This window comes from Chromobacterium haemolyticum DSM 19808 (genome assembly GCF_000711885.1).
GTDB lineage: Bacteria > Pseudomonadota > Gammaproteobacteria > Burkholderiales > Chromobacteriaceae > Chromobacterium > Chromobacterium haemolyticum.
Genome location: NZ_JONK01000001.1, coordinates 285,503 through 399,710, shown reverse-complemented (window position 1 = coordinate 399,710; position 114,208 = coordinate 285,503). Strand labels below are relative to the sequence as shown.

102 protein-coding genes (2 of these 102 cut by a window edge) are annotated in these 114,208 nt (G+C 63.1%); 48 read left to right on the top strand and 54 right to left on the bottom strand.

All coding sequences use genetic code 11. From position 1 onward, the window contains the following. Together BR71_RS01790 and BR71_RS01785 are read right to left on the bottom strand one after the other, a co-directional pair. Positions 1-771, bottom strand: partial view of a glycine betaine ABC transporter substrate-binding protein gene (locus BR71_RS01790; RefSeq protein WP_052051979.1) — the 5' portion only. 150 nt of this gene lie to the left of the window's left edge; 771 of the gene's 921 nt are visible here — the first part of the coding sequence; it begins with the start codon at positions 769-771; the stop codon falls past the left edge of the window. Between the two features lie 53 nt (positions 772-824). Then, positions 825-1,541 carry an ABC transporter permease gene (locus BR71_RS01785; protein ID WP_019101917.1) on the bottom strand — a complete coding sequence of 239 codons (717 nt, stop codon included), beginning with the start codon at positions 1,539-1,541 and terminating at the stop codon, positions 825-827. A gap of 458 nt (positions 1,542-1,999) precedes the next feature. Here BR71_RS01785 and BR71_RS01780 point away from each other — a divergent pair, with 458 nt between their 5' ends. Continuing rightward, positions 2,000-2,899, top strand: coding sequence for a LysR family transcriptional regulator (locus tag BR71_RS01780; protein ID WP_043590651.1), 900 nt, complete (start codon positions 2,000-2,002; stop codon positions 2,897-2,899). A gap of 188 nt (positions 2,900-3,087) precedes the next feature. After that, on the top strand, positions 3,088-3,861 hold the full coding sequence (fabG, locus tag BR71_RS01775) for a 3-oxoacyl-ACP reductase FabG (RefSeq protein WP_043631705.1): 774 nt from the start codon (positions 3,088-3,090) through the stop codon (positions 3,859-3,861). Here the strand turns inward: fabG and BR71_RS01770 are convergent. Genes BR71_RS01770 through BR71_RS01745 form a run of 6 tightly spaced genes read right to left on the bottom strand, consistent with a single transcriptional unit; the run spans position 3,858 to position 9,997 of the window. Next, positions 3,858-4,289, bottom strand: a complete 432-nt coding sequence (locus BR71_RS01770; protein ID WP_043590648.1) for a GNAT family N-acetyltransferase — start codon at positions 4,287-4,289, stop codon at positions 3,858-3,860. The genes fabG and BR71_RS01770 overlap by 4 nt on opposite strands. Continuing rightward, positions 4,286-5,206, bottom strand: coding sequence for an EamA family transporter (locus BR71_RS01765; protein ID WP_043631702.1), 921 nt, complete (start codon positions 5,204-5,206; stop codon positions 4,286-4,288). Before BR71_RS01765 ends, BR71_RS01770 begins: the two co-directional genes overlap by 4 nt. Then, positions 5,203-6,480: an aspartate aminotransferase family protein gene (locus tag BR71_RS01760; RefSeq protein WP_052370253.1), complete on the bottom strand. Its 1,278-nt coding sequence runs from the start codon at positions 6,478-6,480 to the stop codon at positions 5,203-5,205. The genes BR71_RS01765 and BR71_RS01760 overlap by 4 nt, the downstream gene beginning before the upstream one ends. Beyond that, a complete protein-coding gene (locus tag BR71_RS01755; RefSeq protein ID WP_043631701.1) occupies positions 6,464-7,954 on the bottom strand; it encodes a hypothetical protein in 1,491 nt (496 codons plus the stop codon). Before BR71_RS01755 ends, BR71_RS01760 begins: the two co-directional genes overlap by 17 nt. Positions 7,955-7,996: 42 nt before the next feature. Continuing rightward, entirely contained in the window at positions 7,997-8,998 is a 1,002-nt protein-coding gene (locus tag BR71_RS01750) for a TenA family protein (RefSeq protein WP_043631698.1), read from the bottom strand. Between the two features lie 9 nt (positions 8,999-9,007). Next, positions 9,008-9,997, bottom strand: a complete 990-nt coding sequence (locus BR71_RS01745; protein WP_043631696.1) for an iron-containing redox enzyme family protein — start codon at positions 9,995-9,997, stop codon at positions 9,008-9,010. 591 nt (positions 9,998-10,588) lie between these two features. Between BR71_RS01745 and BR71_RS01740 the strand changes: the two genes are divergently transcribed. Then, positions 10,589-12,184 (top strand): ABC transporter substrate-binding protein, encoded by a 1,596-nt coding sequence (locus BR71_RS01740; protein WP_043631694.1) that lies wholly within the window; start codon positions 10,589-10,591, stop codon positions 12,182-12,184. Between the two features lie 52 nt (positions 12,185-12,236). Here the strand turns inward: BR71_RS01740 and BR71_RS01735 are convergent, their stop codons facing one another. The 3 genes from BR71_RS01735 to BR71_RS01725 form a co-directional block, all read right to left on the bottom strand. Further along, complete coding sequence (locus BR71_RS01735) at positions 12,237-12,710, bottom strand: hypothetical protein (RefSeq protein WP_052370252.1); 474 nt, start codon at positions 12,708-12,710, stop codon at positions 12,237-12,239. A gap of 465 nt (positions 12,711-13,175) precedes the next feature. Continuing rightward, the gene (locus tag BR71_RS01730) at positions 13,176-14,186 is read right to left on the bottom strand and encodes an arginine deiminase-related protein (protein WP_081862505.1); all 1,011 of its coding nucleotides are present in this window, start codon (positions 14,184-14,186) and stop codon (positions 13,176-13,178) included. A 103-nt stretch (positions 14,187-14,289) separates the two neighbouring features. Next, a complete protein-coding gene (locus BR71_RS01725; RefSeq protein WP_043631691.1) occupies positions 14,290-15,405 on the bottom strand; it encodes a succinylglutamate desuccinylase/aspartoacylase family protein in 1,116 nt (371 codons plus the stop codon). 119 nt (positions 15,406-15,524) lie between these two features. Here BR71_RS01725 and BR71_RS01720 point away from each other — a divergent pair, with 119 nt between their 5' ends. Further along, positions 15,525-15,998, top strand: coding sequence for an Lrp/AsnC family transcriptional regulator (locus tag BR71_RS01720; protein ID WP_019101901.1), 474 nt, complete (start codon positions 15,525-15,527; stop codon positions 15,996-15,998). Here the strand turns inward: BR71_RS01720 and BR71_RS01715 are convergent. From BR71_RS01715 to BR71_RS01700, 4 genes are all read right to left on the bottom strand, one after another. Next, positions 15,990-16,718 carry an ABC transporter permease gene (locus tag BR71_RS01715; RefSeq protein ID WP_019101900.1) on the bottom strand — a complete coding sequence of 243 codons (729 nt, stop codon included), beginning with the start codon at positions 16,716-16,718 and terminating at the stop codon, positions 15,990-15,992. The genes BR71_RS01720 and BR71_RS01715 overlap by 9 nt on opposite strands. A 10-nt stretch (positions 16,719-16,728) precedes the next feature. Further along, positions 16,729-17,403 carry an ABC transporter permease gene (locus tag BR71_RS01710; protein ID WP_043631690.1) on the bottom strand — a complete coding sequence of 225 codons (675 nt, stop codon included), beginning with the start codon at positions 17,401-17,403 and terminating at the stop codon, positions 16,729-16,731. A 198-nt stretch (positions 17,404-17,601) separates the two neighbouring features. Next, positions 17,602-18,360 carry a transporter substrate-binding domain-containing protein gene (locus tag BR71_RS01705; RefSeq protein ID WP_043631688.1) on the bottom strand — a complete coding sequence of 253 codons (759 nt, stop codon included), beginning with the start codon at positions 18,358-18,360 and terminating at the stop codon, positions 17,602-17,604. 244 nt (positions 18,361-18,604) lie between these two features. Continuing rightward, positions 18,605-19,366 carry a dimethylarginine dimethylaminohydrolase family protein gene (locus tag BR71_RS01700; protein WP_043631687.1) on the bottom strand — a complete coding sequence of 254 codons (762 nt, stop codon included), beginning with the start codon at positions 19,364-19,366 and terminating at the stop codon, positions 18,605-18,607. Positions 19,367-19,644: 278 nt separating this feature from the next. Here BR71_RS01700 and BR71_RS01695 point away from each other — a divergent pair, with 278 nt between their 5' ends. Next, positions 19,645-20,553, top strand: a complete 909-nt coding sequence (locus BR71_RS01695; RefSeq protein ID WP_203389873.1) for an aspartyl/asparaginyl beta-hydroxylase domain-containing protein — start codon at positions 19,645-19,647, stop codon at positions 20,551-20,553. A gap of 6 nt (positions 20,554-20,559) precedes the next feature. Here the strand turns inward: BR71_RS01695 and BR71_RS24925 are convergent, their stop codons facing one another. Next, positions 20,560-20,694, bottom strand: coding sequence for a hypothetical protein (locus BR71_RS24925; protein WP_279625722.1), 135 nt, complete (start codon positions 20,692-20,694; stop codon positions 20,560-20,562). A gap of 244 nt (positions 20,695-20,938) precedes the next feature. Then, a complete protein-coding gene (locus BR71_RS01690) occupies positions 20,939-21,517 on the bottom strand; it encodes a hypothetical protein (protein ID WP_043631681.1) in 579 nt (192 codons plus the stop codon). 495 nt (positions 21,518-22,012) lie between these two features. Between BR71_RS01690 and wecB the strand changes: the two genes are divergently transcribed. The 13 genes from wecB (at position 22,013) to prmB (ending at position 35,455) form a co-directional block, all read left to right on the top strand. After that, on the top strand, positions 22,013-23,203 hold the full coding sequence (gene wecB, locus BR71_RS01685) for a non-hydrolyzing UDP-N-acetylglucosamine 2-epimerase (RefSeq protein ID WP_081862504.1): 1,191 nt from the start codon (positions 22,013-22,015) through the stop codon (positions 23,201-23,203). A gap of 2 nt (positions 23,204-23,205) precedes the next feature. Beyond that, a complete protein-coding gene (locus tag BR71_RS01680; RefSeq protein ID WP_208854825.1) occupies positions 23,206-24,807 on the top strand; it encodes a glycosyltransferase family 2 protein in 1,602 nt (533 codons plus the stop codon). Continuing rightward, positions 24,804-25,817 (top strand): hypothetical protein, encoded by a 1,014-nt coding sequence (locus BR71_RS01675; protein WP_043631677.1) that lies wholly within the window; start codon positions 24,804-24,806, stop codon positions 25,815-25,817. The genes BR71_RS01680 and BR71_RS01675 overlap by 4 nt, the downstream gene beginning before the upstream one ends. Next, positions 25,814-26,779, top strand: coding sequence for a hypothetical protein (locus BR71_RS24440; RefSeq protein WP_043631670.1), 966 nt, complete (start codon positions 25,814-25,816; stop codon positions 26,777-26,779). The genes BR71_RS01675 and BR71_RS24440 overlap by 4 nt, the downstream gene beginning before the upstream one ends. After that, positions 26,776-28,653: a polysaccharide deacetylase family protein gene (locus BR71_RS01665; protein ID WP_162179182.1), complete on the top strand. Its 1,878-nt coding sequence runs from the start codon at positions 26,776-26,778 to the stop codon at positions 28,651-28,653. Before BR71_RS24440 ends, BR71_RS01665 begins: the two co-directional genes overlap by 4 nt. Further along, positions 28,643-29,512 (top strand): YaiO family outer membrane beta-barrel protein, encoded by an 870-nt coding sequence (locus tag BR71_RS22660; RefSeq protein ID WP_052370251.1) that lies wholly within the window; start codon positions 28,643-28,645, stop codon positions 29,510-29,512. The genes BR71_RS01665 and BR71_RS22660 overlap by 11 nt, the downstream gene beginning before the upstream one ends. Further along, on the top strand, positions 29,509-30,294 hold the full coding sequence (locus BR71_RS01655; protein ID WP_043631663.1) for a hypothetical protein: 786 nt from the start codon (positions 29,509-29,511) through the stop codon (positions 30,292-30,294). Before BR71_RS22660 ends, BR71_RS01655 begins: the two co-directional genes overlap by 4 nt. Before the next feature lie 103 nt (positions 30,295-30,397). After that, complete coding sequence (locus BR71_RS01650) at positions 30,398-30,670, top strand: hypothetical protein (RefSeq protein ID WP_052370250.1); 273 nt, start codon at positions 30,398-30,400, stop codon at positions 30,668-30,670. A 271-nt stretch (positions 30,671-30,941) separates the two neighbouring features. Next, positions 30,942-31,511 (top strand): aminodeoxychorismate/anthranilate synthase component II, encoded by a 570-nt coding sequence (locus tag BR71_RS01645; RefSeq protein ID WP_043631660.1) that lies wholly within the window; start codon positions 30,942-30,944, stop codon positions 31,509-31,511. Then, positions 31,511-31,906, top strand: coding sequence for a lysozyme inhibitor LprI family protein (locus BR71_RS22655; protein ID WP_081862503.1), 396 nt, complete (start codon positions 31,511-31,513; stop codon positions 31,904-31,906). The genes BR71_RS01645 and BR71_RS22655 overlap by 1 nt, the downstream gene beginning before the upstream one ends. A gap of 57 nt (positions 31,907-31,963) precedes the next feature. Then, complete coding sequence (gene trpD, locus BR71_RS01635; RefSeq protein WP_043631657.1) at positions 31,964-32,992, top strand: anthranilate phosphoribosyltransferase; 1,029 nt, start codon at positions 31,964-31,966, stop codon at positions 32,990-32,992. Positions 32,993-33,061: 69 nt separating this feature from the next. Then, positions 33,062-34,438, top strand: coding sequence for a phosphomannomutase/phosphoglucomutase (locus BR71_RS01630; protein WP_043631654.1), 1,377 nt, complete (start codon positions 33,062-33,064; stop codon positions 34,436-34,438). Between the two features lie 102 nt (positions 34,439-34,540). Beyond that, positions 34,541-35,455 (top strand): 50S ribosomal protein L3 N(5)-glutamine methyltransferase, encoded by a 915-nt coding sequence (gene prmB / locus BR71_RS01625; RefSeq protein ID WP_043631651.1) that lies wholly within the window; start codon positions 34,541-34,543, stop codon positions 35,453-35,455. A 118-nt stretch (positions 35,456-35,573) separates the two neighbouring features. Here prmB and BR71_RS01620 read toward each other — a convergent pair whose 3' ends face one another. The 4 genes from BR71_RS01620 to BR71_RS01605 all read right to left on the bottom strand — a co-directional run bounded on the left by BR71_RS01620 (position 35,574) and on the right by BR71_RS01605 (position 40,142). After that, a complete protein-coding gene (locus BR71_RS01620) occupies positions 35,574-36,308 on the bottom strand; it encodes a hypothetical protein (RefSeq protein WP_043631648.1) in 735 nt (244 codons plus the stop codon). 6 nt (positions 36,309-36,314) lie between these two features. Next, complete coding sequence (locus tag BR71_RS01615; protein ID WP_043631645.1) at positions 36,315-36,866, bottom strand: neutral zinc metallopeptidase; 552 nt, start codon at positions 36,864-36,866, stop codon at positions 36,315-36,317. Positions 36,867-37,070: 204 nt separating this feature from the next. Further along, positions 37,071-37,700, bottom strand: coding sequence for a LysE/ArgO family amino acid transporter (locus BR71_RS01610; protein ID WP_019100668.1), 630 nt, complete (start codon positions 37,698-37,700; stop codon positions 37,071-37,073). 69 nt (positions 37,701-37,769) lie between these two features. Continuing rightward, positions 37,770-40,142, bottom strand: coding sequence for an EAL domain-containing protein (locus BR71_RS01605; RefSeq protein WP_043631986.1), 2,373 nt, complete (start codon positions 40,140-40,142; stop codon positions 37,770-37,772). Positions 40,143-40,349: 207 nt separating this feature from the next. Between BR71_RS01605 and BR71_RS01600 the strand changes: the two genes are divergently transcribed. Further along, positions 40,350-41,240 (top strand): LysR family transcriptional regulator ArgP, encoded by an 891-nt coding sequence (locus BR71_RS01600; protein WP_043631641.1) that lies wholly within the window; start codon positions 40,350-40,352, stop codon positions 41,238-41,240. Positions 41,241-41,327: 87 nt separating this feature from the next. Next, a complete protein-coding gene (locus BR71_RS01595) occupies positions 41,328-41,756 on the top strand; it encodes a cytidine deaminase (protein ID WP_019100671.1) in 429 nt (142 codons plus the stop codon). A gap of 7 nt (positions 41,757-41,763) precedes the next feature. Here BR71_RS01595 and BR71_RS01590 read toward each other — a convergent pair whose 3' ends face one another. Further along, complete coding sequence (locus BR71_RS01590) at positions 41,764-42,657, bottom strand: TraB/GumN family protein (protein ID WP_162179181.1); 894 nt, start codon at positions 42,655-42,657, stop codon at positions 41,764-41,766. A 258-nt stretch (positions 42,658-42,915) separates the two neighbouring features. Between BR71_RS01590 and BR71_RS01585 the strand changes: the two genes are divergently transcribed. Further along, positions 42,916-44,460 carry a tyrosinase family protein gene (locus BR71_RS01585; RefSeq protein WP_043631635.1) on the top strand — a complete coding sequence of 515 codons (1,545 nt, stop codon included), beginning with the start codon at positions 42,916-42,918 and terminating at the stop codon, positions 44,458-44,460. A 58-nt stretch (positions 44,461-44,518) separates the two neighbouring features. Then, positions 44,519-45,274: a copper chaperone gene (locus tag BR71_RS01580; RefSeq protein WP_052370248.1), complete on the top strand. Its 756-nt coding sequence runs from the start codon at positions 44,519-44,521 to the stop codon at positions 45,272-45,274. Between the two features lie 99 nt (positions 45,275-45,373). On the opposite strand, the gene BR71_RS01575 is transcribed toward BR71_RS01580, so the two are convergent. Together BR71_RS01575 and BR71_RS01570 are read right to left on the bottom strand one after the other, a co-directional pair. Continuing rightward, complete coding sequence (locus BR71_RS01575) at positions 45,374-46,993, bottom strand: NAD(P)/FAD-dependent oxidoreductase (RefSeq protein WP_043631631.1); 1,620 nt, start codon at positions 46,991-46,993, stop codon at positions 45,374-45,376. A 264-nt stretch (positions 46,994-47,257) separates the two neighbouring features. Then, positions 47,258-48,892, bottom strand: a complete 1,635-nt coding sequence (locus BR71_RS01570; RefSeq protein ID WP_019100677.1) for a methyl-accepting chemotaxis protein — start codon at positions 48,890-48,892, stop codon at positions 47,258-47,260. 272 nt (positions 48,893-49,164) lie between these two features. On the opposite strand from BR71_RS01570, the gene BR71_RS01565 reads away from it, so the two are divergent. The 5 genes from BR71_RS01565 (at position 49,165) to BR71_RS01545 (ending at position 54,360) form a co-directional block, all read left to right on the top strand. Then, a complete protein-coding gene (locus tag BR71_RS01565) occupies positions 49,165-50,586 on the top strand; it encodes an efflux transporter outer membrane subunit (protein ID WP_043631980.1) in 1,422 nt (473 codons plus the stop codon). Continuing rightward, complete coding sequence (locus tag BR71_RS01560) at positions 50,583-51,098, top strand: MarR family winged helix-turn-helix transcriptional regulator (protein ID WP_019100679.1); 516 nt, start codon at positions 50,583-50,585, stop codon at positions 51,096-51,098. Before BR71_RS01565 ends, BR71_RS01560 begins: the two co-directional genes overlap by 4 nt. After that, entirely contained in the window at positions 51,082-53,244 is a 2,163-nt protein-coding gene (locus BR71_RS01555) for an FUSC family protein (RefSeq protein WP_208854824.1), read from the top strand. The genes BR71_RS01560 and BR71_RS01555 overlap by 17 nt, the downstream gene beginning before the upstream one ends. Next, on the top strand, positions 53,234-53,431 hold the full coding sequence (locus tag BR71_RS01550) for a DUF1656 domain-containing protein (protein ID WP_043631628.1): 198 nt from the start codon (positions 53,234-53,236) through the stop codon (positions 53,429-53,431). The genes BR71_RS01555 and BR71_RS01550 overlap by 11 nt, the downstream gene beginning before the upstream one ends. A 71-nt stretch (positions 53,432-53,502) precedes the next feature. Continuing rightward, the gene (locus tag BR71_RS01545) at positions 53,503-54,360 is read left to right on the top strand and encodes an efflux RND transporter periplasmic adaptor subunit (RefSeq protein WP_043631625.1); all 858 of its coding nucleotides are present in this window, start codon (positions 53,503-53,505) and stop codon (positions 54,358-54,360) included. A gap of 207 nt (positions 54,361-54,567) precedes the next feature. Here the strand turns inward: BR71_RS01545 and ypfJ are convergent, their stop codons facing one another. The 9 genes from ypfJ to BR71_RS01500 form a co-directional block, all read right to left on the bottom strand. Further along, positions 54,568-55,422 (bottom strand): KPN_02809 family neutral zinc metallopeptidase, encoded by an 855-nt coding sequence (gene ypfJ / locus BR71_RS01540; RefSeq protein ID WP_043631622.1) that lies wholly within the window; start codon positions 55,420-55,422, stop codon positions 54,568-54,570. Between the two features lie 313 nt (positions 55,423-55,735). After that, positions 55,736-56,248, bottom strand: a complete 513-nt coding sequence (locus BR71_RS01535) for a phosphatidylglycerophosphatase A family protein (protein WP_019102384.1) — start codon at positions 56,246-56,248, stop codon at positions 55,736-55,738. Then, positions 56,232-57,182 carry a thiamine-phosphate kinase gene (gene thiL / locus BR71_RS01530; RefSeq protein WP_043631619.1) on the bottom strand — a complete coding sequence of 317 codons (951 nt, stop codon included), beginning with the start codon at positions 57,180-57,182 and terminating at the stop codon, positions 56,232-56,234. Before thiL ends, BR71_RS01535 begins: the two co-directional genes overlap by 17 nt. Positions 57,183-57,262: 80 nt before the next feature. Continuing rightward, the gene (nusB, locus tag BR71_RS01525) at positions 57,263-57,709 is read right to left on the bottom strand and encodes a transcription antitermination factor NusB (protein WP_019102386.1); all 447 of its coding nucleotides are present in this window, start codon (positions 57,707-57,709) and stop codon (positions 57,263-57,265) included. Between the two features lie 66 nt (positions 57,710-57,775). Continuing rightward, the gene (gene ribH / locus BR71_RS01520; RefSeq protein WP_043590598.1) at positions 57,776-58,246 is read right to left on the bottom strand and encodes a 6,7-dimethyl-8-ribityllumazine synthase; all 471 of its coding nucleotides are present in this window, start codon (positions 58,244-58,246) and stop codon (positions 57,776-57,778) included. A gap of 79 nt (positions 58,247-58,325) precedes the next feature. Next, complete coding sequence (gene ribBA, locus BR71_RS01515; protein ID WP_043631616.1) at positions 58,326-59,432, bottom strand: bifunctional 3,4-dihydroxy-2-butanone-4-phosphate synthase/GTP cyclohydrolase II; 1,107 nt, start codon at positions 59,430-59,432, stop codon at positions 58,326-58,328. A 111-nt stretch (positions 59,433-59,543) separates the two neighbouring features. After that, positions 59,544-60,200 (bottom strand): Dph6-related ATP pyrophosphatase, encoded by a 657-nt coding sequence (locus BR71_RS01510; RefSeq protein WP_043631614.1) that lies wholly within the window; start codon positions 60,198-60,200, stop codon positions 59,544-59,546. Between the two features lie 2 nt (positions 60,201-60,202). After that, positions 60,203-60,820, bottom strand: coding sequence for a riboflavin synthase (locus tag BR71_RS01505; protein ID WP_043631612.1), 618 nt, complete (start codon positions 60,818-60,820; stop codon positions 60,203-60,205). Positions 60,821-60,917: 97 nt separating this feature from the next. Further along, entirely contained in the window at positions 60,918-63,161 is a 2,244-nt protein-coding gene (locus tag BR71_RS01500) for a TonB-dependent receptor domain-containing protein (RefSeq protein ID WP_052370246.1), read from the bottom strand. A gap of 112 nt (positions 63,162-63,273) precedes the next feature. Here BR71_RS01500 and BR71_RS01495 point away from each other — a divergent pair, with 112 nt between their 5' ends. The 3 genes from BR71_RS01495 (at position 63,274) to BR71_RS01485 (ending at position 66,512) form a co-directional block, all read left to right on the top strand. Continuing rightward, entirely contained in the window at positions 63,274-64,884 is a 1,611-nt protein-coding gene (locus BR71_RS01495; RefSeq protein WP_043631609.1) for a peptide chain release factor 3, read from the top strand. 19 nt (positions 64,885-64,903) lie between these two features. Further along, the gene (locus BR71_RS01490) at positions 64,904-65,770 is read left to right on the top strand and encodes a mechanosensitive ion channel domain-containing protein (RefSeq protein WP_052370245.1); all 867 of its coding nucleotides are present in this window, start codon (positions 64,904-64,906) and stop codon (positions 65,768-65,770) included. A gap of 97 nt (positions 65,771-65,867) precedes the next feature. After that, positions 65,868-66,512: a TetR/AcrR family transcriptional regulator gene (locus BR71_RS01485; protein WP_019102235.1), complete on the top strand. Its 645-nt coding sequence runs from the start codon at positions 65,868-65,870 to the stop codon at positions 66,510-66,512. 69 nt (positions 66,513-66,581) lie between these two features. On the opposite strand, the gene aroF is transcribed toward BR71_RS01485, so the two are convergent. The 6 genes from aroF to BR71_RS01455 form a co-directional block, all read right to left on the bottom strand. Then, a complete protein-coding gene (gene aroF / locus BR71_RS01480; RefSeq protein ID WP_043631606.1) occupies positions 66,582-67,598 on the bottom strand; it encodes a 3-deoxy-7-phosphoheptulonate synthase in 1,017 nt (338 codons plus the stop codon). 22 nt (positions 67,599-67,620) lie between these two features. Next, on the bottom strand, positions 67,621-68,190 hold the full coding sequence (locus BR71_RS01475; RefSeq protein WP_052370244.1) for a hypothetical protein: 570 nt from the start codon (positions 68,188-68,190) through the stop codon (positions 67,621-67,623). Between the two features lie 18 nt (positions 68,191-68,208). After that, positions 68,209-68,790, bottom strand: coding sequence for an LOG family protein (locus BR71_RS01470; RefSeq protein ID WP_043590588.1), 582 nt, complete (start codon positions 68,788-68,790; stop codon positions 68,209-68,211). 81 nt (positions 68,791-68,871) lie between these two features. Then, positions 68,872-69,945: a prephenate dehydratase gene (pheA, locus tag BR71_RS01465; RefSeq protein WP_043590587.1), complete on the bottom strand. Its 1,074-nt coding sequence runs from the start codon at positions 69,943-69,945 to the stop codon at positions 68,872-68,874. A gap of 417 nt (positions 69,946-70,362) precedes the next feature. Further along, positions 70,363-71,571, bottom strand: a complete 1,209-nt coding sequence (locus tag BR71_RS01460; protein ID WP_043631603.1) for an MFS transporter — start codon at positions 71,569-71,571, stop codon at positions 70,363-70,365. A 127-nt stretch (positions 71,572-71,698) separates the two neighbouring features. Then, positions 71,699-73,153: an aminoacyl-histidine dipeptidase gene (locus tag BR71_RS01455; protein WP_043631594.1), complete on the bottom strand. Its 1,455-nt coding sequence runs from the start codon at positions 73,151-73,153 to the stop codon at positions 71,699-71,701. A 538-nt stretch (positions 73,154-73,691) separates the two neighbouring features. Here BR71_RS01455 and bluB point away from each other — a divergent pair. The 3 genes from bluB to trpC all read left to right on the top strand — a co-directional run bounded on the left by bluB (position 73,692) and on the right by trpC (position 75,788). Next, positions 73,692-74,330, top strand: coding sequence for a 5,6-dimethylbenzimidazole synthase (gene bluB / locus BR71_RS01450; RefSeq protein ID WP_043631591.1), 639 nt, complete (start codon positions 73,692-73,694; stop codon positions 74,328-74,330). A 59-nt stretch (positions 74,331-74,389) separates the two neighbouring features. Continuing rightward, a complete protein-coding gene (locus BR71_RS01445; protein ID WP_043631589.1) occupies positions 74,390-74,902 on the top strand; it encodes a prolyl-tRNA synthetase associated domain-containing protein in 513 nt (170 codons plus the stop codon). Between the two features lie 79 nt (positions 74,903-74,981). Further along, positions 74,982-75,788, top strand: a complete 807-nt coding sequence (trpC, locus tag BR71_RS01440; protein WP_043631586.1) for an indole-3-glycerol phosphate synthase TrpC — start codon at positions 74,982-74,984, stop codon at positions 75,786-75,788. Between the two features lie 8 nt (positions 75,789-75,796). On the opposite strand, the gene BR71_RS01435 is transcribed toward trpC, so the two are convergent. From BR71_RS01435 to BR71_RS01425, 3 genes are all read right to left on the bottom strand, one after another. Continuing rightward, positions 75,797-76,711, bottom strand: a complete 915-nt coding sequence (locus tag BR71_RS01435) for a lipase secretion chaperone (RefSeq protein WP_052370243.1) — start codon at positions 76,709-76,711, stop codon at positions 75,797-75,799. Then, positions 76,708-77,637, bottom strand: a complete 930-nt coding sequence (locus BR71_RS01430) for an esterase/lipase family protein (RefSeq protein ID WP_043631583.1) — start codon at positions 77,635-77,637, stop codon at positions 76,708-76,710. Before BR71_RS01430 ends, BR71_RS01435 begins: the two co-directional genes overlap by 4 nt. Positions 77,638-77,916: 279 nt before the next feature. Next, a complete protein-coding gene (locus BR71_RS01425; RefSeq protein WP_043631580.1) occupies positions 77,917-80,178 on the bottom strand; it encodes a patatin-like phospholipase family protein in 2,262 nt (753 codons plus the stop codon). Positions 80,179-80,363: 185 nt separating this feature from the next. Here BR71_RS01425 and BR71_RS01420 point away from each other — a divergent pair, with 185 nt between their 5' ends. After that, positions 80,364-81,797 carry a PilZ domain-containing protein gene (locus tag BR71_RS01420; RefSeq protein WP_231138183.1) on the top strand — a complete coding sequence of 478 codons (1,434 nt, stop codon included), beginning with the start codon at positions 80,364-80,366 and terminating at the stop codon, positions 81,795-81,797. Positions 81,798-81,879: 82 nt separating this feature from the next. Here BR71_RS01420 and BR71_RS01415 read toward each other — a convergent pair whose 3' ends face one another. From BR71_RS01415 to BR71_RS01375, 9 genes are all read right to left on the bottom strand, one after another. Then, positions 81,880-83,082, bottom strand: a complete 1,203-nt coding sequence (locus BR71_RS01415; protein ID WP_019102934.1) for an acetyl-CoA C-acyltransferase — start codon at positions 83,080-83,082, stop codon at positions 81,880-81,882. 194 nt (positions 83,083-83,276) lie between these two features. Further along, positions 83,277-85,652, bottom strand: coding sequence for a 3-hydroxyacyl-CoA dehydrogenase/enoyl-CoA hydratase family protein (locus tag BR71_RS01410; protein WP_043631574.1), 2,376 nt, complete (start codon positions 85,650-85,652; stop codon positions 83,277-83,279). A gap of 475 nt (positions 85,653-86,127) precedes the next feature. Then, positions 86,128-87,630, bottom strand: a complete 1,503-nt coding sequence (locus tag BR71_RS01405; protein ID WP_043631571.1) for an OmpP1/FadL family transporter — start codon at positions 87,628-87,630, stop codon at positions 86,128-86,130. A 185-nt stretch (positions 87,631-87,815) separates the two neighbouring features. Beyond that, the gene (locus BR71_RS01400) at positions 87,816-88,193 is read right to left on the bottom strand and encodes an acyl-CoA thioesterase (RefSeq protein WP_043631568.1); all 378 of its coding nucleotides are present in this window, start codon (positions 88,191-88,193) and stop codon (positions 87,816-87,818) included. Positions 88,194-88,319: 126 nt separating this feature from the next. Beyond that, entirely contained in the window at positions 88,320-90,773 is a 2,454-nt protein-coding gene (locus tag BR71_RS01395; RefSeq protein ID WP_043631565.1) for an acyl-CoA dehydrogenase, read from the bottom strand. 90 nt (positions 90,774-90,863) lie between these two features. Next, on the bottom strand, positions 90,864-91,511 hold the full coding sequence (locus BR71_RS01390; RefSeq protein ID WP_043631562.1) for a TetR/AcrR family transcriptional regulator: 648 nt from the start codon (positions 91,509-91,511) through the stop codon (positions 90,864-90,866). Between the two features lie 203 nt (positions 91,512-91,714). Beyond that, entirely contained in the window at positions 91,715-92,902 is a 1,188-nt protein-coding gene (locus BR71_RS01385) for an O-succinylhomoserine sulfhydrylase (RefSeq protein ID WP_043631554.1), read from the bottom strand. Positions 92,903-93,033: 131 nt separating this feature from the next. Further along, positions 93,034-93,645, bottom strand: a complete 612-nt coding sequence (locus tag BR71_RS01380; protein WP_043631552.1) for a M15 family metallopeptidase — start codon at positions 93,643-93,645, stop codon at positions 93,034-93,036. A gap of 21 nt (positions 93,646-93,666) precedes the next feature. Continuing rightward, on the bottom strand, positions 93,667-94,890 hold the full coding sequence (locus tag BR71_RS01375; RefSeq protein WP_043631549.1) for a D-amino acid dehydrogenase: 1,224 nt from the start codon (positions 94,888-94,890) through the stop codon (positions 93,667-93,669). Between the two features lie 133 nt (positions 94,891-95,023). Here BR71_RS01375 and BR71_RS01370 point away from each other — a divergent pair, with 133 nt between their 5' ends. From BR71_RS01370 to BR71_RS01325, 10 genes are all read left to right on the top strand, one after another. After that, positions 95,024-96,604 carry an ABC transporter substrate-binding protein gene (locus tag BR71_RS01370; protein ID WP_043631546.1) on the top strand — a complete coding sequence of 527 codons (1,581 nt, stop codon included), beginning with the start codon at positions 95,024-95,026 and terminating at the stop codon, positions 96,602-96,604. Then, positions 96,592-97,542, top strand: coding sequence for a succinylglutamate desuccinylase/aspartoacylase family protein (locus BR71_RS01365; protein ID WP_052370242.1), 951 nt, complete (start codon positions 96,592-96,594; stop codon positions 97,540-97,542). Before BR71_RS01370 ends, BR71_RS01365 begins: the two co-directional genes overlap by 13 nt. A 361-nt stretch (positions 97,543-97,903) precedes the next feature. Beyond that, positions 97,904-98,092: a DUF1843 domain-containing protein gene (locus tag BR71_RS01360; protein ID WP_043631543.1), complete on the top strand. Its 189-nt coding sequence runs from the start codon at positions 97,904-97,906 to the stop codon at positions 98,090-98,092. A 72-nt stretch (positions 98,093-98,164) separates the two neighbouring features. Beyond that, the gene (locus BR71_RS01355) at positions 98,165-98,785 is read left to right on the top strand and encodes a DUF1842 domain-containing protein (RefSeq protein WP_043631538.1); all 621 of its coding nucleotides are present in this window, start codon (positions 98,165-98,167) and stop codon (positions 98,783-98,785) included. A gap of 39 nt (positions 98,786-98,824) precedes the next feature. Continuing rightward, a complete protein-coding gene (locus tag BR71_RS01350; protein ID WP_043631534.1) occupies positions 98,825-99,427 on the top strand; it encodes a DUF1842 domain-containing protein in 603 nt (200 codons plus the stop codon). A gap of 223 nt (positions 99,428-99,650) precedes the next feature. Continuing rightward, the gene (locus tag BR71_RS01345) at positions 99,651-101,117 is read left to right on the top strand and encodes a GDL motif peptide-associated radical SAM/SPASM maturase (protein WP_043631531.1); all 1,467 of its coding nucleotides are present in this window, start codon (positions 99,651-99,653) and stop codon (positions 101,115-101,117) included. A gap of 219 nt (positions 101,118-101,336) precedes the next feature. Further along, positions 101,337-102,338 (top strand): substrate-binding domain-containing protein, encoded by a 1,002-nt coding sequence (locus BR71_RS01340; protein WP_043631528.1) that lies wholly within the window; start codon positions 101,337-101,339, stop codon positions 102,336-102,338. A 205-nt stretch (positions 102,339-102,543) separates the two neighbouring features. After that, on the top strand, positions 102,544-103,071 hold the full coding sequence (gntK, locus tag BR71_RS01335) for a gluconokinase (RefSeq protein WP_043631525.1): 528 nt from the start codon (positions 102,544-102,546) through the stop codon (positions 103,069-103,071). A 1-nt stretch (position 103,072) separates the two neighbouring features. After that, positions 103,073-104,410, top strand: a complete 1,338-nt coding sequence (gene gntU / locus BR71_RS01330; RefSeq protein WP_043631522.1) for a gluconate transporter — start codon at positions 103,073-103,075, stop codon at positions 104,408-104,410. Between the two features lie 75 nt (positions 104,411-104,485). Beyond that, entirely contained in the window at positions 104,486-105,391 is a 906-nt protein-coding gene (locus BR71_RS01325) for a GGDEF domain-containing protein (RefSeq protein WP_043631518.1), read from the top strand. A gap of 52 nt (positions 105,392-105,443) precedes the next feature. On the opposite strand, the gene BR71_RS01320 is transcribed toward BR71_RS01325, so the two are convergent. Further along, entirely contained in the window at positions 105,444-106,295 is an 852-nt protein-coding gene (locus BR71_RS01320; RefSeq protein ID WP_143330212.1) for a DAHP synthetase I family protein, read from the bottom strand. Between the two features lie 381 nt (positions 106,296-106,676). Between BR71_RS01320 and dhbC the strand changes: the two genes are divergently transcribed. Genes dhbC through BR71_RS01300 form a run of 4 tightly spaced genes read left to right on the top strand, consistent with a single transcriptional unit; the run spans position 106,677 to position 111,173 of the window. Further along, positions 106,677-107,861, top strand: coding sequence for an isochorismate synthase DhbC (gene dhbC / locus BR71_RS01315; RefSeq protein WP_052370241.1), 1,185 nt, complete (start codon positions 106,677-106,679; stop codon positions 107,859-107,861). Further along, the gene (locus tag BR71_RS01310; RefSeq protein WP_043631506.1) at positions 107,858-109,504 is read left to right on the top strand and encodes a (2,3-dihydroxybenzoyl)adenylate synthase; all 1,647 of its coding nucleotides are present in this window, start codon (positions 107,858-107,860) and stop codon (positions 109,502-109,504) included. The genes dhbC and BR71_RS01310 overlap by 4 nt, the downstream gene beginning before the upstream one ends. Next, positions 109,501-110,382: an isochorismatase family protein gene (locus BR71_RS01305; RefSeq protein ID WP_043631503.1), complete on the top strand. Its 882-nt coding sequence runs from the start codon at positions 109,501-109,503 to the stop codon at positions 110,380-110,382. The genes BR71_RS01310 and BR71_RS01305 overlap by 4 nt, the downstream gene beginning before the upstream one ends. Next, positions 110,379-111,173: a 2,3-dihydro-2,3-dihydroxybenzoate dehydrogenase gene (locus BR71_RS01300; RefSeq protein WP_043631501.1), complete on the top strand. Its 795-nt coding sequence runs from the start codon at positions 110,379-110,381 to the stop codon at positions 111,171-111,173. Before BR71_RS01305 ends, BR71_RS01300 begins: the two co-directional genes overlap by 4 nt. A 438-nt stretch (positions 111,174-111,611) precedes the next feature. Here the strand turns inward: BR71_RS01300 and BR71_RS01295 are convergent, their stop codons facing one another. Together BR71_RS01295 and cysN are read right to left on the bottom strand one after the other, a co-directional pair. Continuing rightward, complete coding sequence (locus BR71_RS01295) at positions 111,612-112,616, bottom strand: BMP family lipoprotein (RefSeq protein WP_043631498.1); 1,005 nt, start codon at positions 112,614-112,616, stop codon at positions 111,612-111,614. A gap of 449 nt (positions 112,617-113,065) precedes the next feature. Next, a protein-coding gene (gene cysN / locus BR71_RS01290; RefSeq protein WP_043631495.1) for a sulfate adenylyltransferase subunit CysN crosses the window boundary here: on the bottom strand, positions 113,066-114,208 show its 3' portion. The gene runs 294 nt beyond the window's last position; only the last 1,143 of its 1,437 coding nucleotides appear in the window; its start codon lies off the right edge, out of view — the gene reads right to left on this strand; its stop codon occupies positions 113,066-113,068.

Below are 114,208 nucleotides of genomic sequence, written 5' to 3'. Positions count from 1 at the left end.
CTCCAGCGTGTCGCGGCGCACCACCGGCGTGGCGGCGTAGGCCGGGAAATAACCCATGTCGTCCTGCAGCACCACCAGATCAAAGCCCTTTACGCGGCCGTCGGTGGTGTAGACCAGGCCGGCGTCGACGAAGCCGTCGCGGATGGCGTTGTACACCAGGCCCGGATCCATCTGGCGGATTTGCGGACGGCTCAACTCCATGCCGTAGAGCTGCTGCATCGGCTTGAGGCCGTCAGGACGTCCGGCGAACTCCATGTCGAAACCCAACTGCCAGCGCTTGGAGCCGCCGTTGTTTTCATTGACCCGCCGTGCCAGATCGGACAGCGTGCGCACGCCCTCGGCCTCGGCGCGCTCGCGTTTCATCGCCAGCGCGTAAGTGTTGTTGAGCGGAGCCGGGTTCAGCCAGATCAACCCCAGGGGCTCGTCCAGCTTCTTGACCGTGGCGTAAGCCTCCTCGTTGCTCATTTTCTTCTGGATGCCGTGATGAATGATCAGGCCGGTGCCGGTGTAGTCCCACACCAGATCCAGTTGGCGGTTCTCCAGCGCGTTGCGCAGGATCACCGTCGCCAGGTCCGCCTTTTGCGTGACCTGGTAACCCTTGCTGCCCAGATACTGCGTGGTGATATCGGACAGCAGGTGCTGTTCGGTGAAGTTCTTGCTGCCCAACACTAGGCCGGCGGCAAAGGCCGGCGCGGCGCTCAGCAAGGCCGCCAGCGTCAGCGCGCGGCGCGCCAGCTTGCGCCAGGGCGAGAAGAAAAGTGCTTGTGTCATAGATGTCCTCCGTGCGAGCGCCCGCCGGAACGGGCGACAGGGGGGTATTCGAATCAGGCCAGGCCGCGGGCGGCGGCCAGACGGCCCAGACCGGCCAGCGTCATGTCCAGCGTCAGCGCGATCAGCGCGGTGCCGCCGGCGCCCAGCAGCAGCGCGGTATGGTTGTTCAGATAGATGCCGGGGAAGATCAGCTCGCCGTAGCTGCTGGCGCCAATCAGGAAGGCCAGCGGCGCGGTGCCGACGTTCAAGGCCAGCGCCACCCGCACGCCGGTCAGTATCACCGGCAAGGCGTTGGGCAGTTCCACCCGCCACAACCGTTGACGCGGGGTCATGCCCAGCGCGTCGGCGGCTTCCAGCAGCGCCGGCTGCAGGCCGGCCAGGCCGGCGTAGGTGTTGCGCACAATGGGCAGCAACGACGCCAGGAACAGCGCCACGATGGCCGGCGCGTCGCCGATGCCGATTAGGGCCATCGCCAGCGCCAACACCGCCATGGGCGGCAACGTGTTGCCGATATTGAAAATCTGCATCCAGTGCTCGGCGCTGCCCCGCAGCCGCTGGCGGCTGAGCAACACGCCGCTGGGCAAGCCCACGGCCAGGGCCAGCGCCATGGAGACGCCCACCAGATAAAGATGTTGCCGGCCCAGGTAGATCAGATCTTCCCGGTACTCGGTCCATACGGCTGGGCTTACACCGTAAATCAATCCCGCCGCCGCTACGGCGACCAGGATCAGCCCGATCATGCTGCGCTTGCTAAACGCTCTTTTGTGCATCTGCGTCCTCCTTGGCGAAAGCAATGGCCGGCAAGGCCACGGCGATCCGCTGTAATGATCGCGACAACTAGAGAGCTGCCAGTAAATAGACATCCGGCGCGGGCCGGACATGAGGTGCGTTTAAACGCGAGGCTCGACGGCGCGAAACCGTCGATTTTGAGTGGCGCGGTGTGCGCCTGATGAAAAACCTAATAAGTTATAACACTGTTTGCATCGAACATGCAAATTTTCTAATGTTCACGACAATACTTAAAGAGCAAGGGCAAAGCATTGAAAAAGCAATCTTTCTTTTTGTTCACATCAAACAAAATAGATAATTCGGCCGCTCTCCTTCGCCCAGCCCTATAAGGTACGCGCGCGTTGGGGCCGCCCGCGCCGTCCCAACGGCCACTTGCCGCCGCCCGGCCCCGAAGCCAGAATGCGCTGTTTCGTCCGTTGCAACAATCACGGCAAAAAATATGGATCGATTGCATTTGATGACTGTATTCATCGCGGTGGCGGAAGCGGAAAGCTTCGCCGGCGCGGCGCGTAAACTGGGCATGTCGCCGCCGGCGGCTACGCGCGCGGTGGCGGCGTTGGAGGCGCGGCTGCAAGCCCGCCTGCTCAACCGCAGCACGCGGCATGTGCGCGTTACCGAGGCCGGCCAGCGCTATCTGGAAGACGCTCGCCGTGTGATCGCCGCGGCGGACGAGGCCGACGAAGCGGCCTCCGGCGGCAACGCGCCGCCGCGCGGCTTGCTGACCATCACCGCGCCGGCGCTGTTCGGCCTGCGCTACGTGATGCCTGGGATCAATGACTACCTGCTGCGCCATCCCGAGGTGACGGTGGACGCCTTGCTGCTGGACCGCGTAGTCAACCTTCTGGAAGAAGGCGTGGACGTGGCCGTCCGCATCGGCGATTTGCCGGACTCCAACCTGAACGCTCTGCGCGTAGGCCAAGTGCGGCGGGTGGTCTGCGCGGCGCCGGCCTATCTCGCTGAACGCGGCGCGCCGCGCTCGCCGGCGGACTTGCAGCGGCACTCGCTGATCGCCTCTCGCGGCGTGGGCTCCAGCCACGAATGGCGTTTCAGCGACGGCGGCAAACCTCTGAGCGTGCGTCTCAAGCCCAGGCTCACCGTCAGCAACAACGAGGCGGCCATCGCCGCCGCGGTGGCGGGCCTGGGCCTTACCCGCCTGCTGTCTTACCAAGTGGCGCCGCTATTGGCCGCCGGCCAATTGCAACAGGTGCTGGCCGAGTACGACGACGCCAGCCAGCCCATCCACATCCTGCATCAAGAAGGCAGACTGGCCTCGGCCAAAACCCGGACCTTCATCGACTTGATGGCGGAGCGGCTGCGCGGCCACCCCGAACTGCGCTAAGAGCCTGTTCAAAGCCTCGCGAGCAAGGGCGAGACAAGGCGAAAACGGCTGAGAAAGTGGAATGTACAAGTGGTACATCCGCATTTCGAAGCGGGTTTCAACACCGTATCGCCGACGCGCAGCAGATTGAAAACAGGTTCTAACAAACGCCATCGCCTCTCTTCTCACTCGTTCAAGGAGACCTACCCTTGTTGACCCCGCTTAAGGATAAAAGCGTACTCATCACCGGCGGCACCGCCGGCATCGGCCTGGGCCTGGCCTGGGCTTTCGCCCGCGCCGGCGCGCGCGTGGCTATCAGCGGCCGCAGCCGGGACAAGCTGGACGCCGCGCTGGCCCTCCTGCGCGCCGAAGGCCTGAACGCGTCCGGCCATATCGCCGACGTGGGCCGCCCCGAGGATGCCGCCCGCCTGATGGCGGACACCGCGACGCAAAACGGCTTGGACGTGCTGTGCTGCAATGCGGGCGTATTCCCCTCCGCGCCGCTGGAGAGCATGAGCGCGCAGGAGTGGGACCAGGTGCAACACACCAATGTGCGCGGCAACTTCCTCTGCGTGCAGGCGGCGCTGCCCTATCTGCGTCAAGCTGAATACGGCCGCGTCATCCTGACCTCCTCCATCACCGGCCCGGTCACCGGCTACGCCGGCTGGAGCCATTACGGCGCCAGCAAGGCGGCGCAACTGGGCTTCATGCGCAGCGCGGCGCTGGAGCTGGCGCGTGACGACATCACCATCAACGCGGTGCTGCCGGGCAATGTGCTGACCGAAGGTTTGCGCGAGCTGGGCGAGGACTACCTGGACAAAATGGCCGCGGCGGTGCCGCTGCGGCGGCTGGGCAGCGTCGACGACATCGCCAACGCCGCGCTGTTCTTCGCCAGCAAGGAGGCGGGATTCATCACCGGCCAGACCCTGATCGTTGACGGAGGCCAGGTCTTGCCGGAGTCGCTGGACGCGCTGGCCGGCTAGCCCTGATAGACATCCGGCCGGTGCAGCTCCATATAGCGTTCCGGATGCTCCAGCGCGGCGAAGCCGAACGGCCGGTACACCGGATGCGCGTTGGAAGTCACCAATACGATGCGCCGCAGCCTGGCCAAGGCCGGCTCGGCGGCGACGCATTGCATCAACTGGCGCGCATAACCCCGCCCGCGGCATTCCGGCACCACGAACACATCGCATAGATAACCGAAGGTGGCCAGATCGGTCACCACGCGGGCAAAGCCCACCTGCCGTCCGTCCAGATACGCGCCGAAGCACAACGAGCCTGCGATCGCCTGCTCCACGGTGGCGCGAGGAATGCCCTTCGCCCAGGGGGCGTGATCATGGAGAAAAGCGTGGATCAGCGCCACGTCCAGCCTGTGCTTGTCGGTGGAGATGTCCAGTTCCGGCTTTCTCATCGCGGCGCGGCTCCCTTGCTCAGGTGGACCCGCGCCAGCCAAGCGCGCAAGACGCCCAGTTTGCCCGCGTAGGTGTTCAGCGCCAGCGCCGCCACGATCAAGGCCGACGCGACAATGCTGAGCGCGTCGTAGCGCTCGTTCAGGATCAGATAGCCGCCCAGCAGGCCGAACACCGGGCTGAGCAGCGAAAACGGCGCCACCAGCGTGGCCGGATACAGGCTGAGCAGTTTGCCCCAACTGCCCAGCGCGAACAGCGTGCCGATCAAGGCCAGGAACAACAGCGCCAGCGTGGCGGTCCAGCCGAAGCCGGCCAACGCGGCCCAAGCCGCCGCCGGGCCGCCCTCCAGCGCGAAGGACAGCAGCAGCAGAGGCAGCGGCGGCACCAGGCTCATCCATACGGTGAAGGCGAACATGTCCACTTTGCCGGCCCGCTTGAGCTCCACATTGCCCCAGGCGAAGCCGGCCGAGCCGATCAAGGCCAGCACCAGCGGCAGCAAGGGCAAGGCGTCATGATAACGAGCGTAGCCCAATAGCAGCACGCCCAGCAGCGCCAGCGCCATCACCGCCTTTTGCAACCGGGATCGCGTCTCGCCCAATAACAGGCTGGCCAGCAGCAAAGTGATGAACACCTGCAACTGGGCCAGCACCGACACGATGCCGGCCGGCATGCCCAGCTTGATGGCGGAGAACAGACAGGCGAACTGGATCACGCCCAGGCACAGCCCGGCGCGCAAATACCAGCGCCAAGGCAAGGACGGCCGCGAAAACCACCAGGCCCCGGCGGCGAACACCACCACGAAGCGTAAGGCCGCCAGCAAAAGCGGCGGGCACTCGGTCAAGCCTATCTTCACCACGATGAAGCTGAGGCCCCAGATGGCCGCCACCAGCACCGCCAGCAATACGTGTCCTATCTTCATGATGTCGTCGCCTCTTGCTCCAGCGCGGCGATCGCGCGCCGGCAAGCTTTCAGGAAAAAATCCAACTCCGTCTCCGCCACGTTCAGCGGCGGCAGCAAGCGCAACGCGGCGGCGTCGTGGGCCGCCGGCGCCGTCAGCGCGCCTTCTTGCAGCAATTGCAGCCACAGCAGGCCGGCCGCGCCCTCGCCCAGCCGCTCTTGCGCCGCCGGGCCGGCGCGCAGCGCCAGCATCAATCCCACGCCCTCCAGCTCAAAACCCTCCAGCCCGGCTCCGCGCCAGCGTCGCCGCAAAGCTTCGCCGCGCTCCCGCGCCCGCGCCGGCGCGTCCAATTGGCGCAGCAGGCTCAGCATGCGCAGTCCGCAGCACAACGCCAGCCGGTTGCCCCCAAAGGTGGAACCGTGGATCTTGGCGCAGCCGGGCCGGGCGAACACCGCCTGGTAAATATCTTCGCGAAACAACAGCGCCGACACCGGCAGCACGCCGCCGCTCAGGCCCTTGGCCGCAATCAGCATATCCGGCGCCGGCGCGCCCAGCGCCTGGTAAGCAAACCAGGCGCCGCAGCGGCCCAGGCCGGACAAGGCCTCGTCGTAAATCAGCCGCGCGCCGTGGCGGCGGCACAGTTCAGCCAGCTCCGACAAGGCCTCGCCGCGCCAAGCGCGCGCCCCGGCGCTGCCCTGCACCGGCTCCAACAGCACCGCGGCCACGTCGCCGCGCGCCAGTTCGGCCGCAGTCGCGGCCAGATCGCCCCAGGGCAGCACCGCGCAGTCCTCGCTCCTCGGCAGCCCCTGCCGCCAGAAATCGCTGCCCGCCAGGCTGGTGGCCTCCAGCGTAAGACCATGGAAGCCGCCGTCGAAACTCAGCGCGCGCCGGCGGCCGCTGGCCATGCTCGCCAGCTTCAGCGCGCCCTCAACCGCTTCGGCGCCGGTGCTGGCGAACAAGGCCTTGCCGTCGGCGAAGCCTGCCAGCGCCAGCAGTTCCGCAGCCAGATCGCCGGCCAAGGCGGAAAACCCCAGCGGATGGAGATTGGGCGCGGGATCGAACAGGTCTTCGGCCAAGCCGGCCAGCAAGGCTTGCGGCCGATGGCCCAATACCGCCGCGCCGTAGCCGGCGACGAAGTCCAGCCAACGCCGGCCGTCCTCCAGCCGCAGCCAGCAGCCCTCTGCCTCCAGCGGCCGGGCGTCCAGCCCGCATTGCCGCAACACGTCCAGCCAAGCCGGGTTGACGCTGGCCGCGTAGGCCGTTTGCGCTGCCTCGCGCTCAGCCGGCGACGGCATAGCCGTCCAGCGAGCAGACGGCCAGTTGCGACTGCGGGCCGTAAAAATCCGCCACCTGGTCCATCGCCCGCAGATTGAGCTCCAGCAGATACGCCAGATTGGCTAGCGCGCGCTGCTGCGTCAGCGGCGACAAGGCGCTGATTTCGCGGAAAAACAGCCGCGACAACGCCGCGTGATTAAGCTCGACGTTGAGATCGTCGTGGCGCTTGGCCACGCGCTGGTAATCGGAGCGAAACTCCACCAGCGATTCCAGCCGCTCGTGCACCGGGTTGTCCACGCCCAGCATGCCCTCGGTCACCATGATGGAGCTCAGATAGCCGATGGGATCGTAGCGACCCAACACGGTGAAGGCGTCGACATAGGCCTGAAACAGCGGCAACGGCAACGCCTGATCCAGCCAGGCCGGCGGCACCCCCAACGCTTCGCAGGTGGCGCGCTCGTAGACCTCGTGGCCCAGCTCTTCCTGGAAGTAACGGTAAACGCGTTGCTTCAGCGGGCTGCGCAGCCGCTTGGTCATCAACGGCGCGATGATTTCGACGAAGCGCTGAGTGACATGGTATTGCTCGATGAACAAGCCTTGCACCAAGGGACCGAAGCCGGCGTCCTCGGCGTTCACTCGGCTTACATAGCGCGACTCGCCCAGCTGGGCCAGGCCGTCCAGCGCAAACTGCTCGGCGCGGCGCATGAAGTTGACGCCGCTGTCCACCGTGGACGCCGGCTCCCGGCTGAGCAGCCTACGCCGCGCCTGAGGCTTGGGCGCCAGCAGCAGCAAGTCCGCCAGGCACAGCAAATAGGCTTCCAGATGCGCCGGGCAGTAGAAGCCGTCGCTGGCGGGGTCTTCCTCCGCGCGAGCCTCCCGGCGGCTGAGCCCGACAAAGCCGGCGCCGTCGGCAAAGCCGTTGAGCACCCGCCGCCACAGCGTCAGCGCCTGCGGCAGGTTGTCGGCCAGATACAGCTTTTGCAGGTAGAAGGTTTGCAGCGCGAAATTGTCACGCCACTCCGGCGCGCCCACATCGTCAATGCAAAAAGCGTCGGCCCGCGGCGCCGGCTCATCCAGCAAGCGCAGCATGCTCAGCACCACCGGCGCGTAAGCGCCGCGCGCGTCCGCGGCGGTGGCCGCCAACAACTTGTCTACGCAGCGCCGGATCAACTCGCTCCACTGCCTGCGCTGCCTCTCCAGCGCCGCCGGGTCCGCCGGCGCGTCCCGGATCAGCGACAAGGCGTCCAGTTGCTCCGCCAGCGACAGCTGCCAGGACGGCGCCGAACCGGCGTGGATGTCAAACCAAATCTCCGCGTCCGGATTGGCCATGGCCAGCACGCTGTCCAGCACCCGGCCGCCTTCCACGCCGGAAAACTGGATTTCGTACTCCTTGGCGTCCGCCGCCAGCACCACGGTCTGGCCGTCGTCGGCCAGGTGAGCGCTGAACGGCACCAGATGCGGCGCGCGATAATGGGTGACTTGCCAGGCTTCCATCGCTCTCTCCTTGACTGCCGTCTCGGGGGCTACTGCGGGGGCTTACAAATACAGCCGCGGCATCAAGGCGTCCGGCCGGCTGTAGTAATCAACGATTTCCTCATCCTGCAACGCCATGGTTTCTATGGTCAGCACCAGGTTTTTCTCCACTACCAGCTGCTCCTCGCGGCTGATGGCGCTGATGTCCTGCAACAACTCTGCGGTGATGTCGTCGTGCCCCAGCGTGTCGTTTAGGTAGGCGTGGCGCAGCAGCGGCTCCCAAAAGCCCTTGTCCAGCCCGGCGCGCTCGCAGCAACGCACCAGCGCGCGGTTGAACTCGTCGCCGGGCATTTCGAACAGAAACAACACACTCTTGAACGACAACAAATGCTGACGCGCGAACACGCCCAGCGCCGCGCACAAGGCGAAGGTGGACGGCAGCGGCTGCAGGTGGTCCAGCCCTTCCACCTCCATATCCACGCTCGCCAGGCTTTCCGCCAGCATCTGGTCGTGATCCAGTTCCGACACCAGGAAGCGCTGGATGCTGCGCTGATTCTGCCGGCTGTCCGCGTGCGACAGCGCCGAAGCGATCAGGCCCGGCGCCGCGCGCACCAGATAGTAATACTCCAGCGCGTAGCCGATCAGCACATTGCGCGGCGCGCTGCCGTCGGACAACATGCCGTAAAGCCGGGAATGGCCGCGCTTGCGCATCGCCCGCTGCGCCAAGTTGCGCAGCCGGGTGTTGAATTCGCAGCCGGACAGCGCGTCGTCCGGCAATTCAAAGCTCGCCTCGGTCACCAGGCCCAGGCGGTCCAGCTCTTCCAGCAGACCGGGGATCGTCCCCGCCAGTTCGGGATGCGCGGCGCGCAACGCGGCCATGCTGGCCGGCGCGCGCTGCAGGTCGTCTAGCAAGGCCAGCAATTGCAGACGGCCTTCATCGGCCACTTGCAAATCGCAGGACTGCTCGCGGTACAGCAAGGCCACGCCGCCGTCCTGCTGCTGGATTTCCACCCCAGGCCGCAGCGCCGGAAAGCGGAACAGGTCATGGGTGCCGGGTCCGTGCATATTGCCTCCTCAGTAGTGCTCGATGCGGCGCAGCAAGGTGTCGGCGTGCAGATAGTGCCGCCAGACCGCGCTGTAGAAAGCGTCGTAAAGCTCGACGAATAAATGGGTTTGCGCCAACAAGCGCCGTGCCGTTTCCTGATCCACCACCGGAATCTGCGCGAATATCTTGCGGGTCAGGCTGCCGTGCTCGCCCTTCAGATTGATGTCCGAGTGCGCCTTCACCGGGCGCAGAAAATCCGCGTCCACGCCCAAACGGTAGGCGGCGTCCAGGAAGGAGTCCTGACGAATGTCCTTGCCTTCCAGAATGCCCAGCGTGGTGAAGAAGAACAGCGGATCGTTGTGCGACCAATACGCCAGCGCGTTGCACAGCGCCATGGTCTGCGGCAGGGGCACGGTGTGCGCCAGATCCTCGCGGCTGACGCCGATGCGGTTCAAGGCCTGCAACAGCAGCTCGTCGTGGCCGTATTCCTCGGCGAAGAAAGCGTTCATCGCCAGCCGCACCTGAGTATTGGGCACATAGGACAGCACCGGCGCGTCGAAATAGCTTTCGCGGAACAAAAAGTGATAGTTTTCAATCACCATGCCATGGAACACCCGCTCCGGGATGTCCCCCGGCTGGCTGGCGTTCTGGCAGTGGGTCCAGAATGGATTGCGGTACAGCGTTTGGTACAACAGGCGGTTGGACAGATCCTCCACCTCCAGAAGCACCTCCAGCCCAGTCTTGCCGCGGGCCGGCGCCAGCGGGCGGATGACACCGTAGTTTTCCAGGCTGACCAGCAGACGCCGCACTTCGTCGGCGGATTGACGCGGCAGAAGACGCTCCGCGTCCAACTGGCTGCAGCCCCCGGCCAGCCTAGCCATCAGCGCGCTGACCTCCTCCGCGTTGGCTAGGCCCGCGGAAATTTCCAACTCCTCGTCGCCGGCGGTCTTGACCACCAGCGGCGCCTGCGAAATCACCTCGCCGTTCAGACAAAAACGGAGATCGGACGGATGGGACACGAGGACGTCTCCTCTGAAAGATAAGCGCGGCCGCCGGCAAGCCGGCGGCGCGGAATCCGGGTCGGTCAGGGCTTTACGCCTGAAACGGCAGCCCCGCGATACCCGATTACAAGTGAACCGGTACCAGGACCGGACGCGGATTGCGGGGTTTGACCACGACCACCGCTTCTTGCGTGCTGGCTTGCATTTGGCTCTCCTTGGCTTAAGAGAAAACAAAAACGCCCTTTTGCAGGCTCTCCTATCTTATGCCTGTCGCCGCACCGCAGAAACGGCAAAAAACTGACACAAATAACTGTTTTTAAATGAGGTTTTTAAAATAAAGCGACGCCATCGAAACGGCGCATTGCGAATGCGGACGCGCCCGCGCCGCAGCGCACGATTGACGCCGGGCGAACAATCTATATGCTGGCAAAGTCTTCCGCTCCCTCCTCGGCCGCCGTTCCCTGCGTTGAACTCCACCCAAACGCACGTCGGTTCGCCAAACGGCGGGAATTGGACAGATAAACAAATAGAAAGCCCTAAAGGGCCTGCCAAGCACTCTCGAAGAAGGCGCTCGCCGCCCTTCATCGCTCTGCAAATAGGGAAATAGAAATGAAAATGACCCAACCGAAACTGTTGGCCGCGGCCTGCTGCGCCGCTTTCGCCGTATCCGTTCAGGCCGCCGGCACCCTGGTTTACTGTTCCGAAGCCAGCCCGGACGGTTTCGATTCCGCCCAGTTCACCTCCGGCACCACCTTCGACGCCGCCGGCCACGCCATGTTCGACCGCCTGGTGGGCTTTGAAAAAGGCTCGACCAAGGCCATTCCCAGCCTGGCCACCTCCTGGAGCGCCTCGCCGGACGGCAAGATCTACACCTTCAAGCTGCGCCAGGGCGTGAAGTTCCACACCACCGACTATTTCAAGCCGACGCGCGACTTCAACGCCGACGACGTGGTGTTCACCTTCATGCGCATGTTCGACAAGAACCACCCCTTCCGCAAAGCCTACAACACGGAATTCCCCTACGCGGTGGACACCGGCCTGGCCAGCAACGTCAGCGCGGTGGAAAAAGTGGACGCGCAAACGGTGCGCTTCGTGCTGAAGGAGCCGGACGCCGACCTGGCGATCAAGATCGCCATGCCCTTCGCCTCCATCCTGTCCGCGGAATACGCCGACCAACTGCTCAAGGCCGGCCGCGCCGCCGACATCAACCAAAAGCCGGTGGGCACCGGCCCCTTCATCTTCAAGCGCTACCAGAAAGACGCGCAAATCCGCTACGCCGGCAACAAGGCGTACTGGGACAAGGGCGCGGTCAAGGTGGACAATCTGGTGTTCGCCATCGCCACCGATCCCTCGGTGCGCTACCAGAAGATGAAAGCCGGCGAGTGCCAGATCATGTCCTACCCGCGCCCCAGCGATCTGGCGGTGATGAAGACCGACCCCAAGCTGAAGATGCTGACCGCGCCCGGCTTCAATATCGGCTACCTCAGCTACAACATGGATAAGCCGCAGCTGAAAAAACGCGAGGTGCGTCAAGCGCTGGACATGGCGATCAACCGCCAGGCCATCATAGACGCGGTCTACCAGGGCCAAGGCCAGGCCGCCAGCAATCCCTTCCCGTCCTCGCTGTGGTCCTACAACAAGAGCCTGAAGAACGCGCCCTACAATGTGGCCGCCGCCAAGGCGCTGCTGGCCAAGGCCGGTTACCCCAACGGCTTCGAGCTCAGCCTGTGGGCGATGCCGGTGCAACGGCCGTACAATCCCAACGCCAAGCTGATGGCGGAGATGATCCAGTCCGACTGGGCCAAGATAGGCGTGAAGGCCAAGATCGTGTCCTATGAATGGGGCGAATACCTGAAGCGGATGAAGCGCGGCGAGCACGATGCCGGCCTGATGGGCTGGACCGGCGATTACGCCAGCCCGGACAACTTCCTGGGCGTGCTGCTCAGTTGCGAGGCGGTGAACGGTTCCAACTACTCGCGCTACTGCGACAAAGAGTTCGACACGCTCGTGGTCAAGGCGCGCACCCTGAACGATCAGGCCGAACGCGCCAAGCTGTACTCGCAGGCGCAAACCATCTTCAAACGCGACCTGCCGTGGACCACCATCGCCCACTCCATCGTCAACCAGCCTATGCGCAAGGAAGTGACCGGCTTCAAGATCAGCCCGTTCGGCGACTATGAGTTTACCGGCGTAAGCGTGAAGTAAGCCCGCTCCAGGGCGCCGCCCGGCGGCGCCCTGAAACCCGTCTAGGCCACGCTTACATGCCGGCCGCTGCCAACAACTCCGATAACGTCAAACCGCTCAACTGCATCATCGCGGCGATGATGGCGATCAATACCGCAAGCAGCGCCAGCGCGAACAAGAGGCCAATTCCGGCTGCCCGCCATTTGGAAAACACCAAGCCGCCGCTTGCGCCGTGCGCGGCCAGCGTCGTCTCAAAACGTTGCTTGGCCAGCATTTGCATGACCACCGTCTGCGCAACGGTAAAAACCATGCCAGGCACACTGTCGGGCAAAACCAGGCTAAGCGCCAGCATCGCAAACAGCAGGCCGACACCCAAACCCCAGACCTTCTTTAACTGATCGCGCTGCCCCAGCATCTTGCAGTTTTCCGCCATCAGCCAAGCGCCTGCCAAGCTGGAGCCAATAAAAGTAGCAATCGCTACCCCCGCCGGACTGTTCAATTTATATGTCGGCGCGGTGTGGTCAGCGGTGAAGCCAATATCTGTCATGTCTTTTCCTCTTAAAAAATGACGAGAATATTAACAGTTTCTTGGCTACGCCGTGGCGGCTCATGCAGGCAAGCAGAATTTGAACTTGGCACTCGACATGCGAACTCCACTGCGCGTCGAAGACAAGCACTTCCACGCCTTCAACCTGGGCAATCCACACCACGTTAGTGTCCGCGTTGGCGCAACCACGTCTGCTGCCACGCTGTGTCCATTCGGATAGGCCGTGGCAGGGAACGCCTAGTGAGTTACCGGTCTTTAATCGAGTGCGCCCGTCTTCCAACCTTGTCACGCGCCTGTCCAAACATCGCCGTACAGGTTTCCAAGCGCTGACTTGGAGACCGCAATGACTCCCTTTTCCCCATCGACTTTCGTCCCCCCTGCCGCCCAACTTCGCCAGCTGTCCCAAACCCTTGACGCTCCCTCACGGCCAGCACAGAGTGTCGCTGGCCGTTGCCGGGACAGCCGCTAGCGGACGCGCGGCAGGAACAACTCGGCCAGCATGCAGCGGCAGCTGCCTCCGCCCACCGCTTCAATGGTGGGGATGGGGTTCACCACCGGCTGGCCGTGGCGCTCCAGCACTTTTTGCTGCGCAGGCGTGAAGCCCTTCCAAGCCTGCTCCGACATCGCGATCAGCGGCTGGCCGCCGGCCCCGCGCAGCTGCAGGATATTGCCGCAGAAGCTGCGTTCCACCTGGGCCAGGCTGATATCTATCACCTCGTGATGCTCACCCAGCGCGCTCAGCACTTGCCGCCGCTGCTCCGGCCGGTGCAGGCTTTCGGAACAGATCACCGCGAAGCCCTCGCCCACGCTCATCATCACATTGGTGTGGTAGATGGGGACGCCGCGGCTGTCCACGGTATCGAACAGGTGCACCGCCTCCAGTCCGCGCCGGCGCGCGTAACGATACAAGGCGCTCGGGTGGCAGCGCTGTGAACGCGCCGCGTACACACGCTTGCGCGGGTGATCGAACACCATCACCCCGGTGCCCTCCAAAATCAACTCCTCTTCCAGCGGATGGCCGGCCCACACCACTTGCTCCACGTCGTAACCATGGTTCAACAGCAATTGGCACAGCTCTTCCACTCGCCGCTCCCGACGGCGGTTCAGCGTGTGCATCGGATAGACGTGCAGGCTGCCGTCGGCGCTGGTGGTGAACCAGTTGTTGGGAAACACGGCGTCCGGCGTCGGATAGCCGTCCGGGCTTTTCTCCAGCACCAGCACTTCGACGCCGTGATCGCGCAGCCGCTGCGCCATGGCGTCGAATTCGGCCAGGGCCAGCGCGGTGATCTGGGCCGCCGGCAGTTGCAGCCGGTGCTGGAACACGTTGTCTGCCCCGGTTTGTTCATTGAAGGCGAAGTCGTGAGGACGCACCATCACAACGGCGCGGGCCAGTTGGCCTTGTCTCGCGCGGAGCCAGAGCGGCTCCAGATTTTCTTGCGGCGCCGCATCTGCGGCGGCGATAGCTTGGGCTTGCATGGTGGGCGACTCTTGGGTGGGTGGTTGCATGGCCGCCCGCGGGCGGCAAATCATTCTACTGACAGTACGCGTTCCGGCCATGCCGGAAACATGACGCTAACGTTCAAGCAAGCGACACGCGCGCGCCGGCGTCTGCCCGGCCCAGAATGCGGCACAACTCCATGCCGGCCTGGGCGTAGCGCAGCGGGTGACTGACGTAGAGCAGGCCCGCAGCCGGGCTGAGCACCGGCGTGACGCGGTTTTCCAGCGGGTCTATCAGTTCCAGCAGCGGTTGGCCGCGCTTGACCTCCGCCCCAACCGCGCAATGGCGCAGCACCAGGCCGGGCGTGGGCGCGCTCACGCTGGCCATGCCTCGCCAGGTCCACGGCTCGGGCACCGGCGGCGGCACAGCCGGCGCGGGGCCGCCGACGTGGCCTCGGAGTTGAAGATAGGCGTACAGCGCCTCCGCGTCCCGCCGCGCCTGGCCGTGGTCCAGATCGCCTTGCCCGCGCAGCTCCACCGTGGCCGCCACGCAGCCTAGTGGCAGCGGTTGCGCCGGCCCCAGTTCGCCGGCCAGCCGCCACCAACTCTGCCCGCAGGATTCCTCAAAGGTCGTGCCGCCCGGCGCCTCATTCAGCACTACCGCGGCCACGCCCAGATAACGCGCCAGCGGCTCCAGCGCCGGCCAAAACGGCGCGTCGGCGTATAAATGCAGCAACGCCTGGCTGTCGCAATGCAGGTCCAGCACCAGATCGCTGTCCAGCGCCAGCCGGCTGAGCTCCAGACGCAAAGCGTCCAGCTCCGTGACCGGCGTTTGCGCGTCCAGCGCGGCGCGCATCCGGGCGCGCACCGTCCGTAGATTGGCGTCGGCATCGTGACCCAGACCGGCTTCCAAACCGGCGAGCAGCAGCGGGTGGAAATCGGTGAAACGGCGATTGAAGTTTTCGCCGCTGCGCAGTTCGAAACGCCCCGGCTGCTGCTGTAACAAGGCCTGGGCCAGGCCGATGGGATTGGCCGCCGGCACCAGCACGATTTCGCCGCGCAGCAGGCCGGCCGCCTCGGCCTGGTCCAGCAGCCGGCGCAGATGGTGGATCACCAGCATGCCGGGCAGCTCGTCGGCGTGCAGGCTGGCCTGCAAATAAGCCTTCGGCCCGTCGCCGCGCCGGCCGTAGTGCAGACTCAGTAGTTCGCGCCGCAGGCCTATGCTGGCCTGCGGCAAAACCCGGCTGATGATTTCCATAAAGCGCCTTCCTTTTTCATGCCGTTCAATTGAAAAACCCATGGTGGTCGCGCCGCCTTGACACCACCGCCCGCCAAGGCTCAAATCAACGGACAGCCCCACCCATCCCGAAGCCCGCCATGAATGAGAAGAAACCGAGCCTGGACCGCATAGACCTGAAAATTCTCGCCGCCCTGCAAGAAGACGGCCGCATGTCCTTTCAACGGCTGTCCGAGCAGGTCAACCTGACGCCGCGCCCCTGCCTGGAACGCGTTCGCCGCCTGGAAAAAGCCGGCGTGATCCGCGGCTACCGCGCCGTGGTGCAATTGCCGGCGCCGGTTTACCCCGTCATCGTGGCGGCCCAGGTGGCGCTGGCCGATCACGCCTTGTCGCAACAAGCCTTCATCAAGGAGCTGCAGCGCAGCGAGGCCGTGCTGGATGCCTGGCTGGTGGCGGGCAGCTTCGATTTTCAGGTTCGCATCGGCTGCCGCGACATCCAGCAGTACCGCGAGCTGGCCGAACAATGGCTGGCCAGTTCCGCCTTCAAGATCGACAAGATCATCACCATCACCGAGCTGCAGGAGATCAAGCGCAGCGCCGGCCCTCTAGGCTGAGCGCGGCTGCAGGAATTTCAGCCAGCGCCGCTCCGCCTGGCGGAAGCTCGCCAGCAGCGCGAAGGTGCAGCCCAGGTAGATCGCCGCCGCCATCAGGAACGGGAAAAACGGCGCGTAAGTGGCCGCGTACAAGGCGCGCGCCACGCCGGTGACGTCCAGCAGCGTCACCGTGGACGACAAGGCGGTGGCGTGAAGCAGAAACACCATTTCATTGCTGAGCACCGGTATCGCGCGCCGTAGCGCGCCGGGTAGCACGATGCGGCGTATGGTTCGCGCCCGCGACATGCCGAAGGCCTCCGCCGCCATGATTTCCTCCCGCGGATAGGCGGCGAGCGCGCCGGCCAGAATCTCCTGGGCGTAGGCCGCGGTGTTCAACACATAAGCGAGCACGGCGCAGAAGGTGGCGTCGCGAAACAGCAGCCAGAACGGGTCTTCCGCCTGCCAGCCGTCTATCACCCAACTGAATTGCGACACGCCGTAGTAGATCAGCATCAATTGCATGAACAAGGGCGTGCCGCGAAAGAAATAACTGAACGCGGCCACCGCCCATCGCAACGGCGCCGGGCCGTAGACCCTGAGCAAGGCCAGCAGCACCGCCAACAGCATGCCCAAGCCGCCGGAGATCAGGAACAGCTTTGCGGTAACCGCCAGGCCGCTCCATTGGCCGCCGTCTCCCCACAGATAGCCGGGCAAAGCGCGCAGGATTTCGTCGAGCGTCATTGTTTTCCCCTCAGAGCAAGCCGCGGCTGTAACGCAGCCCCAGCCAGCGGAACACGCCCCCGGAAGCGGCGGTGAACAGCAAATAGACCAGGCAGACCAGGAAATAGAACAGGAAAGGCATCTGGGTGGCGCGGCCGGCCTGCTCGGCGAGCCAGGCCATGTCTTCCAGGCCAATCAACGACACCAGCGCCGCCGACTTCATCAACGCCAGCCAGTTGTTGTTGATGCCGGGCAAGGCGTGGCGCAGCATCTGCGGAAACAGGATGCGCCGGAACAGCTGCCACGGCCGCATGCCGTAAGCGACGCCGGCCTCCAACTGGCCGCGCGGCACCGCCAGGAAAGCACTGCGGAAAGTTTCGGTGTAATAAGCGCCGAAAATGAAGCCTATGGTCAGCACCCCCGCCAGGAATTTGTCGAACTCCACCGCGGGCAACCCCAACACCGCCAGCAACAGATTGAAGACCTTCTCGCCGCCATAGAACAGCAGCAACATCATCACCAGCTCCGGAATGCCGCGAATCACCGTGGTGTAGGCGATGGACGCCACGCGCAGCCAGCGCGGGCCAAACAGCTTGACGCAAGCGTTGGCGAGGCCAAACAGCAGCGCCAGCCCCAGCGCGGCCAGCGCCACGCGCAAGCTGAGCCAGGCCCCTGTCAGCAACAGGGGCAAATAGGACGCCACCATGGCCGCCCTCCTTGTGAAACGGCCGGCGGACGCCGGCCGGGGAAACGGACGTATGCACGCGGCTCAAAGCCTAGCGAGCAAGGGGGAGACAAGGCGAAGACTGCGAAGAAAGCGGGATGTACAAGTGGTACATGAGCATTTCGAAGCTGCCCTCACCGTTGCAAGTCTCACGAAGCGCCGCAGACCTTGAACAGGTTCTTAGTGGTAAATATCGAAACCGAAGTACTTCTTGCGCACGCCTTCATACACCCCGTTGGCGCGGATGGCGGCGATGGCGCGGTTGATCGCCGCCTTCAGTTCCGGATCGCTCTTGCGCACCGCGATGGCCACCGGGTTGGATTCGCCCAGTTTGGAGCCGGCGAAAGCGAACTGCTTGCCGCGCTCGGTGCGTAGAAAGCTGGTTTCGGCCTGGATATTGTCCTGCAAGGCGGCGTCGATGCGGCCGGAGGCCAGGTCCAGATAGACGTTGTCCTGATTGGCGTAGGTAACAATCTTCACCTTGCCGCCGCCCCAATTGGCCTTGGCGTACTGCTCATGCACCGAGCCGGACTGCACGCCCACCGTCTTGCCGGCCAGCGACTGCGGCGTGGGCCGCAACGGACTGCCCTTGCGCGCCACCAGCTGAGAGGCGGACGCGTAGTATTTATCGCTGAAGTCCACCTGTTTTAGCCGTTCCGCCGTTACGTTCAACGAGGCGATGACGGCGTCGAACTTATTGGCGTTGAGCGCGGCAATCATGCTGTCGAACGGCTGCTTGACGAAGACGCAGCGAGCCTTGAGTTCGGCGCAGACGGCTTTGGCGATGTCCGGATCGAAGCCGGTGATCTCCCCGTTGGGCGCCAGCACGTCGAACGGCGGGTAGCCGCCGTCCACGCCCCAGCGGATCTGCTTGATGTCCTTGGCCAGTACAGGGCCTGCGCTCAGCGCCAGCAAAAGCGCAATCTTGATGGTTTTCATCTTTTTCTCCTTGAGAGCCTGTTCATGGCCGGCTACGCGTCGGCGACAGGTTCTGAATCTCCCCGGCTCTGCGGCCAGTGGCGAATGAAACGACGCTGCTTTTAGAACGTGTTTACGATCTCGCGAGCTAGAGCGAGACAAGGCGAAAATGGCTGAAAAAGCGGAGTGTACACACGGTACATGAGCATTTTGAAGCCGCTTTCAACGCCGTATCGCCGACGCGCAGCAAATCGTAAACAGGTTCTTAGAAACGCAGGGACATGCAGGTCAAGCCCCCGTCCATCTTGCGGATTTCGCTGGTGTCGGTCTCGATGATGGGCAGGCCCAGCGTCTTCAGCTTACGCAACGTGTCGGGGTAACCGCTTGGCGTGATCAGGGTGTCGTTGATCCACAAGGTGTTGCCGGCGTATTCCTCGTCCTTGGCCAGCACGATCTGCTGATAACCGTGGAATACCGGATCGTCGGCGCGGTCCTCGGACAAGATCAGCGTGTTGCGGCCCACGTAGTTGACGATGGACTTCAAATGCAGGCCGGCGCTGACTTCCACCGCGGTGACGACGTAACCGAACTTTTCCACCGCGGCGGCAAACTGGCTGATCCCGGCCTCGTTGGTGCGGCTGGTCAGGCCGACGAAGAAACGCTTGTCTATCATCAAGACATCGCCGCCGTCCATGCGCGCGTCGCCGTTCATCCACACCGCGTGGCGGAAGCGGGACACCAAGGGCGCGATGCTGCTCACCTCGCCGCGGCGGGCCGGCGCGCCCGGCTGGGTGATCACCGCCAGTTCCGGCATCAACACCGCGGTGTCTTCAACGAAATGGGCGTCGGGGAAATCGGGCTGTGCCGGCAAGGTGCTCACGGTCAAACCCAGGCGCAACAGGATATCCACGTAATCGCGGAATTGGGAGCGCGTCAGCGCCGGGTCCGGTGCGCCGATATTGGCGGTGGTCAAACCGCCGGCCACGGTGTCGGCAGGCAGGCGGGTGATCGCATGGGTGAAATGCATGGGCAGGCTCCTTGGTCAGGCGGCCCAGCAACCGGATGGTTGATGGGGACGGCGCGGGGCCGTTCTCGCTCGAACCATTCTAGGCAGCGCCCTGGGCCCGCGTCGGTCGTATGGGGCGACGGCGGCAGCCAGTTTCGGCTGTTTTGGAGCGGAGGGCAGCCGCTTTGCGTGGCGACCGCCAAACCTGGTCATATCCTACTCAACTAAACCAATGGCCAGTCGTTTAAATTCTGTTTTTGTTTGAAATTAAGCATATTATTTCAAGGGCTAGAGCAAAAATGCCGTACATCAAACTATCCATCCTCCTTCTTTTTGCGCTCTGCACCGTCTACATCCATTATCGCGGCCGTCAACGCTTGGGGTTCTGGCGGCAGTTGACCGACCACTCTACCTTCATGGCGCCGATCAACTGCTTCTGCTACCTGTTCTCCACCCTACCCGCGCGCCCCTATTTGCCGCTGCAGCGCTTTCCGGAGCTGCGGACGCTGAACGATAACTGGCAACGTATCCGCGCCGAGGCGCTGGCCTTGTCCGACGACGGCGCGATCAAGGCATCCGATCGTTACGACGACCTGGGCTTCAATTCATTTTTCAAGACCGGCTGGAAGCGTTTCTACCTGAAATGGTACGACCAGCCGCACCCGTCGGCGGCCAAGCTGTGCCCGTACACGACTGGGCTGCTGCAAAGCATTCCCTCGGTCAAGGCGGCGATGTTCGCCAGCTTGCCGCCGGGCAGCCGGCTAGTGCGCCACCGCGACCCCTTCGCTGGTTCGGTGCGCTTCCATTTGGGCTTGTCCACACCGCAAAACGAGGCCTGCTACATAGAGGTGGACGGCGAACGCTACAGCTGGCGCGACGGCGAGGCGGTGATGTTCGACGAAACCTATCTACACCACGCGGAAAACGCCACCACTGAGCAGCGCATCATCCTGTTCTGCGATATCGAGCGCCCAATGCGCTTCCGGCTTGCGGCGTGGGGCAACCGCCTGATCAGCCGCCTGCTGCTGGGCGCCGCCAGTTCCCCCAATCAGGACGGTGACCGCACCGGCGCGCTCAACCGCCTGTTCCGCTATGTGCAGGCGGTGCGGCTGTTTGGCAAGCGCATCAAGGCGCAGAGCCGTCTTGGCTATTACGCGCTGAAATGGCTGTTGTTCGGCGGCTTGTTGCTGGGCTGGCTGCTGAGCTGAGCCACGCTATAGATGGAAGAAGGCCCGCGCGTTGCCGTCCAGCAGCCGCTGGCTGTCCTCCTCGTCCGTCACCGTGTCGCGGATCGGGCCGCCCACCACCTGTTCGCCCAAGGGGAACGGCGCGACCAAGCCCAGGAGCATTTTCAGCGCTCTGCTGTTTTCCGGCGGCTGTCATCGCCGTCGCCCTGCTGCTGGACCTGAACCAAGGCAGGTTCCGCTAACCGCTGCCTTGTAGAACCTGTTTACGGTCTGCTGCGCGTCGGCGGAATGAATAGAAAGGCGCATTGAAAACCGCTTGGAAATGCTCATGTACCAGGCGTACATTCCGCTTTCTCAGCCGCTTTCGCCTTGTCTCGCTCTTGCTCGCAAGATCGTAAACAGGTTCTTATCGCGCCGGCGCGGCGCCATCCGCTCCAACCCCCAAACCTCCCTCATTGAAACTCATTTCCATCATCTCCCCGGCGGCGTCCCGGCAGCTTACCGCGAAGTCCGGTTGCTCCGGACTCTTGCTGCCAGGGTGCAGTCTGATCGCCGTGACTTCCATGCAATCGCGCACCAGTGTCGCTTTGCACCCTACCTCTGCCAACGCTGGCGCCCAGCGGCAGAAAGCGCCGCCCGAGAAAGACTCGGCGCCGCAAAGCTCTCCTGCCGCTTGCTCGGCGCCCGGCAACACCACGCCGGCAATGTCCTCGAGCTCCGCCTCATGCCTGGCGGCTGCCATCTGCTGATTGGGCCAAACCGTGTACGCCAGCCCCGCCGTACCGGTCAGCAAAACGCCCAGCACCACGCCCACATGCGTCCATTGCAAAGGGGAAGCGGGCTCCGGCTCCTTCCGCGGCAGCGGCTGCGGATACATTTCCAGATACGGCGTCTGGCACAGCGGACATGCGTAGTCCGGCGCCCGCTGGTCGCGCGGCGAATCCCCGCGCAAGTATCCGCAGTGTAGGCACTGTTTCTTTTCCATTGGCACTTCTCCCCAGGTGGAGGTCAGCCACGCTCGCCGGCGCTTTTAGAGCTGCTTCCCAAATGATTGACGCTCCCCATGCGTACGTCCTGACATGCTAACAAAGAAATGCCATTGCAGTTTCACATCGCCGTCGCGACTCTTGCACTAGCGCTTTGGCCAGGTGCAATCCAATGGAATTGCCTGCCGGCGCGCACTCGCCTGGCCGGGGCGCAATGGCGCTCCAGCAGGCTTGTGAATGGTGCTCCAACGCACGCCAATATTAAACCGTTTAATTAAAACAAATATTTAACTTTATTTCTTATAGGAGGTGTGCTACTTTAATTTAAACAATGTGAAATAGTAGTTTTAACAAAACAAACAAAGTTAAGCTCCGCTAAGTGCTTGTGAATAGCCGTGATAGATATGATATGGCTGCCGTACTATAGTGGTTTTAACAAAACAAACAAAACCAAGCCCTGCTGTGTGCTCGTGAATCGTTGTGATGGAGATAATATGCTTACCGTACTAACAATTTTTGGCACCCGTCCGGAAGCCATCAAGATGGTGCCTGTCATCCACGCGCTGCAAGACTGCCAGGGCGTGGTGTCCAAGGTATGCGTGACCGGCCAACACCGCGAGATGTTGGATCAGGTATTGGACTTTTTCGGAATTCACCCGGACTTCGACCTGAAGCTGATGCAACAGGGACAGAGCCTGGCGTCTTTGACCGCCAGGCTGGTGGACGCTGTCGACAAAGTCTTGGAGGAAGCCCAACCCGATGTCGTGCTGGTGCATGGCGATACGGCCACCACGCTTGGCGCAAGCCTGGCCGCGTTTTACCGCCGGATTCCGATTGGGCATGTTGAAGCGGGATTGCGCACCGGAGACCTGTATTCGCCTTGGCCTGAGGAAATGAACCGCCGCGTCACCGGCATTCTGGCGTCCTGGCATTTCGCTCCAACGGAGGAGTCCCAGCTCAACCTGCGGAATGAAAAGGTTGACCCGGATAGGATCTTCATCACTGGCAACACCGTTGTCGACACCTTGCTGTTGGCGGTAAAGAGGCTGGAACAACAGCCGGATCTCAAGGCCGACATCGCCTCCCAGTTTGCCTTCCTGCGCCCGGAGGCCAGAGTGATACTGGTCACCGGCCACCGCCGGGAAAATTTGGGGGAGAGGTTTGAAAGCTTCTGTCGCGCGCTGGTGCAGCTGGCCGAGCGCTACCCCGACGTGGACATCGTCTACCCGGTGCACCTCAATCCCAATGTGCGCAAGCCGGTGTACGCGCTGCTGTCCAAGGTGAACAACATTCATTTGATCGACCCGCAACAATACCTGCCCTTCGTCTATCTGATGGCCCGCTGCCACCTCATCATCACCGACTCCGGCGGCATACAGGAAGAGGCGCCGGCGCTGGGCAAACCGGTGCTGGTCACCCGGGACACAACGGAAAGACCGGAGGCGCTTGCGGCCGGCACCGCCATGCTGGTGGGCACGGAGACAGCGCTCATCGTCCAACACGCCAGCGCCTTGCTGGATGACGAGGCGGCTTATCAACGCATGTCTCAAGCCCATAACCCCTATGGCGACGGCGACGCCGGCAGACGCATAGCCGCCATTCTCTCGTCGCTGCCGCGTCGGCGGCAGGCGGCGAACACAGCCAGTCGGACCGTCGATGCGCTCGCTCCCGTACCGGGGAGATAAGCATGCCCCCGCGATTCCTACTCTGGCTGATCCTGCTGATGTGCTGCTACCCCGCCTGGTCCGCCGTGGATCCGTCCAAACCGGCCGCCAGCCACCCGCATCGCCACGGCGCGGCCACGTCTAAGGAGAGCCAGGCCGCCATGGCGGCTCTGCCCATAGACCCAGACGAACGCCCCTCCTCTGTCAGCCCCACCGTGAGCATCAAGGGGGCCTCGGACAACGCCGATCTGCGCCATACCCAGCAGTTGATTCTGGATCAGATCGAAGAAGCCCGTCACCGTACCGTAAGCCAGGAGGACGACCCCCTGCTGCGGCGCGAAACCGCAACGCCGTTCATCTGGCCTTTGCGCGCGCTGAGCTTCGTGCTCTACGGCGTGGTGCTCTTGGTCGTGGTGTACGCGGCGCGGCATATGGCGTTCACTTTGAACCGGCTGTTCGGCCACCAGCGCCATCCTTATCTGGACATTGAAACCGCGCAATGGCCCAAGGTCACAGTCTTCATCGCCGCGCACAACGAAGAGGCCGTGATTGCCGATGCGATGGAGGCGCTGCTTGAGTCCGACTATCCGCCTGGGCAAATGATCATCATGCCCGTCAACGACCGCTCCACGGACGGCACTCGCTCCATCATAGACCGCATCGCGGCGCGCAGACCGGACGCGATCAAGCCGTTTCACCGCACCCAGGGCAAACCCGGCAAAGCCGCGGCGCTGAAGGATGCGACGGCCTTGATCGACACCGAGATTTTCATCGTCTTCGACGCCGACTACCTGCCAAGCCGCGGCCTGCTCAAACAATTGATCGCGCCGTTCTTCGATCCGGAAGTCGGCGCCGTGATGGGGCGCGTGGTGCCCTTGAACCCGGGCGCCAACCTATTGACCCGCATGCTGGACATGGAACGCGCGGGCGGTTATCAGGTGGACCAGCAGGCCAGGATGAATATGAAGCTGGTGCCGCAGTACGGCGGCACGGTCGGCGGCATACGCGTCGCCGCGCTCAACAGCGTCGGCGGCTGGCACGACGACGTGCTGGCGGAAGACACCGATTTGACCTATCGCCTGCTTATCGGCGGCTGGCTCACGGTCTACACCAATCGCTCCGAGTGCTACGAGGAGGTGCCGGAGAGCTGGCCGGTTCGCATCCGGCAATTGATGCGCTGGACGCGCGGCCATAATCAGGCGCTGGCGCGGCATGTCGGCCGTCTGCTGAGCACCCGAGGAGTGCAGCGGCGGGAAAAACTGGACGGGCTCCTGCTGTTGGGCACTTACGCCATGTCTCCGCTGCTGCTGCTCGGCTGGGCCATCACCTTGGTGCTGTTCTTTTTCGACAGCATGCTGCCGTCCCCTGGCCTCCTGCTGATCCTGGCCCTGGTCTGCTACAGCGCGATGGGCAATTTCGCCGCCTTTTTCGAGATCGGCGCCGCCTGCTATCTGGACGGCAACGGCAAAAGGCTGCGTATTTTGCCTTTCGCCATTCTTGGCTTTTTGGTCAGTCTGGTCACCATTTCCCGCGCCACGCTGCAGCAGTCGCTGGTCGAGCCCTTCAAGAAAAACAGAACGCTGCATTGGGATAAAACCAAGCGGTATCGGAGACAGCCGGGATGATGGCCATACTTTACGTGCTTGGCGTGGCGCCGCTGATCGCGCTGCCGCTCTTGCCCGGTCTATTGGAGTTGCTGCGCAAGACCGACGCCTCCGCGCTGGGCATCAACCGGCTGCACACCGGCACCGCCGACGTCTTCGCCCGCAACTACCGGCAACGGCTGGAAACGCTGGACTTGGGCGAGCGGCGGCAGGACTGGAACGCTCGCCTGGAGGCCATCGGGCCGGAAAACCGCCCGGTCGTGGACGAGGAGGTCTTGGCCGCCGGCGAGTTGCGCATTCCGGCGCGCTTCAGTTTCCTGAAAGAAATCCATTGCGACGACAACGTCGTCACCGGTCCTGGCGTGATCCTGCGCAGCGTCTTGGCCGACGGCGATCTGAACCTGGGACGGAGCAGTTCGATTCTGCGTTGGGCCGGCGCCCGGAACGTCCGCATCGAGCCGGACAGCCTGTTGTTCGGGCGCACCGTGGCGGAGGACACCCTGGATATTTCGGGACCTGTCCGCTTCCAACGCCTCCAGGCGGCAACCATCCGCATGGGAGAAACCCCGCGCCATCAGTCCCCGGCCACGCCGCTGCGAGAGGTGGATATCGAAAGTTTGGAAACGCCCCACCCCTTTAACGCGGAAATGCGCCGTGCGGTAATGGACGGCGATTTCCTGCTGCCGGAAAACAGCTTGCTACGCGGACACTTGGTGGTGCGCGGCGGCTTGAGCATCGGCCCCGGCTGCCGGATCGAGGGCAGCGTCAAAGCCAGCGGACCCGTCCGCCTGGCCAGAGGAGTGGTCGTGGACGGCGCCGTTGTTTCCGATGACTCCATCATCTGCCGCGAGAACTGTCTCTTGCTGGGCCCGGTTGTTGCCGACCGGATTGTCGTCATTGGCGCCCACTCCGTATTGGGCGCGCCGGACTCGCCCAATACCGTTTCCTCGCGTTTGGTGCTGCTCACGCCGCCCCTGATCGCTCACGGCACTATCTGGGCTCGCATCCGCGGCAAGGTACGCGGCCGATGAAGCATCTATGTTTACTGCTGGCCTTGTGTTGCGGAACAAGTCAAGCCGCGGACAGCGCATTCAAGCTGCCTGGCTACCAGGACGAGGACGGCGCCATTCTGCTGCAAGCGCATGGACGCCATGTCGACCCCTATTTCGCCATGAAAGCCTTGCTGACGGCCGAGGAGCTGGGGCTGTCCATCGCTCCGGCCACGGACGCTTGGGTGGCGTGGCTGGCGCCCAGGCAGGAGCGCAACGGCAGCTTTCCCCGCTTCGAGCGCCAAACGGACGGTGCCTGGCACCGAACGGCCGACGCCGACGCCGACGACTCCACGCTGGCCATGTGGATTTCCCTGCTGAGCCGGCGGTATGGACAACAGGAGATGCCCCCGCCGCTTCAGGCATCGCTGGCGCGCGCCAGGCGGGCGCTGTGGCGGCTGAGGCAAACCCGCAGCGGCATTTATGACTATGCCGCGGGCGTCAAGCTGGGCTACCTGATGGACAACGTCGAAGTTTACGCCGCGCTGCGCGACGACTGCGCCAGAACAGGCGCCAGTTGCCGGAGGATGCGGCAGTTGGCCGCAGCGCTTCCCAAAGCGTTTTGGGAAACGAAAACCCGACGCTGGCGCGTAGCCAGCCGCGACCTTCCCCCTGTCGCCTTCTACCCGGAAGCCGCCGCGCAACTGTTCCCCAAAATGGAGGGCATGCCGGCGATGCCGGGGCAAGCCTCCTTCGACGCCTGGCTGCAGGGCGAAGGCCGGCCCTGGCTTGCTCAGGACAAGGCGCATCTGGACTTCCCATGGGGCGTGCTGGCCCTGGCCGCGTTAAGAGACGGCCGGGAGGACGCCGCGCGCGCCTGGTTGCAGAAGGCGGCGCCCGCGCGAGGAACGCCGCGCTGGAATGTGCTGGAGGAGGCGGTTTTTCAAGGATTAGAGCGCCGTCTGGCCACAACGGTGGAGCAAGAACAAAGGTTGGAAAAATGAATAAAATTCGATCATGCCCCCGCTGGGTGTGCATCATCCTGCTGCTGGGGCTAATACTGGCGGCAAGCGCGATCTGGCACAGCTTGCGCGCAAAACAAACGCCACCGCCTCAGGCCTTCATCGCCTTGCTGCTGCCGGACAAACCGGCCAGCGGCAAATACTCGCTGGCATGGCAAGACGCCGCCAGCGAAGGCGGCGTGGCGATGATGCAAATCACCGCCAGCCAACTGGTGGACATGGAGCCGGAGCAACGCGCCCGACTCCGCGGCATCATCTTGCCGGACACGATACACCGCTATGTCGATGCGGCGCTGACCGGAGTGCTGGAGGAGTACGTGCAGGCCGGCGGCGCTCTATGGATCAATTACGACGCCGCCAGCGAAAACGCCGGCGGCCGCTTTTTGGACAAACCGGCGCTCTCGCGCCTGGTGGGCGTGGATTATCTGCTGTACCGGGAGTTGGGCAAGCAGATGGTGCGCAGAGATTTGATGTTGATGCCGCCCTCCGCCGTTGCCGAGCTGGGCATCACGCCCGGCCGCTTCCAGCCCTATCCAGACGGCAAATCCGCCTTGCTGCAAGCCTCGACCTACGGTTACGACCAGGCGGCGTTCAGCTACCTGGCAACCCGCGGCAGCTTCCCGGGACGCGTGCTGGCTCAAGGACCGGACGGCACCTTGATTGCCGGCGTGCGCGCTTACGGCCGCGGCAAGGTCTTGTTCGTCAACCTGCCGGTCACTTTTCTCAAAATACGCACCGACGGTTTGTGGCTGCAATCCTACCTGCACTTCTTCAATAGCCAAGTTCTACATCTGCCCCAATTGGCCTCCGTGCCGGACGGCGTGGGCGGGCTGGTAATGAACTGGCACGTCGACGACGCCAACGCCATACCCTATCTGGACTTGCTCAAAAAACTGGGTTTTCTTGAGCAAGGCCCTTATTCCGTCCATTTCACCACCGGGCCGGACACCAATCAGCCCGGAGACCACCGAGGCATGGACCTCGCCCATAACCCGAAGGCTCAGGACTGGGTTCGTCGCTTGAGCGAGCGGGGTTACGAAATCGGCGCGCACGGCGGCTGGGCGCACAACTACTTCGCCTTCAACATCAATGAGCATAACGGCAAACGATGGGAACCCTATCTCGCCAACAACAAGAAAGATCTTGAAAAGCTCACCCAACAACCTCTCACCGAGTATTCCGCGCCCAACGGCCACCATCCGGACTGGGTAACCGCTTGGCTGCGCCAACATGGCGTGCTGGCTTATTACTACGTGGGCGACCTGTCCATGGGGCCCACTCGAGCCTATATCGATCCGGCCAACATGCATGGCCGGCCCTGGGCCTTCCCGGTATCGGCCAACGGCGGCATCGCCTCCTTCGAAGAAGCCGTGCGCAATAAACTGCCCAGCGCCCAGATGACGCTTTGGCTGCAGGACATGACACGCTTCGCGGTACAACAGCGTGTGGCGCGCCTGGTTTATTTTCACCCTCCGGGTGTCTATTTCTATCAGCAAACCGTCCGCGAATGGCTGGCCCAAACCCGGACTTTGGGCAAACAGGGCGTGTTTCATTGGTACACGATGACCGAGCTGTCCCGTTTCCTGTCCCAACGAGAACTGACCCAATGGCAAGCCGCGCCGGCGGAAGGCCGGGACGCGTCCTGGATCAGCGTAAGCGCGCACAACCCAAAGACCTTGGCGCGGCAAAGCTGGCTGCTGCCCAAAACCCCAACGCCGCCCGTGCTGCGGTCCGGCCAGGCCGATATCGAAGCGCTGCCGGACGCTTGGCGAGTCACCGCCCGAGCCGGACAGGACCTTAGATTTGAATACGTGCAAACAGCGAGCAACACTTTGGAGAGCCGCCATGCTCAGTAAACGACTAGCGCAAATCTGCCTTTGGGCACTGTGTCTTACCGGCCAAGCGCACGCCGACGAGATGGCGGCCCCTGATGCGCCGGAAACGGCGCCCGCTCCCGCAGATGTCGGGACAGAGTCCCCGCCGTCAGCGCCGGAGCCGTACTCATGGGCGCGCAGCATCGAGATCGGCGCGCAACACTCCCGTCTCACCGGAAACAACCCTGCCTGGGATGGCGTTTATCTGTCCGGCGTCTGGCAAACCGACGCCGGCAACGTCTTCGATTGGACCGCAGAGCAGGACAGCCGCTTTGGCGAACGGGGCATGGCCTTGAACGGCGGCTGGAACCACGACATCAACCCGGACTGGTACGGCAGGCTGGAGTTGGGGCGCAGCAGCAGCGGCACCTTCTGGCCCGGCACCCACTACGGCGCGGCCATCAACCGGAAATGGCTGCCCAACCGCAATCTGGTCACCACCTTCGGCCTGGCCTACAACGACAATCGCCAAGGCTATAGCGACCGCATTCTGACCTTGGGCATGGCCTATTATTTCGACGCGCCCTGGGTCGTGGAAGGCGGCGTGCACCGCACCTTGAGCAACCCCGGCAGCGTAAGCTCCATGCAGGGTTACGGCGCGGTGACTTATGGGCGCGACCGCTGGCGCCTGATCACCCTGGCCGTCAACGCTGGCGGCGAGGGTTATATGCCAATCGGGGTCAATCAGCCCAAGCAGAGCTTCGACAGCCAGCTCTATCAACTGAGCTGGAGGGAGTGGATAGGCACGCATTGGGGCATCCATGCCGCCGTTGAACGCTACCACAGCCCCTACTACGAGCGTACCGGCATCACTACCGCCGTGTTCTGGAACCTGCCATGAGCCTTCAAGAACGTCTGAAACATTTCAAGGCGCTGCGCCACACCGGCCATGGGGGCGAACTCATCTCCCTGCACCGGGCCATGCGCACAGAATCCTTCCAACGTCTTCGCTGGCTGGAGATCCTCGGCATTCCGCTGCTGTTCAACCTGTTGCTGCTCGCCCTCCTGCCGCAAACGCTTGCGCTATGGCGGCTCGTCACGCAATGGAGCATAGAGGTTACCGGCGTGCCGGCCCAGCTCTCCAGCCTGGAGATACTGAACGGGCAAATACCGGGCTTATTGTTGCCGTGGCTGGATCTGCCGGCCTCGGTGCCCTCGTTCTGGCAATGGTGGGGCAACGGTCTCGCCGGCCTGCTGCTGCTGTTGCTGTCGTTTTTGATCAGCCCGGAAAACATGCCGATGCGCTACTTGCTGCGCTTGTTCGTCATCATCCATGGCTGTTCCTGCGTTTACTTTGCCCTATTGCCGGCGGCCTTCAACCACTCCCTTCCCGAATATCACAGCTCCTGCCTGACATTTGTGCTCACCTTGCTGTTTTTGATGCCCTGGGTGCACGCGCTGACCTTTCACGTGCTGGAAAAACCGCTCTGGCACAAGTTTGCCCTCACCGGGGTCTCCCTGGCCTATTTGCTGCTTGAGGCTCCGTTGCATTACTTTGCCGCCGCCCTGGTGCTGCACTACGGCTCGCTGCTGTTCATGCCCCTGCTGTTCATACTGGGCAGCCTGATGATGGAGGTCATGATGATGATTGCGCTATACGCCTGGGCGATGAGTTGGGAGTAAGAACGGCAAATCCCCTGATGCGAAATATATCCGCGCCCTATCATTCAAACCGCGCGGCGCGTGTATCCTGTGGCGTGGATCACAATCAAGACAGGGAGGACGCATGGGTTTCAGCGCAGATGAAAAAAACAAGATGGTGGCTTTGAAAGGCGTGGGCGCCACCGTTGTGTCCAGACTGGAGCAAATCGGCTTTTCTTCCTTGGCGCAGTTGGCGGATCAGGACCCTGCCTTGCTGACGCGCCAGATCGCCGACATGATGGGTTCCAGCTGCTGGCACAACAGCCCGCAAGCCAGGGCCGCCATCCAGGCCGTTATCGATCTGGCCCGCGCGGAGCGCCGCCTGGCCGAGGCGACGGACCTGGACCCGGTTGCCTGATAGACGGGCGGCAGTTTGAGTCGACAACATGGCGGAGGTGGCATTGCCGCGGGTTGCGATATTAAAGAGAGGTATAAGACGGTGCTGGGCGGCAGGCCGGCCAAGCCGTTTTGATGAGGTGCTGCGAACAGCCCGATCATCCGGTATAGTCTTTTTATTCAAAGCCGAAGACGTGGCAAAGACTAGCGGAGTAAAAACCGGGTATAAAACCGGGTACAAAAAAACAAACATCAAAGCACACGTCAAGCAAATTCAAGGACTTAATCCAATCATGCTGTTGATGATCGACAACTACGACTCCTTCACCTACAACCTGGTGCAATACTTCGGCGAGCTGGGTCAAGAGGTCAAGGTGTACCGCAATGATGAAATTTCCTTGCAGCAAATCGAAGCGCTGCAGCCTAAATACCTGGTGATCTCGCCCGGCCCCTGCACGCCCAACGAGGCGGGTGTGTCCGTGCCGGCCATCCAGCACTTCGCCGGCAAGCTGCCCATCATGGGCGTGTGCCTGGGGCATCAGGGCATAGGCCAGGCTTTCGGCGGCCGCATCGTCCACGCCAAACAACTGATGCATGGCAAGGTATCGCCGGTTAAACACCGCGATATCGGCATGTTCCGCGGCCTGCCCAACCCAGTGACCTGCACTCGCTACCATTCGTTGGTGATCGAACGCGAGACGCTGCCGGACTGTCTGGACGTCACCGCCTGGACCGACGACGGAGAGATCATGGGCGTGCGCCATAAAACGCTGCCGATCGAGGGCGTGCAGTTCCACCCGGAATCCATCCTCACCGATCACGGCCACGCGATGCTGGACAACTTCCTGAAAGAGTTCGCCTGATGAAGAGGGTGTTAATGCTGAGCGCCGCCCTGGCGCTGTCCAGCGCGGCGCAGGCCGGCGCGCTGGACGACTGCATGCGAACCGAAGCGCAGACTCCGGCGGTATCCGTCTGCCTGCAACAGCGGCTGAGCAAAGCCGAAGCCGAACTGACTCAAAGTGAAAACCGCGCCTCCGCCGCGATGCGCGAGCTAGACCATATCACCGGCAACCGCTACCGCGCCCGGCTGGCGCTCAGCCAATCCAAGCGCGCCTTCAAGACCTATCTGGACAAGCAATGCCGCTGGGTGGCGAGCAGCTACGCCAGCGGCAACGGTGCGGACCAGGCGCAAGCCGCCTGCCGCGCCGACCTGATCGAGCAGCGCCTCTCCCAGCTGGCGGCGCACGCCGGCCATTGAATCTCCGGACGGCGCGCCTCCACGCGGCGCCGCCCACGCAAGCAAAAGGACTTCCCGATGATTACCCCGCAGGCCGCGCTGAACCGGCTGATCGACGGCAACGAACTGTTTTATGACGAAATGCTGGACTTGATGCGCCAGATCATGCGCGGCGAACTGACGCCGGCGCAAACCGCGGCCATCCTGATCGGCCTGCGCGTCAAGGTGGAGTCGGTGCTGGAAATCGCCGCCGCCGCCACCGTGATGCGCGAGTTCGCCACCCCGGTGCCCATCAGCCAGCGCGACCACTTGGTAGACACCTGCGGCACCGGCGGGGACAAATCCCACACCTTCAATATCTCCACCACCTCCGCCTTCGTCGCCGCGGCGGCAGGCGCGCGCGTGGCCAAGCACGGCGGGCGTTCAGTCTCCTCCAGCTCCGGCAGCGCCGACGTACTGGAGTCGCTGGGTGTCAAACTGAGCTTGAGCGCCGAACAAGTGGGCCGTTGCGTCGACGAAATCGGCATCGGATTCATGTTCGCGCCCAACCATCACACTGCGATGCGCCATGTGGCGCCCATCCGCAAAGAGCTGGGCGCCCGCACCATCTTCAACATCCTTGGGCCGCTGACCAATCCGGCCGACGCCGAGAATCAGTTGATGGGCGTGTTCCACCCGGACTTGGTGGGCATCCAGGCTCGGGTGCTGAAACAATTGGGCAGCCGCCACGCGCTGATCGTGCACGGCCTGGACGGCCTGGACGAGCTGACCTTGTCCGGCCCCAGCATGGTGGCTGAACTAAAGAACGGGCAGATCGAGGAATACCAGCTGGATCCGCGTGAACTGGGCCTGGATTTCGCCGAACTCAAGCAACTGCGGGCAGACACCGCAGCCGCCTCTCGCGACATCCTGCTGGCGGTGCTGGACGGCGAAACCGGCCCCGCGCGCGACATTGTCTGCCTCAATGCCGCCGCCGCCATCTACACGGCCGACGTTTCCCCTACCCTGGCCGACGGTGTTACCATGGCGCGCGAAGCGCTCGACTCCGGACAAGCCCGCGCCAAGCTGGACCAATTGATCAGCCTGAGCGCCGCGCTGGCCGCCTGAGCCCCCGATTTCCGACGCGGAGCGCTGTCGCTCCGCGCCCATCCTTCATTTCGATTGCATAAGAACGCCATGAGCAAATTGTCCAAAGATATCTTCAAGGCCTATGACATCCGCGGCATCGTCGGCAAGACCCTGACCAACGACGTAGCCCGCCAGATCGGCCAGGCCATCGGTTCCGAAGCCAAGGCCCGCAAAGTGAAAACCATCGTGGTAGGCCGCGACGGCCGCCTGTCCGGCCCGGACCTGTGCCAAGCGCTGGCCGAAGGCATCCAGGCCGCCGGCGTCGACGTGATCGACGTCGGCCGCGTCGCCACCCCAATGCTGTACTTCGCCGCCCATGAGTTGGGCTCGGTGTCCGGCGTGATGGTCACCGGCAGCCACAACCCGCCGGACTACAACGGCTTCAAGATGATGCTGGCCGGCAACACCCTGGCTGGCGACGACATCCAAAAGCTGTACCAGCGCATCGTCGACGGCGATCTCGCCAGCGGCGAAGGCGCTTACGGCACCCACGACATCGCCGAAGCCTATCTGGACCGCATCACCTCCGACATCAAGCTGGAACGCCCGCTCAACATCGTGGTGGACTGCGGCAACGGCGTGCCCGGCGCTTTCGCCCCGGTGCTGTTCCGCCGCCTGGGCTGCCGTGTGCGCGAACTGTTTTGCGATGTGGACGGGAACTTCCCCAATCACCACCCGGATCCGGCCAAGCCGGAAAACCTGCAGGACGTGATCGACGCGCTGCAGAAAACCGACGCTGAAATCGGCCTGGCCTTCGACGGCGACGGCGACCGCCTGGGCGTGGTGACCAAGGACGGCACCATCATCTGGCCGGATCGTCAGTTGATGCTGTTCGCCGCCGATGTGCTGGAGCGCAACCCCAAGGCCAAGATCATCTACGACGTGAAGTCCACCCGCCTGCTCAAGCCGTGGATCAAGCAAAACGGCGGCGTGCCGGTGATGGCGCGCACCGGCCACAGCTTCATTAAAGCCAAGATCAAGGAAACCGGCGCCTTGCTGGCCGGCGAGATGAGCGGCCACGTATTCTTCAAGGAACGCTGGTACGGCTTTGACGACGGCATGTACGCCGGCGCCCGCCTGCTGGAAGTGCTGTCCCGCGTGGAAAACCCAAGCGAGCTGCTCAATGCGCTGCCCAATGCGGTGTCCACGCCGGAACTGAACCTGAAGATGGCCAAGGAAGGCGAAAACCACGCCTTGATCGCCAAGCTGCAGGCTTCCGCCCGCTTCGACGGCGCAGAGGAGGTCAACACCCTGGACGGCCTACGCGTGGAGTATAAGGACGGCTTCGGCCTGGCGCGCGCCTCCAACACCACGCCGGTGATCGTTCTGCGCTTCGAGGCCGACAACGACGCGGCGCTGGAGCGCATCAAGGGCGACTTCCGCCGTGTGCTGGGCACCGCCACCGACGCCAAGCTGCCGTTCTGACGCCCGCCGTTCAAAGGCATTGCCCGCGCTCCACGCGAGCGCGAACCAACACCGCCGGGGACATGGCCGCAGCCATGTCCCTGTTGTATTGAAAGGAAAACCATGTACGCCCAGGCTGCATCCAGCTTCAACACCTTGCGCGACCTGCTGCGCTTCGCCGTGTCGCGTTTCAACGACGCCGGTCTGTTCTACGGCCACGGCACTCAGAACGCCTACGACGAAGCCGCCTACCTGACGCTGTCCGCGCTAAAGCTGCCGATGGATCAGCTCGAGCCCTTCCTCGACGCCAAGCTGCTGCCCACCGAGGTCCAGGACGTGGTCGACATGATCGAGCGCCGCGCCGAGCAGCGCGTGCCGGTGGCCTATCTGACCCACGAAGCCTGGCAAGGCGATTTCAACTTCTACGTGGATGAGCGCGTGCTGGTGCCGCGCTCCTTCATCTACGAGCTGCTGGGCGAGCCGCTGCAACCGTGGATCGAACACCCGGAACTGGTCCAGCGCGCGCTGGACCTGTGCACCGGCTCCGGCTGCCTGGCCATCCAACTGGCGCACCACTATCCGGACGCGGAAATCGACGCGGTGGATATTTCCCTGGACGCGCTGGAAGTGGCGGCCATCAATGTGCAGAACTATGGCCTGGACGAGCGCGTGCAGCTGATCCACACCGATATGTTCGAGGGCCTAGAGGAAAAGTACGACCTGATCATCTCCAACCCGCCCTACGTCGACGCCGAATCGGTGGACGCGCTGCCACCGGAATATCTGCACGAGCCGGAACTGGCTTTGGGCTCTGGCGAAGACGGTCTGGATGCCACCCGCGAAATCCTGCGCCGCGCGCCGGACTTCCTGAACGACAAGGGCGTGCTGCTGGTGGAGATCGGCCATAACCGCGACATGCTGGAAGAATGCTTCCCCACCTTGCCTTTCATGTGGATGGAAACCGAGAGCGGCGACGGCTTCGTATTCCTGATCACCCGCGAGGATCTGGTGGCCGGCCTGGCCGCTGACACTCAGTAAAGCCTGTTCAAAGTCCACTGCGTTTCAGCGCATAGTGGATGAGCGCATGTAAACGCCAAGCTTCGCCAAACGAAAAACCGGCGGCCCCCTTGCGGGGGTCGCCGGTTTTTTGCGACCGCTAGCCTTTGGACTGAGCCGCTCCCGGATGCAGTTCGCGCCAGATTTGCTCCGCGCGTTCCGTCGCCGCCGCTTTCTGCCCGGCGTTCAACTGCCGGTAGTCCTTGGTGGTCAGGAACCAGTCCGCGCTCAACGCGTCTCCGGCCCGCCGCGCCACCAGGTTCCAGGCCGCGGCCTCCAAGGGCTGCCGCTCCAGCAGATAGCTCTCGGAGATCATCGCCGCCGCATGACGGTTGCCCAAGCGGTACGCCTGCTGCAAAGCGGCGCGCGCCTCCTCGCGGTAACGCATTTCGGGCTCAAAGTCCGGCCGCCGCGGCTTGCCGTCCAGCTCGAACAAATAGCGCTCAGCCAGGTGAGTCAAGGCCTGGACATTGCCCGCGGCCGCCAGCTTGCGCAGCTCGGCCAGCGGCATCCGGTAGAAGCGCTCGTCGATGGCGTAGCCCAGCTGGCGCAAAGCCTGTTTGCGCTGGCGTTCGGCCGGGCTCTCCGGCAAGGGCTCCGCCGGAGCGGCGGCCGGAGCCGGCCCGTCGCCCACCGTGAAGCTCAGCCCTTGGTAAGCCCGCGCCGGCGCTTCCCCCTTGTCCGGCTGAGCGGTTGTCCCCGCCGCCCCGGCGACCAAAGCCGCCGGGGCCGGAGCGCTCAGGCCCAAGCGCGCGCGAACCGGCTCAGGCAGGCTGACCCAGGCCAGGCCCAGTAGAGCCAGCCCGCCGGCCAGCCCCCACGCTCGCTTGCCCATCGTCGATTAGATCGAGTTCAGGCAAGCGTTGAGGCCATTGGCGTGGCCGTAGCGCGAATAGTAGTCGCGCTGAGACGGTGTGCCATGTTCGCCGTAATCGGCTGCGTTGCGCGCCGAAGCCACCGCGTTCTCGATAAAGCTCGGATAACGCAGATTGGTTTCGGCGTACTTGGCGAACGTCCCTCCCACGCAATCGGCCTGCAACTCCTGCATCGGCGCCTGGCGGTAGATATTGTGGGTGAACTGGATGGAATGGCCCCATTCATGCGCCAGGATGAACTTGGCCACGTAATTGCCATAGCTGTTTTCCTGCTGCTGCAGGAAGCCGGTGCCCACGCTGATGGTGTAAGGCCCGCATGCCATCGCACTCAGCTGAGACTCGCGGCAAGCGTACTGGTTGACGTAGACCGTCGGCCGCGCGTAGCCGCCAAGAAAACCGCGAATCTCGTTGGCGCTGGACTGGATGTAACTGTTGTTCACCTGAGCGGCCGCAACCTGGACGGATGCGCCGGCCAATACAGAAACCCCAATCAAACCGGCTTGGATCAGACTTCTCATGACTAACTCTCCTTATGTTGTTCACAACGGAGATTTAGTTATGGTAAATGATTTGGTATTTACAAAATTATTTTGCAATTCCATATGCATAAATAAGCAGTGAAAAATTACCTTGTCACGACTAACGGCATATGAAAAAGTGATGGGTTGCTTAAAAGCAAGCCATCACTTTCAAAATAAGGCGCCAACTCCCATCCCAGCCGCTCAGGCCATCCCCTCGAAACCGTAATTGCGCAACAACATGAACGCGGTGAACAGCATCACCAGGCCGATGACGCAGTCCAGCACCCGCCAGCTTTGCGGACGCTGAAACAGGGGTGCCAGTTTACCGGCGAAGCAGCCGATCGCGCCGAACCACAGCACGGAGGCGCTGAGGCTGCCCAACAGAAAGGATGGCGCGGCACTCTCTCCATAAATGGCGGACACGCCGCCGATCAGCACCACGGTGTCCAGCCAGGTATAGGGATTGAGCAAAGTCACCGCCAGCACGGTGCGAATGGCGCGCTTGCGATCTTTCTCCACGCCGCCCGCCAGCGACATCGCCCCAGGCGTCAAGGCGGAACGAAAGGCTTTATAGCCCAGCCACAGGATGAAGCCCGCGCCCAGCCAGGTCACCGTGACAATGAAGCCGGGAATCGCATTGAGCAGTTTGCCCACGCCCATTACCCCGCAGGCGATCAGAAACACGTCCGCGACAATGCAGATCGCCACAATGGGCAGGATGTGGCTGCGGCCTATGCCCTGCCGCAATACGAAGGCATTCTGCGGCCCAATGCCGACAATCTGCCCGATGGATAGCCCAAGGGCAGACAGATAAACGCTAAAATTGAACAAAAGCCGCTCCCGGAAATTTTCAACACAGACTAAAGGAGCGGCATAACAAAGTAAAACTAATAAAAATTATTATATATAAGTGGAATTAATACTTGCTCGCCGCTCCCAATCCGCCATCCACTCCGGTAACTGCTTAGGGTCCACCGGCGGCGAAATCTCGTAGCCCTGCCCGTCCAGGCAACCTATTTCCAGCAGACGGTCCCAGATCGCCCGGCTTTCCACCCCCTCCACCACCAATTTGCGGCCAGTGTAGTGGGCAAAGGACACCATGCTGCGGATGATGGCCTCGTTACCCGGCGTATCCAGCAGCAGCCGGACAAAGCGCTGGTCTATCTTGATGGTGTCGAAGGGCAGTTGCTGCAAATGCACCAGCGAGGATGCCCCGGTACCGAAATCGTCCAAGGCGATGGACAGGCCGAGATCGCGGCAATGCTCCAACTTGGCGGTGATCTGCTCCGCCTCCTGCTGGGTCACGCTCTCCAGCACTTCCAGCTCCAGGTAGCCGGCCGGCAGCGGATAAGCCTGCAACAAAGCCTGGATGCCAGGCACAAAGCCCTCGTGCTTCAAAGTGATGGCGGAAAGATTGACGCTGACCGGAATGTGACGGCCGTCCGCCAGCCATTCGCCTGACTGACGCAGCGCCTCGCGCAGCACCCACCAATCCAGTTCCCGCATCAAGTCGGTGTTCTCTATCGCGGGGAAGAAGGCCCCCGGCATTTCCAAGCGGCCATCACGGCGCCAGCGCACCAGCGCCTCCACGCCTTCGATGCGGTTGTTGCGCAGATTGATCTTGGGCTGATAAAACAGCGCCAGTTCATCGCGGGCGATGGCCTGCGCGAAAGCGTTGCGCACCGCGTGCATGTGCTGGATCTCTTCGTCCATGGTCACATGGTAATAACGACAATGGCCGCCGCCCGCCTCCTTGGCCCGGCTCAACGCCAGCTCGCCGCGCCGCAGCAGCGCGGAGGCGTCGCTGCGGTCGCTCACCGGCTCCACCACAATACCCATGCTGCATCGGGTGTGAATCACCACGCCCATGCAGTCCACCGGCTGCTGCAGGCTGCCCATCAGGCTGTCCACCAGTTGGTCCAAGCGCTCGTGACGGTCGCTGCAAGCGACGAAGCGCGAAGCGCCCACCCGGCCGACGTAGCCGTAGGGATAGATGCAGCGCCGCAACCTATTGGCCACCTCGCACAACACCGCGTCGCCGCCCTCGTGGCCCAGGCGGGCGTTGATTTCGTGAAAACCTTCGATGGACAGCACCAGCACCGCCAATTGCGCGTTAGCGCGGCGGATCTGCAACTGCTTGTTGATGTGCTCTTTCATCAGGTGACGGTTGGGCAGGCCGGTCAACGGATCGTGAAAAGACAGGAAAGCCAATTCGGATTCGGCGCGATGGCTGCGCTCCAGCGCGTCCTGGCGCTCCAGCGCGCGGCTGATCTCCCTCGCCATGGTGTCCACCAAGGCCACCTTGGTATCGTCGAAAAAGCCCGGCAACCCGGAATACAGCGATAAAGTGCCGATCACCTGCTCGCGCAAGGTCAACGGCGCCACCAGCGCGCTGCGCACATTCCGGGCGTTGAGCACGCGCATCCACGGCTGCATCGACGGATCTTCGCCGCAATCGTTGACCACCTGCACCGCCAGGCCGCGGATGGCCCGACCACTGGGCCCGCGGCCATGCAGGCTTTCGGAATGCGCAGAGACTTGCAGCCAGGGGATGAAGGCTTCGGCGTGAGCGCCGGCCATCGCGGCGGGACGCACGCTTTGCGATTCGGCGTCCAGCAGGCCAACCCAGGCATGGGAGAAATCGCCCTCGCGGACGCAAACGTCGCAAATCGCCTGAAACAGCTCGCGACGCTCGGAACAGCGCACCAGGGCCATGCTGACGCCGCTGAGAGTGGCGTACAAACCGGACATGGTCTGCAAATGGCGGTGCTTGCTGTCCACCGCTTCCTGCAAGGACTGCTGGTGGCCGTGCAACTGCAGCATCTGGTCCAGCAAAATGCGCTTGCGCAGCAGCCTAGACAGCGCGGCGAGCTCGTCCAGATCCAGCCCGGCCTCGGCCAGCCGCGCCAGGAAATGGGCCTGACAGCGCTCGTAAGCGCCCACCACCCACATCAGCCCCACGCCCAGCTGGCGCATCAAGCGCCCCTGCTCCACCACGCGCCAGGCGGCGCGGCCGCTCACCGGACGGGTCAGCATCCGCTCGCAATACTGCAACAAGGCGTCCACCAGGGAGTCGATGCCGCCCGGCAGGCGCTCGCTCAGCAGCGCCAGCGTGTCCGGGCATTTCAACGCGTACCAGTAAAACTCCTTGCCCAAAGCCTCCTTGCGCGACAACAAGAGCGGAGCATGGACGGTAAGCTTCGCCATATGATCCGCCCGAACCCCGATAAAACGGCACATGCCATCCAATAGTGCCTTATTATCTGCTTGCATCTTCAACATGCCTGTCATTGGCCATGAGCCGCCGGCGCCAGCCGATCAGAACCGTCGCCGCCAGCCGCTCTAATTATTTTTATGCCGCCACCGCGTGCAGGCAAACCTTTGCACCGTCCGTGTTCGGACGAAGCAGCACAACATGCCATAGGTGGCGGCGATAAGGCAAGAAACACCGTGGAATTATCACGGCGAGGACGTCAATACATGCTTGATCCTAAACAACTGGAAACCTTATCGGCCGTAGCCGAAACCGGGGGCTTCGACAAGGCGGCCAAAAAGCTGTTCCTGACCCAGTCCGCCATTTCCCAACGCATCCGTCAGTTGGAAGAACAGCTGGGCCAGCCGGTGCTGACCCGAACCATTCCGGCCGAGCCCACCGAGGCCGGCCGCCAGCTGCTGCAATACTTCCGCCAGATCAGCCTGATGGAAAACCATTTGATGAACACCCTGTTGCCCAGCGGTCCGCGGCAGGAGTTCACCACTCTCGCCATCGCCGTTAACGCGGACAGCCTGGCCACCTGGTTTTTGCCGGCGGTGCGGCCGGTGCTGGACAGCCAGCCAGTGCTGCTGGACATCATGGTGGATGATCAGGACTATACCCACGAGTTGATGCGCGCCGGCCATGTGGTCGGCTGCGTCAGCACCCGGCCGCAGCCGATTCAGGGCGGGGACAGTTTGTTCCTCGGCCACATGCGCTATCTTTGCGTCTCCACCCGCGATTTCGCCCGCCGCTATTTCCCGGACGGCGTCACCGAGTCCGGACTGGCCGCCGCGCCCACCATTCTGTACAGCCGCAAGGACGATGTGCATCGAGAGTTTCTCTTGCACACCGTGTCCTATCACGGCGGCTTTCCCTATCTGACCGTGCCCACGCCGCAGGGCTTCGTCGAGATCACCCGCCAGGGCCTGGCTTACAGCCTGCTGCCCGAGCTGATGCTGGACGACGACATCGCCGCCGGCCGGCTGATTGATCTGTTTCCGCAACAGCATCTGGACATTCCCTTGTATTGGCACCACTGGAGGGTGGAGTCGGAATTGTCTCAGGCGCTGGCCGACGCGATGGCGCGGCATTGCCAAGCGCACCTGCGCCAATGATCAGTCGAGGCCGCTTGCGCCAGGCCGGATATTGACAGCCCGGCCGCGCCCGGCGCAACATGCCACGCCAATAGCAACGGAGGCAATATGACCGGCAACGCACCCAACAACGAGCAATGGGCCGAGTTGGAAATGGCCGCCCGCCTGGCCGCTCGCCAGGCTTATGTCCCTTACAGCAAGTTCGCCGTCGGCGCCGCCATCCTGGACGGCGCCGGCAAGATCCATATCGGCTGCAACGTGGAGAACGCCTCTTACGGCCTGACCAATTGCGCCGAGCGCACCGCGGTCTACGCCGCGCGCGCCAACCACGGCATCCAGGATGTGCTGGCGGTCTGCATCTACACGCCCACCCCCACACCCACGCCGCCCTGCGGCGCCTGCCGTCAGGTGCTGAACGAGTTTGGCCCGGCCATGCGCGTGCGCGCCATCTGCGACGGCGAGGACCTGATAGACACCACGCTGGAAGTGCTGCTGCCGGGCGCCTTCGGGCCAAAGAACCTCAAAAACGCGAGTTAAAGCCCGCTCACGGCGCGCGCGGCGCCGGACTTACCTGGTAGCCGCGCTGCCGCAGCAGCTTGACCAGCCCCTGCGGTCCGGCCAGATGCAAGGCCCCCACCGCCACCAACAGCCGCCGTGAAGACGCCAGCTCATCAATGCGGCGCGCCATCGTCAGGTTGCGGCGGTCCAGCATCTCATGCTGAGTCCAGGCGCTGAGCCGCGGATAGCCCGGCAGCGCCACCATGGCCTGCAGGGCGTCCAGATCGCCGCGCTCCCAGGCGGCGATCAGCTCGCGATAGTAACGTTCCGCTTCAGGCTTGTCCTCCCAATCCGCGGTCTGGCGCACCCATTCGCGCAAGGCCGCCGCCGACATCTCAAACAGCATGCGCCCCTGCTCGCCCGTCGTCTCAAGCGCCAACACCGGGCGCAACTCCCGCCGCGCCATCTGCAGCAACATCGTCTCGCTGCCCTCCTGCGCCGCCTGACCCAGCCGCTGATAATCGTTCAGCGTCAACTGCATCAGCCACATCGCCGGGGCCAGGCTCTGCGCCTGCGCGCGCTCAACGCCGATCCGCCTCAACTGCGCCAGCAACAAGCGCCGGCTGTCCGGGCCCAACTGCCGCCACTGCCGGGCGGCGGCCCGCTGCGCCAGCGCCAGCACCTCGGTCGACGCGCCCGGCGCGTCCACATCCAGCTCCAATACCAAGGCCTCGCTCTGCGTCATCGCCTGTTTCAAGCCCCAGTCCGGCGCGTCGGAGCCGGGACGGCCCACATGCATGGTGCCGTACAGATAATGGGTGCGGCCTTGTTTGCTGAAGGTGAACAAAGGGCCGTAGGCCGGCTCCGCCGCGGCCAGCGCCGCCGACAAGAGGAAGCAGAGCGCCAAGCCGCCGCCCCACAGGAAATGCCATCGTTTCATGTCTGCCATCCGAATCAAAACCGCTCAAGGATACCAGTTCGACGCGCCGGCTCCTCCCGTTTTCAAGTCCTTCCCACGCATACCGACCGCCACTTGCAAGCGCTGCTTCAAATAAGTAGTTGCCCCGAGACAAAAACCATTCTTTAGGACAGTTCGAAGCCGTCGCGGTTTGCTAATCCGAATACACCGCCTCACCGCCAGCCTTAGCTCCTCCCGCCACGGCCGCGCCGGAGCGGCGTTCGCATCAAGGAGAACGACATGGCTCGCGTCCGCAAAGACATCTTGAAGATGAGCAACCCCTGGGACCCCACCGTGCTGTGGTACGCACGCGCAGTGGGGGAAATGCAGAAACGGCCGATCAAGGATCCCACCAGCTGGCGCTATCTGGCCGCCATTCACGGCTTCGACCCCCAGCTATGGCAGCAACACGGCTACCTGCAAGCCGGTGAAGCGCTGCCCAGTGCCGCCGACCAGAACACCTACTGGCGGCAATGCCAGCACCAGAGCTGGTACTTCATGCCCTGGCACCGCGGCTATCTGGCCGCCTTCGAAGCCATTGTGCTGGCGGAGATCATCAAGCTAGGCGGCCCCGCCGACTGGGCCTTGCCCTACTGGAACTACAGCGACAGCGCCAATGCCAAGGCGCGCGACCTGCCCACCTGTTTCCAGTCCAAGACCTTGCCGAATGGCAGCGCCAACCCGCTGTGGCTGGCCCAACGCTACGGCTGGAACAATCAACCCAATCACATCACGCTGCGCCCGGAAACCGTACAGCTCACCGCTTTGAAAGACGCGCAGTTCGTCGGCACTGCCAGCGGCATCCCGCCGGGCTACGGCGGGCCGCAAACACCGTTCTGGCACGGCGGCGGCAATAGCGGCGGGCTGGAAAACCTGCCGCACAACCCGGTGCACACCAATATCGGCGGCCGCAACGGCTTGATGTCGGACCCCGACCTGGCCGGCCTGGACCCGGTGTTCTGGATTCACCATTCCAATATCGACCGGCTATGGCAGGTATGGCTCAACCGCAACCCCGCCCACCAGAACCCCAGCAGCGACAATTGGCTGGAGGGCCCGGTCAACCGCAAGTTCGCGATGCCGCGCCCCAACGGCAGCGGTTACACCTTCGTCGCCAAGGATATGCTCAACACTCAGGCGCCCAATCTGAACTATGTCTACCAAGACGTTTCGGATCCTCTGGGCGGCGCCAGCCGTGTCGCGCAGCGCATGCAGACGCTGGCGGCCATCCATCCCGACATCGCGGCGGCAAGCACCATGGCGAACAATCCGAAAACCGAACTGCTGGGCGCCAACGCGGCGGCGATCAAACTGGGCAACAGCACTGTTCACGCGCAGATGCAACTGGACAACGACGCGAAGAATAAGGTGCTGAGCAGCTTCCAGGCCAGCCAGGCCGCCGCCAGCCAATTGAAGGCCCAGCCAGGCGCCGCGCCGCAAGAGCCGGACCGTGTTTTTCTCAGCCTGGAAAACATCCGCTGCAAAGTGGACGGCGGCACGTTCAACGTCTATGTCGGCCTGCCTCAGGGCGCCGACCCGGCGCAGCACCCTCAGAACCTGGCCGGCACCATAGCGTTGTTCGGCGCGCGCAAGGCCTCTTTGGCCGAGCACGGCGGCAACGGCGTCAGCCAGACGCTGGAAATCACCGACATCGTGGACCGCATGTGCCAAAACCAAACGCTGGACACGGCGCCGATGGGGGTGCAACTGGTACCGGTGTCCGACATAGAGGACGACGACGAGGTGACGATAGGCCGCATCAGCGTCTACCGCCACGGCCAGTAAGCGCTCATTCCCGGCCGCCCTCGCGGCCGGGCCTCCTCCTTCCGCCACAGGGGGCCTCATGCCCGTCAAAACCCTTGTCGCGGCGTTCAGGGACTTGCCCTGGCCGCTGTGCTGCGCCAGCGTCCTGGGCTGGCTCGGTCTGATCGGCCTGGAGCGGCAACTGGCCGCGCCCGGCTATTGCGGCGTCTGGACGCCCAGCCGCCCCGGAGGCGGCTGGGAGGCGGTGTTGAGCGCGCTGTGGTTGAATCCGCCGGCGCTGCTGCTGCCGTCCTGGTCGCTGATGCTGCTGGCGATGATGTCGCCGTTGCTGGCCGATCCTCTGCGGCTGCTGTGGCTGCGCAGCCTGGCGCGCAAGCGGGCGCAGACCTTGGCGCTGTTTCTCGGCGGCTATGCGCTGGTCTGGCTGGCGGCGGGGCTGCCGCTGCATCTGTTCGGTCTAGCGCTGCTGACTTTCAGCCCCTCGCCCTGGCTGGCTTTCGCCGTCGCCTGTGGCACGGCTTGGCTGTGGCAAGCGTCTCCGCCGCGCCGACATTGCCTTCAAGCCTGCCACCGCCAGCCCCAACTGCCCGCCTTCGGCTGGCCTGCGGCGGCGGCGGCCTTGCGCTACGGCCTGTCCAGCGGCGGCTGGTGCGTTGCCTCCTGCGGCGTATGGATGCTGCCGCCGCTGCTCGCGGGGCCAGGACACCTGCCGATGATGGCGACCGTCGGCCTTTGGCTGTTGCTGGAGCGACGCCGGCCGGACAGCGCTCCAACCACCCCGTTCATTCCAAAGCCATTACAGCCCGCAGGGCGTAAACGCCTGCCTGCGATCTGAACGCCGGCGCTAAATTCAACTCATAAGCCAACGGCCCGCATAAGCGGGCCGTCAGGGCGTAAAGCCGGCGCAGCCGGCTCAGAAACTTGAAAACCGGCTTTATCGGCGTTCGTCCAAAATGGCCTGCGCCACCGCCTCCGCCACCTTGATGCCGTCCACCCCGGCGGACAGAATCCCCCCGGCGTAGCCTGCGCCCTCGCCGGCCGGGTATAAGCCGCGCACGTTCAAGCTCTGGCAGTCATCTCCGCGGGTGATGCGCAGCGGCGAGCTGGTGCGGGTTTCCACCCCGGTCAGCACCGCGTCGTGCATATCGTAGCCGCGGATCTTCTTGCCGAACTCCGGCAGCGCTTCGCGCATCGCCTCGATGCAATAATCCGGCAAGGCCCCGGCCAGGTCCGTCCAATGCACGCCCGGCTGATAGGATGGCGGCACCGAGCCCACCTGAGTGGACGGCCGGCCAGCCAGAAAATCGCCCACCAGCTGCGCCGGGGCTTCGTAAGTGCCACCGCCCAGCACATAGGCGCGGCTCTCCAGTTCGCGCTGGAAGGCGATGCCGGCCAGCGGATCGCCCGGGTAGTCGTCCGGGCTGATGCTGACCACCAAACCGGAATTGGCATTTCGTTCGGCGCGCGAGTATTGGCTCATGCCATTGGTCACCACCCGGCCCTCTTCCGAGGTGGCGGCCACCACCTGACCGCCCGGACACATGCAGAAGCTGTACACCGCGCGGCCGTTGCTGGCGTGATGCACCAGTTTGTAATCCGCCGCGCCCAGGAGCGGATGCCCGGCGTATTTGCCCCAGCGCGCCTTGTCGATCAAGGTCTGCGGATGCTCGATGCGGAAGCCCACCGAGAACGGTTTGGCCTCCATGTACACGCCGTGACCGTGCAGCATCTCGAAGCTGTCGCGCGCGCTGTGGCCCAACGCCAGCACGATGTGATCGGCGCGGATCTGCTCGCCGCTGGCCAGGGTCAGGCCGCGCGCTACTTTGCGCCCGTCCGGGCCGTCTTCCATATGGATGTCGACGACACGCTGCTGGAAACGGATTTCGCCTCCCAGCGCCTCGATATCGGCGCGCATTTTTTCCACCATGCTCACCAAGCGGAAGGTGCCGATATGCGGCTTGGCCACGTAGAGGATTTCCTCCGGCGCGCCGGCTTTGACGAACTCGGTCAGGACTTTGCGGCCCAGATGACGCGGATCCTTGATCTGGCTGTACAGCTTGCCATCGGAAAAGGTGCCGGCTCCGCCTTCGCCGAACTGCACATTGGATTCGGGGTTCAACACGTTCTTGCGCCACAGGCCCCAGGTATCCTTGGTACGCTCGCGCACCTTCTTGCCGCGCTCCAGCACGATGGGCTTGAAGCCCATCTGCGCCAACAGCAGCGCGGCGAAGATGCCACAGGGCCCGAACCCCACCACTACCGGGCGGCGTTCCAGGTTTTCCGGCGCTTGTCCCACATAGTGGTATTGGGTGTCCGGCGTCGGCATCACATGCTTGTCGGACTTGAAGCGGGCCAGCAGGCGCGCTTCGTTGGCCACGTCGATGTCGACGATGTAGGCCAGGTTCATCATGCCCTTGCGCGCATCGTAACTGCGCTTGAAGACGATGACCTGGCGGATCTCCTGCTCCGGCACGCCCAGATAAGCCGCGATCGCGACGTTAAGTTCTTCCGGGGCGTGGTCCAGCGGCAGTTTCAATTCGGTAATGCGCAACATCTTGAATTCCAGTACGGGTTGGTGTCTATTCAACGAGGCGGTATTGTAGCTGCAAACCGCTCCCGTCCCTATCACCTAGACGCAAACTTCCCGTAAAAGCCTGTTCAGCATCTACTACGCTTCGTGAAGCGTTGCACGGCGACTACAAGCTCGAAATGTTCATTTACCTCTCTACCATTTCGCTTTTTCGCTTGTTTTCGCCTTGTCTCGCCCTGGCTCGCGAGACTTTGAACAGGCTCTAAAAATCCACGCTCCCTTCCGGCGCTATACCTGGAAACCGGCCACCGTCTGGCGCAGGCCGCCGGTCACCTCGTCCATGCTCTGGATGCCGCTGGACGCCTGGGTGGCGGCGGCGGCGTTGCCCGCGGCCACTTGGGCGATCTGCTCCACATGGCGGGCGATGTCCTGGCTGGCAATGCCTTGCTCCTGCAGGGCATGGGAAATATCGCGCACCACCTGCACCACTTGACCGGCGCTGCCCCGTATCTGCTGAATCATCTCTCCGCCCTGCTCGGCCAGCGCCAGCCCGGCGCGCACCCGCTCCACGGTCTGGCTCATATTGGCGCGCGACTGGTCGGAGCTGAGCTGGATCTCGTCTATCATTCCGGCGATCTCTTCCGTGGCCTGCGCGGTGCGTTCGGACAGCTTGCGCACCTCATCCGCCACCACCGCGAAGCCGCGGCCGGTTTCACCCGCGCGCGCCGCCTCGATGGCCGCGTTCAAGGCCAGGAGATTGGTCTGGTCCGCGATATCCTTGATCACCTGCATGATGCTGGAGATAGTGGCGGTCTTGTCCGCCAGCGCAGAAATCGCGCCGGCGGTCAGGTCCACCGTCTCGCTGATGCCCTTCATCTCCGCCACCGCCTTGGCGATCACCTCGCCCCCTTCATCCGACAAACTGCCGGACTGCTGCGATACCTGGCGCGCGTCCTGAGCGTATTGCGAGATGTGATTGATGCTGACTGTCAGCTCTTCGATCGAAGCCGCCATCGAGGTGGCGCTTTCGCTTTGCTGCTGGGAGTTGTCCGCCACCGCCTGCGCGCCGGACACCACCTCCTCGCTCAAACGCCCCAGCTCACCGGCGCTGGCCACGATGTCCGCCACCATCTGCCGCAAAGCCTGCTGCATATGAGCGATATTAGCCATCAAACTGTCCTTGTCGCCCGCCCGGACCGGCACGGGCACATCCAGCCGTCCGCCGGCAATTTCTCGCACCACGGCCGCGGTCTGCGCCGGTTCCGCGCCCAGCTGCCGCGTCACGCTGCGGAACAGCCACCAGCCCAAACCGCCACACACCGCGGCGATCAACAGCACCTGGACCGCCACGCCCAGCAGTTGCACGCGCAAAGCCGCCCATACGTCGTCCATATACAAGCCGGTGCCCACCACCCAGCCCCAGCGCGGGCTGGACTGCAAATACGCCAGTTTGGGTTGCGGCTCCGCCGAGCCGGGTTTGTCCCAGACAAATTCCGCAAAGCCCTTGCCCTGCCCCTGACGCAGGGTCTGGTCGAACTTGTCGCCCAGGCTGCTGCCGCTGGAATCCTTGACCGCGTGCATGTCCTTGCCCACCAACTTGGGATTGACCCCGTGCGCCAGCCAGATCAGCCCCTTGTCCAAGGTGAAGAAATACTCCTTGCCGGCAAAACGCAACCGGGTCAACGCCAGCAGTGCCTGCCGCTGCGCCTCTGCCTCCGGCAAAACGCCGGCGGCTGCCTGCTCCTCGTAATTGGCCACCAGGCTCAAGGCGTTTTCCACCTGCCCGCGAATCAAATCCTGCCGATCGGCCATCATTTGCTGGTGCATGCTGCGCAGCACCAGGCCGCCCAGCAGACAAGTCAACGCAATCACGCTAAAAATCAATAACAACAAACGCTGCTTCAAGGAAAGGCCCGCTCGCATGGTGTCTCCAAAAATCGCCGACGATGCGGCAAACCGGGCGCAAGCTCGCCGCGCGGCCCGGTTTATCCGCCGTATTTATTAAGCAAACCCAAATAATACACTCGTCATTACTCTGCCGACCATATTTAATGCCATGCGCTTGATTTGCGTCAGTCGGAGATGGCATGGCCAGGAATATGGGGAGCATGGCTTTGCCGCGCCCATCAAATTTTGTTTTACAAATGTAATATCAACAAATAAAATATACACAGATGTAAAACATGGATGAACAGATGAAGCCGTTTCCCGCCACCCTCGCCCTTGCCGGCGCGCTCATGCTTAGCGCCTGCGCCCAAATGGACGCCGTCAAACCTGCATCTCAGCTTAAAACGCCGCCCGCATTGAACGCGCCCTGGGCCGGGATGCCCTCCGCAGACTGGTGGCGGCAATGGCGGGATCCTCAGCTGGAACAACTGATCCGCCTGGCCTTGCAAGACAATCCAGGCCTGCGCGCCGCCGAAGCACGGCTGCGTCAGGCCCAGGCGCTAAGCGAGGTCAGCGCCGCGGCCGCCCAACCGCAAATCAACGCGCAATGGCAAAGTACCCGGCAGTTGCATGCTGAAAAAAATCTTGTCCCGCCGGCGGGCCACGGCAATTACGACTGGCAAACCCGCGCCGCCGTCAATCTCAGTTACGATCTGGACGCGTGGGGACGGGAACGCCAAGCCTTGTCGGCGTCGCTGAGCGACGCGCAGATGGCCGCGGCCGACGCCCGACTGAGCGCGCTGAACCTGGAAACCGCGGTTATCCGCACTTATCTGCAACTAGCCGCGCAATACCAGCAAAAAGACTTGGCCGTAGCCGCGCTGCAACAACAGCAGGCGCTGCTGGATCTCAGCCTGCGCCGCAAAGCCGCCGGGCTGACCGCGCAACCGGAAGTGGAGCAGCAACGCGGCAAGCTGCCGGCCGCCCGCGCCCAGCTGGAACAGATCGACGAACGCATCGCCACCCTGGGCAACCAGCTGGCCGCGCTCAGCGGCCAAACGCCCGACACCCAAAACCGTCCACGACGCCCAACGCTGCGCCTGGATCAGCCGCTGGACCCGCTCGCCGCGGTGCCGGCCCAATTGCTGGGCCGCCGGCCGGACCTGAGCGCGCAACGCTGGCGAGTAGAGGCCGAGGCCGCGCGCATCAAGGTCGCGCGCGCTGCCTTCTACCCCAACATCAACATCAGCGCCTTCGTCGGCTATCAGGCAATAGGTTTTGCCGATCTATTGTCTCCTGCCGCTACTTTGCGTGGCTTCGCGCCGGCGATCAGCCTGCCGATATTCGAAGGCGGCCGCCTGCGCGGCCAATTGCGCGCCCAAACCGCCGCCTACGACCAGGCGGTGGAAAGCTACAACGCCGTCTTGATCAACGCCTTGAGCGAAACCGCCAGCGCCATCGTCCGCGCCCGCTCCGCGGACCAGCAGAGCCGGCAGGCCGATCAGGCGCTAGACGCCGCCAGCCGCGAGCGGGCACTGGCCGAGCAGGCTTACCGCGCCGGACTCAACGATCAGAGCGCGGTGCGACAGCTGCGGCTGAGCGAACTATCCGCCCGGCAAAAACGCGTGCAGGCCCAAGCCCAGCGCCTGGACAGCTACGCCGCGTTGATGGCCGCGCTGGGCGGCGGCATTGAACCCCAAACCCCCATCGCCGACGGAGAAGTCAAATGAGTCACTTCGAAGAAACCCGCAAGCGCCTGCTACGCGTCAAGACCAGGATTCCGGAGTTCCCGCTATCGCTGCTCACACTGACGCGGCTGAACTATCACGTGCAAAAGCGCATCCAGGACCTGACCAACGCCGCCCTGCGCAAACATGGGCTGACCGAAAGCAGCTACTTGGTGCTGGCGGTGCTCTACGGCTCCGAACAAGAAACGATGACGCCCGGCTCGCTGGCGGAAACCTGCTCGCAAAAACCGGCCAATATGACCCGCATCTGCAACGATCTGGAAAAGCAGGGCCTGATCCGTCGCGGCGGGCTCAGCGACGACCGCCGCGCGGTCACTGTCACCCTCAGCGAGGCCGGCCGCGATCGCATCCGCAAACTGCTGCCCGATGTATGGGGCAATCTGGGCAATACCTTCGACGGCTTCAGCGCCGAGGAGATGCAACAGCAAGAGCAGTTCTATCTGCGCCAGCTCGGCAATCTGAACCGTGCGGTATCCAATGATGACCACGGCTAGCCTCGCCGCCCGGCGTCGTTTGCTGGGCCGAGCGCTACGCAGCGCAGGTCAAGACTGGCTGCGCCTGGAGGGCGAGCGCTGGATCTTCATCCTCAAAACGCTGCTCGCCGGTTTCGCCGCCTTGTGGCTCGCCTTCCGCCTGGGCTTCGACTCGCCGGGCACCGCGCTGATCACCGTACTCATCGTCGGTTCGCCGCAAAGCGGCCTGGTACTGGAAAAAGGCTTTTACCGGTTGCTGGGCACCCTGGCCGGCTGCGCCGCGGCCTTGATTCTGGTCGGCATGCTGGCCTCGCAACCGATCTTGCTGCTGGCGGCGCTGTCGCTATGGATAGGACTGTGCGCCGGCTGCGCCACCTTGTATCGCAACTCGCGCTCCTACGGCTTCGTGCTGGCCGGCTATACCGCCTGCATCATCGCGCTGCCGGCCATAGGCCATCCTCTGACGGTGTTTGATCTGGCGGTGACCCGAGTCTCGGAAATCTCGCTGGGCCTGATATGCAGCGCAGTGGTCTACGACATCGTGTTTCCGCGCTACCAGGCCGAACAGGTGGTCAGCAATGTGCGCGGCCGCTATCTGCGATTCATTCTGCTGTGCCAAGACGCGCTGGCGCAAAAACTGCACGCCCGCGACCTGGAACAGGCCCAGCTCAAATTCGCCGCCGACATCGCCGCGCTGGAGGCCGGCCGCGCCACCGCTTTCTTCGAAGCCGGCAACGTGCGTTCGCGCAGCAACCAGCTGCACGCCTTCAACGCCACCTTCATGGCCGCGCTGACCACTTTTCACACGCTGCACCGGCAAATGGAGCGGCTGCGCCGCGACGCCGATTCGCCGCTGCCTGGCCTGCTGCTGCCCTTGTTCTCCGAAGTGGCCGTCGTGCTCAGCGGTCCCGACGGCCCTGCGCGCAACGCCTCGGAAGCCCGGGACACGGAGAAGCAGTTAGGGCGCCTCCGCGCCGGCTGGCCGCGCCGCATCGAGGCCGCGCGCGCTCACTTGCCAAGCGGCGAGCAAGCCGAGCACTGGCGCATAGACTTTGACACCGCCACCGAGCTTCTGACCCGCTTCATTGAGGAAATGCACGCCTTCGTCGGCGTCTACCACGGCTTCGCCAGCAAGACGCCGCAGCAAATCAGCTCGCTGGCGGCCTATGTGCCGGGCACCCCGTTGCCGGTGGCCGTAGCCGGCGGCGTGCGCGCGGCGCTGACCCTGGGCACCCTGTCCATCGCCTGGTACTGGCTGGCCTGGCCCAGCGCGCTGGAAGCCGTGCTGCTGGCTACCGTGCTCTGCGGCCTTGCCGCCTCCTCGCCGCGGCCGGTGCTGATGGTGAAACAGTTCCTGACCGGCTTCGCGCTGGGCACCCCGCTGGCCTATATCAGCTTGTTCTGGCTGCTGAGCCAGGGCAACGGCTTTCCAATGCTGATGCTGGGCCTGCTGCCCTTTCTGGCGCTGGGCAGCTATCTGAAATGCCTGCCCAAGTACGCCGGCGTCGGCGCCGGCATGACCATCGTGCTGGCCAATGCGATCAACCCGCAAAACCAGATGAATTACGACATCGTCGCCTTTCTCAACAACGGCATCGCCCGCATTCTGGGATTGGCGCTGGCGGCGGCCTTTTTCCAACTGGTGCTGCCCGAACACACCATGGGTTCGCCGCGTCACATCGCCGCCGCCTTGTGGCGGGAGGCGCGCCGCGCCTGCGACGCCAAGCTGCCGCACTTGAAGCAGCGCTACGAGAACCGTATCCGCGATCTGCTCAATCTGCTGAACACGCTAAGCCCGGCCCAAGCCGAACTCAAGCAGGCGATCACCGCGCAGGCCATCACCCTGTTGGAACTGGGCCTGGCGGTCATCAATCTGCGCACCCTGACCGCGGAATCGCCGTCGCCGCAGTTGCGCGCCGATCTGGAACATACCGTGGCGCAGCTGGCGCGTTATTTCGCCTCGCCGTCGCCGGAGCGGCTGCAACAGGCCATCGCCACCATGCGGGCGGCCGGTCCGGTTCTGCGCGCCCATCTGGCGCTGGCGGAGCCCGAACGCGCCGCGCGGATTCAACGCGCGCTGGCCGATCTGCACCTGATCCACACCTCATTGCTGGATGTGGCCGAAGCCGCCGCAAGCGCAGCGCAAGGAACTGACCATGACTCGTGAAATCGCCTTGTTCGGCATTCTGATTCCTACCCTGCTGCCCTTATTCCTGTTCAGCCTGCTGTGTCAGGCCGGACTGGACTGGCTGCTGGGCCGAGCCGGCGTCTACCGCCGGGTATGGCACCCGGCCTTGTTCCGCCTCAGCCTGCTGATCTGCGTGTTCAGCGGCCTGGCGCTATTGCTCTATTGAACGCGCCGCTCGCCCAGGCCTGGCCCGCAGGGCTTTGAACAAGCGCTGAAATCCTATTTCGGACAATCAAAATGCAAACCAACACCCTCATCCGCTATCTGACCACCTTGCTGCTGCTGGCGCTCGCCGTCTGGCTGGGCAAGGCGCTGTGGGACCACTACATGCACTCCCCATGGACCCGCGACGGCCGCGTGCGCGCCGACGTGATCACGCTCTCCGCCGACGTGGCCGGCCTGGTGACCCAGGTGGCCGTCAAGGACAATCAACCCGTCCATAAAGGCGACGTGCTCTTCGTCGTGGACCGCGCCCGCTACGCGGCGGCGTTGGCCCAGGCAGAAGCCGCGCTGGACGGCCAGCGCACCGAGAAAAACCGCCGCGGCAAGGAGGCGGCGCGACGCGACAGCCTGGACAGCGCCGTGGTTTCCGCCGAAAACCGCGAAACCGCGAGCTTCGCCGCCGCCGCCGCCGGCTCCCAATACCAGGCGGCGCTGGCCGCCCGCGATCTGGCCCGCCTGAATCTGGAGCGCACCGTGGTGCGCGCCCCGGCGGATGGCTACGTGACCAACCTCAATGTCCACGTCGGGGACTTCGCCGCCGTCGGCGCGCCCAAACTGGCGCTGATAGACCGTAATTCTTATCGCGTGGAAGGCTATTTCGAGGAAACCAAGCTGCCCTTGCTCAAGCCCGGCGCCAAGGTGGAGATCACCCTGCTCAGCGGCGGCCCGACATTGCGCGGCCACGTCGCCAGCATCGCCCGCGGCATCACCGACCGCGACGCGGGCACCGGCCGCGAACTTCTGGCCGACGTCAACCCCACCTTCAACTGGGTGCGGCTGGCGCAGCGAGTGCCGGTGCGCATTGAGCTGGACACGCTGCCGGCTGGACAGGTTCTGGTGGCGGGCACCACCTGCACCGTGGTAGTGCGTTGAGTTCGCGGCGGCGATGAAAAAAGGGGCCGTCGGCCCTTTTCATGTCCACGCTGAACAGACTCTTACAGCCTGTTCAAAGTCTCGCGAGCAAGAGCGAGACACGGCGAAAACGGCTGAGAAATCGGATGGTCGAGGGGTATATGAGCATTTTGAGCTTGTACTCACCGCACAACGCTTCACGAAGCGCAGCGGACTTTGAACCGGTTCTTACAGCCGCCGCGCTCGGAAAGTATCGCACTGCGCCATATCCCCGCTGTCGAAACCACGGCGGAACCAGCGCACGCGCTGCTCGCCGCTGCCGTGAGTGAAGGAGTCCGGCATCACCTCGCGGCCAGCCGAACGCTGCAAGGCGTCGTCGCCTATCCTGGCCGCGGCGTTCAGCGCCGCCTCCAGATCGCCCTGCTCCAGAATTTGCCTCGCCTGATCGGCGTGGCGTCCCCACACCCCTGCAAGGCAGTCCGCCTGCAGCTCCTGACGCACCGACAAAGCATTGGCGCGCCGCTCGTCGCTACGCGCCATCTCTTCGTCCACCTTGGCGGAAATGCCAAGCTGATGCTGGACATGATGTCCGACCTCATGCGCGATCACATAAGCTTGGGCAAACTCGCCTGGCGCGCCCAATTCGCGGCCCAGCATTTGGAAAAACGACAAGTCGATGTAGATTTTCTCATCCCCGGGACAGTAGAACGGACCGATGGCCGCGTCGCCTCGGCCGCAGGCCGTGGGTGTCGCCCCGCTGAACATCACCAGCTTGGGGGGCCGGTAACGCTGGCCCTGAGCTTCGAACAAGGGCTGCCACACATCCTCGGTATCGGCCAGCATCACGCGGATGAACTTGGCGTCGCGGTCGTCCGCCGCGCTCGCCCGAGCCGGCGCCTGTTGCTCGACCGCCGGCTCCATTTCGCTGATCAGATTGATCACCGTTATCGGATTAACATCGAAAACCAACCAGGCCACCAGGCCGATCAGGATGGCGCCAATGCCGATCACCCCGCCGCCGTTGCCGCCTTCGCCTCGGCGGTCTTCCACATTATCGCTTTCCCGGTTGCCATCCCAACGCATGCCTCGCCTCCCCTGGCTCAATCATCCTTCGCCCAGGCTTATCGCACGGGCCAAAAGAACATCGACATCAAAAAACGATGCATGGTACGCGTTTGAATTGAAACCCGCTAGCCGCCTTGGGCGAACGGGCTCAATGCTTTCATGCTTCGGCAATGCGCCTGAACAGGCTCTTAGAGCCTGTTCAAAGTCTCGCGAGCAAGAGCGAGACAAGGCGAAAACAACTGAGAAAGCGGAATGTACGAGGGGTACATGAGCATTTCGAAGACGTTTTCAACGCCGTATCGCTGAAGCGCAGCAGACTTTGAACAGGTTCTTACAGCAAACGCCAAACTCCCCACTGCACCGCCAGCGCGAACAAGGCGGCCAGCAGATCGTCCACCATCACGCCGAAACCGCCGCCCACGTGGCGGTCCAGCCAGCGGATAGGCCAGGGCTTGAGAATGTCGAAAAAGCGGAACAAGACAAAAGCCAGCAGCCAGGCCAAGGGCGTGGCCGGCGCGAAGGCCAGCACCAGCAGCATGGCGACGATCTCGTCCCAGACGATGCCGCCGTAGTCGTGCACGCCCAGCGCCCGGCCGCTGTAGCCGCAGATCCAGATCCCGGCGATGAACAGCGGCAGACACAACGCCGCCAGCGCCAGACCTTGCACGCCCAGCGCGTGCAGGACAAAAAACAAGGGATAGGCGGCCACCGTGCCCCAGGTCCCAGGCGCCTTGCGCGCCAGGCCGCTGCCGAAACCGAAAGCCAGGAAATGGGCGGGATGGCTCAGAACAAAGCGCCAGTTCGGCTGCAACTTCAGGGTTTCCGTCTCATTTGAAATGGTCATAGCCGGTGCTTTCCAGTTGAATGATGTTGCCGGCGCCGTCCAGCAGGCTGACGCCCTGGCCCGCCGCGATGCGGCCGATGCGGCTCAAGCGGCAGCCCGCCGTCTCGGCGCAGGCTTCGATCTGAGCCCGGCGCCCGGCCGGGGCGGTGAATGCCAGTTCGTAATCGTCGCCGCCCGCAGCCAGGCAATCCAGCCATTGCTCACGCGCGGCCTCCGCCAGCGGGTGCGACGGCAAGGCGTCCGCCCATACTTCCACCGCTGTCTGAGAAGCGGCGGCGATATGGCCGAGGTCCGACAGCAGGCCGTCGGACACATCGGCGGCGGCATGCGCCAGCGGCAGCAAAGCCAGGCCCAGGGCGATGCGCGGCTCCGGGTATTCCAGCTTGCGCCAGGCCGCCTCGCGCAAACCGTCCGGCAGCGGCGCGATCTTGCCCAGCCGGCTGCGTACCGCCATCGCCCCCAGCCCCAGCTCGCCACTAACCCAAACGTCGTCGCCCACGCGGGCGGCGGCGCGACGCAGCGCCTGGCCTCGCGGAGTCTCCCCCCCCACGGTGACCGACAGCGTCAGCGGCCCGCGCGTGGTATCGCCGCCGATCACATCGACCCCGTAACGCTCCGCCAAGGCGAAAAACCCCCGGGAGAAGCCGGCCGCCCAGGCCTCGTCCATCGCCGGCAGAGCCAGCGACAACACCACCCAGCGCGGCGCGGCGCCCATCGCCGCCATATCGGACAAATTCACCGCCAGCGTTTTATGACCCAGCGCCTCCGGCTCGACGTCGGCGAAGAAATGACGCCCTTCCACCAGCATGTCCACCGATACGTGCAGATCGCAACCCGGCGTCGGCCGCAGAATGGCGGCGTCGTCTCCAACGCCCAGGACCGCGCCGCCGGCCGGACGCGTGAAATAGCGGCGGATCAATTCAAATTCATTCATCACGATCTTTCTGCTCGGCCGATGCAAAAACACCCGCGGTCGCGGGTGTGTTCCAATCTGACGGCGCCGGCGACAAGGCCTCAGTTTTGGCGACGCGCCTTCTGCGACGCCACTTCGTCGGCGCGCACTTCGGCGGCCAGCTTGTCCAGCACGCCGTTGACGAATTTATGACCATCGGTGCCGCCGAAGGTCTTGGTGATTTCGATGGCTTCGTTGATGATCACCGGATACGGGGTTTCCGGATGCTGGGTCAGTTCCAGCGCGGCCATCAACAGCACGGCGCGTTCCACCGGGCTGACTTCGTCTTCGGCGCGCTCGTAGTAGCGGCCGATCTGGTTGGACAGCGTGCCGACGTCTCTGAGCACACCGTACAGGATTTCGCGGAACAGGGCCTCATCGGCCTTGGCGAAGTATTCATTCTCGCGCAGATGCTTTTCGATCAGGGAGGCCGGACGATCCGGGTTCAGCTCCCATTCGTAAATGCCTTGGATGGCAAATTCGCGGGCGCGGCGGCGAGCGGTTTTCATAGAGGTGTTCCTTGTAAAGAGCGGTGAGCCGGGCACGCCCGGCTCCGGTATCTTGGCGGGAGCCGATCAGCCGCGCAGGATGCGCTTCCGCAGATTCGCCATCTCCACCGCCACGGCAGCGGCCTCGCGGCCTTTGACTTCCATGCGCACTTCGGCCTGCTCGTCGGTTTCGGTGGTCAGAATCGCGTTGGCGATCGGGATGTCGAAGTCCAGGCCCACGCGGGTCACGCCCGCGCCGGATTCGTTCGACACCAGTTCGAAATGGTAGGTTTCGCCGCGGATCACCGCTCCCAGCGCCACCAGCGCGTCGAAGCGGCCGCTCTTGGCCATGGTTTGCAACACCAGCGGCGCTTCCAGCGCGCCCGGCACCGTGGCCAGGGTCACGTCCTCGGCGGCCACGCCCAGCCGGGCCAGCTCGCCCAGGCAGGCATCGCGCAAGCCTTCGCAAACCGGGGTGTTGAAACGCGACATCACAACGCCGATTTTCAGGCCCTTGCCCATCAGATCGGGTTCTATACGCTGGATAGCTTGAAGCATCTTGTTCCTCGCGGCGGAATCACTACGGAAAACCGGAGATTCTACCTCAATCCCCGGACCTTAGCCATTGCGCCGCCGCTCATTCCTCGTCCACGTGGAAGGCCCGCGGCTGGCAAAAGCCGGTCACTTCCAGGTCGAAGCCGGTCATGGACGACAAGCTCACCGGGGCGGTCATCAGCTTCATCTTGCCCACGCCCAGCGCCTTGAGCATTTGCGCGCCGATGCCGAAGGTTTTGCTGTCCCAACGCTGCTTCTGCTGCTCCAGGCCCAGCGCGCGCTGCGCCAAGTCCTCGCCGGTTTCATCGCGGTACAGCAATACCACGACGCCGTGGCCGGCTTCCTCTATCATTTCCAGCGCATTCGGCACTGTCCAGGAATGCTGGCTGCACAAGGGCGCCAATACGTCGATCACGGACAAGGGTTCGTGCACGCGCACCAGGGTTTCGCGCTGCGCCTCAATCTCGCCCTTGACCAGGGCCAAGTGAGTGGCGCGGGTGGTGATGTCGCGGAACACATGCAAGTCGAAGGCGCCGAACGGGGTGTCCACCGATCGTTGCCCCACCTTCTCCACCAGCGATTCAGTGCGGCTGCGGTATTGGATCAAGTCAGCGATGGTGCCCACTTTCAAGCCATGCTCGCGCGCGAACTCCACCAGTTCGGGCAGGCGGGCCATGGTGCCGTCGTCATTCATGATTTCGCAGATCACGCCGGCCGGCTCCAAACCCGCCAGCATCGCCAGATCGCAGCCGGCTTCGGTGTGGCCGGCACGGATCAGCACGCCGCCTTTTTGCGCTTTCAGCGGGAAGATGTGACCCGGCTGCACCAGGTCCGCCGGCTTGGCCAGCCGCGCCACCGCGGCTTGCACGGTGCGGGCTCGGTCCGCCGCGGAAATGCCGGTGGTCACGCCTTCGGCGGCCTCGATGGACACGGTGAAGTTGGTGCTGTACGGAGTGCCGTTATTGCTGACCATCAGCGGCAGGTTCAACTGCTGGCAACGCTCCTCCGTCAGGGTCAGACAGATCAGCCCCCGGCCGAACTTGGCCATGAAGTTGATCGCCTCCGGGGTGACGAACTCCGCCGCCATGACCAGGTCGCCTTCGTTCTCGCGGTCCTCGGCGTCCACCAACACCACCATCTTGCCGGCCTTGATGTCGGCGATAATGTCCTGAATCGGGGAAATAGTCATACCATCTTCCTTCGTAAGCACTTGTTTTTGGCGCGGGCCGCCGCCCGCCTGAATTCATTTTCAAAGCCTGTTCAAAGGCTCGCACTTGCTCGCGAGACTCTGAACAGGCTCTCAGCCAGGCAATAGGTCCAGGCTGACATAATCTCCATGGCGATGGATGTCGCCGTCGCGCAAGCGCAAGGGCTGGGCGAACAAAGGCCCGTCCATTGCCAGGGTGTGAAACTCGCCGGCCTCGGCGCAAGGATCCATGCCTTCCGCCAACATCCGGTCCACCCACTCGTGGCTCAGCTCCCGCCCCAACCACTCTTCGCCGGCCAGCCGGGTGTTCACCACCACGATGCGGGCGCGAAAGCCGGCATCGATGAATTCTCGCACCAAAGCGGCGCGCGCTTGCTGCCACAGCGGCAGCCACGCTTGCAGGCCGGCGGCGGCGCAAACCTTTTCTTCCCACTCGCGGTGAGCGTCCAGATCGATGTCGCCGAACACTGCGGCCTCGCAACCGTCGGCGCGGGCCTCTACCAACCGGGCGATGAACTCGGCCTCATAGCCGTCCCAACTTGCGCGCCCCACTCGCAAGGGCAAACCCAGCGCCGCCGCCTGCAGCTCCAGCACCTCCGGGCGCAAGCCGTGCGAGCGCGAACGCTCGCCGCGCTCGTCCGCCATCGTCAGCAAGGCTTGCGGATGGGCGCCAGCTCGCACCGCGCGCCATAGCGCCAGGCAGGAATCCTTGCCGCCGCTCCAGGAGGCCAGCACGCGCCGGCCAACCATGTTCACGCCGCGGCTCCTCGCTGGGCCAGCACCCGCTCCACCGTCTCAACGATGGCCTGAGTCTGCGGATCAACTTCGATATTGATCAAGTCGCCCACTTTGCGCGACTTGATGATGGTGCGCTCCAGGGTTTCCGGAATCAGGTGCACGCAGAAGCGGTTGTCCGTCACCTCGCCTATGGTCAGGCTGATGCCGTCAATACCGATATAGCCCTTGGCGAACACATATTTGATGTGTTCCGCCGGCAATTCGAACCATACGGTTCGGTTATTGGGCAGATCGATCACCCGGGCCACCTTGGCCATGCACAGAATATGACCGGACATCGCATGGCCGCCGATCTCGTCGCCAAAGCGCGCGGCGCGCTCGATATTGACCAGACTGCCGGTTTGCAACAGGCCGAGGTTGGTGACGCGCAGGGTTTCGCGCATTAGATCGAAGGAAACTTGATCGCCGTTGATGGCGGTGACAGTGAGGCAGCAGCCGTTGTGAGCCACCGAGGCGCCCAACTCCAGGCCGGGCAGCAAGGCCGCCGGCAAACGCAGCGTATGGGTGCGGAAGTCCTGCTTCTCCGTGATGGCGATCACTTCCGCCACCCCTTGGACGATACCGGTAAACACGAAGACGCTCCTTTGCGAGGGATTTGGAGCGCCATTGTAACGCAAGGAGGGGCGCGCGGCCCCTCCTAGTCTCAAATCAAACGCAAGCCGCGTTCCCTCAGAAACGCCAGGACACGCTGGTGCGGATCGCCCGCCCCATGCCTTCCGCGCCCTCGGTCAGGTAAGGGATGTATTGAGTGTTGAACAGATTGTCCACCGCCAATCGCGCCTCCAGCCCCTTGAACCGGTCCTTGGGCTGCCAGCCCAGTGACAGGCCGAACAACGAATAGCCGTGCTGCGCGGGATAAGCATAAGGCGAATTGACCAATACCCGGTCCTGCTTGCGCACGAACTTGCCCTGCCCGCTCAAGGACAGGCCGATCTTGTTCCAGCGATAGCCAAGATTGGCCACCGCCTTGCGCGGCGGGATATTGGTGATGGGCTCGTCCCTGCCCCACGGGTCCATCAGGCTATGATTGCGTTCGCCTTTGGTCGACGACAAGGACAAGCTGCCGAACCAGCCGCCGGCCTGATAACGCCCTTCCAGCTCAAAGCCCTGAATCACATAGCCGGGCATATTGCGATAGAAGCCAATCACTGGCGGCAGCGGCGCTCCCGACGCATCCCCCCGGTTTGGCCCCAGGCGCTGCGCGATATCGTTTTTGACGGTTTGGCGATACCAAGTCAACGCTGCGGACAGATTGTCCCCGGACGTGAGCACATTGCCGCGCTCGTACTCTAACCCCAGCTTGACCGCGTTCAACGTTTCCGGCTGTAACTGGCGGCTAGTCGCCGTCGTGCTGCCCAAAGTCTGGGTATCGTATACCTCGTCCACGCCCGGCGCGCGCCAGGTGCGGGTATAGCCGGCGTCCAGCGTCCAGCCCGGACGGAAGTTCCAACGCGCGGCCAAGCGCGGCGACCAGCCGGAATACGCCAACCCGCTGTAATCGTGTCCCTTGGCTGGATCGTTATACGCGGAAGCCAGGTTTTCCCGCCCCTGTATCCATACATGGTCGTAGCGCAGAGAAGGCGTCAGCGTCAGGCTTTCCAAGGGCTGCCACTGATGCACCCAATAGGCGGATCGCACAGTTTCCTCGCCCGGAGGCTGGTAGCGCGGATTCAGATAACCATAGTTGTAAGCCGGATCCTTACGCTTATCCGGGCGGTAAAACAACGCATCCAGCGTCTTGTGCGCCCAGCTCACGCCCATAGTGACTTCCTGACGCGCCCAGCCGGAACCGAAGCGGGCGATATTGCGCAGTTCAAGGCGCCGGTCGCGCTGAGTCACCCAACTCTCGTTCCCGAACAAGGATGAGAAGGCGTAGATACTTGCCGTTGGCGGCCGGGTATCGTGCTGATAACGCCGCGACTGCGCATAGCTAAGCTGCAAATCCAGCCAGGGCGAATCGCTGACGAAGGTCCAATCCGCGCTCACCGTCTCATTTTGCTGCTCGCGCCACACACTTTGGCGAAGCCAAGCGCCTTCCCAGCCGTACTTCTTGATGTCGGCGGCATTTGGCGCCGGGATATCCCCGCGCTTGGCCGCCCACGGTGTGCGCCGCTCCTCCTCCTGGCTCACCCAACCCAAGCGCAGCCGATGGCCGGGCGCCGGACGCCAGGCCAGCTTCAGCATGCCGCCCTCCAGATCATTGCCGGAAAACATCATGCCCGTGCCATCGCCCTTCTTGCCGTCGCCGGCGCGCGATCGGGTCATATAGGCCAGGATGTCGGCCTTGCTGCCAGGGCCGCCCGCATAGGCGGCCAGAGACTGGCCGAACTGATTGCCGTTGTCCTGATACATCAGCTTGGCGAAGCCGCCCACTGACTTGCCCGGCCGCAGCAGCTCGGCCACGGTCTTGGTTTCCGCCTTGACCACAGCGCCGAACGCGCCGTTGCCGTAGAACGGAGAATGTCCGCCCTTGAGGACCTCCACCGAACCCAGCAACTCCGGATCGATAAAAGACGTCCCCTGCTGATACTTGTCGAAGCCCTGCGGCGCGCCGTCCAGGGACACCTGCACATGCTCGACCGACTCAAAACCCCAAACATTGATGGTCTGACCGCCGGGGCGCTGCGAGCCGCCGGCATTGACACCGGGCAACGCGTCCAGCACTTCTGCCAGGGAACGGGCTTGCGGCCGCTCGATTTCCTCGCGGTCCAGCTTATTGCTGCCCACCCGCGCCTGCGGGCCGTCGGCGGTGACGTGAACGGTATCCAGGCGCGCCGGCGCTTCGGCGGCCCAGACGCTTGGCGCAGCCAGGCAAGCCAGGCTCAGAACCAGAGCTTTGGGACGGAAGCGCGGCGGATTGGGGGCACGGAAAATAAAATCGGGGCAAGGCGGAGAAAGACGAGAGCAAGGCATCACGGTTTTATTTTGTTAATGATAATCATTATCAATACTAACATAAAACTTCCACCGTAAGGCAAGTCCGGTAAAATACCCGGCTTTATCGAATTCCAATACAAGCAATCCCATGTCCGCCGAACTCGCCCGCATCGCCGAAGAAGTGTCCCACCGCCGCACCTTCGCCATCATCTCCCACCCTGACGCCGGTAAGACCACGCTCACCGAAAAGCTGTTGCTGTTCTCCGGCGCCATTCAGATGGCCGGCACCGTCAAGGGCAAGAAAGGCGGCAAGTTCGCCACCTCCGACTGGATGGAAATCGAGAAGCAGCGCGGCATCTCGGTGGCGTCCTCGGTGATGCAGTTCGAATACCGCGACCACACCGTCAACCTGCTGGACACCCCCGGCCACCAGGATTTCTCCGAAGACACCTACCGCGTGCTGACCGCGGTGGACAGCGCCCTGATGGTGATCGACGCCGCCAAGGGCGTGGAGGAGCAGACCATCAAGCTGCTGAACGTCTGCCGCCTGCGCAGCACGCCCATCGTCACCTTCATGAACAAGTACGACCGCGAGGTGCGCGACAGCCTGGAGCTGCTGGACGAAGTGGAGAACGTGCTGAAGATCCGCTGCGCGCCCATCACCTGGCCCATCGGCATGGGCAAGGCCTTCCGCGGCGTCTACAGCCTGCTGAACGACGAGGTCATCCTGTTTGAACCGGGCGCGGAAAAGCTGATCACCGACGTGGAAGTGATCAAGGGCATAGACAACCCGCGTTTGGACCAGCTGTTCCCGCTGGAAATGGAACAACTGCGCATGGAGATCGAACTGGTCAAGGGCGCATCCAACGAGTGGAATCTGGATGAATTCCTGGCAGGCGAACTGACCCCGGTATTCTTCGGCTCCGCCATCAACAACTTCGGCGTGCGCGAAATCCTGGACGCGCTGATCAACTGGGCGCCCGCGCCGCAGCTGCGCGACGCCACCGTGCGCGAAGTCGCCCCCACCGAAGGCAAGTTCTCCGGTTTCGTGTTCAAGATCCAGGCCAATATGGACCCCAAGCACCGTGACCGCATCGCCTTCCTGCGCGTGTGCTCCGGCAAGTTCGAGCGCGGCATGAAGATGAAACACCTGCGCCTGAACCGCGACATCGCGGCCTCCAGCGTAGTGACCTTCATGTCCCACGACCGCGAAATCGTGGAAGAGGCGTTTGCCGGCGACATCATAGGTATTCCCAACCACGGCAATATCCAGATCGGCGACAGTTTCTCCGAAGGCGAAGACCTGACCTTTACCGGCATTCCCTTCTTTGCGCCGGAACTGTTCCGCAGCGTTCGCATCAAAAACCCTTTGAAGCTGAAACAACTGCAAAAGGGCCTGCAGCAACTGGGCGAAGAAGGCGCGGTGCAAGTATTCAAGCCGCACAGCGGCGGCGACCTGATTCTGGGCGCGGTGGGCGTGCTGCAGTTTGAAGTGGTGGCCTCGCGCCTGGCGGCCGAATACGGCGTGGACGCGATGTTCGAATCCGCCAGCATCTGGTCCGCGCGCTGGTTCAGCTGCGGCGACCGCAAGAAGCTGGACGAATTCGTCAAAGCGCTGCAGATCAACATCGCCACCGACGCCGGCGGCAACCTCGCCTACCTGGCCCCCAACCGCGTCAACCTGCAACTGACTCAGGAACGCTGGCCGGACATCGTATTCCACGAAACCCGCGAACACGCGGTCAAACTCAACGACTGAAGCTGAAACCGACGACCCCATGGAGCCCAAGGCCACCTTGTTCGACTTGATAGGCTATCTGCGCGACAACTACTCGCACGAAATAGCGCGTTCGCTGATCCTGATCGCCGCCCTGCTTATCATCCGCCTGGTGGTGGACCGGCTGCTGGCGGCCAACAACAGCATAGCGATCGAGTCGAAGCGGCGTTGGTCGGTGAACACTCGCAACATCCTCTTCGTCTCCGGACTGGCCGGCATCGGCCTGATCTGGGCCAGCGAGCTGCAAACCATCGCGGTATCCATGCTGGCCTTCGCCGCCGCGCTGATCCTGGCCACCAAGGAACTGATCATGTGCCTGTCCGGCGGCCTGGTGCGCCAGACCTCCAACAGCTACAGCCTGGGCGATCATATCGAAGTGGGCACGGTGCGCGGGCGGGTGGTGGACATCGGCCTGCTGTCCACCACGGTGATGGAGATCGGACCCAATCACAGCTCGCACCAGATGACCGGGCGGGCGCTGACCTTTCCCAACAGCCTGCTGCTATCCACGCCGGTGATTCGCGAAAACTACATGGGCGACTATGTGATGCACATCGTCAACGTCCCCATGGCCTACTCCGTGCCGCCCATTCGCGCAGAGCGCCTGCTGATGGCGGCGGCGGAAGAATCCTGCCAGCCTCATCTGGAAGTGGCGCGCCAGCACATGGAGGACATGGCCAAGCGCAATCTGGTGGACATTCCATCAGTGGAACCGCGCATCGCGCTACAACCCATCGATGAAAAACGCTATCAGTTGATCTTGCGCATCGCGATACCGGCCCGCGACCGGCATCGTATCGAACAGACCATCTTGCACCACTTCCTGGCGCAATGTTTTCCCGAGCAGAGCGACACCGCACTGGCCTAAAACAGCGGGAAGCGCGCGCGCAAATAATTAGAGCAAGAACTCCAAATTTGCGTTAGAATGGCGCATCCCGAATGTCATTGAACAGCCCAAGCGCATCATGAGCAAAAACAGAATCAAAACCTACGACCGCATCATCCAGGAGAGCCTCAAGCTGTTCAACGAGCAGGGCGAGCGCAGCATCACCACCAATCACATTGCCGCGCATCTGGGCATCAGCCCGGGTAACCTGTACTACCACTTCCGCAACAAGGAAGAGATCGTCTATCAAATTTTCCTGATGTACCGCGAGTTCATCAATCAGCGCCTGGCGGTGCCGGAAAACCGAGAAATGACGGTGGACGATCTGGTTAACTACCTGGATACCGCCTTCCTGGCGATGTGGCAGTTCCGCTTCATGTTCTACGACCTGCCAGGCATGCTGGCGCGCAACCCGCAAATGCAGTCGGAGTACCATCAGTTCGTCAACACCGAACTGAAAAACATCCTGGCCGAACACTTCCGCGAATTCATCCGCCTGGGCTTGCTGGAAATGGACGAGGAAGACATCGAACCGGTCAGCATCAATATCTGGCTGGTGGTGAAGTTCTGGTTCGCCTTCGAACAAACCGCGCGCCCCAAAGCGCCGATCACCGAGGAATCCGGCCACCGTGGCGTGCTGCAGGTGCTGGCCCTGCTCAAACCCTATGTGCAGGATCAGTATATGGGCGCCTTCCGCGCGCTGTGCGAACGCCACAAGGTTTGATCGCCGACGCCGGAAAAAGCAAAGCCGCGTAAACGCGGCTTTTTTCATGCATCGACGCTTGGAATCCGATTACAGACTGCGCCCCAAGGCCGCCGCCAAGGGCCGCAGCTCCGCCATCAGCGCGGCCAGCCCCTCAGGCGTCAAGGCCTGATCGGCTTCGCACAAGGCGGCCTCCGGCTGCGGGTGCATGTCCAGCAGCAGGCCGTCCGCGCCGGCGGCCAAAGCCGCCTTGGCCAGCGCCGGCACCAGCCAGGCTTTGCCGGCGGCGTGACTGGGGTCGACAATCACCGGCAAATGAGTTTCGCGCTTGAGCAAGGGAATCGCGCTGACATCCAGCGTGGCGCGATAGGCTGGCTCGAAACTCCGAATCCCGCGCTCGCAGAACACGATGTTGTGGTTGCCGCCGGCGGCGATGTATTCGGCGGCCATCAACCAGTCACCCAAGGTCGCGGCAACGCCGCGCTTGAGGATAACCGGCTTGTTCAAGCGCCCCACCTCCTTCAACAGCTCGACGTTTTGCATGCTGCGCGAACCAATCTGGATGATGTCCACGCCCTGCTCCAAAAACACGTCCAGCATGCGCACGTCGGCCAACTCGGACACCACCGGCAGCCCCTCGGCGCGGCCGGCTGCGATCAACTGCTCAATGCCCTCAACCCCCAGGCCTTGGAAGCCGTAAGGACTGGGATGCTGCTTGAACACGCCGCCGTGCAGCAACCGGCAACCGGCGGCCCGCGTCGCCGTTGCGGCCTGCGCGATCTGCTGTGCCGACTCCACCGCGGACGGTCCGGCAATCACCTGCAAGGCTTCGCCGCCAAAGGCCAGACCTCGCGCCTGCACCACGCTGTTCTGCGGGTGAGTCTCCCGGGAGACGATGCGGTACTCGCGCACCACCCGCATCGCCCGCTCCACCCCCGGCATCGACTCGAACATTTCCGGCGACAAGCTGCGTTCGTCCCCCACCGCGCCGATGATGGTGCGCTCCGCGCCGCGCGACACATGCTCGCTGAGCCCCGCGCCTCGTATCTTGGCCACCACGGCCGCCACTTCGCTTTCCGGCGCCAGCCGGTTCATGATGATGATCATCCGCTATCCCGTTCAAAACCCTTCATGGCCGCCTGCGCCAACGCCCAGCCAAACGACGCCCCAGCCGCGACCAGAACGACGGCCGCTGCGCGCCGCGCCGGACAAACCCGGCCAGCGCATACGCCAGCCGCCACGGAGCCGAGGCCCGCAAGCGCTCGAAGATTCGCTCGCGCCAGTAAACGAAGCCATTATACAGCCGCACAAACCAGGACACTCGCATCAGCGTCGGCCGGGTCAGCGTAAACAACCGCGCCGCCAGCGCGGTGCCTCCCACCTTGGCCAGCAGAATAATCAGCACGCCCAGCAGCGCATGCCCCCGCCCGATCAGGAACAGCGCCGCCAGTTTGACCGGCAGCAACAAGGCCGCCGGCAGCGCGAATATCGCCAGGGCAGCCCACGGCGGCAAGACGGCGATGCGCCGCTCCAGCGCAGCCAGCGGCGGCCAGGCCGCCAAGCGCCCCAGCGCGGCGGACAGCTCGTCCCAGGCGTACTCTTCGAACAGGATGATCAAGGCCGCCAGCAAGGCCAGCGGCCAGGTCAACACCCGTTTCAGCCGGCGCCAGCCCAGCGCCGCCGTTTCTCTCGCCCGCATCTTGGCTTCAGCGCCGACTCAAGCCTTGGCCAGGTCCAGCCACTTGGCGACCTCTCGCGGCTGGTAAGCGCGCATATCCGACAACAGCGCAGACAAGTCTTCGTTGATGCGGAACAGATCCATATTGCCGGGACGGGCGAAGCCCTCCGCCACCGCGTGCTCCATCATCCGATGCAAGGGCTGATAGTAGCCGGCGGCGTCCAGCAGCCCCACCGGCTTGCCGTGCAAGGACAACTGACCCCAGGTCAATATCTCGAACAATTCGTCGAAGGTGCCGAAGCCGCCCGGCAGCGCGATGAAGCCGTCGGACAACTCCGCCATCAGCGCCTTGCGCTGGTGCATGGTTTCGGTGACATGAATTTCCGTCAAGCCGGTATGCGCCACTTCTTTGGCCTTGAGAAACTCCGGAATCACGCCGATGACTTTGCCGCCGGCCGCCAGCGCGGCATCCGCGGCCACGCCCATCAAACCCACTTTACCGGCGCCGTAGACCAGAGTGATGCCCTGTTCGGCCAAGGTGCGGCCAAAGTCCCGGGCGGCCGCCTCGTATTCGGGCTTGACGCCCTTGTTGGAGCCGCAAAACAGGCAGATAGCTTTCATTCTTGTTTTTCCCCTATCAAACATTAACGTCAAAAACACAACGGGCCGCTGCGCGGCCCGCTTGCATCCTCATCCTAAAATTCAAAGCACCGCGAGCGGATAAGAGCCCAGCACTTTGACAAAGGAAGTGCACTCGGCGAGCCCCGCCAGCGCCTGCTGCACATTGGCGTCGTCTCGATGCCCTTCCATATCAATGAAGAACACATAGTCCCACAGGCCCGCGCGCGACGGCCTGGACTCGAATTTGCTCATCGACACCCCATTGCCGGCTATGGGCGCCAGCAACTGGTGCACCGCCCCAGGGCGGTTGGGCGCGGACACCACCACCGAGGTCTTGTCCTGGCCTGTCACGCCCACGTCTTGCAGCCCCAGTACCAGGAAACGGGTGGTATTGTTGGGCTCGTCCTCGATATTGGACGCCAGCTTCAACAGCGCGTAGCGCTCGGCCGCGGCCTGACCGGCGATCGCCGCAGCGCCCTCGTCTTCGGCCGCCAGCCGCGCCGCTTCGGCGTTGCTGGCCACCGACACTCGCTCCACCGCTTCCGGCAGATTCTTGTTCAGCCACTCATGACACTGCGCCAGCGCCTGAGCATGCGCGTAGACGCGACGGATGCCGTCCAGGCCCTCCACCTTCCGCAGCAAATGGTGGTGGATGCGCAGCACCACTTCGCCGCAAATCTTCAACGGACTGGTGACCATCAGGTCCAGCGTGCGGCCCACCGCGCCTTCAGTGGAATTCTCCACCGGCGCCACCACGTAATCCAGACCACGCGACTCCACCAGACGAAAAGCCTCGTCGATCGAACTACAGGCCACCGTGCGCGCGGCGTGGCCGAAATGCTTGAGCGTGGCCAACTGGCTGAAAGTACCTTCCGGCCCCAGATAGGCGATGGACAGCGGCTTTTCCAGCGCCAGGCATTCGGACATCACCTCGCGGAACAAGCGCGCCACCGACTCGCCCGGCAAAGGTCCGGGATTGAGTTCTTTGACGCGGCGCAACACCTGCGCCTCGCGCTCGGGCCGATAGATGATGCCGCCGCCCTTGATCTCGCCGATCTCACGCGCGTGAGTGGCGCGCTGGTTCAGCAGATTGAGGATTTCCACATCGATGTTGTCGATGGCATCGCGGTGCTGTTTAAGTAAATGTTCCGACACGGCTTCCAGTCTTTCTCTATTGCATGCATCCTGTAGAGACGCGCGCGTCCAGGTTTGAACACGCGGCTCCCGAAACACCCAGTTTCCGCGAGATGAGCCACGCTCGCAAGCCTTTGTCGCGATAAAACGCAAGAGACCAACCAACTCTTAGAATCTCTTCAAAGCCTCGCGACTTACGTCGAAGCAAAACGAAAAGAGCTGGGCAAGTGGAATGCATACGCGCCCCATGGGTATTTCGAAGCGGGTTTCAACGCCTCTGTCTAACTCTCCCGCCGACGCGCAGCAACTCGTGAACAGGTTCTTAACCAAAACAAGTCCATACCCGGTTGGCCAGGTCCACCACGAAATCGGCGCGCAAATACATCCCGGTCAGCCAGGCCAGCAGCAGCGCCGCGCCGACGGACAACAGCACAGCCCTCATGCGTCCTCCTTGGCAAAACCGGTCGACGGCGTTTCGCGCACCGGCAGATTGGCCGCGGCGGCCAGCAGGCCCAGGGCTATCGCCAGCATCCATACCAGATCGTAATTGCCAAGCAAATCATAGAGCGCCCCGCCCAGCCACACCCCCAGGAAACTGCCCACCTGGTGCGAGAAAAACACCGCGCCGGACAGCAGACCCAGGTGACGCACGCCGAACATGCCGGCGATCACCCCATTGGTCAACGGCACCGTGGACAGCCACAAAAAACCCATCGTGGCGGCGAACACCGCCACAGAAACGCCGCTGAGCGGCAGCAATAGAAAAACCGCGATCACCACGCTGCGCATCAGGTAAATGAAACTGAGCAGGCTGGGCTTTGACCAACGGCTGCCCAGCTCGCCAAAGGCCATGGTGCCGAATATATTGAACAGGCCGATCAAGGCCAGCGCCAGACTAGCGGTGCCGCCGCCCAAGCCGTGGTCGCGCAGATAGGCCGGCAGATGCACGCCGATGAACACTACCTGAAAGCCGCAGACGAAATAGCCGGCCATCAGCAGACGGAAGCCGCGTTCCGCCCAGGCGGCGGCGAAGGTGTCCGCCATCCCGCGCAACAAATGCTGGGCCGCGGCGGTTTGCGCCGGCCGGTCCTCGCGCGCCAGCCAGCCGGACAAGGGCAGCATCAGTGCGGCGCAGCCGGCCAGGATCAGCAACGCCGGCAGCCAGCCCAGGCCGTCGATCAAGCCTTGCTCCACCGGGATCATCGCAAACTGGCCGAAAGACCCCGCCGCCGCGACGATGCCCATCGCGCGCGAACGGTAGGCCGGCGACACGCTGCGCGCCACCACGCCAAAAATCACGCTATAAGTGACACAGGACAAGGCCAGACCAAGCAAGACGCCGGCCGACAGGGAAAACAGCAAGGGTGTGCCGGACACCGTCATCAAAGCCAGGCCGGCGACATAAAGCAAGGCGCCGCCCAGCAGCACCTTGCCGGAACCATGCCTGTCCGCCAGCGCGCCGGCGAAGGGTTGAGCCAGGCCCCATACCAGGTTTTGCAGCCCCAGCGCGAAGGCGAAGGCTTCCCGGCTCCAGCCGAAGGCCTGGGTCATCGGCGGCATGAAGAAACCAAAGCCATGGCGTATGCCCATGGCCAGCGACACAATCAGGCCGCCGGTCAGCAGCAATCGCTTGATGGAATCGTTCATCGCTAGTCTCCATGCGAAATAACAGCGGCGCGGCTGTTGTGATCATAGGGCAAAACCGGCTCGACCAATACAAAACCGGCCAGCTGACGCTGGCCGGTATTCGCTTCAAAACTTAGCTGACAGAGATTCAGCGCGCCGGCACCGCAGCCAACACTGCCTTCAGCAAATGCCAGGCCTTGCCCACCGACTCCACCTCCACCCGCTCGCCCGGCGCATGCGCGCCGCGGATGTTGGGCCCGAAGGACACCATGTCCATATCCGGATACTTGGAACCCAAGATGCCGCACTCCAGGCCGGCATGGATCACTTGCACCTGAGCCTCGTCGCCGAACTCGCGCGCATAGACTTGCTGGAACAAGGCCAGCAGCTTGGATTGCGGGTTAGGCGCCCAGCCCGGATAGCCGCCTTCCATCTCGACTTTGCAACCGGCCAACAGGAACAGGCTTTCCACCTCGCGCGCCAGCATCCAGGTACCGGAATCCAGCAAGGAGCGCACCATCAGGTTGGCGAACAACTTGCCCTCTTCCACCACCACCACGCCCAGGTTGTTGGAGGTTTCCACTACGCCCTGGACGCGCTGGCTCATGCGCTTGACGCCATGCGGCGCCGCGTGCAAGGCAGCGAAGATCGCGCCTTGATCCGCGCGCGACATCACCTTGTCCAGCTCGATCCGCTCCTGCACCACGGTGACGCCCTCGTCGACGCCAGCCAGTTCAAAACGCAGCAGGCTCTGGAACGCATCCAGCTTGGCCGCCACCTTGTCCGCATCCGCGGCCGGGAAAGCCACTGCGGCGAAAGCCTCGCGCGACAAGGCGTTGCGCGCGGTACCGCCCTTGAACGAAGACACGCGCAGATCGGTTTCCGCTTCCAGCTCGCGGATCAGACGAATCAGAATCTTGTTGGCGTTGCCGCGGCCCAGATGAATATCGGCGCCGGAATGGCCGCCGCGCAGGCCTTTGATCACCAGGCTGGCGGCTTGATAGCCAGCGGGCACGGCCTCGCTCGCATAGCCGCGGCTGACGTTGACATCGACGCCGCCGGCGCAGCCCATGTAGAACTCGCCCCACTCTTCGGTATCGATATTGATCAGGTACTGGCCTTGCAAAAGGCCGGTACCCAAGCCCAGCGCGCCGCCCATGCCGGCTTCCTCATCCAGTGTCAGCAACACCTCGATCGGCCCGTGCGGCACGTCCTCGCTATTCAGCACCGCCATGCCCAGCGCCACGCCGATGCCGTTGTCGGCGCCCAGCGTGGTGTTTTCCGCCACCAGCCAGCCGTCTTGCAGCACCGGACGAATCGGATCCTTGAAGAAGTCGTGCTCGGTGCCGGTGTTGGCCTGGCACACCATGTCCAAATGGCCTTGCAACACCACGCCGATGCGGTTTTCGTAGCCAGGGGTCGCCGGTTTGCGAATGATCAGGTTGCCGACCTCGTCCACCACGGTGTCCAGGCCGCGCAGTTCCGCCCACCCCTTCAGGTAATCGCGCAATTGCTGCTCATGCTTGGACGGACGCGGGATTTCACACAAGGTCTGGAAATGCTCCCAGACGACTTTGGGTTCTAGTTCTGCAATTCGGGTCACGGAAAGTCCTCTAAATCATCAAGATGCGATAGCGGTTCGGGCTATGGCCGAACGCGCCGCGCCCGGCGCGGCAACGTTGGAATTCAGACTGTCCACTTTATCACGCCCGCATGCGCGGCGTCATGTGGGAAACTCATGCCAAAAGCGTCTAATCCGCTGAATCGCTTGACCGAAGTCATGAGTCCTCCTGCAAGCAAGGCCATGCTATTTGCCAGCTGTGACAAAGCCGCTATCCTCCGACACTGAAAATCCCTCTCGTCCGTTTGCCAAAGCCTGTTCAAAGTCTCGCAATCTGGAGCAAGACAGGGTGAAACCTCTTAGAGCAGCTAACAAAACTCAATATTACGGCTGAGGCAAGGCGCACCGACGCAGGCAGTGCTTGAGTACGGCAAGTCGGCGCAACGCAGCATCAGGGGTTTGTTAGCCACTCTTAATAAAGAGAAATGGCCATGCGATGCATGAACATTTGAGCTTGTATTTCACGCCGTATTGCTGAAGCGCAGCAGATCTCGAACAGGTTCTTTAGAAAGGCCTCCCCATGCACCGCTATCCCGATCAAGACATCGCCGCCATCTACCGGGTGGTAGAACAACGGCGAGACATGCGCCATTTTCTGCCGGACCCGGTAGACCCGGCGCTGCTGCGACGGCTGCTCGAAGCCGCCCACCACGCGCCCAGCGTCGGCTATATGCAGCCGTGGCGCTTCATCCGCATCGCTAACCGCAGCCTGCGCGAGGAAATAGGCAAACTGGTGGACGCCGAGCGCCTGCGCACCGCGGATCAATTGGGCGAGCGCCAAGCAGAATTCCTGCGCCTGAAAGTGGAAGGCATCCGCGACTGCGGCGAAGTGCTGGTAGCCGCGCTGATGGACGGCCGCGAACGCCATGTGTTCGGCCGCCGCACTCTGCCGGAAATGGACTTGGCCTCGGTGGCCTGCGCCATCCAGAACCTGTGGCTGGCGGCCCGCGCCGAAGGCCTGGGCATGGGCTGGGTGTCCTTGTTCGACCCGGCCGCGCTCTCCGCGCTGCTGGGCATGCCGGAGGGCGCAAAACCCATTGCCGTGTTGTGTCTTGGCCATGTCGCCGAGTTCTACGCCCAACCCATGCTGGAACAAGAGAAGTGGGCCAGCCGCCAGCCTCTGGAGCAATTGGTGTTTGAAGACCGCTGGCGCGACTGAGCCAAAGCTGGCGGCGCGACCATTGAAGCACGCGCCGCCGTCATGCTAGCCTGCGGAGCATGGAACATGTTCTGTACGACTTTCTCGACCAGCACCAGATCCGCCGCCAGCGCTTCGACCACCCCCCGGTCTATACCTGCGAAGAGGCCGCGCGGCTAGCGCCCGGCCTGCCCGGCGCGGAATGCAAAAACCTGTTTCTATGCGACGCCAAGGGCCGCCAGCATGTGCTGTTGGCGGTGCCTGCCGACGCTGGGGTCGACATCAAGGCCCTGGGCGAATTGCTGGAACTCAAGGGCCTGCGCTTCGCCTCGCCTGACCGCCTGCAACGTTGCTTGGGCCTGACGCCGGGCTCGGTGACGCTTTTGGCCGCCTTCAATGACCGCGACCGTCAGGTCTCCGTCGTCATCGATCAGGCGCTGAGCCGCCGGGACGCCATCCTTTGCCATCCGCTGGTCAATACCAGCACGCTGGCGCTGCCCATGGACGAGCTGATGCGCTTTCTGGACCTGACCGGCCACCCTCCGCGCATCGTCGACGTGCCCCGCAGACAAAACCCAGCAGAGCAGGACTGAACGACACGGCTTGTCAACGCCACGGCTGTTCCTGCATGATGGTCGTTTCTTTCGACTTGCCCGGATTGCAGACTCAAGCATGTCAGACATACTCAACACCATCATTGCCACCAAACGCGAAGAAATCGCCGCAGCCTTGCCGCAGCGGCCTCTGAGCGCGGTGCGCGCCGCCGCGGAAGCGCTCAGCGGCGATCGTCGCGATTTTGTCGCCGCGCTGCGCGCCAAACACGCGCTGGGCCAAGCCGCGGTCATCGCCGAGATCAAGAAAGCCAGCCCGAGCAAAGGCGTGATCCGCGAAGACTTCCGTCCGGCCGACATCGCCGCCAGCTACGCCGAACACGGCGCTGCCTGCCTGTCGGTGCTGACCGACCGCCAGTATTTCCAAGGCGACGCCGCCTATTTGCAGGCCGCCCGCGCCGCCTGCCGCCTGCCGGTGCTGCGCAAGGACTTCATCGTCGACCCCTATCAGGTGTACGAAGCCCGCGCGATGGGCGCCGACTGCATTTTGCTGATCGCCGCCGCGCTGGAGTTGCCGCTGATGCGCGAGTTGGAAGTCCTGGCGATGGAACTGGGCATGGCGGTTCTGGCCGAAGTGCACGACGCAGACGAACTGGAACAGGCTCTGCAATTGAGAACAGAACTGATCGGCGTCAACAACCGCAATCTGCGCAGCTTCGAAGTCAGCCTGGCCACCACGCTGAAACTGCTGCCTCAAATTGAGAACAGCCGTATAGCCATCACGGAAAGCGGCATCGCCACCATCGACGACGTGCGGCTGATGCGCAGCCACCAGGTCCACACCTTCCTGGTGGGCGAAGCCTTCATGCGGGAAAAAGAACCGGGAGAAGGTCTCTCCCGGCTGTTTCAGAACGAAGAAAACCGCTAAGCGGCCGACTATTGCGGCGGGACGATAGCGTCCAGCCGCAATTGCTCCTGCGGATTGAAGCGCTGGGCGCGCCAGCCGGCCAAGGCCTGCCGCCTCTGCGCCGCGTCCAAACCGGCAACCGTTTGCAAGCGCTGCGCCTCTAAGCGGTAAGCCTCCACCTTGGTCTGCCACTGCGCTTGCTCGCGATCCAACTGCGACAAACGATCGGCGGCGGCCTGGCCCACCATGCCGGCGCGCAAGGCGTACAGCTCCTGTTCGCCTCCGCCCTTCTTCCGCAAAGTCTCCTCCGCCTCGGCCAAGGTCAAGTGCTTGACCGGTTCCAAGCGCGCCGCGCGCAGATCAGCCGGCAAGCCCGCCTCCAAGGCCTTGAGCCGCGCGGCTTTCTGCTCGGCGCTCAGGCTGACGTCGGCGGCAATGCGCAACCGCTTGACGGTGAAGTCGTCGTAAACGTCTTCCTCTCCAAACAAGCCGGCCACTTCGCTCTCCGACAGGAACTGCAAACGCAGCGCCCTCATCTGCTGCAAACGCTCGGCCACGCCGCCCGCCGCCGCCTTGCCATCGCTCAAAGCACGACGATAGGCGACATAGCGGTCGAACAACTCCAGCGCCTGCTTAAGGGCCGCTCCGTTCAATTGCGCCTGCAAGGCCTGTTGCACCGCCTTGCGGACCGCGGGCAGATCTCGCTCCCCCAACGCCGCCAATTGGTAATCGAACAAGCGTCTCAGTTCCGCGTCCACCCTCAGCGCCCCGCTCGCCTCCGCGCTCGCCCGGCCGTCGACCTGAGTGCCGCGCAACGACGGCGCCGCCTGCGGCGCGGAGCCTCCGGCCTGGGCCGCCGCCTCATCAGCGCTAGGCCGCCCCAGCCAGACCAGCCCGCCCAACAGCAGCGCGCAAGCCCAGCCCACCCAGGCGCGCCGCATCATAGCCCCGTATTCTTCAAGCGGTTGGCCTGTTGCCGATACAAACTCACCGGACTGACCTCGAACAAGCTGACCAGGCCGAAACTCTGGTTGATCTCATTCATATGGTTCATCCGGTAATTGTCGCGGATCACCTGCCCCAGCCGCGCCGAGCAAGCGCTGACCAGGCCATCGGTGGGCGTGGAACCAAAAGCCAGGCCCAGCACGCCCATCGGCGCCGATAGCGGGTCCAGAATATTGGTGACGGTGGCCGAGCCGGTCCAAGAGTAATAACGGATGCCGTTGACCTGGTAATCCCCCTCGCCGCAAGCGCTGGTCGGGACCCCTTGCGGGAATTTGGCGCTAAAAGCGGCGGAGCCGGCGGTGGTCAAGGAATCCAAGGCGCCCACCGGATATTGCGGCTGGCCTGAAGTACCGGCGAAGAACTGAATTACCGTGCCCAAAGCCTTCGCCACGGCAACCGCCACGGCCTCGGACACCGAGCCCGAAGGCCCCACGCCGCGTACGATGTCGGCCACCACCGACCCCTTGTTGACGCCGCCCACCGATGTAACCGATGCCACCAGGTCCGGCCTCACCCCAGCTACGTAGCGCGCCGTTGGCGCGCCCTGGCTATGCCCGATCAGATTGACCTTGGCGGCGCCGGTGATGGCAATGATTTTTTGCACCTGTTGCAACAACTGCTCTCCGCGAGCCTCGTTGCTGTTCAGCGCGGACACTTCGGCCACGAACACCTGCGCGCCGTCTGAACGCAAGGCCGCCGGCACTTGGTAGAAGTAATCCACTCCCAGTAATTGGCCGAAGCCGAACAAACCATGCACCAGCACGATGGGATAGCGGGTCTGGGTATAGCCGCCGGCGGCGTAAGCCGTGGACAGCGGCAGCCATAGTCCCAGGCACAGCAATGCTCCGTGAAGCAACTTCTTCATGGTGTTTCTCCTCTAGTCGATGAAATGCGGGCTGAGTATTTGCTCTTATTTGCATGCCCAAGATTGTTAATAGGGGAAAGCCGCTGAAAACACCAGAATTATTCAAACGTTTGTATTTTTACGTCACACATCAACAACAGAAAATACAACAACTTAAAAATTCAACCGTCCAAAAGATTAGAAACCAGCTGACTAAACAGACAGCTGCACAATAAAAAACGCTATATGGCCGCAGCCATATAGCGTTTTTGGTTTGCCCGAGCGCTGCCCGGACTTCGCTCAGTAGTCGGAACCCAAGTACAGATAGGCAGTGGGCTTGCCGCCCCTCGCCGTGCCGACGCCAACGAAGAACGGCCCGATAATGGTGTCCGCGGCCAGGAAAACCGAGCCGGCGGGGATCCAGTTAGTATCTTGCGACGTTAAATCTTCAGCCCGCACTCGGCCCCAAATCTTGCCTAGCTCCATCGAGATGCCAGCGTAAACGCCAGATCCAATGGCGGACGGCAGGCTGGACGCTCGCCAATACAGCATGGAGCGGAAAAGGGACGAGCGATCGCCGATCAGTTCGGATTCCTGATAACCGCTCAGGTTCAAAAAGCCGCCCAGCGATCTGGGCAAGGTCTGGGCATCCTCTCTGTCCTTGAGATTCAAAGCCCCCTTGTTCTTGGCGCTCAACCTTATTGTGATGCTGCCCAGCGTCTTGGCGTACTCCAAGGTCGTATTGTAACTGGTCAGATTGACATCGCTGCCCCAGGACGGAATGCTCTTGGTCAACCGGCCACTGAAGAAGTAGCCGGAGCGCGGCCAGCGCGGGTTGTCGAACTGGTCGACTATCAGGCTGGTGCCCACCCCTGTATCCCGAAAGTTTGGCGGCACCAAGCCGGGAAACCACGATACTCGGGAACCGAAGTGATTATCGTCCCGGTACGCGCCAATCCGCCACTCGCCGTACTGCCCCAAAGCCACGCCGCCATCCAGCCGCACGCTGCCCACATCGTTGTTCCACTCTGTATTCAACGAATGGTCAGCGTTATAAATCGGCAGAAAGTCCTGTCGATAGCCCAAGGACACGGCGCCGAATACCGGGCTGCCCTCGTACAGCGGCTGGTACCACTCGGTCTTGAACAGCTTGTTCTGGCCTATGGACGCATCGTTGCGCCAGGCGCCGCCGGCGCTGTTGGCGTTGCGCCATTCATGCGAGGCCAAAAAGTTGAAATTGCTCTCGCCCGGCGTCGCGCTGTTCAGGTTCAAGCCAAAACGCAGGAAGTTAGGGCCAATGCTGCGTTCCAGCGGCGACACCGTCATCACATTGCGGCCGGACACATTGTCCACGCGGTAGGTCAGCCGGTCGTAATCGCCTCCGGCGAACACGCCGCGCAGGCGGGACTGGGCGCTGCTGATCGGCTCCACCACCGAGGAGAAGGCCAGCGATTTGGCCAATTGCTCCGGCTTGGTGAACTGGCCAGGCTTGCCCTCCACCTGGATCTTGTCGATCAAGGGGAAATGCGGCCGCACCAGTCGGCGTTTCCACGCCGCGTATTCCTCTTCGGATACCGAATAGGCCGACAACTGCTTGGCCAGCGCCTTGGCCGCCTCCTCCCCTCGCTGAGTGATGGCCTGGTGTTCGCTGAAGGAGGCCGAGGTATAGCCGCTCAGATCCGGCTTGATCACCAGATCGCGCTTGTCCAGCTTGCGCAGTTGTTCCTTGGCGTTGCGGCTGACCATCAAATTGGAGGTCTGCGCCACCACGTCGAACAGGCTGTTGATCTCTTTCGCCTTCATCAAGGGCGTGGACACATCGACGACGATCACCCGGTCCGCGCAGCGGCCTTTGACATCCTGAATAGGCAAGTTGCGCGCCAAACCGCCGTCCACCAGCAAGCGGCCATCGTCGTCCTCGATCAGATCGAACAATCCCGGCACCGCCATGCTGGCGCGCAGCGCTCGCGCCAGCGAGCCTTGGGAAAACACCACCGGCTCGCCAGTTGCCAGATCAGTGGCGACAGCCCGGAACGGAATGGGAAGCTGATCGAAACTACCCACCACGCGGTCACGTGTCAGCTTATGGATGTACAGCTCGATTTCCTGCGAGTTGATCGCACTGCGCGGTACTTTCAGCCCGTCTTTTTTCAGGCCGAAGGTAATGTCCAGATAGTTCTTGTAATCATCACGCTTGCGGTCGTACGGCACGTCCGCCCGCGTCGGCTTGCCGGACAACAAGGTATCCCAATCAGCGGCGTCGAATTCGTGCTCCATCTGCGCCAAAGGCAGTCCATTTGCATAAATACCACCAATCAGGGCCCCCGCGCTGGTTCCCGCGATACAGGCGATGGGAACCCGCAAACGCTCCAGCTCCTTCAGCACCCCCAGGTGGGCAAAACCCCGCGCGCCGCCGCCGCCCAGCACCAAACCCACACCCTGCGGCGGATAAACGCCAAGCTCTTCTGTTCCGTCCGCCCTGGCCGTTTGCGACAAAACCCCGAGCAACAGCAGCGAGGCCAGCCACTGTCGCTGATTCCAGCGATTGTTATTTGTAAGCATATGGGTAAATAATGAGAATTACCGTTTCACCCGCGCCTGCGCGTGGCGTAAGATATAGCAATATGCCAATGAAAACATAATTTCCTATAAAGCCGGGCTAAATGTTTGACTTCAAATCACTTGTCAGTTCCCTACTGAACAAAAACACGACTGCCTCCGAAGTGGCGCAGTCCGCAACCCTATTAGTGCGCGACTTGCCCGAAGCCGAATATTTCGGCGCCTTGGTGGAAATCATCAAAGCCGTCGCCAAAATCAATACCGACACCGAGATCTCGCTGAAAGAGCGGGTCAAAACCCTGGTCTACGTCGACGACAAGGCCAACAATATCCACCGCCAGCTGTGCCAGGACTACTTGCAGTCCAAAGGCGGCAGCAAAGGCTATCTTCCCACCATCCTGGCCTACTGGCACGAACTGTCCTCCGCCTACCAGATTTGCTTGCGGCTGTACAAAAGCCACCCCAACGCGGTGCCGGAAGACGAAATCCGCATCGTCACCATCCGCGGCCTGCATCATCAGATGCGGCTGATCGCCTGGAATTCGCTGCGCTACCTGAAGCCGGAAGGCGCGGCGTGGCAAAACGGTTTCCGCTTTTTCAGCCAAGCCGAGGAAAGCGGCTTTTCCCGACAGCCTATCAAGCTTTACCTGAACAGCCCGGATGAATTCAGCTGTGAACAGTTGCTGATTCAGGCCGGAATGCTGTTCCTGGCGCAGACCGACAATATGCTGCACAAGGAAATCGTCGCGGTCGACCAATTGCTGATGATGCTGAGCCAGGGCATTCCGCTGGACAAGCAACCTCCGGTGGAAGAACCTATTTTCGTGTACAACCTGTCGATGCCCGAGCCGCCGCAAGCCATGCTGCGCGGCATGGCCGGCAAATGGCACCGCTATTGGTCCGCCTACGAAATCACCAGCCGGCTGGCGGATCTGATGTTTGATCTGGACAGGCGGATCCCTCCCGCCCTAGAGGCCATGAACGGCGACCTGGAACGCGAGGAATGGGCCATTCTATGCGAAAAACTGGCCATCCGCTGGTCTACCGACGGCGGCAAGTCGCTGCGCAAGTCGGAGCGCTCCCTGCATGCGTCCAACGCCCATGTCAGCATCGGCTTTGAACGCGTCGCCTATCAAGTCAAGGTTCAGGACATGCCGACGCAGGACCCCGAGCGCGCCAGCGATTGGCGCATCAACGACATCAGCTCCACCGGCATGGGCCTCACCTTCATCGGCAAGGCGGTGGAGCAGTTGGCCATCGGCCGCGTCATCCTGGTTAAGGCGGACAACCATCCTCAATTGCTGGGCGTGATCCGCCGCATTCTACGCCAGAGCAACGGCACCAAGGTTGGCATAGAAATCCTCGGGCAAAACCCTGTTGGCGTATCGCTGCTGGACCCTGAGCACGCGGACTCGCCGCCCTCCACCGCCATCTACATTACCCAGCCCAATTCCCGCAAAGGCCAGCGTTACTTTCTGATGCCCAAAGCACTGACGCAGCCGGACAAGCAACTGGTGCTGGCTGCGCAGGGCAAGTCCTATCAAATTCGCCTCAAAACGCCCCAGCACGAATACGAGGACTGCAGCCACAGCGACTTCGACACCCTGTCCAAAGTGGATTAAGCCTTGTCCGCCACGGGGTGGCGCGCAATAAAAAACCGGCTTGCGATTGCAAGCCGGTTTTTTTTAAGCGGGCAAATCCAGCTTACAACACTTCGATGATGCCGGCGGCGCCCATGCCGGTGCCGATGCACATGGTCACCATGCCATAGCCCTTTTGCCCGGCGTCACGCATGCCATGCACCAAGGTGGCGGTGCGGATGGCGCCGGTAGCGCCCAGGGGATGGCCCAGGGCGATGGCGCCGCCATGCGGATTCACCTTGGAAGTATCCAGCTCCAGATCGCGGATCACCGCCAAAGCCTGAGCCGCAAACGCCTCGTTCAGCTCGATCCACTTCAGATCGTCCTGCTTCAGGCCGGCCTGGTTCAAGGCGGCGGGAATCGCCTCTTTCGGACCAATGCCCATGATTTCCGGCGGCACGCCCTTGACCGCGAAGGTGACGTAGCGACCCAGCGGCGTCAGCTTGAACTCCTTGAGCACGCGCTCGGACACCAGAATCACGGCGCCGGCGCCGTCGGACATCTGCGAAGAGTTGCCGGCAGTGACCGAGCCCTTGGCGTCGAACACCGTTTTCAGCTTGGCGAGGCCCTCCAGCGTGGTCTCGCGACGCGGACCTTCGTCGGTGTCCAGGACTCGGGTTTTAACCGCCACTTCGCCGGTTTCCAGGTTGGGCGTGCGATACGTCGCCTCCAGCGGCGTAATCTCGCTCTTGAACTTGCCGCCGTCAATCGCGGCCAGAGCGCGGCGATGCGATTCCACTGCGAACGCATCCTGATCTTCACGCGACACACCCCACTGCTGCGCCACTTTCTCGGCGGTCAGACCCATGCCGTAAGCAATGCCGTAGTTTTCGTCCTTGGCGAAGATTTCCGGGTTCAACGACACCTTGTTGCCCATCATCGGCACCAGAGACATCGACTCGGCTCCCGCGGCGATCACCACGTCGGCCTCGCCCAGGCGGATGCGATCGGCGGCCATCTGCACCGCGTTGATGCCGGACGAGCAGTAACGGTTGATCGTAATGCCGCCCACGGTATTGGGCAGGCCGGCCAACAGCACGCCGATACGCGCCATGTTAAGGCCCTGCTCCGCTTCCGGGAAGGCGCAACCCACCACGCAGTCGGAAATCAGTTTCGGGTCCAGATTCGGCACTTGGGCCAGCGCGCCGGTAATCACGTGCGCCAGCATATCGTCCGGGCGCACATGACGCATCATGCCGCGCGGCGCCTTGCCCACCGGGGTGCGGGTGGCGGCGACGATGTAAGCTTCTTGTACTTGTTTGCTCATTTTCGATTCTCCTGTCGGCCGCCTGATCGGCTTTGCGGCGATCAAGCGGCCTTTCATCTGGCTATTGGCCGCGCTTGCGGGAGGATTCGTCGCGAGCGGGCCGAGATCGAAGCGAGAAACGCAGCCGTACATGGGGTACGGCGAGCATCACAGCATTCAATATCGGCTCGCGCAGCAGAATCGTCCCCAAGCACTTAGTTGCGCAGCGGCTTGCCGGTAGTCAACATATTCGCAATGCGGTCCTGAGTCTTGGAGTTTTTCAGCAAGGTCATGAAGGCCTTGCGCTCCAGGTCCAGAATCCACTGCTCGTTGACCAGGGTGCCCGCCTCGACGTCGCCGCCGGTCATCACGTCGGCAATCAGCCCGGCAATGAAGAAGTCGTGCTTGGAAATAAAGTTGCCTTCCAGCATGTTCACCAACTGGCCCTTGACCGACGCAGCGCCGCTGCGGCCCGCCACCGGGAAGCCCTTGACCTTGAGCGGCGGACGATAGCCGGCTTCGGCCAGCGCGATCGCCTGCTGCTTCGCCACGTGCAACAGCTCGTAGGCGTTGAACACGACCGGGTCGCCATTGCGGAAGAAGCCGATTTCCTGCGCTTCGAAGCCGCTGGTGGCCACTTTGGCGGTAGCGATGGCCATGAAGTAATCCTTCAATGCGGCCAACACGTCGCCGCGCGCTTCTTGCGCGGCGCGCAGAGCGAACTCCTTGCAGCCGCCGCCGCCCGGCAGCAGGCCGACGCCCACCTCAACCAGACCAACGTAGGACTCCAGCGCCGCCACGGTCTTGTCGCAGTGCATCGCGAATTCGCAACCGCCGCCAAACACATAGCCCTGGGTAGCGGCCACCGTCGGCACCTGGCAGTAACGCAGGCGCATCGAGGTTTCCTGGAAACGGCGCACCGTCGCGTCAATCGCGTCCCAATCGCCCATCATGAAGGCCGGCATCATCGACTGCAGATCGGCGCCGACGGAGAACGGCTCCTCGGTCTGCCAGATCACCAAGCCTTTGAAACGGTCTTCGGCGATATCGATAGCTTTGTTCAAGCCTTCGATCACAGCCGGGCCGATGGCATGGGCCTTCGATTTGAACGACACCACCAGAACCTCGTCGCCGGTGGTGAAGGCGCGCACGCCCTCGTTCTCGAACACGGTTTCACCCAGCGGAGCGGACGCTTCGCCCAGCACTTTGGCAGGCGCCAGCTGACGCTGGTACACATCCAGCGTGGAACGGCCCACCAACTTGTTGCCGGCGGGGTCGAAAGAACCTTCGGCGAAATGCACGCCGGCGCGGTCGCCCTGCAATACCCAGGCAGGCAGCGCGGCGGCGCTCAGCGCCTTGCCGGCTTTCACGTCCTCGTCCAGCCACTTGGCCACTTGTTGCCAGCCGGCGGCTTGCCAGGTCTCGAACGGACCCACGCTCCAGCCGAAGCCCCAGCGGATGGCAAAGTCGACGTCGCGCGCGCAATTGGCGATATCGGCCAGATGGTGGGAGATGTAATGGAACACATCGCGGAAACATGCCCACAGGAATTGCGCCTGCGGATGGCTGCTTTCGCGCAGTTTCTGGAATTTTTCCGCCGGGTTGGCAATCTTCAAAATGTCCTTGACCGCGTCGTCGCCCTTCTCGCCGGCACCAACGTATTCGCCCTTGGCCGGATCCAGCACCAGCATGCGCTTGCCGTCTTTTTTGTAGATGCCGGCCTTGGTCTTGGCGCCCAGCGCGCCGGCCGCGATCAGCTTCTGCATCCACTCCGGAGTCTGGAACAGACCATGCCACGGGTCTTGCGGCAGAGTGTCCTGCATGGTCTTGACCACGTGGGCGAAGGTATCCAGGCCCACCACGTCGGCGGTGCGGAAGGTCGCCGATTTGGGGCGACCCAGGCGCGGACCGGTCAGATCGTCCACCACGTCGAAGCGAATGCCGAACTTGGCGGCGTTGGCGATGGTGGCCAGCATCGAGAAGACGCCGATGCGGTTGGCGACGAAGTTGGGGGTATCCTTGGCGCGAACCACGCCCTTGCCCAGGCTGGACACAAGGAAGCGCTCCAGATTATCCAGAATGTGCGCGTCCGAAGTCAGGCAGGGAATGATTTCCACCAGATGCATATAGCGCGGCGGATTGAAGAAGTGCACGCCGCAGAAACGCGGGCGCACATTGTCCGGGCAGCTTTGCGCCAGCGTGTTGATCGACAAGCCGGAAGTATTGGTGGCGAAAATGGTGTGCTCGCCCAGGTGCGGCGCCACTTTGTGGTACAGGTCCGCCTTCCAGTCCATGCGTTCGGCGATGGCTTCGATCACCAGGTCGCAATCCTTCAAGAGGTGCAGGTGGTCGTCGTAGTTGGCCGGCTGAATGTGGTTGACGGCATCCTTATTGGCCAAGGGGGCCGGCTTCTGCTTTTTCAAGCCTTCCAGCGCCTTGAGCACGATGCCGTTCTTGTCGCCTTCCTTGGCCGGCAAGTCAAACAGGATGGTCGGTACTTTGGCATTCACCAGATGGGCGGCGATTTGAGCCCCCATCACGCCAGCGCCTAGCACGGCTACCTTGCGTACGTTGAACTTGGTTTGAGACATGGTTTCCTCGTTTTGTTGAAACACAACATGAGACAGGCCCCTCTCGCCTGCTCAGCCTGCTTCAAGGACGGGCGTTGTTCGTCCTTGCGCTGAGTCGGCGGCGCGCCGCCGCTGCAGCCGGCACAACTGACCGGCCGGGAAGTGATTATGATAAAGCCCGGCCCGCCCGGAACCCTGGCGGCGAAGGCATCGCCTCATCGCCGATGGATATCCGTCAATCTACTGAAAAACCGCGCTGGCAGCCACTATGGCGGCGACTCAAGCGCAGCTGGAAAAAGCCTGTATTGAAAAATATCAAACACTCGCTTTTCTCACAAATAAGTCTAACCCAATTTGGGCAAAAAAACAGGGGGTAAATGGAAAAATAGAGGGAGAAAACAAGCGGAAAACTCGACGCGCCGCAAACGTAAAAACCGGGCGAGCGCCACCGCGCCCGCCCGGCCTGAAATCCGCGCGCTCTGCGGCGCCGATTCAATTAAAACCGATAGTTATATTGCAGACCGACCAACTGCAGATAGGTCTTGTAGCTACCCTTCACCGTGCCGCCGTTACCTGTGCAAGCCGCGCCGGTTGTCGGGCTAGTGCCGGCCGGGCTGCAGCCGTCGGTGTAGTTCACATTGGCGTTGGTGAAGTTGATGAAGCTATAGGCGAAGTCGACCGAGCTTTGCTTATTGATCTTGTAGTTGGCGCCCAGCGACAGCCACAAGCGGTCGCTATCCGGCAGCGCCGGGTGACGATCTTTATCGGACTGCAACGGCGACTGCTCCCAAGCCACGCCGCCGCGGAACAGCCAAGCATCGCTGTACTGGTAGTTGGCGCCCAAGGACACGCGCCAAGTGTCGCGCCAGTTCTGGTGAATCACCATATCGCCCTGAGCCACACCGCCCACCGTGGACTGCTGAATCACAATCTCTTTCATTTGCGAGTTGGCGACCCAAGTCACATCGCCCATCACCGCCCACTTCGGATTCAGCTGATGGAAGAAGTTGGCGGATGCGGTTTCCGGCGTGGTGACATCCACCTTGGCCGTAGCATCCGGGTGCTTGCCCTTAGCCACCGCGCCAGCTCCGTTTTGTGGCAAACCGGGAATAGCGTTATTGGTGACATTGTTGAATGTCCAAGTGGATGAGCCGCTCAAGGACTGCTTAATGCTGGAGCGGTAAGCTAGGCCAAAGCGGGTGTTCTCATTCAGCTGGAACATATAGCCGATATTCCAACCGAAGCCCCAGTCGTCACCCTCAACATGCGCCAGGCCATCACCATTCACCGCAGCCGCGCCAACCGCGCCACGGGCTTGGGCCAGAGCAACTGCCTGCGAAGCGCCACCCGCCAGTGCTTGCTGGTAGGCCGTCTGGAAAATACGGGCATTCACACCAGTGGAAGCGTCAGCCATTTGGTCCAACGACGCATTCATGTACTGGGCGGAAATGCCGAAGCCAAAGGAATGGCGGTCATCCAGCTTGAACGACATCGACGGGTTGATGTTGAACGATTGCAGATTCACACTCTTCAGCGCGTAACGGCCAGCCCAGTCAAAGCCATAGTCCAACTTGGCGCCATAGGGTACGAATATGCCCAGACCCAGATTGATCTTGTCGTTCAGTTTGTGCGACAGGTAGAAGTTAGGAGCTGCCACCGCCTTGGGCGCAAAACTACCACCATTGCTGCCACCAGCCGGTTGGGCAGTGGCGCCGGGGATCAACACGGCCCGGGTAGAGCCACTGTCGGTGTACTCGGAATGCGGCACCACCAGAGTGGCGCCACCGGAAATCTGGGTGCCCTCCAACCGCGACAAACCGGCCGGGTTGGCGAAAATGGTGGAAGGATCGTTGGCCTCGGCGCCGTTGGCATGCGCCGTGCCCTGGCCGGACACGCTCTGCGAACCAAACTGATAACCCGAGGCCACGGCCTGGGTGGACATTAGACCGAATGTTGCGCCCATGACCATCACGGACAGGCTGAGGTGCTTGAGTTTCATGTTCTCCCTCTCTCTTTGGCGTTGCTATAGTGTTCTTAGGTGTTAGATGACCAATAAAAAGCAGTGGTCATATTTGATGCTACCAGAGAATTAGAGCAATTCCACAAGGTTTTGGAGTGTTTGTTCCAAACAAACGTTTAATGAGACATTTCTGCAACAAGCATATTAAAAAGCGTCGAACAACGCTAAATTTCACCCAAAATACGCGATTTACCATCATTATCAATCGCCACATACGTGGCAACCACTTCGGTAATCGCCTCATGCGAGCCGTCTATGCGCTCCGCCTCGACGGTGATTTTCAAGGTGATGGATTTCTGGCCGATTCGCAGCCGCTCGACATAAAGGTCTACCACGTCGCCCAGCAGAATGGGCGCGGCGAACTGAAAGGTATTGACCGCCACCGTGGTCACCGGGCCGCGCGACAAGCGCTCGGCGTCCAGGCTGCCGGCCATGTCGATCTGATTCATCAGCCAACCGGCCTGGACTCGGCCGTAAGCATTGGTGCTGGTTGGCAGCGCGCGCACGCGCAGCGTGGGAATCCGGACTTCAGGGCGGTCCATGCTCACTCCTTTGTTATTGCTCGTCGCTCGGCTTTGGCGACTTTCGTCATTTCACGCCAGCGGCCGTCATCGCAGCCGCTGGCGTGAAATGCCGGGACGAATCCCGGCAAATCTTACCCCTTACGCTCAGAAGATCAAGCGCTGCAACAGCTTGTCATCATGTTGCTCCAGCATCTTGTCGAAGTCGTCCACCATGATCACGTCGCGCTTGAGCTTGCGCGCACGGCTGACGGCGTCGAACTCGGCCTGATTGAGCAAACCGGCCGCCAAGGCTTCCGCCAGGCGCTCGCGCGCGGTAACGGAAACAAACTTGCCGTCGCGCGCCAGTTTGCGCAGCTTTTGCTCCAGCGGCTCGGTGGCCAGCACGGCCTCCAGCGCGTGAGCCAGCACGCCCACGGCATCGCCCTCTTCTTTTGGCAGATACATGCCGCGCGTCAGCCGTTCACGCGTCGCGCCGGGCTCCATCATCGCGCGCGCCACCTGGGTGCCGACGCGGTCGGACGCCGGCTTGAGCGTCAGGCCCCACGGGAAGATCAGCTTGCGCAACACCACGGCCAGCATGCGGCTGGGCAAGTTGGCGAGGAAGCCGTCCATCGCCTGCTGCACATCGTACAAAGCGTTTTCCACCGACCACTGCAAGACCGCCAGGTCTTCCTTGGGCGCGCCGTCGCGCTCGAAGCGCTTCAAGCAGGCGGAGGCGATGTAAAGGCCGGAGAGCATGTCGCCCAGACGCGCGGACAACTTCTCGCGGAATTTAAGGCTGCCGCCCAGGCTGAACATCGCCATATCGGACAGCAAGGCGAAAGCGCTGGAGAAACGAGTCAACCGACGATAGTAAACCCCCACTTCGCCGCCGCGCGGGGCGCCGACGAAACGCGACCCGCTCAAGCCCAGCCACAAGGAACGAACCACATTGCTGATCACAAAGTTGATGTGACCCGTGATGGCGGCATCGAACTCCTTGCCATCGTTGGCCATGGCCGCCTTCATCTCGCGCAACACGAAGGGATGGCAGCGGATGGCGCCCTGACCGTAGATAATCATCGAGCGCGTCAGGATGTTGGCGCCTTCGACGGTGATGCCGATCGGAATCGCCTGATAAGCTCGCGCCAGGTAGTTGCGCGGCCCCAGCACCACCGCCTTGCCGCCATGGATGTCCATCGCGTCGTTGATGGCTTTGCGCATGCGCTCGGTGTTGTGGTACTTGAGGATGGCCGACAACACCGACGGTTTCTCGCCGGTATCGAGACCGGTCAGCGCCAAGTCCTGCGAGGCCTCCATCTGATAGGTGTAGCCGCCGATGCGCGCCATCGCCTCGTCCACGCCCTCGAACTTGCCGATGGGCAGGCCGAACTGATCGCGGATGCGCGCGTAGGCGCCCGTGACGAAGGTGCTCATCTTGCCGGAAGCCACCGACATCGCCGGCAGGGAGATGCAACGACCCACCGACAAGCATTCAACCAGCATGCGCCAACCCTGACCGGCGAACTCGCGGCCGCCGATGATCCAGTCCAGCGGAATGAACACGTCCTTGCCCCAGGTCGGACCATTCATGAAGGCCGCGCCGCCGGGGAAATGGCGCCGGCCGATGGCCACGCCTTCGTGCTCGGTGGGGACCAGCGCGCAAGTGATGCCCAGGTCTTCCTTATCGCCCAGCAGATGCTCCGGGTCGTACATCTTGAACGCCAGGCCCAGGATGGTGGCCACCGGAGCCAGAGTGATCCAGCGCTTTTCCCAGCTGACGCGCAGGCCGAGCACATCGTCGAAACGCTCGCCGGTGCGCGGATGGGTGTAGCTGCCGCGGCAGACGATGCCGTAGTCGGGGATGCTGCCGGCGTCCGAACCCGCATAAGGGCTGGTCAGCGCGAAGCACGGGATTTCCAGGCCCTTGGCCAGACGGGGCAGATAATAGTCCTTCTGCTCCTCCGTGCCGTAGTGTTGCAGCAGCTCGCCCGGCCCCAGGGAGTTGGGCACCATCACCGACACCGCGGCGGTGCCGCCGCGGGTGGCGATCTTGGTGACCACCTTGGCGTGGGCGTAATTGGAGAACTCCAGACCGCCGTACTGCTTCTTGACGATCATGCCCAGGAAGCCGTTGTCCTTGATGAACTGCCACACTTCCGCCGGCAGATCCTTCAGCTCGTGGGTGATCTTCCAGTCGTCGATCATCGCGCACAGCTGTTCGGTGGGGCCGTCGATGAAGGCCTGCTCTTCCGGCGTCAGCTTGGGATCGGGGAAAGACAGCAGACGATTCCAGTCCGGCTTGCCGGAGAACAGGTCGCGATCCCACCATACCGTGCCGGCATTGATGGCTTCCTGCTCGGTCTGTGACATCGCCGGCGTGATTTTCTTGAACACGCCGAACACCGGGCCGGTGAACACGGCGCGGCGCAGCGGCGGAAGATTGAGAACGGCGGCGACCACCGCGAAAACAGCCCAGGCCGCCGGCGGCAGCGGGCAGTGGAAGATAAACTGGAGCGCGGCGAGCCAGACGGCCAGCCCCACGGTCCAGGCCAGAACAGGCGCGCGGAAATACGCCAGCGCGCCCAGCAGCACGACCAGAACAACGGCAGATATCATTTTGTTTTACCCTCGTGTTGACCCTTCCATTCCGGCGGCAACAGCAAGGGACGCGGCCGCGATCGGCACGTCCTGCCCTGCGCTCCGGAATCAGCCTTCCATGGGCGCGACCAGGCCAGCCATGACAAAGGGCACGAGGTATTTGACGATCATGTCCGGATCCCGCGCGCTGACGATCTGACTTCGAGTAAAGATCTTCAACACATCGTTGCCTGCAAAGGCATTGAACATGACGCTGAACGCAAGATGCATTCTCCAGGCCAACTGCTCCGTGTCCAGCAAGGGCAAGGCGCGCTGAAACGCGCGACTGTAACGCTGGACGAACACGCTGTACTGCTGGGAGATGGTTTCACGCAACAGACGATGATTTTCCACCAAGGTGCGCGACAACAAGCGCACGAACATCGCCCCGCCGCGCGACGGGTCCTTGGACAGCGATAGACAAGGGCGTATGAACGACAGCACCAAGCCTTCCACCGACAGTTTCTCCTCCGAGGCCACCGCCTCCAGCTTATCCAGTTCCGCCAGGCAGTCCGCTATCAACGGGGCCAACCTGCGCATGAACACAGACTCGAACAACGCATCCTTGGAGCCGAAGTGGTAATTCACCGCGGCCAGGTTTACCTCGGCTTGCTGGGTAATCATGCGCAGCGAGGTCGCTTCGAAACCGTGCTCCACAAACAAGCGTTCTGCAACGTCCAGAATGCGGGTGGCGGTATCGGGGCGGCTTGCTTCCATGTTTTCCAGTGCCTTTTTTGTATTTGCTGGTTTTATGGTCTTGCTCATTTCAGCTTTCGAACAAGCGTTTCAAACTTACGTTTTAATTTGATGAATGTCAAGACATGTCTCGACAGCGCTCGGGCCAAACTCAACAGGGCGGCAACAAAAGCGGCAGTCCGTATTTTAGACTGCCGTTTGAATGAAACACATGTTGAAAGCGTTTAGTCAAGGCCGCGTGCCAAATCCCGCTTCAGGTCTTCGACATGCTCCAGGCCCACGGCCACCCGCAACAGGCCTTCCACGATCCCGGCCTTGGCTCTGGCCTCCGGCGTGATGCGGGCATGCGTCGTGGACGCCGGATGGGTGATGGTGGATTTGACGTCGCCCAGATTGGCGGTACGGGAAATCAACTGCACCCGGTCAACCACTCGCCAAGCCTCCTCCCTGCCGCCCTTGACCACGAAGGACACCACCGCGCCGCCGCCGCTTTGCTGGCGAAGCGCCAGCTCGTGTTGCGGATGACTGGCCAGCCCCGGATAGAACACCCGCTCCACCGCCGGCTGGGCTTCCAGCCAGCGCGCCAACTCCAGCGCGCTGGCGCTGTGCTTTTCCATCCGCAAATGCAGGGTTTCCATGCCGGAGAGCAGCGTCCAGGCATTAAACGGGGCCAGCGTGGGGCCGGCGGTACGCACATGCAGATAAATCTGTTCGATCAACGCATCGCTGCCCACTACCGCACCGCCCATCACCCGGCCATGCCCGTCGAGATATTTGGTGGCGGAATGCATCACCAGATCCGCCCCCAGTTTCAACGGCTGCTGCAAGGCCGGAGAACAGAAGCTGTTGTCCACCACCAGCAAGGCGTCGCGCTGATGCGCAATCTGGGCGATGGCGGCGATGTCGGCGATTTCCGTTAAAGGATTGGACGGCGTTTCCAGAAACAACAAACGGGTATTGGGCCGCGCGGCATCGCGCCAGGCTTGCAGGTTTGTGGCGTCGACAAAGGTGGTTTCCACGCCAAACTTGGCCAGCAGGCCGGCGAACAGATTGGTGGTGGAGCCAAACAGGCTTTGCGAAGACAAGATGTGGTCGCCGGCCTTGAGCAGGCTCATCATGATGGCCTGGATAGCCGCCATGCCAGTGGCGGTGGCGATGGCGCGCTCGCCCCCCTCCATCAGCGCCAAGCGCTGCTGAAAGGCGGCGACAGTGGGATTGGTGAAGCGGGAGTAGGTATAGCCGTCCAGCTCGCCCAGAAACATGGCCGCGGCCTGTTCCGCCGAATCGTAGGTGAAGCTGGAAGTCAGATGCAGGCTTTGGCTATGTTCGCGATATTCGCTGATTTCGCGACCGCCGCGGATTGCCAGTGTTTCCGGGTGCCAACAGGCTTGTTCGGTATTGTCGGATGCCATTGAAGAGTCTCTACGGGTGCTTCAAAGATAAAGCCAGCGCTCATATTGCCTGAAAACCCGCCGTTTGCTAAATGCCTGCCGGGCATAAAGCCGCCGGCCCGGCGGCATTAGGCAGGCCAGCATCCACTTAATTATTCGATCAACAGCATATGAGCGCGTACCCAATCCCGATCCGCCGCCTCGAAGTGCCACCACTCGGTGGCGATGCCGCTGAAACCGGCTTGGCTCATGCAATGGCGCAACAGCAAGCGATTGGCCAATTGCGCCTCGCTCAGCCTTCCCGTCCGCCGCAACTCCGGCTCGCGCTGCGGCTGCGCCAGCTCGGTGAAGTCGTCAAAGCCGGTGCCCATGTTCAGTTCACGCCCGCCGTCATCCTCCACGCTTAGGTCCACAGCCATGCCGAAGCTGTGAATCGAGCCGCGCGCGGGGTCGGCTACGTAGATGCGTTGCGGCGTGTCCTTGACGATGTCCCACAACACTCGCTGCACCCTCCCCGGCCTCAGCGCGTCGAAAACCCGCAAATGGAAACCCGGCCGTTGCCTGCGCAACTCGCGCGCGGCCATGGCCAGGCGCTCGGCGGCGCGGCGATGCAACAGCGCCGGCGCCGCGTCGCCGTAAAGATTCCGTCCCACAAAATTATTGGCGCAGGCATAGCGCAGGTCCAGTCTTACCCCGTCGATATCCGCAATCGACAGGTACTCCGGATGCGCCGCCAACTCCTCCATGGCGATGACCGCTTTCATTCTCTTCGCACTCCCCTTCATTCATCCTCCAGCCATCTCCCGCGCCAGCCGCTCGGCGCTGCCCAGGGCCAAGGTAAAGCCCAAGGCGCCGTGTCCGAGATTCAGCCAGAGATTAGCCGGCCCGCCAGGCGCGCGCCCTATCATGGGCACCCCGTCCGGCGTGGCCGGCCTCAAGCCGGCCCATTCCGTAGCCTGTTCCAAACAGCCCGCCCGCGGCCAATCGCGCTTCACTTGCCGACGCAAGCCGGCCACGCGCCGCGGATCCGGGCTTTCGTCGTAGCCAACCAGATCCGCCGCCGCCGCAACCCGCAGACGCCCGTCTATGGGCGCGTACAAGGTCTTGCGCTCGAAATCTGTGACGCTTAGAACCGGCAAACACTCCCCCGCGGGCATGTCCAGGCTGTAACCCTTCAGCGGATAGAGCGGCAGCCGCAGGCCCAGCTTGCGCGCCAACGCCGCGCCGCCGACGCCGGCGGCCAGCACCAGATGCCGGCAGGGCAAGGCCTCATCGGACAGCAAGACTTGCCGCACTCGCCCCTGAGCCATTTCGAAACCGCTAACTTCCTGGCCAAACCGGAACTCGACATCCAGGCCTTCCTCAAGCATCCGCCGCTGCATAGCAAGGCAGAACAACCGACAATCCGCCACTTCCTCGTCAGGGGTATGCACGCCGCCGGCTATCGGCCCGCTTAGTCCGGCCAAGGCCGGCTCCAAATCATGGCAAGCATCCGTATCCAGCAGTTGCTGGCACGCACCCAGCTCGCTCATCGCCGCCACGCCTTGACGCGCATGCTCCAGCGCCGCCGCGCTGCGGTACAGCACCAGCTTGCCGTTGCGCCGCCAGGCAAAACCGCCCAACCCCTCCTCGCGCAGCCCTTCAAGCAACACGCGGCTTTCTTGCGCCAAACGCCACAACTGAGCGCTGCCGGCGCGATTGGCTTTACGGTTGCAAGCGCGATAAAAGCGCCACAACCACTGCCATTGGGCCGCGTCCCAGCTTAGACGCAAACGCATAGGCGCATCCGCGCTCAACAGCCAGGCCAGCGCCTTGGCCGGCACGCCCGCATCGGCCAGCGGCGCGACATAGCTATAGCTTAGCTGGCCGCCGTTGGCGTGGCTGGCGCCGGCCGCCGCCTCGCCTCGCCGCTCCAACACCGTGACCGGCCAGCCCGCCCGCGCCAGCCGCCATGCGCTGCACAGGCCAATTACGCCGGCGCCCACGACAAGCACTCTCGATCCCCCCATCACCGCCCCCTCGCAAAGTCCGTCGAAACCGCGAAGCCGGCCCGCGCCGGGAACCAATTGCCATGGTCTTGGACCGACAGCGGTAGATGACGGACAATTCGCATGCCGCGAACAAGAATTCAGGATAGCGTAAATGACAAAATCGATCCTCTCCCTTTCCCTGTTGCTGGTCGGCGCCTTGCCTGCCGCCGCGCTGGCGGCCAAGCCGCTGGTCTTTTGCGCGGAAGCCTCGCCGGAAGGTTTCGACCCCGCGATGTGGGACACCGCCTCCACTTACAACATCGTCAAGCCCGTCTTCCAGGGGCTGACCGAATTCAAGCGCGGCGGCGTGGCGCTGCGCCCAGGTCTGGCGGAAAGCTGGAGCGTGTCGGCGGACGGGCTGGAATACACCTTCAAACTGCGCCGTGGCGTCAAATTCCATCACACCGAGTATTTCAAGCCCAGCCGCGACTTCTCCGCCGACGACGTGGTTTTCACCGTCAACCGTTGGATCCGGCCGGACCTGCCGTTCAATCAGGCGTTCAAGACCCCGCTGACCGGCCCGGACGGCTACGGCCTCGTCAAACTGATAGACTCGGTGCAAAAGCTGGATCCTCACACCGTCAAGATCCGGCTGAAGGAGCGCAACGCCACCTTCCTGACGTTCTTCGCGATGGGCTTCGCCGGCATGCAGTCGGCTGAATACGCCCAGCAGCTGCTGCAGGCCGGCAAGCCCGCGCAGATCAACCTGCTGCCCATCGGCACCGGCCCCTACCGCTTCAAGAGCTACGCCAAGGATTCAACCGTGCGCTATGAGGCCAATCCTCAATACTGGGGCGCGCCGCAAAAAACCCGCAACCTGATCTTCGCCATCGTCACTGACCCGCAAGTACGCATCCAGAAGCTAAAGGCGGGCGAATGCCAAGTGGCCGCGGCGGTGCGCGAGTCCGATCTGGACACCTTGAACACCGACAAGAACATCAAGATCGCCGCCACCGGCGCCAGCAATATTTCCTACCTGGCCTACAATCTGAAACGGCCGCAGTTCGCCAAACGCGAAGTGCGCGTGGCGCTGGACATCGCCATCAACCGCGACGCCCTGTTCAAAGCGATGTTCCCCAAGGGCGGCGCCACTCAGGCGGTCAACCCCTATCCGCCGTCCACCTGGAGCTGGAACCCCAAAACCCGTAATGAATACAACCCGGCCAAGGCCAAGGCGCTGCTGGCCCAAGCCGGCTACCCCAACGGCTTCACCCTGGATTTATGGGCGCTGCCGGTACAGCGGCCCACCAACCCCAACGGCAAACTGATGGCGCAGATGATCCAGCAAGACTGGGCCAAGATAGGCGTCAAGGCCAATATTCGGTCCTACGAATGGGGCGAGTACCTGAAACGCGCCGCCGCCGGCGAACACGATGTCTATATGTCGGGCCTGACCAGCAACTCCGGCGACCCTGACGACTTCCTCTGGAACGCCCTGTCCTGCAGCGTCAGCAAGGGCGGTCAGCGCTTCTGCAATCAGGAGTTCGATAAGCTGCTGCTGCTCGGCCGGCAAGCCACCGAGCAGAAGCAACGCACTCAGTATTATTTGAAAGCCCAGGAAATTTTCAAATACGAACGCCCCTGGATCACCATGGCCCATTCGCGCATTTACATTCCGATGCGCAACAATGTGCAGGGTTTCGTGATGAATCCCAATGGCTCTTTTGACTTCGAGGACGTATGGCTCAAATAAACCCGGCCTGGCCCACCCATTTCGCCAGCCACCGTTACCAGAGTTTGCGGGCCGGCCCGCGCCTGATCGTCACCGGCGCCGTGCACGGCAACGAGGTTTGCGGCGCGCTGGCCATCCGTCGCGTGATGGCCGAACTGGAACAAGGCGCGCTGGCGCTCCGCGCCGGCCGGCTGACTCTGGTTCCGGTGGTCAATCCGCTGGCTTTCCAGCTGGGCCAGCGCGGCGGCGAACGCAACCTGAACCGCAATCTCGCGCCCAGCAACGCGCCGGGCGACTTCGAAGATCACGTCGCCAACTGGCTGTGCCCCTTGCTGTCGGAACATGAGGTTTTGCTGGACCTGCATTCCTTCCAGTCCCCCGGCCGGCCTTTCGTCTTCCTCGGCCCGCGCGACAACGCCGGCGAGCTCGAACCCTTCGCCCTGGCCGCGCGGGAAGAGGCTCTGGCGCAGCGGCTGGGCGTCGCCCGCGCAGTGGACGGCTGGCTGTCCACTTACGCCCTGGGCGTGAGCCGCCGCGGCAAGACGGCCGGCGGCGATGCCCGATACGGCGTGGGCACCACCGAATACATGCGTCAACAAGGCGGCTGGGCGCTGACGCTGGAATGCGGCCAACACGACGACCCCGCCGCGCCGGATGTCGCCTACCAGGCCATCGTCAATACGCTGGCCCATCTGGGCATGATGGACGCGCCGCCCCCCACGCCGGCTCCTCTGGAAGCGCTGAGCCTGTATGAAGTGGTGGACAAACTTGACGATGGCGACCGCTTCGCCCGCGACTGGACCAGCTTCGATCCAGTGCGCAGAGGCGAACTCATCGGCTGGCGCGCCGACGGCAGCCCGGTGACGGCCATAGACGACGGTCGCATCGTCTTCCCCAACCCTCAATCGCCCAGCGGCCAGGAGTGGTTCTATCTGGCTCGCCCCTCCAACCGGTTTTAAGCCTCTCTTCCTTGCTCCGGGCTGCGTTCGCGCGGCTCGGTACTTCCACTTAAGTATTTGTTCTTCATAAAAACTGACCTTAAGTTCAGTTTGCCGCCGCCCCCAACTGCTACACCGATAAACACTGCCGGGCTTTGTCCGGCAGCCCTTTGCGGGCGGCCCGCTCTCATCCGCCCGTCATCTCGTTAATCAGCGCTAAGAACGTGTTTACGATCCCGCTAGCAAAAGCGAGACATGGCGAAAACGGCTGAGAAAGCGGAATGCACATACGGCACATGAACATTTCGAAGCGGCACTCACCGTGTCGTGTCTCACAACGCGCAGCAGATCGCAAACAGGTTCTCAAGGAACAGGTCGACTCATGAGCCATCTTCCCACGCATCAAGTCTTGCCTTACGGCGTCGCCATCCACCAAGCGATTGCGGAAGGCAATCTGGCGCAGATGAAAACCCTGCTGGAACAAGGCGAACAACACTTGCGCCAATACGGCGATCTGCACGCCGCCGTCGATCAGTTGAAGCAGGAAATCTCCCGCCTGGAACGACGCTAAGAACACTCTCGCGATCCAGCGAGCCCGCTCGGCTCGCCCGGCAGGAACATCACCTAACTCTCCGGAGGTTTTATGTCAGACACCGCACAAACCGATATCGGCTTGTTTCCCGTCAGCTACCTCATCGGCACCGGCATGGAAGGCGCGCAACGGCTTACGCTGAACCTGCTGGTCGCGCCGCCGCGCAGCGCCGTGACCGGCGACGCCCACATCACCCAGGCCACCAATCCGCCGCTGGACGTTCACTCCCACGTTCACGGCGACTACACCTACCTGACGGTGATGCCGCCCAGCGAAGGCCGCATTCTGATCACCGCCCAAGGCCACAGCGGCAACACGGTCAACTTCAAACTGCACTTGGTTCTGAGCCAGGACTGGAAACAGGGCGTGGCCAATTACAGCTATCTGAACGGTTCCGCGTGGGTGGAAGTGGAAAACGCGCCGGCCAAACTCAACCCGGAACTGAAATCGCGCTATTTCCCGTTGCCGCTGGGACCCGGACCGGTGATTCTTCCCAACCCGCCCATCAATGCGCTGTACGGCGTGCCGATTCAAAGCGCCATCGCCAGCGGCGACCTGGCCCACATGAAAACGCTGGCCTCCTACGCCCGCCAGCAATTGGACGCTCAGCCGCAACTGCGCAAGGAACTGGACGCGCTGAAATCGGAAATCGCCAAGCTGGAACGCCAATAGGCTAGCGCCGTCTCTCCCCCATCCGCCAAGGAGTGCTCCATGTCAGCAACAGGATTGTTCCATACCCGTTACATCGTTTCCGCCCCGGTGCTGGGCGCACCGGTCCTGACCCTGGACCTGCTGGTCAACACGCCGCAGAAAAAGGTCAGCGGCCACGCCAGCATTTTCCAAAGCGTCAGCCCGCCGCTGCAATTCCAGGCCAATGTCTGGGGCCATTACAGCCAAGCCAAACTGGACCCGTCCGCCGAGCACCACATCGTGCTGTCGCTGGACGGCAGCCCCAGCTCTCCCAACAGTCAGATCGCCGAAACCTTCCACTTGCAAGGCATTCTCGACCAGAACTGGAAGGACGGCCACGCCAGCTACCGCTTCTTCTACCAGAACGCTTGGCACACCGTGGCGCACGCCATCGTGACCGAGGCCCCGGCCGTGCATCCGGAGCCGCGCTCCGGCAGCAAGCCCTACCCCCACCCCATTCCGCTCTACGCCGCTGCGCTTCAGCAATCCCGCTCCAGCGACAATCTGGCGCAGATGAAGTCGCTGGCCATTCAGGCGGAAGAACAGTTGAAGCAGCACGACAATATCGAAGCCGCGCTGAAGCAGCTGCATGCGGAAATCGCCCGCCTAGAAGGCCGGCATTGAACGGCGCCGCACGCTAAGAACGTGTTTACGATCTCGCGAGCCAAGGTGAGGCAAGGCGAAAACGGCTGAGCAAGCGGCGTGTACACACGGTACATGAGCATTTTGAAGTTGCACTCGCCGAACCACGTTTCACCACGCGTAGCAGATCGTAAACAGGTTCTAAGCAGCTCAAAGTCCAGGGGCGTCCAGCGGACGCTCCTCGCCCCCTTCCAAGGACCCGCTCATGCTCGATGACCGCCCCACCGTCCGTCCCGCCCGTTATCTGGACGACGAAGACTTCAAGCGTTACGTCCCGGTGCACGTGGTTTGGGAAATCACGCTGGCCTGCGACCTGAAATGCCTGCACTGCGGCTCCCGCGCCGGCCACCGCCGCCCCAACGAGCTGTCCACCGCCGAATGCCTGGAGGTCATAAACGCGCTGGCGGCGCTGGGCACGCGCGAGATCACCCTGATCGGCGGCGAAGCCTATCTGCGCAAGGACTGGACCCAATTGATCCGCGCCATCCGCGGCCACGGGATGTATTGCGCGATCCAGACCGGCGGCCGAAATCTGAACCCGGCTCGCCTGCAACAGGCGATAGACGCCGGCCTCAACGGCGTCGGCGTATCGCTGGACGGCCTTGCGCCCTTGCACGACAAGGTGCGCAATGTGCCGGGCGCTTTCGACAAGGCGGTGGACGCCTTGCGCCGCGCCAAGGCGGCCGGCCTCGCCGTCAGCGTCAATACCCAGATCGGCGCGGCCACCATGCCGGACTTGCCGGCGCTGATGGACCAGATCATCGAACTGGGCGCCACCCACTGGCAGATCCAGTTGACGGTGGCGATGGGCAATGCGGTGGACAATGACGAGCTGCTGCTGCAACCCTACCAACTGCTGGAACTGATGCCCTTGCTGGCGCGGCTTTACCGCGAAGGCGTGGAGCGCGGCCTGCTGATGAATGTGGGCAACAATATCGGATACTACGGCCCGTACGAGCGCCTGTGGCGCGGATTTGGCGACGAGCGGGTTCACTGGAGCGGCTGCGCCGCCGGCCAGACCGTGCTGGCGCTGGAGGCGGACGGCACCGTCAAGGGCTGTCCATCGCTGGCCACCGTCGGCTTTTCCGGCGGCAATGTTCGCGATATGAGCCTGGACGACATCTGGCACCACAGCGAGGGCATCCACTTTGGCCGCCTGCGCTCGGTGGAGGATCTATGGGGCTATTGCCGCGGCTGCTACTACAACGACATCTGCCGTGGCGGGTGCACCTGGACCTCCCACTCCCTGCTGGGCAAGCCCGGCAACAACCCCTACTGTCATTACCGCGCGCTGGAGCTGGAAAAACAGGGCCTGCGCGAGCGCATCGTCAAACTACAGGACGCCGCGCCCGCCTCCTTCGCCGTTGGACGATTCGACTTGATCACCGAAGACATCGCCAGCGGCCAGGAAGTCAGCCGAATCAGCCGCAGCGGCCAAGTCATCGCGCTGACTTGGAAAAACAAGGGCAAAACCGCGCCGCGCGAAGGCAAGCCGCCGGCCAAGCTGGCGCTGTGCCGGCAATGCCAGCAATACATCCACCCCGACGAAACCTGTTGCCCACACTGCTCGGCGGACATCGCCGCCGCCGACCGCGACTACCAGCAAGAGCAGGCAAAACGTCAGCAGGTGATCAACAATCTGCGTCGCTTATTGGGCTTGCCGGCTGATTAAACCTCGCGACGTCGGCGACGAAGCGCGCTTTTATGCCAAAAAACTGAGATCCACGGTCACAGCCATCCACTAGCCATAGCTCATTTGACGGAAATCGGTCTACAATCGCGGCTTGCCTGACTTACCACGCCGCCATGGGAGCCGATGTCCGCATGACCTGTTTCGCGCCGTTCGCCCTATCACTGGAAGCCGCCGCTTCCGCCTCGCCGGACCCGCGCCATGAGCGATAAGCCGAGGCGCCCGTCGCTGCAGGACATCGCAGACCGGGTAGGCACTTCCAAAATGACGGTCAGCCGTTACTTGCGCAACGCCAGCCTGGTATCGGACGCCACCGGCCAGCGCATCTCCAGCGCGATGGAGCAATTGGGCTATATCCCAAACCGGGTGCCGGACCTGCTGGCCCGGGCCAAGAGCCGCGCCATCGGCGTGTTGTTGCCGTCGATGTCCAACCAGGTGTTCTCCAACCTGGTTCACGGCGTCGAGTCCGTGACTCGGGAAGCCGGTTACCATACGCTGTATGGTCATTACTGCTACGACGTCGAACAAGAAACCCGGCAAGTGGAGCAGTTGCTGTCTTTCCAGGTGGATGGGTTGATCCTGTGCGAAACCATCCACTCCGAACGCACCTTGCGCATGTTGCAAGTGGCGGCGATTCCGGTGGTGGAGGTGATGGAACTGCCGTCCCAGCCCATAGACCTGGCCGTGGGCCTGGACCACCAGGCCGCCGCCGAAGACATGACCCGGACCATGATCGCGCGGGGCAAGCGGCGCATCGTCTACCTGGCCGCCCGCCTCGACCGCCGCACCCGGCTGCGCGCCGCCGGCTACCGGGCGGCGATGGAACAAGCCGGACTGGTTCCGCTGGAGATACAGACAGAGCAACACTCCAGCTTTCAGCTAGGCGGCGAGATGTTGCGCCAAGCCATGGCCGCCGCGCCGGACCTGGACGGCGTGTTCTGCACCAACGACGACATCGCCGCCGGCGCCTTGCTGGAAGCCCAGGCCATGGGCATGGCCGTGCCGCAGCGTATTGCCGTCGCCGGCTTCAACGCCTTGGATATCGGCTCCGCCTTGCATCCGCGGCTGGCCAGCGTGGTCACGCCGCGCGAAGCGATTGGCCGGCTGGCGGCGCAACGCTTGCTAGGCCGTATCCACGGCCAGCGTTACACCGATCCCGTCATTGACTTGGGTTACACCCTAAGCCTGGGCGGCAGCGTCTAGGCCAGTGCCGGAATACGACACCCTCCCCTCAAAAAAACCTTTATTTATCAAGACAAAACCCTCAAAGCGCCGCAGCCAAGTCAAGGCCGGCGCTCAAAACGCTTGCCTGCGCCTTGCAAAGCCGACATATTGTTATCGGCGTAATGTTACCGGTAACAATCACGATCCGCCTTCAAACAATTCGACAACTCATTGGAGTGGCTTCATGAATTCCACACCACATCAGGTTTACGTGCTGATGGGCGTTTCCGGCTGCGGCAAATCCGCGCTCGCCGCGCAACTGTCCCAGCGCCTGACATGCGCCGTACTGGACGGAGACTTCCTGCATCCTCGCGCCAATATCGACAAAATGGCCGCAGGAACGCCGCTGGATGACGCCGATCGCCACCCCTGGCTCAGCGCGCTCAGCGACGCCGCCTACGCCATGCAACGCAGCAACGCGCTGTCCATCATCGTGTGCTCCGCGCTGAAACGGCGTTACCGCGACCAGCTGCGCGCCGGCAACCCGCAGTTGTCCTTCCTTTACTTGAAAGGCGATTTCGACCTGATCCTGCAACGGCTGCAAGCCCGGCAAGGCCATTTTCAAAAGGCCGATATGCTGGCCTCGCAATTTGCCGCGCTAGAGGAACCCGGGCCGGACGAAACCGATGTCCATACTCTGGACATCCGCCCCGAGCTGAACAACGTCGTCGCCGACGCGATGCGCCTGATCCAGTCCCGCCAGGAGCGCTGACATGTCCATTGCAACCCTCGTATTGACCGCGCTGGGCTCGGTTGCCCTGTTGTTGTTGCTGGTGATGAAGGCTCGCTTGCATGCGTTCATCGCGTTGATGCTGGTCTCGATCGTGGCCGGCGTGGCCTCAGGCATGCCGGTGGAAAAAATCGCCGACACCATGCAAAAAGGCATGGCAGGAACCCTAGGCTTCCTCGCCGTGGTGGTGGCCCTGGGCGCGATGTTCGGCAAGATACTGCATGAAACCGGAGCGCTCGATCAGATCGCCGGCCGGCTCTTGAGCAGCTTTGGCGAACGGCGCGCGCATTACGCGCTGGGCGTGGCCGGGCTGGTCTGCGCGCTGCCGCTGTTCTTCGACGTCGCCATTGTGCTGCTGATCGGCGTGGTGTTCGCAGTGGCTCGCCGCACCGGCGGCAATGTGGTCAAGCTGGCCGTGCCGCTGTTCGCCGGCGTGGCCGCCTCGGCGGCCTTCCTGCTGCCCGGCCCCACCCCCATGCTGCTGGCCTCGCAGATGCAGGCGGACTTCGGCTGGATGATCGTCATCGGGCTGGCCGCGGCGATTCCCGGCATGTTGCTGGCCGGCCCGCTGTTCGGCAGTTTCATCAGCCGGCACGTCAGCCTGGCCCTGCCGGACGACATCAGTGAGCCGACGCTGGAGCGCGACCGCATGCCCTCCTTCGCCTTCAGCCTGACGTTGGTGCTGTTTCCGCTGGTCATGGTGGCCTGCAAAACCCTGGGCAGCCATCTGGCGACGCCGGGCTCGACCGTCTTCCATTGGCTGCAGTTCATCGGCCATCCGTTCAGCGCCATCCTGGCCGCCTGCCTGATCGCCATTTATGGCCTGGCTGTCCGTCGCGGCATGGAGGCGGAACAGGTCATGCGCATCTGCAGCGCCGCGCTGCAACCGGCCGGCATCATTCTGCTGGTGACCGGCGCCGGCGGGGTATTCAAACAGGTACTGGTGGATTCCGGCGTGGGGCCGGCGCTGGGCAACGCGCTGATCGGCGCCGGCCTGCCCATCGCCGTCGCCTGCTTCGCGCTGGCGGCCGCGGTCAGAATCATTCAAGGATCCGCCACTGTCGCCTGCCTGACCACGGTGGGACTGGTGCTGCCGGCCATCGAGACCATGGGCTTGTCCGGCGCGCAGCTGGCCGCGCTGTCCATCTGTATCGCCGGCGGCTCCATCGTGCTCAGCCACGTCAACGACTCCGGCTTCTGGCTATTCGGTAAATTCACCGGCGCCAACGAGGCTCAGACTCTGAAAACCTGGTCGCTGATGGAGACGATACTGGGCACCACCGGCGCGCTGGTGGGCATGGCGGCCTTCACCATGTTGTGACGCGCAGCATGCGCCTTGGCAAGCACGGCAACCGGGTACGATACTCACTGAAACACGCTTGAGTAGCCCACCTCCATGACGGACGCCCTCTGCATCACACTGCTTGCCATGCTGGACAACAGCGCGGCTCTTGTCGCGCTGTTCGACCGGCACGACATGCTGCGCTACGCCAACACCGCCTTTCGACAAAGCTTCTTCCTGACGCAGGAGGAGTGCCTGAGCTGGGCGGAACTGATGCGACGGAACTACCAGCAAAAACAAGGCTCGCGGATAGAGACCGACGATATCGAAGCTTGGTTGCGCTCCGCCTGTTCGCGCCGCGGCAAGCTGCCTTATCGCGCTTTCGAGGCTGATTTATGCGACGGCCGATGGATGTGGATGACGGAAACGATGAGCGCGGACGGCTGGATGCTGTGCCAAGCCAGCGACATCACCGAGCTGCGGGCCGACAAACGCGAGCTGCGCCAGGCCCGCGATGTGGCCTTGCGCGCCGCCCAGACCGATCCAATGACCGGCATCAGCAACCGCACCCATTTGATGCAGTTGCTCCAACTATTGCTGCAGCAAAGGCGTGAGCACTCGGCGCCGGCCTGCCTCGCCATCCTCGACCTGGACCACTTCAAACGCATCAACGACCTTGAGGGCCATCCAGCCGGCGATCAGGTGATCTGCAGCTTCGTCCAGACCGTGCGCGCTCAGCTACGGCAAAGGGATGGTTTTGGGCGTTTGGGCGGCGAGGAATTCATGCTCTTGCTGCCGCAAACCTCGCTGCTTGAAGCCGAACAGTGCTGTGAACGGATTCTCGCCGCCGCGCGGCGGGACCGTCCGCTGGCGGCCAAGCCGGAACTAGGCTACACCTGCTCGATCGGGCTGACCGAACTGCGGCCAGACGACGACGTCGCCAGTTGCTACGCGCGGGCCGATGAGGCGCTTTACCACGCCAAGGGCAGTGGACGCGATTGTTTAAGCAGTAGCCGCTAAGCGCCTGTTTACGATCTGCCCGCATCGGCCAAATCGTAAACAAGCTCTAAGTTCAGCCGGCCGTAGCCAACAGATCAGACGTTCTCCAGCGCTCGAAACGCCGCTGGGCCGCCGTCACGCTGGACGCGGTCAGCGTCAGGCCGCCGCAAGCCGGCGCCCAGTCTTCGCCGCGTTCGGGAGCGTCGTCGAAGGCCAGCAAGTGCGGGGCGTCTCCCGCCGCCATGCCCGGCCCCAACAGCACCGCGCCGTCCGGATTGCCGGCGCTTTCCACCAGCCCCACCCGCCCCTCGCTCAACAGCATCGGGAATCGATGGCTGGCGGCCACCGCCTGGCGAGCGTCGCGCGCGATCTGCAGCTTGTCGGCGTCGCCAGGCTCCAGCAGCACCGGGCAAGGCAGAGCCGATGCCAGCTCGCGGTGAATCTGGCTCTCAATCACGGTTGGCGGCAGCAGCGCCGCGCTGACCAGATCGCTCAGATACGCCATCTCATTAAGTTGAATCAAGACATGCGCCAAGGGCACGCCCGCGGCCAAGCACTGCAAATAAACCCTTCTTTGCTCCAACAACGCCTGCCTTCCGCGTCCCGTCGTCGCGCCGGCAAGCGGTTGGACCAGCACGCTCCAGCCCCCCTCTCGCAACTGCCACGCGGCCAACTGCCCTGCCTGCTCCAACAAGGCCGGCAGCGGCAAACGCAACAGCAGCAGACGCCGCGAACCGGTTCCGGCCAATGCCGCTTGGGCCGCGCGGCGCCCGCGCGTCACCGTCTCCCGCGCTCTATCGTCCGCCATCGCGTCGGCCATCAGTTCGCGCGGCGAGGGTAAACGCCGCAAGCTCATCGGCTCCGCCGCCTGCGCACTATCGGGAACGCCGTCCATGCTGTCGCTGCCTTCGGAATACATTGTCATTCTCCATCCTGCGCCTGCCATGCAAGCGGTTCAATTGGCGGCTACGATATTTTTATTGAGAATGATTGTCAATTGCGTTTTTAACAAAATTAGTCCAATCGCCCGGCATGTGACCCCGCCTTTCGCCTTCGCATTGCCTGACTTCATGCGCCCCTTTGCATCCCCGCCGCCCCCGCGCAGCAACAGAAAAAGGCGCAAACATTAACGAAGACGCCCAAAACCTAGCCTCTACCCCTGCGAAGTTCTAGAGCAAAAATGTGAAATCAATATCATCTGTGCGTAATATCACCGTATTGCAATAGATAACGATTATCATTTATATTCGCCATCGACGCTCAAAACGAGCCATCCCCCACCTACCCAGTGGACTCAGGAACAGCGATGAACCAAACCTCACTCGATCCAGCCTATAGCGGCAAACACAATCTGTTGGCCGCCTACCAGGCCGATTCCGCCTTCTTCTTCGCCTCGCCATGCCACACTCTCCTGGCTGAAGGCATCCAGCAAGTGATCACCGAAACCGACCCCAGCGCCGCCATTGCCGCCGCGCTGGCCTCCCAGCCGGACCCGGCTCAGGCCGTAGTGGTAGGCGCCATTCCCTTCATGCCGGAACAACAACCCTGGTTGTTCGTGCCGCGGCGCGTGCGCCGCGCCGACGCGCTGAAACAGGAACAACGCAGCGCTCTGCGCCAACCTTTGCAGGCCGATTGCCAATTGACCCCGCAGCCGGCGCCAGCCGCTTACTGCCAAGGCGTCAGCGACGCGCTGGACCGCATCGGCAGCGGCGCGCTGGATAAGGTGGTGCTGTCGCGCACCTTAGAGCTTTCCGCCCAACAAGCCATAGATCAGCGTCAATTGCTGCTCAATCTGGCCAGCCAGAACCAGCACGGCTACACCTTCGCGGTGCAGCTGAGCGCGGACGACGCGCCGCGCCGGGCGCTGATGGGCGCCAGCCCTGAGCTGCTGCTGGCGCGCTACGGCCGGCAAGTGATCACCAATCCGCTGGCCGGCTCCGCCGCGCGCAGTCCGGACCCGACTGAAGACCGCCGCCGCGCCGACGCCCTGCTGGAATCCGGCAAGGACTTGTACGAACACAAGCTGGTGATCGACGCCGTGGTCGAGGCCTTGGCGCCGTATTGCCGCAATCTGCAAGTGCCGGCCGGCCCGTCCCTGGTGTCTACCGCCACCATGTGGCACCTGTCCACCCGCATCAGCGGCGAACTGATCGACCCGACCGTGGGCTCCTTCGAGTTGGCCCGCGCGCTGCACCCCACCCCGGCGGTATGCGGCTTCCCGGCGGACCCGGCCCGCAAGCTGATCCGCGAGATCGAACCCTTCGACCGCGGCTTCTTCACCGGCATGGTGGGCTGGTGCGACGGCAACGGCGACGGCGAATGGGCGGTCACCATCCGCTGCGCCGAAATCGCAGAGCGCACGCTGCGTCTGTTCGCCGGCGCCGGCATCGTCACCGGCTCGCTGCCGGAAAGCGAACTGGCTGAAACCGCGGCCAAGTTCCGCACCATGCTGCGCGCGATGGGCCTGGCAGACTTGGCGGAGGCGGCATGAGCGAGCAACAACTGGACTGGACCCCTTGGCCGGAAGACTTTGCCCGCCGCTACCGCGAGGCCGGCTATTGGCAGGGCCAGACCCTGTTTTCCATGCTGGCGGCCCAGGCCGAGCAACAGCCGGAAAAACTGGCCCTGGTGGCCGGCAAGCAGCGGCTGAACTACCGCGAACTCAAGCTCTACGCCGAACGCCTGGCCGCCGGCCTGTACGCCCGCGGCCTGCGCCCCGGCCAGCGCGCCGTGGTGCAGCTGCCTAACTGCGCCGAGTTCTTCATCGTCGCTTTCGCGCTGTTCCGTCTCGGCATGCTGCCGGTGTTCGCGCTGCCGGCGCATCGCCGCGCCGAAGTATCTTACTTCTGCCAGCACACCGACGCCGCGGTCTACATTTGCGCCGACCAGCACGGCGGCTTCGACTACCGCACTCTGGCGGCCGAGCTGCTGCCGCTGGCGCCCTCGCTGCAACACGTGATCGTGGCCGGCGACGCCGGCGACTACACCCCGCTCAACAGCCTCTATCTGATGGACCAGCCGCTGCCCGCGGAGCCGGATGCCAGCGGCCTGGCCTTCTTCCAGCTTTCCGGCGGCAGCACCGGCGTGCCCAAGTTGATTCCGCGCACTCATGACGACTATCTGTACAGCTTCGCCGCCAGCGCCGAAATCTGCGGCCTGAGCCGAGACAGCATCTATCTGTGCGTGCTGCCGGCCGGCCACAACTTCCCGATGAGTTCGCCCGGCAGCTTCGGCGTGTTCCACGCCGGGGGCACCGTGGTACTGGCCTCCGGCCCCAGCGTCGACGAATCCTTCGAGCTGATTGAGGCCGAGTCCGTCACTATCGCCGCGTTGGTGCCTCCACTGGTGCCGCTGTGGCTGGACGCCGCCGCCAAGCAGCCCGGCAAGCTGGCCAGCCTGCGCCTGCTGCAGGTGGGCGGCGCCAAGTTCGGCCCCGAGCTCGCCGCCCGCGTCGAGCCCGCGCTGGGCTGCAAACTGCAGCAGGTGTTCGGCATGGCGGAAGGCCTGGTCAACTACACCCGGCTCGACGACGGCCCGGAACGGGTGCTACACACCCAGGGCAGGCCAATCAGCGCAGACGACGAAGTGCGCATCGTCGATGACGAGGACCAGCCGGTGGCGCCGGGCGAAGTCGGCCATCTGCTGACGCGCGGCCCCTATACCATCCGCGGCTACTGGCGCGCAGCAGACCACAATCAGCGCGCTTTCACCGCAGACGGTTTCTACCGCACCGGCGACCTGGTGAGCATGAACGCCGACGGCTATCTGACGGTGGAAGGCCGCGCCAAGGATCAGATCAACCGCGGCGGCGAAAAGATATCGGCCGAGGAAGTGGAAAACCACCTATTGGCCCACCCGCTGGTGCGCGACGTCGCCATCGTGGCGATGAGCGACCCCTATCTGGGCGAGCGTTCCTGCGCCTTCATCATCCCGCGCGAGCAACAGGCGATCCGCCTGCCCCAAGTGGCGGCTTTCCTGCGCGAGCGCGGCCTCGCCGCCTACAAGATTCCGGACCGGCTGGAACTGGTCGACACCCTGCCGCAAACCAGCGTCGGCAAAGTCAGCAAGAAAACCCTGCGCCAGATGTTGGAACAGAAACTGGCCGCACAGCCCACCCAAAGGTCACAAGCATGAGCATTCCCCGCATCGCCCCCTACGCCATCCCGTCCCAACTGCCGGAAAACCGCGTCAACTGGACGGTGGCGCCGCAGCGCGCCGCGCTGCTGATCCACGACATGCAGGAATACTTCCTGGATTTCTATGATCGAGACGCCGAGCCTGTGGCCACCGCGCTGCGCAATATCGCCGCCATCCGCGCGCGCTGCCGCGAGCTCAACATCCCCGTGTTCTACACCGCCCAGCCGGCGGAACAGGCCGACAGCGACCGCGGCCTGCTCAACGATATGTGGGGCCCCGGCCTGCCGGCGCGCCCGGAACGCCACCCCATCGTGGCCAGCCTGAGCCCGGCCGCCGACGACACCGTGCTGACCAAGTGGCGCTACAGCGCCTTCCAGCGCTCGCCCTTCCTCAACCTGCTGCGCCAACAAGGACGCGATCAGCTGATCATATGCGGCATCTACGCCCACATCGGCTGCATGAGCACCGCGCTGGACGCCTTCATGTACGACATCCAGCCCTTCTTCGTCGCCGATGGCCTGGCCGACTTCTCCGCCGAACGCCACGCGATGGCGCTGGAATACGTCGCCCAGCGCTGCGGCGTGACCCTGGATAGCCAGCGCCTGCTGAATCAACTGGCCGCTCCGGCCAGCGCCGCGCCCAGCGCTGAAGCGCTGCGCGTCGCCATCGCCGAGCTGTTGCAACAGCCGGCCAGCGACATCGGCCTGGACGACAATCTGCTGGACTGGGGTCTGGACTCCATCCGCCTGATGAGTTTGCTGGAACAGTGGCGCGCGCTGGGCGCGGAAATCGACTTCATCGAGCTGGCGCAACAACCCAGCGTCAACGCCTGGCAGGCACTGCTGGCGCGCCAGCTGGACAGGGTGGCCGCATGAGCGCCAGCTATCCGGAATTCCACGGCCGGCTGGCCGTGGTCAGCGGCGCGGCCCAGGGCATAGGCGCGGCGCTGGCGCGCTCGCTGGCGGACCAGGGCTGCCGCGTGGCGGCCCTGGACCTGCGCGCTGACGGCCTGCAGCAGCTGGCGCTGCACGCGCCGGCTCACGCCGACGGCCGCATCATTCCGCTGCCGCTGGACATCCGCGACGGCGCGGCGGTGGAACAGGCGGTGGCGCGCATCGAGGACGAGATCGGCGCCATCGACATGCTGGCCAATGTCGCCGGCGTGCTGCGCCTGGGCACGGTGGAGCAACTCAGCGACGAGGACTGGCTGCAGAGCTTCGCCGTCAACACCCACGGCGTGTTCTTCCTCAGCCGCGCGGTGGCGCGGCGCATGCAGGCGCGCCGCCAGGGCGGCATCGTCACCGTCGGCTCCAACGCCGCCGAAGTGCCGCGCACCCAGATGGCGGCCTACGCCGCGTCCAAGGCCGCCACCACCCAGTTCAGCAAGTGCCTGGGCCTGGAGCTGGCCGAGTTCGGCGTGCGCTGCAACATCGTGTCGCCCGGCTCCACCGACACCGCGATGCAGCGCCAGCTGTGGAGCGACGACGCCATCCCGCCGGCCATCCTGCAAGGCTCGCTGGAGCAGTACCGTACCGGCATCCCGCTGCGCCGCATCGCCACGCCGCAGGATGTGGCCAATGCCGCGCTGTTCCTGCTGTCGGATCAGGCGCGCCACATCACGCTGCATAATCTGTATGTGGACGGCGGCGCGACGCTGGGGATCTGAGGGACGGTCTACGATCTTTCCGAGTGGGACCATTGCCTCAAAACATTGAGTCCGCTACGCGGATAATGATTTAGGGCCGGTTCCGCCGTGACCGAGCGAGGCAAGCGCAGCGTCGCGAGGGAATAAAACGGAAAGGGAGATTTGCGCGGCCAAATCTCCCTGTCACTGAGCGAATCAAAGATTCGCACGTAGTCCCCTAAAGGCCGCCCTGCAAGCCTGGCCTACGGCTTCCCGCCGGGTCCCGTCAGCAGGCTTGAAGGGACCTGGGGCGCATCGGATACGTGATTTCCTATTTAGCCAACAAAGCCTCAACGCACTGGGAAAATCATGAACAGGTTCTTACGTGCCTATTCACGATCCACAAAGAAAAACGGGCAAGACCAAATGGTCTTGCCCGTTTTCACGTCGCCGCGCCAAGCCCGGCGCGATCCCGACGGATCAGTTCACCGGGCAGCGATTGGCGGCGCGGTAATCCACCACCTTGATCTTGCCGCTGACGATGTCCTTGCGCGCCTGCAGAATCTTCTTCTCCATCTCAGGCGTGATCAGCGAACGGTTGTGCTGGTCCAGCGCCCAGTCCACACCGTTTTCCTTCAAGCCCATCAGCTTGACGTCCGGCTTCCACGCGCCGTTCTTGGCGTCGCGCATGGTTTCGTACACCGCATTGTCCACGCGCTTGACCATGGAGGTCAGCACCACGCCCGGCTGCAGATAGTTCTGGTTGCTGTCCACGCCGATGTAGAACTTCTTGGCGCCCTTGGCCGCCTGGATCACGCCCATATTGGACAGCGCCGCCGCGGCGAACACCACGTCCACACCGCGATCGAATTGGCTCTTGGCCAGTTCGCCGCCGCGCGCCGGGTCGTTGAAGGCGGCATGGGTGGTGCCGATCATGTTCTGCATCACCACCGCCTTGGGATTGGCGTACTTGGCTCCCTGGGCGTAGCCGCAGCCGAAGGCGCGGATCAGCGGCACATCCATGCCGCCCAGATAGCCCACCTTGCCGCTCTTGGATTTGAGCGCGGCGGCCATGCCCACCAGGAAGGAGCCTTCCTGCTCCTTGAAGGCGATGCTCTGCACATTCGGGCCCTTGGCCACCGAATCCACCAGGGTGAACTTCACCTTGGGGAATTCCTTGGCCACGGTCTCGATGGATTGGGTGTAGGCGAAGCCCACCGCCACCACCAGATCAGCGCCCTTGCGCGCCATATTGCGCAGCATCTGCTCTTTCTGAGCATCGTTGCTGACCTGGCCTTCGCGGTAGTTGATGTGGAATTCTTTCTTGAAACGTTCGGCGCCGTTGAATGCCGCTTCATTGAAGCTCTTGTCGAACTTGCCGGCCTGATCGTAGATCACGGCGACAGTGAAATCCTTGGCTGCAACCGGGCCTGCCAGCAAGATGGCAGCGGTTGCGCCTGCGATGTGTTTCAGCGCAAACGTCATGTTTTATCTTTTCTATGTGGATTACAGTCGATGCGACAGCGCCGCGGGCGGCGTTGCCGGCGCTTCAAGCGAAAGACGGAGGGGGAAACCGAGTGGACCGCGGCTGCCTAAGCAGACGGGACGAAACAGAACCACGCCGCTGCGAAAACCACAGCGGATACAACGCGCCAATTGAAGCTGCCGGATTGTAGGCAGACCGCCGCCGGCTGTAAACCGGCGTGGCCGATTCCTGCAACAACAGGTCGAAAAACGGACAGCCCGCCATAAGTACCTGTTTACGATCTACTCGCTTCGTGAGGCGTTGCACGGCGAGAACGGCCTCGAAATGCTCATGCACCACGCCCACATTCCGCTTTCTCAGCCGCTTTCGCCTTGCCTCGCTCTTGCCCGCGAAACGTTCAACAGTCTCTAACCAGGACGGCGGGCCATCGACAACCCGCAACGCCCGCTCAGCGCGGGAACAGCTGGCCGATGTCCTTGGCCTCCCAGTGCGGGAAGTATTTGCGCACCAGCGCGTTCAACTCCAGCTCAAAGGCGCGCAGCCGCTGCAATTCGTCCTGCGGCGCGGCAACCTGCTCTGTCCTGGCCTCCGCAATCATGCCGGCGCCGGCGGTGGCGTTGCTCAACCGGTCTATCACGATGAAGCTGCCGGTGCCGCGACAGGCGGCGTAGGCGTCTATCACCGCCGGCGCGTTCAAGCTGATGCGGCATAGCGCAATCTCGTTCAGATGCAACGCCTCCGCAGGCTTCCTCTCCAGGGTGTTGACGTCCACCTGGTGCAGGATGGCCTCCACACGGCCCGTGACAAACTTGCCGGCCAGCTTGAAGCCGTACTCCTTTCCGGCGCGCAGCGGCGCATCCTGCATCCACACCAGATGAGCGTCCAGGCTTCCGGTCACCGCCGGAGGCGCTTGATCTGCGCGCACGATCATGTCGCCGCGCGACACATCGATCTCGTCCTCAAGCGTCAGCGTGATCGCCTCGCCGGCGCCGGCCGCGGCCAGTTCGCCTTCATAGGCCACCAGCGCCTTGACCTTGCTGCGGCGGCCGGAAGGCAGCGCCACGACTTCGTCGCCGGGACGGATTTCGCCGGCGGCGATCGTGCCGCAGAAGCCGCGGAAGTCCAGATTGGGACGGTTCACGTACTGCACCGGCAGGCGAAAGGCTTCCAGCGCCACGTCGCTGCTCACTTCCACCGTTTCCAGCAGCTGCATGAGCGTCGGCCCCTGATACCAGGGGGCGCCCTCTCCACGGCCAACCACATTGTCGCCGCGCAGCGCGGAAATCGGCACGAAGCGGATGTCCGGGATCTCCAGGCCCTCGGCGAAGGCCAGGTACTCGTCGCGAATACGCTCGAACACCGCCGGGTCGTAATCCACCAGGTCCATCTTGTTCACCGCCACAATCACATGACGAATGCCCAACAGGCTGACGATGAAGCTGTGGCGGCGGGTCTGAGTCTGCACCCCGCGCCTGGCGTCGATCAAGATGATGGCCAGATTGCTGGTGGACGCGCCGGTGGCCATATTGCGGGTGTACTGCTCGTGGCCCGGGCAGTCGGCAATGATGAATTTGCGCTTGTCGGTGCTGAA

Bases quoted from the DNA above. Each gene is read 5' to 3' on its own strand.
- BR71_RS01785 (WP_019101917.1), bottom strand. From the start codon at position 1,541: ATGCACAAAAGAGCGTTTAGCAAGCGCAGCATGATCGGGCTGATCCTG.
- BR71_RS01780 (WP_043590651.1), top strand. From the start codon at position 2,000: ATGGATCGATTGCATTTGATGACTGTATTCATCGCGGTGGCGGAAGCG.
- BR71_RS01770 (WP_043590648.1), bottom strand. From the start codon at position 4,289: ATGAGAAAGCCGGAACTGGACATCTCCACCGACAAGCACAGGCTGGAC.
- BR71_RS01765 (WP_043631702.1), bottom strand. From the start codon at position 5,206: ATGAAGATAGGACACGTATTGCTGGCGGTGCTGGTGGCGGCCATCTGG.
- BR71_RS01760 (WP_052370253.1), bottom strand. From the start codon at position 6,480: ATGCCGTCGCCGGCTGAGCGCGAGGCAGCGCAAACGGCCTACGCGGCC.
- BR71_RS01755 (WP_043631701.1), bottom strand. From the start codon at position 7,954: ATGGAAGCCTGGCAAGTCACCCATTATCGCGCGCCGCATCTGGTGCCG.
- BR71_RS01750 (WP_043631698.1), bottom strand. From the start codon at position 8,998: ATGCACGGACCCGGCACCCATGACCTGTTCCGCTTTCCGGCGCTGCGG.
- BR71_RS01740 (WP_043631694.1), top strand. From the start codon at position 10,589: ATGAAAATGACCCAACCGAAACTGTTGGCCGCGGCCTGCTGCGCCGCT.
- BR71_RS01735 (WP_052370252.1), bottom strand. From the start codon at position 12,710: ATGACAGATATTGGCTTCACCGCTGACCACACCGCGCCGACATATAAA.
- BR71_RS01730 (WP_081862505.1), bottom strand. From the start codon at position 14,186: ATGCAAGCCCAAGCTATCGCCGCCGCAGATGCGGCGCCGCAAGAAAAT.
- BR71_RS01725 (WP_043631691.1), bottom strand. From the start codon at position 15,405: ATGGAAATCATCAGCCGGGTTTTGCCGCAGGCCAGCATAGGCCTGCGG.
- BR71_RS01720 (WP_019101901.1), top strand. From the start codon at position 15,525: ATGAATGAGAAGAAACCGAGCCTGGACCGCATAGACCTGAAAATTCTC.
- BR71_RS01715 (WP_019101900.1), bottom strand. From the start codon at position 16,718: ATGACGCTCGACGAAATCCTGCGCGCTTTGCCCGGCTATCTGTGGGGA.
- BR71_RS01710 (WP_043631690.1), bottom strand. From the start codon at position 17,403: ATGGTGGCGTCCTATTTGCCCCTGTTGCTGACAGGGGCCTGGCTCAGC.
- BR71_RS01705 (WP_043631688.1), bottom strand. From the start codon at position 18,360: ATGAAAACCATCAAGATTGCGCTTTTGCTGGCGCTGAGCGCAGGCCCT.
- BR71_RS01700 (WP_043631687.1), bottom strand. From the start codon at position 19,366: ATGCATTTCACCCATGCGATCACCCGCCTGCCTGCCGACACCGTGGCC.
- BR71_RS01695 (WP_203389873.1), top strand. From the start codon at position 19,645: ATGCCGTACATCAAACTATCCATCCTCCTTCTTTTTGCGCTCTGCACC.
- BR71_RS24925 (WP_279625722.1), bottom strand. From the start codon at position 20,694: ATGCTCCTGGGCTTGGTCGCGCCGTTCCCCTTGGGCGAACAGGTGGTG.
- BR71_RS01690 (WP_043631681.1), bottom strand. From the start codon at position 21,517: ATGGAAAAGAAACAGTGCCTACACTGCGGATACTTGCGCGGGGATTCG.
- wecB (WP_081862504.1), top strand. From the start codon at position 22,013: ATGCTTACCGTACTAACAATTTTTGGCACCCGTCCGGAAGCCATCAAG.
- BR71_RS01680 (WP_208854825.1), top strand. From the start codon at position 23,206: ATGCCCCCGCGATTCCTACTCTGGCTGATCCTGCTGATGTGCTGCTAC.
- BR71_RS01675 (WP_043631677.1), top strand. From the start codon at position 24,804: ATGATGGCCATACTTTACGTGCTTGGCGTGGCGCCGCTGATCGCGCTG.
- BR71_RS24440 (WP_043631670.1), top strand. From the start codon at position 25,814: ATGAAGCATCTATGTTTACTGCTGGCCTTGTGTTGCGGAACAAGTCAA.
- BR71_RS01665 (WP_162179182.1), top strand. From the start codon at position 26,776: ATGAATAAAATTCGATCATGCCCCCGCTGGGTGTGCATCATCCTGCTG.
- BR71_RS22660 (WP_052370251.1), top strand. From the start codon at position 28,643: ATGCTCAGTAAACGACTAGCGCAAATCTGCCTTTGGGCACTGTGTCTT.
- BR71_RS01655 (WP_043631663.1), top strand. From the start codon at position 29,509: ATGAGCCTTCAAGAACGTCTGAAACATTTCAAGGCGCTGCGCCACACC.
- BR71_RS01650 (WP_052370250.1), top strand. From the start codon at position 30,398: ATGGGTTTCAGCGCAGATGAAAAAAACAAGATGGTGGCTTTGAAAGGC.
- BR71_RS01645 (WP_043631660.1), top strand. From the start codon at position 30,942: ATGCTGTTGATGATCGACAACTACGACTCCTTCACCTACAACCTGGTG.
- BR71_RS22655 (WP_081862503.1), top strand. From the start codon at position 31,511: ATGAAGAGGGTGTTAATGCTGAGCGCCGCCCTGGCGCTGTCCAGCGCG.
- trpD (WP_043631657.1), top strand. From the start codon at position 31,964: ATGATTACCCCGCAGGCCGCGCTGAACCGGCTGATCGACGGCAACGAA.
- BR71_RS01630 (WP_043631654.1), top strand. From the start codon at position 33,062: ATGAGCAAATTGTCCAAAGATATCTTCAAGGCCTATGACATCCGCGGC.
- prmB (WP_043631651.1), top strand. From the start codon at position 34,541: ATGTACGCCCAGGCTGCATCCAGCTTCAACACCTTGCGCGACCTGCTG.
- BR71_RS01620 (WP_043631648.1), bottom strand. From the start codon at position 36,308: ATGGGCAAGCGAGCGTGGGGGCTGGCCGGCGGGCTGGCTCTACTGGGC.
- BR71_RS01615 (WP_043631645.1), bottom strand. From the start codon at position 36,866: ATGAGAAGTCTGATCCAAGCCGGTTTGATTGGGGTTTCTGTATTGGCC.
- BR71_RS01605 (WP_043631986.1), bottom strand. From the start codon at position 40,142: ATGCAAGCAGATAATAAGGCACTATTGGATGGCATGTGCCGTTTTATC.
- BR71_RS01600 (WP_043631641.1), top strand. From the start codon at position 40,350: ATGCTTGATCCTAAACAACTGGAAACCTTATCGGCCGTAGCCGAAACC.
- BR71_RS01595 (WP_019100671.1), top strand. From the start codon at position 41,328: ATGACCGGCAACGCACCCAACAACGAGCAATGGGCCGAGTTGGAAATG.
- BR71_RS01590 (WP_162179181.1), bottom strand. From the start codon at position 42,657: ATGAAACGATGGCATTTCCTGTGGGGCGGCGGCTTGGCGCTCTGCTTC.
- BR71_RS01585 (WP_043631635.1), top strand. From the start codon at position 42,916: ATGGCTCGCGTCCGCAAAGACATCTTGAAGATGAGCAACCCCTGGGAC.
- BR71_RS01580 (WP_052370248.1), top strand. From the start codon at position 44,519: ATGCCCGTCAAAACCCTTGTCGCGGCGTTCAGGGACTTGCCCTGGCCG.
- BR71_RS01575 (WP_043631631.1), bottom strand. From the start codon at position 46,993: ATGTTGCGCATTACCGAATTGAAACTGCCGCTGGACCACGCCCCGGAA.
- BR71_RS01570 (WP_019100677.1), bottom strand. From the start codon at position 48,892: ATGCGAGCGGGCCTTTCCTTGAAGCAGCGTTTGTTGTTATTGATTTTT.
- BR71_RS01565 (WP_043631980.1), top strand. From the start codon at position 49,165: ATGAAGCCGTTTCCCGCCACCCTCGCCCTTGCCGGCGCGCTCATGCTT.
- BR71_RS01560 (WP_019100679.1), top strand. From the start codon at position 50,583: ATGAGTCACTTCGAAGAAACCCGCAAGCGCCTGCTACGCGTCAAGACC.
- BR71_RS01555 (WP_208854824.1), top strand. From the start codon at position 51,082: ATGATGACCACGGCTAGCCTCGCCGCCCGGCGTCGTTTGCTGGGCCGA.
- BR71_RS01550 (WP_043631628.1), top strand. From the start codon at position 53,234: ATGACTCGTGAAATCGCCTTGTTCGGCATTCTGATTCCTACCCTGCTG.
- BR71_RS01545 (WP_043631625.1), top strand. From the start codon at position 53,503: ATGCAAACCAACACCCTCATCCGCTATCTGACCACCTTGCTGCTGCTG.
- ypfJ (WP_043631622.1), bottom strand. From the start codon at position 55,422: ATGCGTTGGGATGGCAACCGGGAAAGCGATAATGTGGAAGACCGCCGA.
- BR71_RS01535 (WP_019102384.1), bottom strand. From the start codon at position 56,248: ATGACCATTTCAAATGAGACGGAAACCCTGAAGTTGCAGCCGAACTGG.
- thiL (WP_043631619.1), bottom strand. From the start codon at position 57,182: ATGAATGAATTTGAATTGATCCGCCGCTATTTCACGCGTCCGGCCGGC.
- nusB (WP_019102386.1), bottom strand. From the start codon at position 57,709: ATGAAAACCGCTCGCCGCCGCGCCCGCGAATTTGCCATCCAAGGCATT.
- ribH (WP_043590598.1), bottom strand. From the start codon at position 58,246: ATGCTTCAAGCTATCCAGCGTATAGAACCCGATCTGATGGGCAAGGGC.
- ribBA (WP_043631616.1), bottom strand. From the start codon at position 59,432: ATGACTATTTCCCCGATTCAGGACATTATCGCCGACATCAAGGCCGGC.
- BR71_RS01510 (WP_043631614.1), bottom strand. From the start codon at position 60,200: ATGGTTGGCCGGCGCGTGCTGGCCTCCTGGAGCGGCGGCAAGGATTCC.
- BR71_RS01500 (WP_052370246.1), bottom strand. From the start codon at position 63,161: ATGCCTTGCTCTCGTCTTTCTCCGCCTTGCCCCGATTTTATTTTCCGT.
- BR71_RS01495 (WP_043631609.1), top strand. From the start codon at position 63,274: ATGTCCGCCGAACTCGCCCGCATCGCCGAAGAAGTGTCCCACCGCCGC.
- BR71_RS01490 (WP_052370245.1), top strand. From the start codon at position 64,904: ATGGAGCCCAAGGCCACCTTGTTCGACTTGATAGGCTATCTGCGCGAC.
- BR71_RS01485 (WP_019102235.1), top strand. From the start codon at position 65,868: ATGAGCAAAAACAGAATCAAAACCTACGACCGCATCATCCAGGAGAGC.
- aroF (WP_043631606.1), bottom strand. From the start codon at position 67,598: ATGATCATCATCATGAACCGGCTGGCGCCGGAAAGCGAAGTGGCGGCC.
- BR71_RS01475 (WP_052370244.1), bottom strand. From the start codon at position 68,190: ATGCGGGCGAGAGAAACGGCGGCGCTGGGCTGGCGCCGGCTGAAACGG.
- BR71_RS01470 (WP_043590588.1), bottom strand. From the start codon at position 68,790: ATGAAAGCTATCTGCCTGTTTTGCGGCTCCAACAAGGGCGTCAAGCCC.
- BR71_RS01460 (WP_043631603.1), bottom strand. From the start codon at position 71,571: ATGAACGATTCCATCAAGCGATTGCTGCTGACCGGCGGCCTGATTGTG.
- bluB (WP_043631591.1), top strand. From the start codon at position 73,692: ATGCACCGCTATCCCGATCAAGACATCGCCGCCATCTACCGGGTGGTA.
- BR71_RS01445 (WP_043631589.1), top strand. From the start codon at position 74,390: ATGGAACATGTTCTGTACGACTTTCTCGACCAGCACCAGATCCGCCGC.
- trpC (WP_043631586.1), top strand. From the start codon at position 74,982: ATGTCAGACATACTCAACACCATCATTGCCACCAAACGCGAAGAAATC.
- BR71_RS01435 (WP_052370243.1), bottom strand. From the start codon at position 76,711: ATGATGCGGCGCGCCTGGGTGGGCTGGGCTTGCGCGCTGCTGTTGGGC.
- BR71_RS01430 (WP_043631583.1), bottom strand. From the start codon at position 77,637: ATGAAGAAGTTGCTTCACGGAGCATTGCTGTGCCTGGGACTATGGCTG.
- BR71_RS01425 (WP_043631580.1), bottom strand. From the start codon at position 80,178: ATGCTTACAAATAACAATCGCTGGAATCAGCGACAGTGGCTGGCCTCG.
- BR71_RS01415 (WP_019102934.1), bottom strand. From the start codon at position 83,082: ATGAGCAAACAAGTACAAGAAGCTTACATCGTCGCCGCCACCCGCACC.
- BR71_RS01410 (WP_043631574.1), bottom strand. From the start codon at position 85,652: ATGTCTCAAACCAAGTTCAACGTACGCAAGGTAGCCGTGCTAGGCGCT.
- BR71_RS01405 (WP_043631571.1), bottom strand. From the start codon at position 87,630: ATGAAACTCAAGCACCTCAGCCTGTCCGTGATGGTCATGGGCGCAACA.
- BR71_RS01400 (WP_043631568.1), bottom strand. From the start codon at position 88,193: ATGGACCGCCCTGAAGTCCGGATTCCCACGCTGCGCGTGCGCGCGCTG.
- BR71_RS01395 (WP_043631565.1), bottom strand. From the start codon at position 90,773: ATGATATCTGCCGTTGTTCTGGTCGTGCTGCTGGGCGCGCTGGCGTAT.
- BR71_RS01390 (WP_043631562.1), bottom strand. From the start codon at position 91,511: ATGGAAGCAAGCCGCCCCGATACCGCCACCCGCATTCTGGACGTTGCA.
- BR71_RS01385 (WP_043631554.1), bottom strand. From the start codon at position 92,902: ATGGCATCCGACAATACCGAACAAGCCTGTTGGCACCCGGAAACACTG.
- BR71_RS01380 (WP_043631552.1), bottom strand. From the start codon at position 93,645: ATGAAAGCGGTCATCGCCATGGAGGAGTTGGCGGCGCATCCGGAGTAC.
- BR71_RS01375 (WP_043631549.1), bottom strand. From the start codon at position 94,890: ATGGGGGGATCGAGAGTGCTTGTCGTGGGCGCCGGCGTAATTGGCCTG.
- BR71_RS01370 (WP_043631546.1), top strand. From the start codon at position 95,024: ATGACAAAATCGATCCTCTCCCTTTCCCTGTTGCTGGTCGGCGCCTTG.
- BR71_RS01365 (WP_052370242.1), top strand. From the start codon at position 96,592: ATGGCTCAAATAAACCCGGCCTGGCCCACCCATTTCGCCAGCCACCGT.
- BR71_RS01360 (WP_043631543.1), top strand. From the start codon at position 97,904: ATGAGCCATCTTCCCACGCATCAAGTCTTGCCTTACGGCGTCGCCATC.
- BR71_RS01355 (WP_043631538.1), top strand. From the start codon at position 98,165: ATGTCAGACACCGCACAAACCGATATCGGCTTGTTTCCCGTCAGCTAC.
- BR71_RS01350 (WP_043631534.1), top strand. From the start codon at position 98,825: ATGTCAGCAACAGGATTGTTCCATACCCGTTACATCGTTTCCGCCCCG.
- BR71_RS01345 (WP_043631531.1), top strand. From the start codon at position 99,651: ATGCTCGATGACCGCCCCACCGTCCGTCCCGCCCGTTATCTGGACGAC.
- BR71_RS01340 (WP_043631528.1), top strand. From the start codon at position 101,337: ATGAGCGATAAGCCGAGGCGCCCGTCGCTGCAGGACATCGCAGACCGG.
- gntK (WP_043631525.1), top strand. From the start codon at position 102,544: ATGAATTCCACACCACATCAGGTTTACGTGCTGATGGGCGTTTCCGGC.
- gntU (WP_043631522.1), top strand. From the start codon at position 103,073: ATGTCCATTGCAACCCTCGTATTGACCGCGCTGGGCTCGGTTGCCCTG.
- BR71_RS01325 (WP_043631518.1), top strand. From the start codon at position 104,486: ATGACGGACGCCCTCTGCATCACACTGCTTGCCATGCTGGACAACAGC.
- BR71_RS01320 (WP_143330212.1), bottom strand. From the start codon at position 106,295: ATGACAATGTATTCCGAAGGCAGCGACAGCATGGACGGCGTTCCCGAT.
- dhbC (WP_052370241.1), top strand. From the start codon at position 106,677: ATGAACCAAACCTCACTCGATCCAGCCTATAGCGGCAAACACAATCTG.
- BR71_RS01310 (WP_043631506.1), top strand. From the start codon at position 107,858: ATGAGCGAGCAACAACTGGACTGGACCCCTTGGCCGGAAGACTTTGCC.
- BR71_RS01305 (WP_043631503.1), top strand. From the start codon at position 109,501: ATGAGCATTCCCCGCATCGCCCCCTACGCCATCCCGTCCCAACTGCCG.
- BR71_RS01300 (WP_043631501.1), top strand. From the start codon at position 110,379: ATGAGCGCCAGCTATCCGGAATTCCACGGCCGGCTGGCCGTGGTCAGC.
- BR71_RS01295 (WP_043631498.1), bottom strand. From the start codon at position 112,616: ATGACGTTTGCGCTGAAACACATCGCAGGCGCAACCGCTGCCATCTTG.